We start from the raw sequence: 110,651 nt of genomic DNA on the forward strand, positions 1-110,651 counted from the left end.
GATTGTCGCAGGCGTGCGCGAACCGCGCTGCAGCGGCAGCCAGGATCAGCCTGCACCCTGGGCCAGTTCGCCGTCGAAAGCGTCGTCCGGCTTGGCGCGACGTTGCGTTTCGAAAAAGTCCCAGATCATCGCGCTGGCGTCCGGCCCGCTGGAGGAATGGAACGGCACGGTATCGTCGCCTCCGCTCCAGGCATGATCGAGCGCATCGACGCGGCACAGGCGAACGACGCTCGCGCCATCGCGAAGGTAATCATGGACCGAGTAGCCGTCGCCGTCGTGCTCGTGGGAGACGACGCCCTGACGCACGCCGTCGTCATCGGCGAGACCGTTGAGATGCAGGAACTGCGCGGTCAGTTGTTCGGCGTTGATGGGCGCCACGACGGCGTCGTTGCCGCCCTGCACGATCAGCGCCGGCATGCCGGGATGCGTGCGCCCCGCCAGCTCGCCGTCGACCAGCGCGGCCGGCTCGTGATGCAGCCCGCGCCGCATCACGTCGAGCGCGGCCACGCCCGAGCGCGCCTCGCCGAACGCCGGCCCCGAGTGCAGCGCGACCGCGGCGAAGCGGCCCGGCGCACGCATCGCCAGCAGCGACGCGAGACCAGCGCCCGCCGACAGCCCCGCCAGATAGATGCGCGAACGGTCGAAGCCATGCTCCTCGGCGAGCGTATCCACCAGCGAAACGATCGCCGCCGCCTCGCCGCCGCCCGCCGGCTGGCGCGCGTCGTACCAATGCCAGCACTGGTGCGGATGCGCCTGTATCGATTGCTCCGGATACACCACGGCGAAGCCATGACGGTCGGCCAGCAGGTTCATGCGCGTGCCTTCGGCGAACGAATCCATGGTCTGCTTGCAGCCATGCAGCATCACTACGACCGGCATACCGGCGGTGGGACGATCCGGCGGCAGATACAGGCCATAGGCGAGCGCGCGCGACGCGCCCTTCGGCAAATGTTCGGCGCGCTGCCACGTGCCCGCGGCCCATGCTGCAGCGCGGGGTCCGACGCGCGATTCGCGCACCGGCGCGCCCGTTGCCGGGCGCGGTTGAGGGTTTTCTGCAGTGGTTCTGGGCGCGGTGGCGGCCTGCGCAGCGGCGGCCTGCGCGCCCAGCCACAACGCCTGTGCGTCGGACGCGCGCAAGCCGGCTTCACGCAGCGCCGTGCGCGCCGCGCGATTCTGGATGGCGAACAGACGTCGCATGCCACCCGTCCACAGCTTCGTCAGATCTTTCGTCATCAAAGGCCTCTTTTAAGGGGGTCGGATACGCAGCGAATATGCAGCCGCCGCGCTCGTTGTGCGATGCACAATAACATCAATCTGACAGCGTTGCAGTCGAATGAGTTCTAAAGCGAAATTGGCGTTCGCTGCGGCGCATTAAGCGCAATGAATCGCGGCTATACTGGAAATCTCGCGATGCACTTGTCGGCGCAACCTGCCGCTGGTGCGTTACTGAATGGACACCCACTTAACAATGCGCCGTGGCGGCGCCCGCTCATGCCCGACTTGCCCCTCAACCTCTGGACCGCCATCACCAACCTTGGTGGCGCGGGACTCACGTTTCCGCTGGCGTTCGCGATCGCGCTGTGGCTTGCCGCAGGCTATTCATGGCGCATGGCGGCCAGCTGGCTGGCGCTTCTCGGTGCGGCAATCGGACTCGTCACGTTGACGAAAATCGCCTTCCTCGGCTGGGGCGTCGGGGTGCGTTCGTACGATTTCACGGGCCTGAGCGGCCACGCGATGATGTCCACCTCGGTCTATCCGGTGGCCTTCTTCCTGATGCTGCAAGGCGCGCGGCCCAAGCTGCGCGCGGCGGGCGTCGCGCTGGGTCTCGTGGTGGGCGTGGTAGTGGCGTTCTCGCGCGTCGTGCTGGACGCGCATTCGCCTTCCGAGGCGGTGACCGGCACCATCGTCGGCGCGCTGACGGCGCTGGTGTTCGTGCGCTACTGGTGGGAAGCACGCTCGGGCGGGATTTCCACGGCGGTGGTGACGATCAGCCTCGCCGCCCTCACCATCGCCCTGCATGACGTGCGCGTGCCCACGCACCGCTGGGTCACGGATATCGCCCTGACCGTCTCCGGCCACGATCAACCTTATATGCGCGCCAAGTGGAAGGCCAACCGGCCCGTCCGTACGCCGGGCACGCCGGGCACGCCGATCGCGCCGATCTCACAAACGCGCGACACGCTCACGCCGGTCGCCCAGCACCACGCGTGACGACAGCGGCGGCGCATGGCTCGCGCCGCCGGGCTCTGCGTTCTAGTTTTAGTTCCCCACACCTAGCAGCACGCTCGACGCCTTGAAAACGGCGGTCGCGTTTACGCCGACTTCAAGACCTAGCGCCTCGACGCTGACATCGGTGACAACTGCGGCAATCACGATGCCGCCGGGCAGTTCGAGCGTCACCTCGGCGTTGACCTCGCCGCGCCGCACACCGCTCACCACACCGCTCAAGCGGTTGCGCGCCGACAGCCGCGCCGCCGCCTCGGCCCCGCCAGCCACCAGCACCACCGACGACGCCTTGACCAGCGCAACAACCGCCGCGCCTTCGGCGAGGCCCAGCGCCTCGGCGCTCTCGCGCGTGACGTTGGCAACAAGGTGCTGGCCACCCGGCAACGTAATCGAGACTTCGTCGTTGACCGCACCGCGTGCGAGTGCCGCGACCGTGCCATAAAGCTGGTTGCGCGCGCTCGTGCGCAGACCAAAGCGGCCCAGCACGGCGAGATCGCCAGGCAGGCTGTGCCCCGCATAGACATCCAGCGCGCTCACCGCCGCCGCCGCGCGTTCCAGAAAGCGCCGATGCTCGCGCTCGATCGCCGCGAATGTCTCGATCAGACGCATTGCACGCGTCGTGAGCGTCGTGCCACCGCCGCCTTTGCCGCCGGTCGCGCGCACCACGAGCGGTTCGCCAGCGAGATTGTTCATGGCGTCGATGGCATCCCAGGCGCCCTTGTAGCTCATGCCCACGGCCTTGGCTGCGGCCGTGATCGAGCCGCTATCGCGAATCGCCGCAAGGAGCGCGATGCGCGCGCTGCCGCCAAGCATCTGCGGCCCCGCCTGGAACCAGACCGAGCCGCCGAGCCCCAGCCCAGGCGTCGCGCTGTGATCGTTGGAATCGAAATCAGAAGGATTCGGGGAAGCGGAATTCATCACGGGACGCCCTTGTTTTGCAGACGCCGATTATAGAGACGACGCTTCGCTCACCGGAACGCATGAGTCCGCTCAAACGCAACTCAAGCACCACGCGCGACCTTCGGCGGACGCAACTCGCGCAACAGCCGCTCGCCCTCTTTCGCTGTATAGCGCTTCACCGCCTCGCACCAGCCGCGCGCAAAACCCAGCTGATACGGTTCGGCGTCCATGCGATCGAGAAAGCCCAGCGCCACCGCCGCATCGTTACCGTCGCCGAGCACGCCTTGCAGCCGCGCGAGCGTGCGCGCGGTTTCCGTGCGCGTGCGGCGCGACGTGACCGACGTGAAGAACTCCAGCGTATAGCGCAGATACTTGGCGTTGATGCGTACGCGATGACGGCTCGCCTCGTCGATGGCGGTGAGCTTTTGCGCCTGCGCAAGCCGCTCGTAATAGCGGCGAATGCGCTTCTTCGCGTGGCGATGCAGCGATGCGGCGGCCTCGTCCGGCTCGACCGTGTGCTGCGCGAGGTTCGCCAGCCATTGCAGCCACGCGAGCGCCGCGTGCGCATAGCGCAGCGAAGCCAGCGCCTCGCTCACCCGGGCACGCGCGGCCATCCGCCCGGCTTCGGCCTCGTCGCGCACGGCCTGCCAGCACGCGGAATCCTTGTCGGCGGACGCTAGCGCGGGCAAGGTCGATTCGACGAAAACGTCGCGATCGCGCGCCTCGCCAAGCAGCGCGCCGATCCATTTGAGATCGGGCTCGATGCGCACGCGCCACGTCTCGTCCCGCCAGTGCGAGAAGATGCGCATGGCCGTGCGCAGACGCCGCTGCGAAACGCGCATTTGATGGATGAACTCCGTATTGGCCGAATCGCGCACGCCCGCATCGTTGCCGAACCATTGCGCGCTGATATTGGCGCAAATTGCCACCAGCGCCTGCTGCACGCTCAACGCGCCACGCAAATCGACCGGCGCGGCATGCACCGCCTGCTCGTCGCCGACGAGACTGCCTTGCGCCGCGCGATCAAACGCATCGGACACGCGCACAAACGCGGGCAGCGCATCGACCAGTTCGTGCGCGCAGGCGAATAGCGCATCGACGAGCGGCGTGGGCGGCGTTTCCTCAGGCCATGGGACGCTCACGCGCAGTTCATGCAGCCGCGCCATTTCGTCGCGTGGCGCGCGCACATCGGCATCGAGTTGAAGCTCTACGCCTGCGGTGTCGCGCGGCCACGCCCAGACGCGCCGCGCGGCCGTGAGCACGGCGGACGCAGCAAGCGGACCGGCGGCTGCAAGCGCCTCGCGAAACGCCTGGGGCGTGGCGTCGAAAAGCGCGCCATCGAGCCCCTCCGTTTCGAGATGCGCCGAAAATATCGGCTCGACGACGACGACACCGGGCGTCCATTCGCGCCTGCTGGACACAACAACGCAATGCGCCGATCCGCGGGTTTCGACTGCAATCCGCCAACCCGCCTTCGCGAGCGCGCCGTCACGGTCGAACGTGACGATCGAGACTGCGTCGGAAGCTTCGGCGCATGCCGCGAGAGACGGTAATGCAGCGCACAACGTCGCCGCACAATCGGGCGAACGGGCAGCCGAAGCGACAACATCCAGCACGAGTTCCAGACGACGGACCATGAATGCTCCGTGGGTTCGTTAACGCGACCAGGCGACCGCGTTACCGCCCCGATAGTACACGACGTGGGATTTTTGAAACGATCGGCCGCAGGTCGCCCTTTCGCTTGCGCAGACTGACGGCGATCAACATCGAGCGACAGCGGAAGTGGAAAAATGTCGAGATATCGCTTTGATTCATCTCATTTCATAAGGAGTATTGAGTGTTCCCCGAATATAGAGAACAGATCTCGCACCTCAAGGTCCACGACGAACACTTCGCGCGACTCTTCAATCGTCACAACGAACTCGATCAGCAGATCAAGAACATGGAAGCGGGCATCGTTCCCACGCATGGCCTGGCCATCGAACATCTCAAGAAAGAAAAGCTGCACCTCAAGGATTCGCTGTACACGATCCTGCGCAAGAACAGCAACGCCTGAACCTGAATCTGGGCGTCACGCGCTTCTCTTCCAAGTCTGTTTCAGCCATCTCTCGTTACGCGGCACGCTCACTGGCACGCCGCGCGAGGGCATCCATCCGAGCCGATGCCTGAACGTCTGGCCCGGTCAGAGTGATGGGAATTTGCACCGATCGATACGACAGATGCGCCCCAATCGGCTGTGTATTCCGACGGCGAGAAGCGCGCGCGTTTTAATGCGCTTCGATATGTGCTTTATAAGTTTGCGGATACGAGCCGCAATAGCAGGCGATTGGGCAGTTGATCCGTTGCCGGTGAGTCGGGCGGTTTGAGGTTGGGGTTGGGTGGTCGGTGAGTTTTTATGACCAGCCGTGTTGCCTGTATCGTGTCTCGTAACGGCGGCCCCTCATCTGTCAGCATGGGAGCCGATCAGTAAGGGTTAAGCGGGAGGCGATTCGCTCACGTCATTAAACTTCCGGCACGTAAATGCCCGTTATTCCCGCCCCGACGACGACAGGCTTGAGATCAACGTCGCGCCACACGAGGTTTTATGGCCGTCGAGCGCAACGGGCTTTCCGTCGACGATAAACGATGAATCGCCTTCTGCGATCACGCAGTTCTGATGCCCTTGCATCGGGCAAATGCAGCGATCGCCCTGCCGGGCTACGGCACGGCCCATCACCTCGCTGACCTGGCTGCCGGTTGCGACCCTGCCGCCGTGGCTGGTCGCATCGCCCACGCGAATGATGCCTCTCATGGCTGCCCCTTCTGACTCACCAGGACCAGCCTTGCTGGTTGTATTTCGTGTCGTAGCGGCGCCCCCACCACGGCAGGTAAGCGTTGTTCTCACCGCGTGCACGGTACCAGTCAGCGTTAGGGTCGATGGGCAACGGTTGGGCCGGTGGCACGACCACCACTGCGACCGGATGCTCGGCGTTCGTCGTGCCCGCTACCAGCACCGTTTCTCCAAGGTGATTCGCCCGGCCGATTGCCAGCACGACATCGGTGAGCGCAGTGCCTGCGCCCATATCGCCTAGTAGCCCTGGCGTGTTGAAGGTCTGCTTCTGGAAATCGAATTCCGGCAGGGTTTCAGTGAGCGTGCGGCCAAGCGAGCCGATACGGGAAGAGGCGGCGTCGCTGCCCTTGCCTGCGTCATGGATCACGTAGTTGATCTTGCTCGCCGGTACGTTGGCATTGTGTGCAGCACCCTCGATTGTCGCTTTCCACGCCTCGACTGCGCGTGTAGTGCCCGCCTTCGCTTCGAAGTCCTTGACGTTTCCGCTAGACGCCTTGCCGATCCAGGCAAGCGGCGCGCGGTCGGTCTTCATATCCGGTCCGGCGAGGATCAGCAGCACCATGTTCTCGTTGATCTGACTGTCTTTTGGTGGAAAGCTCGGCGCGTCCCAGTTCATGACCCAGACGCTCTTGTCTGGATTCGCCTGCAGATAGTCCAGCGCCTTGTTTAACGAGGTGAAGCCAGCGTTGGCACCACCGGGAGTGACGTGCACATCCGGCGGCGTGTCCTTGCTCCAGAGGTCGGGAGACGATTTGCTGCCGATTTCGAAGAACAGCTTCATGCGATCGCGGAGGTAAGACTGCGCCTCGACGGGATCAAGACGCCCAGCCGGAATGGCAAACTCGACGTGAACGCCGGCCAGTTCGCGCCACAGTTTCTTGTCTTTTGGCTGGACGGTATAAAAATACTTGCCGTTCATCGCGTATCTGTCGCCGAACAGCAAAAGCAGCGTATCGACATATTTTTGGTAGAAACCGTCAAACGTCTCCTGTCCGCGCACGCCATCAGCGACAGCCAGCACGGCACGAAGCGCACCATACTTTTGCGGGTTCGTACTGACCATGTCGTCGTGCTTGTTCGGTGTGACCAGTCCCAATGTCCAAAGGATCTGCCACTCGGTCGGATAGTCACGACGCTGCAAGGGATTTAACCACTCGAGTCCCACCACCTGCGCAGCAAACAGCTTTCCAGAATTACCGGTCTCGCTGCTTGATACCGACTCCCCCGGCACAGCCGCCTGCGCGGTCATGGGTGCAAACGCCGCTGTCAACAAGAACACCGCGAGCGCCAAGAGGCCTGGCAGGATCACCAGTCGTTTCATCACTTCTCCCATCGTCAACATGGCGGGTATCGCCCGGTCTTCATAGACCATTAGTATCAGCATCAGCACGCTTGCAAGAGCCATGACGGCGATGGCCAGTCCACATCGTCGGGGCCATGTCCCGAATAGCGTGCTCATACCACGTCTCCGACCTTTAGAAACAGCTCTCCCTCGCGCTGATCGTGGATCTTGTCCGCCGGCAACGTAGCCTCTGGGTCTGTGTTAGCCCATATGTGCAGATACTGGTCCTTGTGCTTTCCGGTCTGAAAATAATCAGAATACTGCTTGTTAGGATTGCTAGCGGGTATCCCATTCCACATCCGCCAGTCCGCCTCGATTCGCAATTGGGACCAGTCTTCTTCTGTCAAATAACACACCCCAATCGCCACGTCATAGGCCAAGGCCTTTTGCGCATGCAACGAGTTCGTCATCGTAATGGAGTGGTTCGTCGGGTTGTTATTCATCCCGTCTCGCAGAATGGTATTGATCTCATCGTTATGCCAGTCGTGATAACCCGCCGGGGCATTCGCCGCATCGTCCTCGCCCGTTACCCTGCCATCCTCATCGACCCAGCCGTTCGTATCTCCTTGCTGTGCATTGCGACGCGCCTCCTGCCGCAAAACGGCATGGTCCTCATAGCGTTGCGACGCCTCACTCTCCACTGTACCTTGTGCCTTCAGATCGCTCTCCGTCATCTGCCCGCTTACCATGGAAGGATCAGCCTTGAAGGTATCGTACGGGTCGTCTGCTTGTGCATCAGTCGCGGACTTTTTGGCGTTGCGGGCCGCAGACGGCGGATCATAGCCCTCATTGAAGTTGCTGGTGTATCCATCGGCCTTGTATTCGATCTCCTTACCGTAGCGCATCGCGACCGGCAAGAACGGTTCGTCGAGCAAGGGGGCATTGACCGGCACCTCCCAGTCTTTCGGCGGGTCCTCGTTCACAGGCAATTTGACGAGGAGCGTGGCGAGATACAGCAGCGGCGCCGTAGTAAGCGTACCGAACTTGCCAAACATCGTGCGGTTTCCACGCAGCGCCTTCGATAGCCCGAACTTCGCAGGCGGCGATGGTGGAGACCAGAAGCCCTTCTTGTCGATCACCTCTGCTCGCCAGTCGTTTTTCCGATAGTTATACGTGGTGTTGCTTCCGTCACCGATCTTATAGTTTGTCGCAAACACTCTTTGCGTCAGAACGCCATGACCGCCGGTCTTGTCGATTTCTGCCGCGCTCATCCCCCGCCAGCCGATCCCCTGCACCGTCGTCGCTGAAATCACCTGATCGTGCGGACAGCAATACACAGTGACGCGCCCATAGGTGTGTCCGTTCACGCCATAGTCGATCCGATCCTGTCCCGAGTTGTACGGTTTGCCTCCCAGTTCCGAGGTCCGCGTGCTGGCCATTTCCTTGTCGACCTCGCCGGCGTCCTGTTCGAGCGCGGCGCGCTTGCGCAGGATTTCGAAGAAGTTCTTGAGTGTCTCGGCTCGCGCGGTGAAGGTCTCACGCCCCCGGTTACCTTGCGCATCCCGCGATTCGCGCTGCGTCCAGTTGTCCATGCCCAATTTTTCGACGAGGCTATACGGAGCATTCGCAAGCACGTAGGCATCGGCGACGCAATGACCGGTCTTCTGGAATGGATCGGTGACATCCGACATGCGGTCGCCAAGGAACGCCGCGGCCAAACCCACCATGTTTCCCTGGCTGTGACAGACCACAGTGATGGGCACGTCGGCCTGCTTCTGGCGGATCGACTGGATCAGCCTGGCAAGGCGTAATGCAGCCATCACCATGTATGGCCGCGGCGGTGTCCGATAGACAAGGCGTGAAGTCGGATTCATCGCCTGGACAGTGATCCAGCCAAAGACCCGGTCATCGACACCCGCGCTCCATAGATCGGCCAGGCTCGTGCATCCATTTGCGAATGGGCCTCCTCCCCAATAGTTCTGCTCATTGAGAAAGACGTTAGCGCCGTAGTCCTTCATGTCCTGCTTGTTCGCTTTGTAGCCCCAGCGAAAATGGATCACAGGTGAAAATGCGGGAGCCGGTTTGATGTAGGTTGCGGAGCCAAGGTCCGGATTGATATATCCATCCGGCGTCAAACTCCCCGTGTAGCTCACTGGCGACATCTGGCCGCCTACCACGCCGGTGTAGCTCATCTGGTCATCGAGCCGCCCCAGCCGCCGGTTGAGCCCCTTGCACAGTCCCTCTTCGGCCGCCGTGAACCACTCTCCCTCGGAGTTCACGCCATGCACGAAGATCACCACACCGGGCAACGGCATTTGCTTGACGCAAACGAGCTTGCTCTGCACGTCAAAGAGCGTCGGGCCCCGACCGCCGCCGACGAGAATACGCGGTGCAGCGCCCGCATCCGCCGCGCTAGCCGTATCGCTCGCGGCGCCAGCCTGCGAGGCCGACGGATCAATGAAGGAATCGGTCATGTTCTTGTTATTCGCAAGATGCGCTTAGCTGATCTTCTTGAAAAAATTCACCGCCAGTGATTCGAACTGGTCGCCATTGATCGGCGGCAACTGCCCCGAGCCGTCGGTTTGCCCTTTGATGATGTCGCCAGCCGCCTTGCGAACCTCGCCTTCGTAGCCGCTCGCGGCTTGCCCGTCCGTTGCCCGCACGAGTTGCGGTACACGGCCCAGCGGCGCGTGATCGAACTTCGGCATGTCGGCGCTCATACTTGCGGCACCGGCCCACGTGTGTCCCGCGGCCTTGACCGTGAAATTGCCGGGACAGCCAAGCTCGATATCGCCGCCATGCAGCTTCAGATAAGCCCCACCCGAGGTCACGAGCACGACTTGATCGCTGGCGGCGCCCGTGAGCTTGCCGCCCGCAGCGGTCAGCTGAATATTCTTCGCCGAATCGATCTGCGTATCGTCAGCCTGGCTCTGCAATTTGACTTTGCCCTGATTGGCAACCGCCGATACGTCGTCGGCCTGCGCGAACAGTGCAACGCCATGCCCGGCCTGCAGGTTGATACGCTGGCCGCTGGTCACCTGAACATGCTGTTGCGCGACCTGGTCGATGTTCTCACCCGCATAAGTCACATGGGTCTTTGGCGTCACGTGAGCAGCCCCAGCTTCGGCCCCGAACGCCATCAGCGGCTCGCCACCCGATGCCTGCCAGCCCTTGAGCGCCGATGCCACCGCGCTTTGGCCTGCCGCGTCCATCGCCTGGCCGCCGTGCTGTCCGGCGTAATCGCCCAGCGACTTGAACAGTTCCGTACACTCGCCGAGCAGCTGGATCAGTTCATCCCGATCGAGCTGATTGCCGCTCGCCTGCGCACGTGCGTAGGTCGTGAGCAGAATGCCCTGCGCGGCCCGTAGCGCGGCAGCGGCATCCGTACGCAACTCCGCGCCTTCGCCGCGATTTGCGCCTTGTCCGTTGTCACGCGGTTGCGTGAGATAGCCTAAATTCAGCTCCGAAAATTGATGCTGGCTGGTTAGCTGGGCGCTGATCTGCGCCGGTGTGTCGTCCAGGCGCAACTGGTTATAGCGCTGTCCCTTGATCTCTTTCGAGCGCAGCCCGGACAGATAGCGATTGCCCGGCAACGCACCCTTGCCACTGAACATCGACGCCGGCATGTTCCGGCCATTGATGAAGACGCCCGCGACATACATCCGGTCCGGATCGCCACCCACGAAATCCAGCAAGACCTCCATGCCTGCCCGCAGCGGCGTCTGCGCGCCATAGGTGTCGCCCGCCCAGTTGCCCAGCACGCGCGCCCAGGCGCTATCGGACGGAGTGCCGCTTGTGCCTGCGCCATTGGCGTGCGTGTGATCGTCAGGATCGAGTCCCTGGATCTGCACATTGACGCGGCCATATTCATCGCAATGCACTTCTTCGCCATCGGGCGCCGTGACTGCGCCGACGATCGGGTGCACCGGCGGCAGGTCGACGTTCGGCTCGTATGTGGGCGTAAGCGGCGTACCGCGCGGCACTGCGCTAAAGGTATTTTCGTAGCGGCCCGAGCTTGCGTCATCCAGGGCAGAGGGCCGAGGGTACGGGTCGGGCGCCAATGGCGTCATTGCGAATGGCCAGCGGCTCGCCGCGAACAAGGCCTGCGCCCGCTCTCCCAGATCTTTCGGCAGATTGTTCTCGCCCCGGTGATGCAACGTCGTCACAACGAAGCTGCGCTTTTCTTCGGGCAGGCGGTCCAGTTCAGGATGTCCGGACACGCCGATCCAGAAGCCCACGGCAAGATCGCGCACGCCGCTGGCCGCATCGACACGCACCGACCGGGAACCATGCGCGTTCAGCCGCGCAACGCCCAGTCGATCGTAGTCGCTCCATGAATCGGCCATGTGCGGTGAGTCGATGCGAGAGTCCGAGAGTAGACGTGCGAGATCGTTACCAGCCACGCCTTGTTCGACGCTCGTGGGAACCTGTATTTCGTCGACGCGCCCTGGCTTCAGATCCCAACTCGTGCGCCTGATTGCGCCCGCCACGATCTGCCGGCCAATGCACATCTGGGTAATCGAATCGGCCACGCCGATGGTCGCATCCGCGTGATAAGGCACTGTCCCCACGCTCGCCCGCGCCAGCCTTGTCGCGTCATCGAACAGCACTAGCGTATGGAACGGTTGTTCGGCGCTATCGCTCTGCCCCGTGCCACCGGCCTTTATGAACCACGCAATACCGTCACGCCGGCACAGACGGCGCACAAAGCTCGCGTCTGATTCGTTGAACTGCAAGGTCTGTTCGCGCACCGGATATTTCGCCGGGTCCAGTTGCGAGACATCGAGATCAAACGCGCCCGCCAGCGTCGTGCTGCGTGTACGCCATTCGCGCACGAGCGTCTGAAGGATATCGACGACATTCTTTTGCCGGAAGATACGTGTATTGGCGCGCCGTTCCATGATCGAAAGCGCGTCGCGAATCACCAGCTGATAGGTGGCGAGTGAGCCGTCGGACTCGCCCTCATAGGCATCGGTCACGATGGCGCAGATCGAGTGCAGCTCTCCCTTGTCCGTGGCCAGTTGCACTGTAAGCGGCTGACCGAGAAAACTTTCAAGCGGTATGCCGATGCTTGTCGAGATGCAGGTCAATTGTCCTTCGATTCCGCCGCACAGCACTTCACGTATATCGAGACGCTGCACGAGCAGTAAGCCCGCAAGCGTCTTTTGCGAACGGCTCCAGTACAGGCGGAAAGGACGACTCTCTTGCGACGGCAAGGCCCCGATAAAGACGCGAGGGATGGGATAATTCACGGCTTGTTCCCCGAATGCGGAATACGCATTGACGCAAAATGCATAACTCGCGCGAGATGCTTATTTTTTGCGAGTATGCGTTTTAAATTCTTACGATGAATTTCACGTCAAATTATCAGGATGCCAAATTTCTGTCAAATTTATGACGAACAGGAAAAAACTTCACTGCACTGAGTTAGATTTTCTTATCAAGAAGAAAATTTTCCCGAAACAAGTCATTGATCATTCGACAAAATTTCAACACCATCATCTATTCAGCATGTTTTGCCAGTAATTTTCATCCCGCATTTTTATTGAATAAAAATATTAAAACCATCTAATAAAAAATATAAATTTTAAAATCAAATTTTAACCAAAATAATAGTTGACCAACCACCCATCGTAAATACGCATTCAAATCCACGCCTCCTGTCCCCGCAACGTTTGCATTCAAAAGCCAGTGCCTCGATAACGCTGCTTGAATTCCTGAAATCACACAAAACTATCTCGGTCGCTCTAATAATGTATAAGATCAATTATCAGTCTATTTCAGTCGTTTCGTAACCCTAAAGTTATTAAACACCTGGAGGTCGTCATGTCGGAATCGGATGGCGCAGCGAAGACCGAGGCACGCAGGGCTTTCCTCAAAAACGTGGCAGTCGCCAGTGTAGCGACCGGATTTTCCGGCGTTGTCGGCGAAACGCTCGCACAGACCGGTTCTCCTTCTACCCCCACCACCGCGGCTTCCAAGCCTGCCACGGCGTCCACAACCAACCTGAACAAGCAATACGCCGATTTCCTCAATTTCGCCGATGCACAGGATTTCGAAGACGCAAAGCGCGGACTGATCGCAACACTCCCCGAGCCTGTCGTCATTCCCGGTCCTGGCGGCGTCCACGCGTGGGACCTGCAACAGTTTGCATTCGTGAGCGGCGGCCCGGAAAACAACGCCCCGCCCACCGTCAATCCCAGCCTGTGGCGTAATGCCAAGCTCAACATGAATCACGGGCTGTTTCAGGTAGTAGACGGCATCTGGCAAGTGCGCGGCTACGACCTGTCGGTCATGAGCATCATTCGCGGCGATCACGGCTATATCGTCGTGGATCCGTTCATTACGACGGAAGTCGCCTCCACAGTCTGGCAGCAACTCGTCATTCCACATCTGGGCGATAAGCCGATCACCCACGTGATCTATACGCATAGCCACGTCGATCATTACGGTGGTGTACGCGGCCTGGCTAGCGATGAAGACTTGAGATCCGGCAAGGTTCAAGTCGTAGCGCCAACCGGTTTCACCGAAGCCGCCGTTGGCGAGAACGTCATCGCCGGTAACGCGATGGGTCGCCGCGCGAGCTTCATGTATGGCTCGCTGCTGCCACGTAACGCCACTGGCATCGTCGACGGCGGCCTTGGCAAGACCACGTCGGTCGGCACCATCACGCTGGCCGTGCCAACAATGTTCGCCGAAAAAACCGGACAAAAGATGACGCTGGACGGCGTGGAGATCGTGGTGCTGATGGCGCCAGAGTCGGAAGCGCCATCAGAGTTCATGTTCTACATCCCCAAGTACAAGGCCTTCTGCGCGGCCGAGGACGCCACCCATACGTTGCATAACCTCTACACGTTGCGCGGTGCCAAGATGCGCGATGGTCTGCTCTGGTCGAAATATCTGCAAACGGCGCTAGAGATGTTCGGCGACGATGCCCAGGTGCTGTTTGCCTCGCATTACTGGCCAACATGGGGCAATGACCGTATCGTCCCGTTCCTGCGCGCGCAACGCGATATGTTCCGCTATCTTCACGACCAGACATTACGGATGGCTAATCAAGGCCTGACGCCGCTCGAAATCGGCGAAGCCATGCGCCTTCCTGATAGCCTCGCGAAACACTGGTATTGCCGCAGTTATTACGGCACGGTGTATCACGATGCCGTTGCGCAATATAACCTGCGCCTGGGTTTTTTCGACGGCGTGCCGGCCAATCTGCATCGCCTGCAGCCAACCGAAGCGGGTAAGCGCTATGTCGAATTCATGGGCGGATCGGCAGCCGTACTCAGCAAGGCGCATGGCTATTTCAACAAGGGCGACTATCGCTGGGTAGCCGAGGTCGTCAACCACGTTGTCTTCGCGGAGCCGCAAAACACCGCTGCCAGACAGTTACTCGCCGATACCTACGAGCAACTGGGCTATCAGGCTGAGTCGGCGCCATGGCGTAATTTCTACCTGACCGGTGCAATGGAGTTGCGCGACGGCGTAAGAAAACTGCCCGCGCCGAATCCCCAAAGCCCGGACACCATCCAGGCCATGCCTTTACCCATGTTTCTCGACTATCTGGGCATCCGCCTGAACGGCGATCGCGCCGCGGGCAAAACAGCGGCTTTTAATCTCATTCTGACCGACACGAAAGAACACTATGTGCTGGGCGTCGAGAACAGCGCGCTCCATTACTCTCGCGATACCAACTCGAAGAGCGTCGATGCAACCGTCACGATGACGCGCGCTGATCTTAACGACATCATGATGGGCAAGACCAATATGCAGAAACTCGTGATGGGCGGCAATGCGAAGATCGATGGCAATAGTCAGAAGCTAGGCGAGTTCGTTTCCTGGCTCGACACGTTCGACTTCTGGTTCAATATCGTCACGCCCTGAGGTGCCGCCATGTGCGCAATCTGTGAATTCAAGATCGAGTTCAGCATCGGACACCCGCTTGCGCTAAGCGCCGCCGTGGCGACGCGCAAGGCCATCGAAGCGGGTCTCGTCGACGAAATCGATGCCGATGACGGCGCGCTTGCGGCAGCGCGTAAGCGTTTGTCCGCGGTCGATGCGCTCAATCTGCTGCAAGCCCGCATCGAAACCGGTCACGCGGCGGACGATCTGCTCGCGCTGCCTGACTTTTACGTTTTGCTAATCGAAAACGACACCTGGGGCTTTTTCCACGCGACGACCGAAGGCTTCGATCCGGACATCGTGCCCGAAATGCCCGATGTCACCGCGAGCGAAGACCTGAAGCGCAGCAATATCGTCGTCACATCCGAAGCGGCGCTGCGTGCGTGGCTGGCAGGCCGCTTCGACATGTCATACGCATTGGATACGTCGCTGTTTATCGTCGATGCGCCCGCGGCATCGGCAACGTCTCTCACGCGCATGCTCACGCGTGCGGATACGCCGGTTCCGGTCGCGTAACCCTGCGTTCAGGCGAGGGGCGCAACCGACGCCCCTTCGATACCATGCCGCGCGAGCGCATTGGCGACGAAGCCCGACGCCTTCTTCTGCTCCACGAAATCCGCCAGCACAGCGGCCGCCTGCTCGCCCCGGCTCTTTGACACGCCCATCGCCTGGCGGATCACCATAAAGCGCTCATCCAGCAAACGCAGGCCGCCGACCTTGCTCGCATCGGCCTGCAATTGCTGCTTCACGCCCGCCGCCACTTCGAGATTTTGCTCGATGAAGGTCTGCACGACGGTCGGCGATGTGGGCGCGCGGACGATTTGCGCCGCTTTCAGTTCGCGCGTCAGGAACAGATCGTAAGCGCTGCCCTTGCCGACGGCCACGCGATTCTGCGCCACATCCACATCGGCATTGGTGCGAACCGGCGAATCCTCTCGCACCAGATAAAAGCCTTCGATCAGCACGTAAGGTTCGGTGAACGCAATCGTCTCGCCGCGCTTGGGGTCGACCGCGAAAAAGCCGAAATCCGCGCGTTCGTCGCTCACGGCTTCGACCGATTTGCCCGCAGCATCGAACACCACGAGTTCGAGCGGCAAGCCAAGATACGCAGCGAAATCGCGCGCGAGATCGACTGAAACGCCAAATGGCTCGCCCGTTGCCGCATCACGATTCGCCAGAATCGGATTGCCGAGATTAATAGAGGCGCGCAAAACGCCGGTGGGCGCAAAAGCCTGGATGACAGCGGGATCGATATTCATGATTGATGTGTACGACGCCGCATGCCGGGCGTCTTTTCAAGGTTCAAAAATTTCGCGGATATTCGACAACGCGTCGAGCGTATGCAGCAAATGCTGACGCAATTCCTCGGAAGCTTCCTCGTTGCGCTCTTTTTCCAGCAATTCGAGCACATGAAGATGCTGCTTTGCGTGCTCGACATAACGCTCGCGATGCTGCATCGACCGATAGGAAAGCAGTCGCCGCACGCGATTCACCCGACGAATCGTATCGATGAAGAAGCTGTTGCCCGACGCCTCGACCAGCGACTCGTGAAAGCGTACGCCGCGTTCGTGCAACTGATCGGCGCTATCGGTTTCGATGCCTCCTGCCAGCAGATGTTTTTCCACCTCGCGGCAGCGTTCGAGTACCTTGCGATCGAGTTTGTAGCCTGGCTCCAGCAGAGCGGCCGGCTCCAGTGCGAGACGCAGACGGTACGACTTGAGCAGGCTGTCCGGCGTCGTGAGCATGGGCGAGAACTCCCAGCCATAACCGGGTTTGCGTTCGGCCCAGCCTTCCTGCGCGATCCGCCCCAGCACCGATGTCAATTGCCCCGTCGTCAGGCCATAACGCGTGCGGATCAATTGCTCGGAAAACGTATCGGGCAGTTCGCCCTTGAGACGATCGTCGGCGATCTGGAAATACACGCGGGTGACGAGATCGGTTTCGGAGAGCCCGAGTTCATCCACCACGTCGGACAGCGACTCGATCACCGGACGCGCCACGAAAAAGCCGCGATTCTTCTCGCGCTTGAGCACGCCCTTTTCGTGCAGCAGCGCGAGCGCCTCATTCACGGGCGAGCGCGAGACGCGCAGGCGGTCAGCCAGCATCTGCGCGGGCAGATGCGCGCCGGCCTCCATGCCTTCGGTGCGGATCAAGTCGAGTATTTGTGTCGCAATGGATCGGTCGATCATCTCATTCAGCCAGCCGCGCAACGCCGGGGCTTTATTCAGTGGCCCCCGGTTGCGAGTGTGTTGTGCAGGATCAGCGGAATCACACCGCCCGAGCGCAGCAATCTGCATTCGAGCTGCGTTTCCACGGCCGCGCGCACGTCGATCGTTTCGATGCGGCCATCGGCGCGCACGATCCGTACCGGCACCGCGCAGCGCGGCGCGATCGTCGCGGCGTCCGCCTGGATGTCGAGCATATCACCCGGCCCCAGCGCGAGCGTATCCGGATGGGTGCCAGGCGCGAAACGCAGCGGCAGAATCCCCATGCCGATGAGGTTGGAGCGATGGATGCGCTCGAAGCTCGCGGCCAGCACCGCGCGAATGCCCAGTAGACGCTGGCCTTTCGCGGCCCAGTCGCGCGACGATCCGGTGCCATAACGCTCGCCAGCCACCAGCACGACAGAGTCTCCTGCATCGGCGTAGCGTTGCGCGGCTTCGAAAATCGGCAGCACGTCGCCGCTCGGCACGTGCAGCGTGTGCGCCACCGGCATGCCGGGTTTGAGGCGGTTCACCAGCGTCTTGTTGTAGAACGCCGCGCGCATCATCACTTCCCAGTTGCCGCGCCGCGAGGCGAACACGTTCAGGTCGTCGCGATCGTCGCCGCGCGCGACGAGGAAATCGGCCACGAAGCTGTCCTTCGGGATCGCACTGGCGGGCGAAATGTGATCGGTGGTGATGTCGTCGCCGAGCACGAGCAGCGGATACGCACGATACCTGCCGAGCTGGCTGCCCTGATCGGCGGCGGCGAACGGCGGGCGGCGCAAGGCCGTCGATTTCGCGTCCCATGGAAAGCGCGCTGAAGACGGCGCTTCCAGTTCGTGCCACGCAGGATTGCGGCTCGCCACCGCGAACGCGCGCGGATAGTCCTCAGGATTGGCGGATTGCGCCACCCGCTCCGCCACTTCCTCGCGCGTGGGCCACAGATCGCGCAGAAACACCGGCGTGCCGTCCGCGGCGATCTGCACCGGTTCGCGGCTCAGATCGATTTCCGCATTGCCCGCCAGCGCAAACGCAATCACAAGCGGCGGCGACATGATGAAGCCCAGATCCAGATCGGGATGAATGCGGCCCGCGAAATTGCGGTTGCCCGAGAGCACCGCGACCGGATAGATGCTGCCATCGGCCTGCGCGGTACGCACGCTCTGCGTGAGCGGCCCCGAATTGCCAATACAGGTCGTGCAGCCGTAACCGACGATATCGAAGCCCACCGCCGCCAGATCGTCGAGCAATCCGGCGCGTTCAAGGTAGGTCGCCGCTGCAGGCGACCCCGGCGCCAGCGAGGTCTTGATCCACGCGGGCACATTCAGCCCTTTCGCACGTGCCTTGCGCGCCACCAGACCGGCGGCGATCAGCAAGGCCGGATCGGAGGTGTTCGTGCAGCTCGTGATGGCGGCGATCGCCACGGGATGGCGCGGCATGCGCGCGTGCAGCGTTTCAGGCTGGAAATCAAGCTTCGCCAGCGTCGCGGGCAGCGCCGTGTAATCGAGCAGATCCTGCGGTCGGCGCGGCCCGGCCACATGCATACCGATGCTCGCCAGATCGATCTCGATCGTGCGCGTGTAACGCGGCGTGGCCGCAGGATCGAACCACAGACCCGCAGCGCGCGTATACGACTCGACGAGCTGGATCGCGTCTTCGTGGCGATTGGTCGCGCGCAGGTAATCGAGCGTGCGCGCATCCACCGCAAAAAAGCCCGTCGATGCGCCGTACTCCGGCGCCATGTTCGCCACCACTGCGCGGTCGCCCGCGCTCAGTGTCGCCACGCCGGGCCCGAAATATTCGACGAATTCGCCCGACACGCCAATCGCGCGCAGCCGCTGCGTGACCGTCAGCGCAAGGTCGGTGGCGAGCGCGCCGGGCTTGAGCGCGCCCGTGAGCCGCACGCCGATCACGTCGGGAATGCGCTGCATCACAGGCATGCCGAACATCACCGTCTGCGCTTCGAGACCGCCCACGCCCCACCCCAGCACGCCGATGCCGTTGATCATCGGCGTATGGCTGTCGGTGCCGATCATCGTGTCCGGCACGGCCCACGCTTGCCCGTCGCGCTCGACGCGCGTGACCACTGTCGCCAGTTGCTCCAGGTTGATCGTATGCATGATGCCCGTGCCGGGCGGATGGATACGCACGCCCGTGAGCGCCTGCGAAGCCCAGCGCAGGAAGCGATAGCGCTCGCCGTTGCGGCGCAGTTCCAGCGCGAGGTTTTGCGGCACAGCGCCAGCCTCGCCGAAGTACTCCACTGCGAGCGAATGATCCACCGACGAATCCACCGGCAGCACCGGATTAAGCGCGGCGGGATCGGCGCCAGCTTCGGCCAGCGCGTCGCGCATCGCGGCGATATCGACCAGCGCGGGCGTGCTGGTCGTGTCGTGCATCAGCACACGATTGGGTTGGTACGCGATCTCGTGCTCGCTCGTGCCGTGCTCGCGCCACGCGAGGATGGCGTCGACGGCGGCACGACGTTCGTCGCCGTCCGTATTGCGGATCACGTTCTCGAGCAGCAGGCGCAGCACGACCGGCAACTCGCCAAGCTTCTCGCCGAACATCGTCGGCAGATCGACGTAGCGCAGGCGCGCGCCGGCAACGTCGAGTTGGCCGGTCAGTGGGGTGTCAGTGTTTTCCATGACTGTATTTTTGCACTTTTCCAGGACAAAATGCAATCATAGTGAAAACCCCAAAGACAATAATCCGGAGACAACCATGGAGAAGGACGGCGGCGGCGCATCGCTTGCGCCCTTAAATGTGAAGCGTCGCAGGCTGGTGCAGGCCGGTGTTTCGCTGGGCGCACTGGCGCTTTCGGGCGTCGTCCCGCTGCCGCTCTTCGCCGCTGAACCGGCCTCTGGCCAACGCGTTTTAAAAGGAATCAACCCCGGAATGAATCCCCTCTTTGCTTATGTCGGCTCGCGCACGACGCGCGAACGCAACGCCCGCGGCGATGGCATCAGCGTCTATCAGGTCGATACGCAGACCGGCGTGCTCACCTTCGTGCAACTCGTGAAAAACCTCGTCAATCCGTCGTTTCTCGCGCTTTCCCGCGATGGCGAACACCTCTACACGGTGCACGGCGACCTGAGCGACATCAGCGCGTTCAAGGTCGACAAGGCCACCGGCGAGCTCACTTTCCTGAACCGCCAGAGCACCGAGGGCAAGAACCCGGTGCACCTCGCGATCGATCCGAGCGGGCGTTACGTGGTGGTGTCGAATCACATCGGCGCGAGTCTTGCCGTGTTGCCGATTGCCGCCGATGGTTCGCTCGAAGCGCTCACGCAACTCGTGCATCTGGAAGGCCCAATCGGCCCGCACCGCGTCGAACAGAAGCAGGCCAAGCCGCACTTCAATCCGTTCGATCCTGCCGGACGCTTCGTGATCGTTCCGGACAAGGGACTGGACCGCACGTTCTCGTTCCGCTTCGAAAACGGCACGCTCACGCCCGCCGCGCAACCGTTCGTGGAATCGCGCGAAGGCGCCGGCCCACGCCATATCGCGTTTCATCCGCACGGCGCGTACGCCTGGGTGGTCAACGAACTGGACTCCACTGTTACCTCGTATCGCTACGACGCCGCCAACGGTTCGCTCACGCCCTTGCAGGTGCTCTCCAGCCTGCCGGACACCTATACGGGCAACAGTCGCGCATCGGAGATCGAGGTCGACCGCAACGGACGCTTCGTCTATGCGTCGAATCGCGGTGACGACAGCATTGCCGTCTTCAGCATCGATGCCTCGAACGGCCATCTACGCTTTATCGGTGCGCAACCGTCGCTCGGCAAGACGCCGCGCTTCATGACGAGCACGCCAGATGGCCGCTTCATGTACGCGCTCAACGAAGACAGCGACACCATCGTTGCGTTCGCAATCGACGCGCAATCGGGCTGGCTTGTACCCACGGGCTTCGTCGAGAAGTCGGGCAGTCCGGTCTGCATGGTGTTTTCGCACCCGCAGGCCTGATCTGTCCGCCTGAAGACGCTTTTTCGCATTTCAGAGGCACGCGGCGGGCGTCCCCCGCCGCCGGAGACATATGCATTCCCCCATGACGACCCTCGACGAACGCGCGGTCGTGCGCAAGATCGCCTGGCGCATCATCCCGTTCGTTTTCGTGCTTTACATCATTTCCTATCTCGACCGCGCCAATATCGGTTACGCGGCCTTGCAGATGAACCGGGATCTCGCGCTTAGCAGCGAGGCGTTCGGCTTCGTTTCCGGTATTTTCTTCATCGGGTATTTTTTATTCGAAGTGCCAAGCAATGCCATGCTGGCAAAGTTCGGCGCGCGCGTGTGGATCGCCCGTATTCTCGTGACGTGGGGCGCGATCTCGGTCGCCTCTGCTTTCGTGCACACCGCTACCCAGTTGTATGTCGTGCGTTTCCTGCTCGGCGTAGCTGAAGCGGGATTCTTTCCCGGCATCATCGTCTATCTGACCTACTGGTTCCGTGCCAAGGAACTGGCCACCACGGTCGCCCTGTTCACCGCCGCGATTCCAGTTTCGTATATCGTGGGCGCGCCGATGAGCACCTGGATCATGGATCACGTGGAGTGGTTTTCATGGAGCGGCTGGCGCTGGATGCTAGTGCTGGAAGGCGCGCCCGCTGTGATCGGCGGCATTGCGTGCTTCCTGTTCCTGAGCGACCGTCCCGCCGACGCAAAATGGCTCACGCCCGCCGAACGCGAATGGCTGCAAGGCCAGCTCGCCGCTGACGCCCGAGCGAGACCAAATTCGCGTCACTTTGGCTCACTCAAGGCGATGGGCAATCCCAAGGTGCTGTATCTCGCGTTTATTTATTTCGTCTACCAGTGCGGCAGCCTCGGCGTGGGCTACTGGATGCCGCAGATCATCAAGGGCTTTTCGAGCGCGCTTAGCCACACGCAGATTGGCCTGATTGCGATGGTGCCGTATCTATTTGCCACCGTCGTCATGGTGCTGTGGTCGAGGCATTCCGACCGGCGTAACGAACGGCGCCTGCATTCGGCTATTCCCTTGGGCGTGGCAGCGCTGGCGCTGCTTGGCGCAGGTCTCGCGACGAACCCCTACGTATCGATTGCGATGATCAGCCTGAGCCTGGCCGGTCTCTACGCATTCAAATCCCCATTCTGGGCGCTGCCGACCTTGTTTCTCTCACGATCCACTGCTGCGATTTCCATTGCCGTTATCAATTCAATCGGCAATCTCGGCGGCTTTGTCGGACCGTTTGCAATCGGCTACATCAAGGGCTCGGGCGCCAGCGCGACGCCGGGGCTACTATTCCTTGCCGGTCTGCTAGTGCTCGCTTTTCTGATGACCTTGTTTCTGCGCCTGACGGAACGTCCGCAATCCGATGAGGCTGGATCGGTGGCCTCGCATCACTGAGCAGCACCCAAGGCGCTTCTCGATGAAGCGCCAATAACTAAATTGACTTGCGTCCTGGAGACATCGCGAATGAAGAAGTCGGTTATTTATTTTGGCATCCTTATTACATTTACGGGTTGGTCGCCAGCAAGCCGCGCGCAGAGCAATGTCACGCTCTACGGCATCATCGACAGCGGCATCAACTACACGAATAACGTCCAGAAGGCCAGAACCGCTACGGGCTTTACCGGCGGCCACCAGATCGCGATGATCGAAGGCGGATCAGCAGGTTTGCAGGGCAGCCGCTGGGGCATAACAGGCACCGAAGACCTGGGCAACGGCATGAAGGCAATCTTCCTGCTCGAAAATGGCTTTTACAGCAATAACGGCGCACTCAATCAGGGGGGCGCGATGTTTGGCCGTCAAGCGTATGTGGGCATTAAAGGCGATATGGGGACCGTCACGCTTGGGCGGCAATACGATCCCGTCGTCGATCTGTTCCGGCCTTATCTGGCCTCGCCGCAATGGGGCGGTTATATGAATGCCCACCCTGGCGATCTTGACAACGCCCAGAACACCCGGCGCATCAACAATTCGATCAAGTTCCGCAGCAGCACCTGGAATGGATTGACGGTGGAGGCGATTCTTGGCCTGGGCGGCGTAGCGGGTTCCGTTGCGCAAAATTCGATCTGGGGCGCAGGCGCGTCGTATGCGGCGGGCGCTTTCTCCGCGGGCGCGGCTTATCTCAACGTGAGCAATCCGAACACCTCGTTTTTCGGCGCAAATCCGAATGCCGGACCGGCAACCACTAATAATCTTGGTAGCGTCGGTAGCGCAACGAGTCCTGAATCGAATCCCGTTTTCGCAGGTTATGCATCGGCAAGCCGACTGGAGATTACGGCCGCAGGTGTCGGCTTGACGCTGGGCGCGTTCAATACGAACGTGGCTTACTCGAATACCCGTTTTGAAAATCTGGGCTCGGCGGCAGGACCCGATCCTTTGCACTACGCCGGCACTGCGGCCTTCAATAATGTCGAAGTGAATCTGCAATATCAGATCAAGCCATCGCTGCTGGCCGGCGTTGCGTACGATTACACCCGCAATGGAGGCGCAGGCGGCAAGGATGGCGCCGACTATCACCTATTCAGCGCCGGGCTGGACTGGTTTCTCTCGAAGCGAACCGATCTTTACACCATCGCGGTGTACGAGAAGGCCAGCGGCACTGACTCAACGGGCGGTGCCGCTGTCGCGCAAATCACCGGGCTTACGCCCTCGTCGACCGACAAGCAGCTTGCGTTGCGCGTGGGCATCCGCCATAAATTCTAGGCATTATGTAGCCACGCTTTTTCGCCTTGCCGCAAGGCAATTTCCAGATCCGGGCGGTCGACACCGGGAAGGTCGTCCGGAATCGTGCGCCCGGCCAACGCGTTCGTGTAGGCAATGTAGCGATAGGACGGGCGAAATTTTGCCAACCGATCGGCATCCAAAGGCGGAACGCGATTCGGGTTGAGCGGTACCAGCATGTCACGCACGTACAGGCTGCGCAGGCCTGCAATGAGCCATCGCCCTTCGTGCGCCTGCATCCGCCACATGAGCCGCGAAATGCTCACAATGTCGACCTCGCATCCGTCGAGATTCATGACGCCGTGGATGGTGCATTCGGTGTCCAGCAAGGCGCGGTTCTCGCGCATCGTGACAACGGACTGTCCCATGAGATGAAAGGTTTGCACCGGGCCACGCGCCATCACAGCGGTCTGCTCGACGAAGCCCGCACCGGGGCCGCTATACCATGACACTTCGACGTGCGAGTCGGGGTGATAGCAAGCCGCCATCTCCTCCCAACGGCGGCCATCACGCGCCGCGCGTTCCCGCAACATGACATCTTCGATACGAATACGATTGAGCACTTCGGCATCAGTCATTCTGCTCTCCTTACGTCTTTACTTTCTGTTTGCCCGTTGAGCCACGCCTGTTCAGCAGCGCGTAGCGCCGCGACCAGATCGGGACGGTCAACGCCAGCGCGATCGTTACGTACCGGGCCGCCCCGAGCGCTGATGAGATAGCTCAAATGCTTGTAAGAGGATCTAAATCCCGCCAGCTTATTCAAATCGATGACCGGCACCTGGGCTGGATTACAGGCCTCAAGCGTGTCGCGAATGTAAATACCGTGCAGTCCTGCAATCAACCATCGGCTGTTGTATCGCTGGGCACGCCACAGGAGCCGGCTGTAGCTGGTGACGTGCGCGCCCACGCCATCGAGTTCCGCGAACATATGAACGGCACAGGAAGTATCGGCAATTGCGCGGTCACCTTTGACCCAGACTGCGGCGGGACTCATGCTGTCGAAGAAGACTGGAGCAGCCGCATTCGCATCACTGCCCGCCATCGAGGATTTTCTCCCCGCCTCGACGAATTCAGTTGCCGTTCCCGAAAACCACGACACTTCGACGCCCGCATCGGGATGAAAGCACGCGGCTTCCGCGTCGAAGTCGTGCGTCTCGCGCGCCTGACGCTCGCGCATGACGAGTTGCGAAACAGCATATTCATCGAGAAGCACATTTCGCGACTGATTCAACATTTTGTCTTGCGAAGCATGCGTCGCGCCGCGTGCAAGATTGACGAGGGCCACGCCGATCGACGCTCCGATCCCCGCCTTCACGGCCGTTCGCCGCGATTTTATCGATGGACTTTGGAACAAGCGAATCTCCACTAAAGCCTATTCACTGAGTTGCTTATAGGTCGCCACAGGCCGATAAAACCCGCGATGAACTTTTACATTCGACGTACGCCCTGGATTCTGCTCCAGTTCCTTCGCGTATGCCGGGTTGTCCACCACCACGACCACAGGAGCAAATCGATTCCCATTCGGTCCCGCTTAACGCAAAGCCGCCGCAACGCGAGCGCGACCATAATCTTCCAGGCAGGTCTCGATCTGCGTATGTGCATGCAGCGTCACTACGCGGCTGTCGCGGAACAAGCGCTCGAAGGGATTGCCTTCCACAATCGAGGAAGCTCCGCTGGCACGAAGCGTCAATTCCGTAATCTCCGAAGCCAGCTTGATCGCATACGCGCTTTCCAGCTTTGTGCGCGCGATTTCCAGTTCATCGATGGGCTGGCCTGATGCAGCAAACGCCTCGACTTTCATGACGTTGTCGCGCGCAAGCAGCGTCAGCGTGCGCATCCGGCAATGCAGATCGCCAAGCTGAAGATGCGTGACGGGCGCGTCGCATTGCTTGTCATATTTCGAATTGGAGATGCCGCGCCGATAAATCCTTTCCTCGAACAATTCGATAGCCGCACGCGCCAGGCCTACCGATATGGCCGCCATGAGCGACGCCGTGTGCTGCACGAGATTGACCTGATAAAGCACGCCGTCCGGCGCGGGCGTCAATCGCTTCGATGCGAAGATTTCACCGATCAGGCGCACCCGATACTCGGGCACGAAGACTTCCTCCTCAATCACTACGGTGTTGCTGCCTGAGCCGCGCTGGCCCATGACTTTCCAGTCGTCGAGAATCTGCAATTGTTCGTGCGGGACCTGCAGCAGAATCGGGCCTTTTTCCGCCTCGCCCTCACAACTCGCGCCCAGGTGATGGAATGGTGTGAAGTGGCAGGCGCTGTTGAAAGGCCAGCGCCCTTTCAACATATAGCCGCCTTCGACACGCCGCGCGGTTCCCGGGCCCCATGCCGTGATCACGCCTGAATTGAGCGGGCCGACCCAATCCATCTGGAACAGTTCGTCCTGAAAGCGACGGTCGAAATAAGCGATCCATTGCTGCGAAGTCGTCGTGACCCAAACCACCCACGCGGTCGAGCCACACCCGCGCGCAATCTCCGCGATCACGTCGAATTGCTGCAATGGCGTCAGCGCGTAGCCACCGTATTCGACCGGCACGCACATGCGAAACACGCCCAGCTCATCGAGTTCCTTGATGCTCTCATCCGGCACGCGACGCAGCGTTTCCGTTTGACGCGCCCGCTCGCGCAGACGGGGCACGAGCGCTCGAACATCGGCGAGGATCTTTGCCGCGATCGCGGCTTCGGCTGGCCGTGGGCTTCGCACGGCTTCGTTGTGGGTATTCGATAACTCAGACGCTGAAATGACGCTCATTGATTGTCTCCAGTCTTTAGTAGGCATCGGCTTTGTGTGGTCGCTAGATTCACACCGCCACACAAATATGTCAACACTTTTTGCTGTTGCTCGCTGGCCATGTTGATCTGATTCAGCGAGCCAAATTCATTGGAAAGGCGCGAATTTTCGACAAATTCCGCTATTTAAGTCATGCTTTACCGCACAATCAGTCAGCTCACAGCCCTTTATGCAGCACTTTTATATCCAAACAACGTGTCGACACATTTAAAAAGGAAGCGATCGCATGTAAGAAATAGAAGGACATCGCGGCGCAACTCGACTCCACCTGACCGACCATGCTAAAGTGGACAATCCTTCGCAAGTGTCCACACTTCGAAACCACGCTCTTATCGCCCATGTTCCGACTGAACTCATGACGAGAACGTCCACACCCGCTGCAAGCCGGCGCGCGCGCGAAACGCCGCCGCCCGACGAAGCCTCGCGCGTCAAACGCGAAGGCAATACGGCCACGCTGATCTACGAGGAACTCCGCGCGAAGATTCTCGACGGCACGTTCGCTCCGGGCGAACCCATTTCTCAGCTCTCGGTCGCAAAAACGGGTGGCACGAGCCGCGGCCCGGTGCGCGAAGCATTGCGGCGGCTGGAGCAGGAGAAACTGGTCGTTGCACAGGCCAATCGCCGCTTTTGCGTCGCCGCCTTCGACATTGGCGATCTTGAAGAGGTGCTCGGGCTTCATCTCGTGAACATCTCGCTTGCGATCCGTATCGGCACGCCCTTTCTCACCAAGGACGACATCAAGCAACTCAGCGAATGCGCGGAAGAATTCGACAAAGCCGCCAATCGCGACCGCTTCGCCTGGGACGCAACATTCCGCCGCTATGTGCTTTGTTTTGCCCAGCACGCCGGGACCCACACGGTGTCGCTCATCAACGGTCTGATCGACGACGCGCAGCGCTATCGCACGCACGTCCTGGCCGACCTGCCGCCGGTTTCCCACCCGCCGGGCAAACCGTTTCGCGAGATCACACGCGCCGCAACGGCGAAAGAGGGCCAACGCGCCGCCGAACTGTTCGCCGACCTGTTTAGCCGCATCGCGTCGCTCGTGGTGGCCAGTGCTTCGCCGCGCTACGATGCGGCGCGCCTGCGTGCATATATCGCCGCTGTTCTGCCCGATACGCCCTGACGCAGCGCTAAAAAGCGGAGGCATCATGCGAAGCCTCCGCTGCATGACGAATCAAAAGAAAGTCGTAACGCCAATAGCAACGGCGAGTTGATTCGCGCCGCTCGACGCATCCGGCGCGCCGCCCACCACGGTGACAGTCGCCGGAATGACGGACGGATTGCTGCTGTGATTGAGTGCCGCCACCAGATAGAGCATGGTGCGTTTGCTAAGCAGATAGTGCGTGCCGAGGTACGGCTCAATGATGGTCGCCGATTCGCCCGAGCGGCTACGATCCCACGCGATGCCCACGCCCGCCCCGACCGTCATGAACGGTGTGACGTAGTAGTTGGCCGCGACTTCGAAGGGTCTCGCCATCGCCTGAGAGCCGGGATAAACCGTTTCCTTCCCCTGCGAATAGTTCGCGAGCAAAGTCAGCCCGCCAATCGTATAAAGCGCACGAATCGAAAAGACATCGTTGGCGATCTGCGCGGTGCTGAAATTGTCGTGCGACCAGCCGACTCCCAGTTGCAATCCGCCATTCGTGTATTTCAGGTAAGCCGACTGCATGCTGTCATGGCGGTTATTGGCGCCAAAGCCATACATCACGCCGCCCGATACCGGGCCGAAGTTCTTCTCCCACTTGACCGAGTTATCGTACAGACCGTCGCCCGCGTGGTCGCTCACCGCTGGCGGCGGTGTGCCTGGCGTCGCACTGGTGAAACCCTCAAACCCGGCAGAAAGACCGCCTTCGATCATGATGGTCGAATTGAGGGGCATCGAGGCGTGCAGGAAGTCGAATTGTCGCCCGACTGTCACCGTCCCAAAGGTATCGCTGCGCAAGCCCACATACGATCCCCACAGCCAGAACGGGCTGAGACTCGTGCCGTTGTTAATGGAGAATTCCGATTCAAGCTGGAATATCGCCGATAAGCCTCCGCCGAGATCTTCGCTTCCTCGAAAGCCAAGCCGTGCCGGCACGCCTACGTTGCTCTCCATCTCAGCAAGCGCATGCCCAGCCGAATTGCTGACGTACTCCACGCCCGCGTCCACCATGCCATACAGCGACACGGAGCTTTGCGCATGGGCCTGATCGCCGGCGCAACCGATTAGTGTGATGAGACTGGCTGCCGCGATGCGACAGGTGACGTTCCGTGCAGTACTCTCCATTGCCATTGTCCAGTTTATCGATTGAAAAACTTTCCTCTGATATTTCCGCGATTTTTATATTGGTGTACTGATTAATTTCCTGCATCGCGGGTCTCGCACCAGCTGCCGGGGTCTAATCCATCGGGCCTACGCCGATCACGATCGGTGCGCAGCGCTGGTTCGCAAAACAATATTTCCGCGACGCAAAACTGTCAACAGTTTGAGATCGATGAAAGGACAGTAGATACCCCTGGATACCAAAAATCGGCCGTATCGAGGTTATATCGACGGATAGTGTTGACACTCAATCAGAGTGATCGGGTCGAGGAGCGTATGAACTCGACGCAAAGAATCGACGAGGGTTTTCGATTCACCATGCAAAAAAGCCCCTTACGGGGCTTGCTGGGGCAATTCGCGCGGCTTTACAGTGTCGTTGCCTGGAAACTCACCTGACGCCATGTGTCGGTGTCGAACCGCCAAACCTGCGTCGTCATGATGTGCATGTCCGAGCGCTGGCCGGTCGCGCTGATTTCGATCGACTGCCTCAGCGGCCCGGTCGCAACGGCGAGCTGATCATAGACGCGCACATCCAGATGCGCGCGCTCCGCCGAAAGAAAGCGGATCGCGCCACCTACCATCGCCAGATAGGCTTTTTTGTCATCGGTCTTGCCGTTGGCGTGAACGTGAACGACATCGTCCGAGACAAGACGATCCAATGTGTCGATATCCGCCGCCACCAGCGCGCGGCAGCGGGCCGCTTCCAGCCTGATTACTTCGTCGCGTACAGAAGCCTCGTTGTGTATCGTCATAGGTGTGTTCCGCCTTTATGCAGGTTCAACCTGCACTACGTTTTCTATGGCGCCAATGCCGTCGATCTCCACTTTCATCCGGTCGCCCGCGCGCAGCCAACGTGCGGGCTTCATCGCCACGCCAACGCCGCCAGGCGTTCCGGTCAGAATCAGGTCGCCGGGTTCCAGCGTCATCGCCTTGGAAAGATGCTCCACCTGGGCGTAACAATCGAAGATCAATTGCGCAGTGTTCGAATCCTGACGTTTCTCGCCATTCACGAAGCAGCGGATGCCCAGCGCGTGGGGATCGGCGACAGAATCAGCCGTCACGATCCACGGACCGAATGGCGCATGCGTATCGAACGACTTGCCGATCGTGAACTGCGAAGTCTGCAATTGCCAGTCGCGCACGCTGACGTCATTCGCCACGCAGTAGCCGAAAATCACCTCATGCGCGCGCTCGCGCGGCACATGGCGACAACGCTTGCCAATCACGAAGGCGAGTTCGGCCTCGTAGTCCAGTTGCGTCGATACGCGCGGCAATTCGACCGGTGCAAACGGCCCCGTCGCGGAAGTCGGCATCTTGGCGAACCACAACTGCTGCTCGGGTCGAGCCATGCCCGACTCCTCCACGTGATCGGCGTAATTCAAACCGATGCCGAGGATTTTGCCGGGCCGCTTCACCGGCGCCAGCAGCGTGACCTCTTCCAGCGCGACGTCCGCGCGGCGTGACCCGGCAAGCGTTGCGAGCCGTTCACGCCACTCAGGCCAGGCGTCGATCAACGCAATCATCTCGCGCGGCGCTTCAGGCAGATGGCGCGCAATGTCGATGACGCCAGAGTCCACCACCAGTCCGATGGCGGGCGTAGCGCCTTCGGCGCTAAATGTGACGAGTTTCATATTGCGACCCTCGGCTTAAAGAAATGTCGACTTGCCGGTAGCGGCTGTACCGACTGCGCTCAATTCGGCATCGCTCGCCCCCGACTTCCACATCCGCACCAGTTCGTCCGGATCGAATTCCACGCCGATTGGGTTGTCCGCAAAGGCCTCCGAATGAAAATACGCACCCGGATCCGCGCCGTTATCGGATTGCAATTCGATGTCGTTGCCTTCGGGATCGCGATAGTAGAACGACGTGGTCGGACCGTGATTGATGCACCAGAACGGCATGATGCCAAGCGGCTTGAGACGGTCGTAAGTCGCCAGCAGATCGCCAACGCGGTCGTAGCTATAGGCAACGTGGTGGACGCCCGCCGTCTCGCCGCCCTTGGCCGGAATATCGGGCATATTGAAGAACGCGAGCCGGTGGTGCTCGTCGTCGTAAGTGATGAAGGTGAGGATGTTGTCCTCGAATACGAGCCGCGCCTCGAATAGCTTCATGTACCACGCGACGGTCTCCGCGCGCCGTGCGCAGCGGTAGACCAGATGGGCCATTCGAGCAGGCACGATGCGCGCGGCCGTGCCTGTGACGTTTGAGGTGGATTCCAGTGTCGTCATGCTTGTCTCCTTTGCTGTGTTTGACTGATGAAAGGCCGCATCAAAGCAGGACGCGGCGGAAGTCGGCCATCAACGTGGCCAGGTAGGCGAGGAAGCGGCCGGCCTCTGCGCCGTCTACCGCACGGTGATCCCATGAAAGCGAAAGCGGAAGAATCAGACGCGGATCGAATGCATTGCCGTTCCAGACCGGCTGCGTCGCGGCGCGACCCACACCCAGGATCGCCACTTCGGGCGCATTGATGATGGGTGTGAAGTGCGTTCCGCCAATGCCGCCCAGCGAGGAAATCGACATCGACCCGCCCTGCATCTGCGCTGCGGTGAGTTTTCCCTCGCGGGCCAGTGCGGCGAGTTCGGCCATTTCCGTCGCGATGGCGGCAAGGCCCTTGCGGTCGGCATCGCGGATGACCGGCACCACGAGGCCATTGGGCGTGTCTGCTGCGAAGCCAATATGGAAATACTGCTTCTGCACCACCTCCTGTCCATCGAGGCTCACGTTGAACTGCGGGAAGCGCTGTAGCGCCGCAACGCAAGCCTTGATCAGAAACGCCAGCATCGTCACGCGTGCCGCACCTTCTTTGGATTCGCGATTCAATGTCGTGCGCAATGATTCGAGTTCCGTCACATCCGCCTGATCGAAGTTAGTGACATGCGGAATCGTGACCCAGTTGCGATGGAGATTGGCTCCGGAAATCTTCCTGATGCGCGAGAGCGGCCTGCGCTCCACGGGTCCGAACTTCGAGAAATCCACCTGCGGCCACGGCAGGATGTCCAGTCCCGTGGTATGCGCTTGCGCAGGCGTCGGCGCGGGCGTCGTTAAAACGCCCTTTGCGTGAGCCAGCACATCCTCACGCAGCACACGTGCATGGCGGCCACTGCCCTGCACCTGCGCCAGATTCACGCCGAGTTCGCGCGCCAGCTTGCGTACCGATGGACCCGCCGCGACTGCGGGCGCCGCCTGAAACCCAGCAAGCGGCGCTGGCGCGCTGGGCGTGGGTTCATCGGCACGCGATACCAGCTCCACCGACGTTCGTTGTACTGATGAATCTATGTGCGCTTCAACCGTTATCTCAGCGGCCACGTTTTCGACCGGCGCGGTGTCGAATTCAACGTGAGCGATCAACGTTCCCTGCGAAACGAGATCGCCGGGCTTGAGCAAAACCTCGCGTATCGTCCCGGCGAACGATGAGGGTACGTCCATCGTCGCCTTGTCCGATTCGAGCGTCACGAGCGGCTGCTCCATGGTCACGATATCCCCGGCGCGAACCAGCACCTCGATCACGGGAATATCCCGGTAGTCGCCGATATCAGGGACTCTCAACTGCTGCATATCCGATCCTCTATATGGGTCTGGTTTGAATTACCGGCTCCACGGCGCGGCATGGCCGGCGTCGATTTCGTAGCGCAACTTCGCTTCGGCATGCTTTGCCGGATCGACCTGCGCCAACGCGGCCAGCGCGATATGCCAGCGATCCACCTCGAAGAAGCGTCGCAAGGCGCCGCGCGTATCGCTGCGGCCAAATCCGTCCGTGCCCAGCGCCGTGTAAGGCGCTTGCACGTACGACCCAATCAATTGCGCATAGGCGCGAACGTAGTCGCTCGCAGCAATTACCGGAGCTTGACCGGCGAGACAGCGCGTCAAGTGACTTTCGCGCGGCGCACCGGCTCCGTACAGGCGCTCGCGCTCCACCTCGCGCGCCTCACGGGCCAGTTCGGAGAAACTCGTCACGCTCCAGATTTCCGATGCCACGCCCCAGTCGCTGGCGAGCAGGTCGGCCGCTGCGATCACCTCGCGCAGAATCGCCCCGGAGCCAAGCAGCCGCATAACGGGTTCGCCTTCTCCACGCACGCCGTAGCGCCGCATGCCGCGAATGATGTCTTCGTATTCGGCAGGCTCGACCGCTTCGTGCACGTAGTTCTCGTTGGTCACCGTGAGGTAGTAGAACTCGTCGTGCTGCTGATCCAGCATGCGGCGCGCACCGTGATCGACGATCACTGCCATCTCGCCGGCGAAAGCCGGGTCATAGGCCCGGCAATTGGGCACCGCGGCGGCCATCACATGGCTGGTGCCATCCTGGTGTTGCAGACCTTCGCCGGAGAGCGTCGTGCGCCCTGCCGTCGCGCCGATCAGGAAGCCGCGCGCACGCTGGTCCGCAGCGGCCCAGATGAGGTCGCCCACGCGCTGGAAACCGAACATTGAGTAGTAGATATAGAACGGCAACATGGCCACGCCGTTCACGCTGTACGAGGTGGCGGCCGCCGTCCACGACGAGATCGCGCCAGCCTCGGTGATGCCTTCCTCCAGCAACTGTCCGTCCTTCGATTCCTTGTAATAGAGCATCGAGCCCGCGTCTTCCGGCTCGTAAAGCTGCCCTTGCGGCGAATAGATGCCCACTTGCCGGAACAGGCTCGCCATGCCGAACGTACGCGCCTCGTCTGCCACGATAGGCACGATGCGCGGTCCCAGATCGCGCTCCTTCAGCAGATTCGTGAACACGCGCACCAGCGCCGTGGTGGTGGAGTTTTCGCGCGCGTCGGGGGACAGCGCGAATTGCGCGTAGCTTGCGAGCGGCGGCACGACAAGCGGTTCGGCGTGCGTCGCCCGGCGGGGCATATAGCCGCCCAGTGCCTCGCGGCGTTCGCGCAGATAGCGCAGTTCCGCACTGTCTTCCGCGGGCCGGTAGAACGTCATATTGGCCAGTTGCTCGTCGTCGAGCGGCAGCGCAAAGCGATCGCGGAACGCCTTGAGCGCCTCGACGTCCAGTTTCTTCTGCTGGTGCGCCGTATTGCGCGACTCGCCCGCCTCCCCCATGCCATAGCCCTTTTTGGTCTTGGCAAGAATCACGGTGGGACGGCCGCGATGCACCGCGGCTTGCGCAAACGCTGCGTACAGCTTGCGGAAGTCATGTCCGCCGCGCCGCAAGCCGTCGATCTCTTCAGGCGTCATGTGCGAAACAAGTGCCTGCAGTTCCGGATCGAGATCGAAGAAATGCGCGCGGTTGTACGCGCCGTCGTTGGCCCCCAGCGTCTGGTACTGGCCGTCTACCGTTTCCGCGAAGCGGCGCAGCAGAACATGATGGCGGTCGCGTGCGAACAGCGCGTCCCAGTCGGAACCCCACACAACCTTGATGACGTTCCAGCCCGCGCCGGTAAACAGCGATTCGAGCTCCTGAATGATCTGACCGTTGCCGCGCACCGGTCCATCCAGCCGTTGAAGGTTGCAATTGATCACGAAGGTCAGGTTGTCCAGCCCTTCGCGCGCGGCCAGCGAGAGCGCTGCGATCGATTCCGGCTCGTCCATCTCGCCATCGCCGAACACGCCCCACACGCGCCGATGCGCTGTGCCCGCAATCGCGCGATGTTCGAGGTAGCGAAGAAAACGCGCCTGGTAAATCGCACTGATTGGACCGATCCCCATGGATCCCGTCGGGAACTGCCAGAAGTCAGGCATTAACCAGGGGTGCGGGTAGGAACACAGCCCCCCGCCATCGACTTCCTGGCGATAGCGCTCCAGTTGGCCTCCATCGAGACGCCCTTCGAGAAACGCACGCGCGTACACGCCCGGCGCAGAATGCGGCTGGAAATAAACCAGATCGCCCCTTGTGGTGTCGTTGTCGGCACGAAAGAAGTGGTTGAAACCCACCTCGAAGATTTCCGCGGCCGATGCATAGCTCGCAATATGGCCGCCCAGTTCACCATAGGCCTTGTTGGCCTTGGCGACCATTGCCAGCGCGTTCCACCGGATGATCGACGTGATGCGCTCCTCCATCGCAAGATTGCCGGGAAACGCCGGCTGATCTTCAACCGCGATGGTGTTCTGGTACAGCGAATAAGGGTGCGCCGCAGGCGACACGCCAAGATGGCTCGCATGTTCTGCGAGCCGCTGCAGCAGAAAGGTCACGCGATCCACACCCGATACGCGGGCCACCGCTTCGAGCGCATCGAGCCATTCCGACGTTTCCTGCGTATCGGCATCCTGTTCGACGTGGCGCGTGAGCGCGTCATGCAAAACCTGTTGGGGATCGGACTTCATGGATTGTTCCGGATAGAGGTTTTTTGTTACGTATAACTAACTGATAAAACGAGAAACGTGGTTCGATATTCCGATGTTCGTTACCAACCTTCGATGCATCCGTTCGCGGACGCCATTGGCGAGCGTGCATGCATTTGCTGGTACTTTCCGCTGTAGAACACGAGCGGCCGCCGCTGTGTTCCATGACGGATATGTTCCAGCTCGCCGATATAAAGCAGATGATCGCCAGCAGGATGCACGTCCACCGCGCGCGCGACCAGTTGCACGAGGCTGCCCTCCAGCAACGGCGTCCCTTCGTGCTCGCCGAATGGCACTTCGAGATCGTCCTGGGGACGCCCGCCAAAGTGGGCGCTCAAAGCACGCTGGTCTTCCGCCAGAAAATTGATGCCAAATCGCACGCCATGCTCGACCCACTGGTTAAAACGCGAAGCCTTGCGCACGGAGACGAGCACGAGCGGCGGCTCCAGCGAGACGGACATGAAAGCGTTCGCCGTCATGCCCGCAGCTTGACCGTCCGCGCGATAAGTGACGACGGTTACGCCGGTGGCGAAAAGGCCCATCGTCGCGCGGAGCAGCTTCGCGTCGATACGCGATTCCACCGTTGACGAGGTAACTAACTGAGCGGCTGCACTCATGATCACACCAGCGGCGTGATGTTGTTTTCGACGCCAAGCAGCGCCTTGCCGTACAGCTCCAGACCGATCGCCGGCAAGCCCACCGCATGGCGCGCAGCCGTGTTCGAATCGCGCCACCAGCGCTGCATCGGGCTTGTCTCGGCAAAACCGCCCGCGCCATGCGCCCACAACAGCGTGTTGAGCGCGTCCGTAATGTAGGTGGTGACCGCGCCCGTGTCGGCCCGCATGCGCGCGCGCGTCACATAGTCCAACTGGGTATCGTGGTAAGCGGCGGCGTCGATCTCGTCGGCGGCACGGAATGCACGCAGATGCGCGTTGTCGATCTTGAGCGCGGCTTCGGCAATCTGCGTCTGAAACACCGTTGAATCCGTCTGCTTTTCAAACGAGGTGTACGCGATGGCGCGTTGCGGTGCTTTCTCGATCACGAACTTGAGCGCGGCGCGACCCATGCCCAGTTGCGGCCCCGTGAGGATCAACGCGGCCAGCGGCACAAAGGCCGCGCGATACGCAGCTTCGTCCTTGCACTCGGTCGCATAGCGGCCTTCGATGGCTTCCATCATGTCCAGCAGGCGATGGTCCGGCACGAACACTTCGCTGCCGACAATGCAGTTGCTACCTGAAGCACGCATGCCTGCCGTGAACCACGTGTCTTCGATCGAAAGCTCCGACATCGGCACGAGCGCGAGATACTGCTTTTTGAACGCGCCGTTTTCATCGTGCTCGATCACGCCCACTGCGGCCCAGTCGGCATGTAGCGATCCGGACGAGAAATACCATTTGCCCGAAATCACGAGGCCGCCTTCCACGCGCCGCGATTGCGGCGAAGGCGTGAACACGCCCGATACGCGCGCATCGGGGTTATCGCCCCAGACTTCGTCCTGCGCCTGCTTCGGAAACAGGCCTGCGAACCACGCGCATACGTTGGTGAGCGCCACCACCCACGCCGTTCCGCCGCAAGCCTCGCCCAGCGCCGCAGACACTTCCAGATGCGAGCGCAGCGTGCCTTCGTAGCCACCGTAACGCTTCGGCACCATCAGGCGGAAAAGTCCCGCCTCGGCAATCGCTGCGATGTTTTCTTCGCTTGCGCGACGATTGCGCTCTGACTCCACCGCATTCTTCATCAGCAAGGGCTGCAGCGCCGTGGCGCGCTGCACCAGCTCGCGCAGCGTCGGACTCGACTGACGCTGCTGCTGGCACGGCCATTCAGCGCCTGCCTGCTCGTCCTGAATCATGCATTCGTTAGTCATCACGTTCATCTTAGTCATCCTAAACACGTTGCCTGCCATGACATGGCAAGAAGATTGCGCCGGGAATCCGTGCGCGGCTCGCGGAACGTCAGGAGGGTCGCGGATCAGCGCATGACGCGGAACCATCGAGGGCTGGCGCGCAACGCTTCATGGGTTGTCTCCCGAGTTATTTTTCGAATGACATATATGTCATTCTTAACCACGAGACAATCATAGGAGCGGCGCAAATCGCACTCAAGTTTTATTGGTCTACCCTGGGGTTTTCTATAGTACGGCAGTGTCATTCTGACAAACCGTCATATACTATGAATCAGATTCCACACAGCATGGATACGAATGGATTTGAAAGCCATGGATCACCGTTCAAAGATTGCCGAAAAGAAGCGCCTCATGATGCGCACGAAGCTGATCGATGCCGCCACGCGCGTGTTCGCCGATCGCACCGGGCCCGTCCCGGTCATTGACGATGTCATCCGCGAAGCCAAAGTCTCGCGGGGTACTTTCTACAATTATTTCGATTCGCTGGAACAGGTGGTTGCGGCCATCGGCCAGGAATTCAGCAATCAAATGATTACGGACATTCTGCCCGTCTACGATGTATTGACGCAGCCGTGGCAAAGAGCCTCTGTGGGCTTTCGGGTGTTTCTCGTGCGCGCCTTGCTCGACCGCAAATGGGCGGGTTTCATGGCATTGCCCGATGCCTGGCCTCACCATACGCTGCTGGCGCGATACATGGGTAACGACCTGGAAAACGGCAAACGCGCCGGGCAATTTCATTTCGACGATGTATCGGCCGCCAGCGATTTCCTGATGGGCGCAACCTCGCTGGCAATCCAGTCGATCCGGCAAGGCTTGACCGATCCCAACGCTTATATGAACGCCTACACGCGCATGGCCCTGGCAAGCCTTGGCTGCACACCGCGCCTGTGCGACGAAGGCGTGGTGTTCTCCCTCTCCTATCTGCAGGATTGGGCGTCCGGGCGTCTCGACATCAGCAAGCCGCTCTGGGCTCTCAACATGAATTCAAAAGACGGACAACTATTCCTGGGCTATGCCGTGGCGTAAGGCAACGCAGCCGACCTCAGCCATTCCCCAATGGAATCGCCGTGGAATACATCACCTGCTTGAGCGCGAAGCTCGATCGAATGCTCTTGACGTTGGGGATGCGCGTAAGCTCATCCACGATGAGCCGTTCGAGCGCCTGCGTGTCTCGTACCAGCACACGCAGCAGATAATCCGCATCCCCGGTCATCAGATAGCATTCCATCACGCCCGGTATCGCCACCACGGCGCGCTCGAATTCATCGAGCCCTTCGCGCCGCTGGTTTTCCAGCGAGATGTGAATAAAGACATTTACATTCAGGCCGAATTTTTCCGGTGCGAGCAGCGTAACGCGCTGCCGGATCAAACCCGCGCGCTCCATCGCGCGCACTCGCGCAAGACATGGCGAAGCCGAGAGATTCACGCGCGCGGCCAGCTCGACGTTCGTCAAACGCGCGTCCTGCTGCAATTCGTTGAGAATACGAATATCGATTGCATCGAGTTCAACCACAGCTTCTCCCCGGGAGTCGGTCGGGCCTAACAGCAAACCACACAGCGCCGTTCAGCCTTTCAGTCATGACGCCCCGGAGTGTAGCGCGTCGACACCCACCTCGCCTTTCAGATCCGCCGACTTGAACAACATATCGGTCAGGCCCGAGCCCGCGCGAACCATCGGCCAGACGTTTTCGGAAGGGTCGACGATCATGTCGAGGAAGACCGCACGCCCTTTCATGGCAAGCGCTTCGCGCAGCGCCGCTTCGACATCACAAGGTTGATCGACGCGCAGGCCAACGTGGCCGTAAGCACGTGCGAGCGCCGCGAAATCGGGCAGCGCGTCCATGTAGGAGTTCGAATAACGGTCGCCATAATGGACGTGCTGCAACTGCTTCACCATGCCGAGGTAGCCGTTGTTGAGCGAGACGATCTTCACGTCCAGTCCGTACTGCCGGCAGGTGGAAAGCTCCTGACTGCACATCTGGATCGAACCGTCGCCGGTCACCGTCACCACATCGGCGTCGGGAAATGCCCGCTTCACGCCCATCGCGTAGGGCAGTCCGACGCCCATCGTGCCCAGGCCGCCGGAATTGATCCAGCGCCGCGGCTTGTCGAACGCGTAACGCTGCGCGGCCCACATCTGATGCTGCCCGACATCGGAACACACATAGGCGTCGCCACGCGTGACCTCCCAGAGCTTTTCAAGCACGAACTGCGGTTTGATGACGGTGTCGTCGTGTACGTAGGCAAGGCATGCGCGACCACGCCAGCTATCGATATCGCGCCACCAGGCGAGCCGCGACGGCATTTCTGCCGTTTCTTCGGGAAGCAGCGGCAGCAAAGCGCGCAGCACCGTCTTGACGTCGCCGACGATGGGCACGTCCACACGCACGCGCTTGTCGATGGTTGCCGGATCGATATCGATCTGAATGATCGTTTTCCCGGCGCGTCTAAAGTCATCAGGATTCCCGATCACACGATCATCGAAGCGTGCGCCCAGCGCGATCAGCACGTCACTGTGCTGCATGGCGTGGTTGGCCTCATAGGTGCCATGCATGCCGGGCATGCCCACGCTCTGACCGTGCGTTCCAGGAAACGCGCCGAGTCCCATCAAAGTGCACGCCACGGGCGCATCCAGACGCCCTGCGAGATGCGCGACCTCATCGGCGGCTGCCGCTGCGATAGCGCCGCCGCCCACCAGAATGCAGGGCCGCTGGGCGCGGCGCAACGCTTCGGCGGCGCGCTGTATCTGCCCGGCGTGCCCTTCGGTGCGCGGCCGGTACGAGCGAAGCTCGACCGTCTGCGGATAGACAAACGGGGCGTACGCTTGCAGAACATCCTTGGGGATATCGACGACAACCGGCCCAGGCCGGCCAGTGGCCGCGATATGAAACGCTTTCTTCAGCGTCGACGCGAGTTGCTCGACGTTCACAACGAGAAAATTGTGCTTGACGATCGAGCGCGTCAAACCCACTGCATCGCACTCCTGAAAGGCGTCTTTGCCGATCGCGTCCGTCGGTACATTCGCGCAGATCACCACGATGGGGATCGAATCGAAATACGCCGTGGCAATGCCGGTCACGGCATTCGTCACGCCCGGCCCCGACGTGACCAGCGCGACGCCAACCTTGCCGGTCGCACGCGCATAGCCATCGGCGGCATGCACCGCCGCCTGCTCATGGCGCACCAGCACGTTGGTAATCGAAGGTGCGGCGAGCAGCGCATCGTAGATGGGCAGAACTGCGCCCCCGGGATATCCCCACACCGTATCGATGCCTTCCCTATGCAGCGCCGATACGACCATCGCGGCGCCCGATACACGACTTTCTCGCGCGACGTGCTGGGATTCCGCCGTGGCAACCCGGTCAAGTTCCGGGGCAGCAATTTTCACGTTCTTCTCCGACAAACAGGCTTGATTGCAAACTCGCTTCACCACGCCAACGCGCGGCCAGCTGACTGCTTCGATGATATTGGGAACCATGAAGCAGATGCTGTTGAACTGAGGAGCAATCAGCCTGTTTGACAGCATGAATGCGCAGTGCGATCGACATGGATGCACGGTTTATGCTGCGCACGCTTGCAGAACCCGCTTTCGCTGCTAGCTACCCGGATCGAGGAGATTGGAAGTGAAGTCGCACGACTGCGCCGCAAGGCGCGCCACCGCGGCGCTGAGCGAGTGCGATTGTTCAGCCCGGTGCATGGCGACATATTTGACGGGAGGCAGCGCGGGCGAGGTCGGAACGACCACGAGCGCGCGGCGTTTGAGCATGCGGGCAAGACATGCCTGAGGCAAATAGCTGACCCCGAGTCCCGACAGCGTCAAGCCGATCTGCGCAATCAGGCTGTTGCTCGCCAGCACCTTCTGCAGCGCCACGCCTTGCTCCGCCAGAAACCGGCTATAGACATAGCCCGTTCCCGAAAGCCCACCCTGCAGGATTAGCGGAAACTTCGCGATCTCCGCGAGCGCAATGGTGCGCTTGCCCGGCGCCATGCTGGCCGCGCACATCCACGCGTTCTGCACCTGCCCCACGAGCGTCGAGGCATAGGGTTCGACCTCATGCGTCTGCGGCACGATGATCACGTCCACGGTCGCCGCCGCCAGCCGCTCGCGCAAGGTCGCATTGAGATCGACCTCCGCTTCGACCTTGACCTTCGGATATTCGGCCTGTATCGCCGCGATCAGTCTCGGCAACCACGTCAGCGCCGTGAGTTCGGTCACGCCGATGCGAATCTGCCGCACCAGCGCATCCTTCGAACTCATGCGCTCGACGATCTGGTCGCGCCGTTCGAGCAACTCCTTCGCATGCTCGAAGAACTCCGTGCCTTTCTCCGTGAGGCGCGCACTGCGATTGGCGCGATCGAACACCGCAACGTCGAATGCGCGCTCCAGTTCCTGTACACGCTTCGATACCGCCGATTGCGTGGTGTTCAGACGCGTGGCGGCGGCCTCGAACGAACCCAGCTGAACGATCCAGTATAGGGCTTCCATTTGCTTGAAGGTCAGCATGGCGCGTCGCTCACATCACCAAAAGCGATAGTTTCTCATAGAAAAAAATCGCTTTTTTAGTTCATTTTGGCCAGGTACTTTTCCCCTCGACAGGCCCGCACAGAGGCCCGGCTTATCCAACTCAACCCTTACGTGTCTGGAGAATCCATGGAATCCGTCATGGAAACACCGCAACCCGATCGCGTGGCGCGCAAGCCCCGCGTCGGGCTTGCGTGGCAAATTGTGATCGGCCTCGTGGCCGGCATTGCGGTCGGACTCGTTCTCAACCGCTTTCCGGAATATCGCGAAACGGCGATCAACGGCTTCCTGCAACCGGCCGGGGATATCTTTATCCGTCTGATCAAAATGGTCGTGGTGCCGATCGTTTTCACGAGCATGGTGATGGGTATCGCAGGCGTGGGCGACGGACGCTCGCTTGGGCGCATTGGACTGAAGACGCTGGTGTATTTCGAAGTCGTCACGACGATTGCCATCGTGCTGGGACTCGTACTGGGCAACTTGCTGCACCCGGGTCTGGGCACCGATCTGTCCCAGCTCGGCCATACCGATATCTCGCGCTATCAGCAGACTTCGCAGCAAACCCAGGGACATCACGGGTTCATGGCGCTGTTGCTGAGCATCATTCCCGACAACATCATCATGGCGATGGGGCGCGGCGATCTCTTGCCCGTGATCTTCTTTTCCGTGCTATTCGGCCTGGGCCTGCAAACCGTGCCCGCTGAATATCGCCAGCCCGTGCTCGCGACATTCAAAGGCATCAGCGACGCCATGTTCAAGGTCACCGGCATGGTGATGCGTTATGCGCCGTTCGGCGTGTGCGCACTGATCGCGGTGACGGTTGCGAGTTTTGGCTTCGGTTCGCTGTTGCCGCTCATCAAGCTCGTCGCGGTGACCTATCTTGCGATCATCCTGTTCGCGGTTTTCGTGCTGGGCGTCACGGCGTGGCTTTTCGGCTTCAACATTTTCACGCTGCTGCGCGTCATTAAAGACGAATTGATTATCGCGTTTTCGACATGCAGTTCAGCGACGGTCCTCCCGCAATTGATGAAGAAAATGGAGGACTTCGGCGTGCCCAAAAGCATTACGACATTCGTGGTGCCAACGGGCTACACCTTCAATCTCGACGGCGCATCTATTTATCTTGGCATCGGCACGCTGTTCGTCGCGCAACTGTATGGCGTGCATCTCGGCCTGCAAGAGCAGATCGTGCTGGTGCTGACGATGGTCGTCACGTCCAAAGGCGCGGCAGGCGTGCCCGGCTTCATGTTCGTGATCCTGCTGACAACGCTTGCGAGTGCGGGACTGCCGCTCGAAGGGCTCGCGTTTATCGCAGGCGTCGACCGCATCATGGATATGGGACGCACCGCACTGAATGTGGTGGGCAACGCGCTCGCGCCGCTCGTCATCGCCCGATGGGAAGGCCAGTACGACGCGGAGAAAGGCAAAGCCTACATCGCGTCGCTGGACGCATGAAATCAGATGAAAGCAGCAATAGCAAACATGGAACGAGGAGCAAACACAATGAGCAGCAGTCGCGGACAGTTGTTTTCCGAATCGATGATGGAAGAGATCAAGCGCCGCTTTCATTATGTCGATCACGATGTCGATGGCCGCGCGCGCCTTTTCTTCGACAACGCCGGCGGATCGTTCAGACTGAAATCGGCATTGGAAGCGTTTGCGCAGATCGACGCCTTGCCGGATTGCCCCGAGCGCATCCACGAACGCGCACTGTTTTTGCAGGACGTCCAGACGCGTGGCGAAGATGACATCCGCCGTATCCTCAACGCGCGCGACGGCAGCGTCTATCTCTCGCTCACGGCATCGGCGGGCATGTTCGAGATGGTGCGCGCGGTGATGGAAAACGTGCCGGGCAGCAATGCGGTGACGACGATTCTCGAACACCCGTCGTCCTTCGACGCCATGACGCTATATTGCGAGCGCACCGGTAAAGCGTTGCGCGTCGCGCCAAGCAATGCCGAAACCGGCGGTGTGGATGTCGACGCGATCCTCTCGCTGATCGACGACGACACAGCGCTATTGAGCGTCATGTACGCATCGAATATTTCGGGCGCCAAGCTGGATATTGCGGCCATTGTCGAACGGGCCCGCGCGCGCAAACCGGATCTCTTCATCATCGTCGATGCAGTTCAACATGCGCCGCACGCGGTCATCGACCTCCAGAAGACGCCCGTCGATGGCATCAACTTCGCGCCGTATAAGTTCTTCGGGTGTCGGGGAGCGGGCGTGGCATGGCTATCGCAGCGTCTCGCGGAACTTCCGCATCATCGGCTCGCGGCCAAAGAAAAAGGCGTCTGGGAACTCGGCAGTCCCGCGCCCGCGCAATTCGCCGTGGTCAGCGCGATCGTCGATTACGTCGCGTGGATCGGCGCGCAGTTCAGCGACGCCGAAGACCGGCGCGAAGTCTTCGTGCAAGGCATGCAGCGCATCGAAGACCATGAGCGCGCGCTACTTGCGCTGTTGCTCGACGGCGTGGATGGGCAGCGCGGGCTGCGCGCGATTGAGGGCGTCAAGGTGTTCTGGGATCACGACGACCTGACGCGCCGCGATCTGATCGCCGGTATCGGCTTCGACGGTCTGGACCCGACTGCCGCCGTGCGCACCTATGAAGAGCATGGCGTCATCGTCTATGAGCGGATTGCGACGAGCCTTTATTCCGGACGAATGTTGAAATCGTTCAAACTGGGCGGCGCGGTTCGCGTTTCTCCGCTACATTGCCATTCTCCGGAGGATGTCGCGAAGTTTCTGGCGGTGACAGAGGCGATTGCGAGCGATAGCCGGCGCGTTGAATAACGCGCCGTGAGAAACGGACGCATCGGAAACTGTTTTGCTACCCGATGCGTCCAGAAGCTTCGCTATGGCTTTGCCTTATTCGAAACCCGGCTAAACCGTTGCTCGACAACCGTCGCGCCCCACTGCTGCCCTTGCGCCTCATCGGTCAGCTCAAAACCAGCCGAATCGTAGAGATGTCGCGCCGCATTCAGGCCTTTGAAGGTCCAGAGATACGTTTCATCGAAATGCTCGTCGACAAACGTCATGGCCCGCTCCAGCAAACAACGACCTATGCCAGCGCCGCGCAAAGTATCGTCGACGATAAACCATCGTAGATGCGCGACGCGCGTATCGGCATCGCCGTCGATTGCCAGCGAAGCCAGAGACCTGCCGTTTTCCACATAAAGCCAGAGCGCCTTTTGCGGATGCGGTAAAGACTGCGCGAATTCGGCCATTTCCGTTGCCACCTTGCGCTCGAAGAACACGCCAAACCCGGCATGTTGCGAATAGAAGCGCGCATGCAGGCTGGCGATATCGCCGATGCAGCCGGGTTGGTAGCCTTCAAGTATCTGCCCCGTGCCCGCATCTGTTCCTGATCGCTTCTCAAGGCCGTCATTGTCTTGCGCGAGCGCGTTGGCATACAGGGACAGCGACTTGACCAGCGTTTGCTGGTCGGCGGGCGCGAGGCGTCTGAGCGCATGCGATACCTGATCGGTCGCGAACTCGTCGATTTTCGCGCGTAGTTGTTGACCGGTATCCGTCAAATAGAGTTCGGACGAGCGCGCATCATCGCTGGACGTTGTGCGCACAACCAGTCCGGCCGATTCGAGTTTTGCGATCTGTCGGCTCGTATTCGATTTGTCCAGCCGCAGCAGGGTGGCGAGGTCGCGCGCCGGGATCCCTGGCGTAGCGCCAATTTCGATGACCGCGTGAACCGCCGACGGCGCGAGATCGCTGTCGGCCAGCGTGCTGCGCATGAACCCCAGTTCGCGAACCAGCTTGCGCGAAAACTCCCGCAATTCGAGGATGACCTGGTCGCGCGCCTGCGCGGGCGGATTGATCACGTCCATACGACACCTATAAAGTTGCGATTCGCAACCACTATAGTTGCGAATCGCAACTTTTGCAAGGCGGATCGCGTGCTTCTGGGTCGCTCGTGCGATGATGCGCCACGAACAATACGAGGTACGCAATGACAACGCCATTCGACGAAGCAACTGCCGCGGCGATCGCCGCATTTGCCCAACTGGACCTCTACACCGCTGTGCAGTCGATGCGCGCCGAGGCCGACTACGACCGCGAACTGGATCAATGGGTCTCGCGCTACATCGACGAGCACGGCGGCGGCGCGGACGACGCAGAATACGACGCCTTGCACGCGCAAGCCCAGGCAACGCCTGAATATGCTCAGTTCGTCGAAGCCGTTCGCAGGGAACTCACGGAATACTTCGAAGTGACCGGCGATCAACTGGACGCGATGGTCCTGCTGCGCGATGACGATAGCGATGAGCTTTGGGCAGAGGTTAACCGGCAGCGGAACGCACTGGGTACGGGTGAAGTGCGCGGGGATCTTTGAAAGACGTACACGCTGATCAGCGCGAGCCGGGGAAGGATATGAACAGAAAACGTATGGTTTTCCTGCTGAGCAACTTCTCCTTCGCCACGCTCGCGGGTTGCCACGCACTCCCGCATATCGCCGTCGATTATTCGAATCTGGGGCAGACGCGACTCGATAGCGAACTGATGACTCACTGGCAGACTGGCGCCGAGCCATTGAGGCGCGATCTACAGGACATTGTCGACACCTATGGCGTGAATGGCGCGGGAGTGTCGATTGAAGATTTGGAAGCGATGGGCGCACATTGTTTGCCCGGCACGCAAGGCCTTTGTCAATACACCGGCATCATCCGCTATCGCTTATACGGTTTGCCAGACCCGTCAAAAGACGGCAACGTGACGACCGTTTCCTTTCAAGTGAATATTCAAAGGCAAGCGGGATCAGCCACCGTTACCGTCGAAAAGAAAGAGATCGAATAGATCTCGCAACTGTGAATAGGCGCAAGCTAGCTACCCGAAGCAAACCATTTTCGATGGATCTGTTCGTACGTTCCATCTTCATACATGGTTAGTAATGCTTCGTTGACGGTCTTTCTCAGCGGACTTCCATTGGGCAGCGCAATCCCGTATTTTTCAGGCCTAAAAATCGGTCCGACCACAGCGAGCGCACCGTTTCCCAATCGACATGCCCAATATTGCAGCGTCGGCGCATCATAGACGATCGCCTGCACATCGCCTTGCATCAGTTTCTGGAATCCATCGGCGGCGCTTGTCACGTTAACGAATGGCAAGCCACGCTGTGTCAGATATCCGGCGGCGACGGTGCCAGGCAGCGTGCCGATGATTTTCCCAGGCAGATCGTCAGGATCCCGTATGTTCGACTGCAGCCGCGCGACCGTCTGCGACGATGTCACCGTGGCGGTCAGCTGCGCCACCAGCAGCACGCCGATCAGCCACATGGTTGGCACGAGCACGCGCTTCCACGCCCCCGGTGCATCGCGCTCGCCGTGCTCGCCTGTGGCGATGATCAGCATGGTTATCCAAAGCCCCTCGCCAATCGCCCGCCAATAAGGCTTCTGAAAATTCCGGTCGCGGCGGCGCTCCATGAGCCAGACCAGATTGGCGAGCACAAACACGATAGCGGCTGTCATGCCGACGAACTGCCCAATCGCTCGCCACGGCACCGACGCGAGCGTGCTGAGAAGCGAATTGTCGCTGTTCGCACGCACGAGAATCTGCAGACCGGAATCGAAATACGGCATCGAAAAATCGACCTTTCCTTCGCGGTCCGGCGTCATCGTGATCGCCGAGATTGCGACGTCGGCGTTGCCATGCTCGACGGCGGCGAGCAGATCTGTCGGCTTCGCAACGGCACACCACGTAAAGTCGCGATGTATGCGCCGCGCGATTTCGTTCCAGATATCGATGCTGAATCCTTCTGGCGTCGACGTTTGAGGCAGTACGAATGGGGCGGTTGGCGCGATGGCGACCCGCAGGCCGGCAGGCCCGGGCGCATCGCTGCCGATGATCGGCGTGGCCTGGATTGTGGCGTTGCAATCCTCCGATGCGATCGGCGCGGCCGCCGACGCGCTCCCGCAGACGTTCGAGCCAAGAACGACGATCCCGCACAACACCGACACCACGCCAGGTCTGCTCATCGTTGCGCTCCGAGCCCGTTTTTCCGCCGACACCTCCGGCACGACGTCGCATCACATTAAGGCAAATCTCAAGCGCCTGCCCAATGCGAGCCCGTCGGCCGGCGGCGAAACGGGGCGTGCCCGCAGCGCTACGCCTGGCGCATGCTTAAGTCGCGTACTGCGCGACCCCATTGCCGAAAGATACTCAAAATAACATTACAAAAATCACTCCGAGTCTTGTGTGGAAAGGATTTCCAGCAACTCGACTCGACCAGTGTGGAAAAGAGTCCTGGCAACGGCCCCGATAAGCAACTGGCACCTTCGCGAACCTACGGGCCGCCCCCGCAGCCGCTGAGCGACAACAGCCCTTCCCTCGCCTTCGTCGGCAGGCGGCCACAACCTGACGCTCCGCGAGCGGACGAAGCTGCCGTTGGAACGACCGCGCGACTCCGCAAACAGCCATTGCTCGCATGCGGCAACGAACGGTTGCGGCATGCGTCTCTCGCCGGCCAACGGCCGCCACGAAACCGCCTTCTGGTATTTGGCAGTGTATGCGCGTCTAGCGCAGCACGATCCGCTGATCGACCGCTTCGAACAACACGGATGCGCAAGCGGTCGCGCAACGGGGTTTCATTGGAAAACGCAGCAGAGTCGCTGCCGCACTTTCAGGATCTACTCGTCGAGCGCGCGCAACGCATGTGCACGTTATTGCGCCAGAGGTGTGGGCGAGGGATTCGAGATCTTCGGCCCGATCTGCTTTGAGAACGACGGACCAGACGACGGCATGCACGTCGAAAAGGTGTTATGCATTTTTGCTAAAGGATGCGAAGTGGACGAACATAACGACCGAGAACACGACGAAATGCAGACCAGCCAATGGCTTCGGGCAAACGCTCGTAGTCTCTAGCCACGGTACCAGGGCTCGCCGAAAGTTCATAACACCTTCTAGCCGCCAACATCGGTTTCTGCAATCAACACAGCACCGCAGCTACTCTTATGACCTTCGAGCGCCACCGGCGCTCCAAAGTCCAGACTATCTTCGCATCCCTCGACAATTTCGAAGAGATGAGGCGCGCATTGCGGACACGTCACCTTATCGCCCTTGCGGGCGATTGGGATGCCGGGCCGCCCCCATGTGGAAGACGGACTGCCAGAAATGACACGACCGCCATGACTGGTCTTGTCGCCCACGACAATTTGTGCCTTGCCGCCTACGGTCGCTCGCGTCATGTGCCGTGCCTCATTCCGGTTTGCCCGCAGCATCCTGCAATGCTTTGATCGGCGGATCCTCATAGGTCGTATCGATCGTATAGCCCTGCGCTTTCAAGGTTGCTTCGGTTGCAAGTCTCTTTGCATGGGCTTTGGCGAGTACAGCGGGAATGTACTTTTCCCAGTGGCGCATTTTCTCGGAGTCCCCGGGAAAATATCCAAGCGCATAGAATGCATACTCGTTCTTCACGTCGATATTGACGAGGTAAGTCTTCTTTCCTGCGACCCCGGCCATGCCACTCGCCTGCAAAGAGATTTCGATATACGTGCCATTCGCGTAAAGCGTCCACGATGGCATAGAGTCTTCACCGGCGCGCCATTCTTCCAGATCGGGCTTGTACGAGGGATCAAGAGGATACACGCCTTTGCCTTCAGCGGATGTGCCGTAATGCCACGCCTGCTCGCCGGTCAAGCGTGGAGATTCATTATCGATAAACCGTCTCCACCCGGCCGCCTCCAGCCTTGCGAGAATTTGCATCATCCCGTCGCGCGCAACCTCTGGAGATTCGACCTGCTTGTCCGAAAAGGTAGACGTGCTTTTCCATTCAAAGATTCCGCCTGGCACATCTTTGTCGGCAGCACCCATCAGCGAGATAACATTGTTGACCTGAAAACTATTCTTACCGGATTCGATCGTTATTGTTTGATGATCTGCCTGCGAGAAATCGGCTTCGTAGAAATCCATACCAGTGGGATGGTTGTCCGTTTTGAGACCAGTAATTTTTGAAAGACTGGGATCCCCAAGTTGAAGCGTGACGGCAGATTCGCTCATTTTTGAAGTGGGAAGTGAATTGGTTTTCGCGAAACAAATCGCAAGCGCAACACCCGCGGTTATTGCAAGCGTCGCTATACATTTAGTCAAAAAATTGATTCTCATGGCGTATCTGGAATATTTCTGAACCCAGCAATCTCGCGGAGATAAGAATGCATTTCATCTTTATGTGAGGTCATCAGCAAATCATATTTATTTGCAGCCTTACCAATCCAGTTCATTCTTTGAATATAATTTTGCATGGTAATATCACCCTCTGGTGCTGATTTGTGATCCGGATCAGTTGTTTTATCTCTGGACGTCAACACCAACTCAAGAGGAGGAATCTGTGCTCGAAGCAGCTTGGCTAACTCGTAAGCTGTGATCGCACCCAAGCCTAGAGCGGAGGCCACGACGCGATTGTCATCAAACTTCTTGCTCTGCAAAACGCGTTGAAAATCAAGACCAAGATCAAACACGATCCTGTCGTAAATGAGACCTTGCAGTACCTCGCCCTGCTCATGGTACGCGATGTTGAAAAGATGCTGCATTGCGAGTTTCGGTCTGAATCTGCTGTGCTCGCCCGCGTCTTCCCATTGCTTGACGTAATCAAATCCTTCCGTCACCAGCGGAGTAGCCTGAAGGTAGCCAAGCTTACCATTTATAACCTCCCCGGTATTTCTGTCGCGCTGCATTGGCGTCTTTGCTATGACATCTTTATAGTCAAGTTGAAGACGAAAGTTTTTGCGCACCGGTTCCAGAAAATCATTGCTATTGCGCTTTTGCGCAGACTCCTTGAATGAAGCTGGATCAACCGCGTAACCGTAGAACCAGGGCAGAATGTCGTTGAATAGCCACAGATTGCCTTGCCCGAGTAAGGTATAGGTTGGCATGGCCTTTGTCATACGAAGCAGCGGCGCCTCCAGGGTGACAGCGACTTGTTTCGCCGCAAATGCACCCAGACCGAGCCAGTAAAAACGCCCCACCAACTCTTTCTTCCCATACGGGAAATCTTCCAGAAACACCGCAGCATAAGCCCCTGCGATACGTCGCGCACGCACCGCGAAATTGCTTACAAAACGCGGCGTGGACTTGTTCGCGGAGTCATTGGCAATACCCGGACTACCGTTCCGATAGTCCGGCTTGTCCTGACAAACCGGCGCATGTGTGACGATCTGACTAAGCGCGTATTGCTGCGCATGCGTCCAGAACGCGGGCCAATCACATTTCAGATCGGTAACGGTATGGGGCGTGTCATTGGTCTGCCCGTTGACGGCTAAAGGAGTAGGCACTGTTAGTTACTCGTGTTCAAGCTTCGGCAGATGCCGGGATAAAAGGCCGCCCCGAGGCGGCAGCAAACTCATCAAAATGCAGATCGAAAGCGACAGTGTCTGGCTTCTCTGTATTGATCAACGCAGATTTTCCTTCCGCCGTTGTCGAGGCTACGTGCGCACCCGATGCGGTCTTCACGCTGTACGCGACGCCGCTCATCGGTACCCCAGTTGGCGATAACACACGAAACTGCTGATCGTTCATCTGCACGTCTGGCACGCCATTGGCATTCACGCCCATCGGTTTCGACGGCTGATTCTTCGACTGCGCGTTCACCTCATAGACCCCGCCGCCCACCGTGATCTGGCCTTGCTTCAAGCTGATATAGCTATCACCGCCGTGCAGCATGACTTCCTCGGCGGCGCGGATCGTAATTCGATTGGCCGTTTGTGTAATGTCGAGTTTCGCGAGCAGATTGAGATTCTTCTGTAGCGCCTTGATGTCGATATCTTCGGCATAGGAAACCATCCTCACACCCAGTTTGTAGGCGAATAGTCGAATCGCACTACGCGCCGAAGCCAGCAAACTCGTGCCGCTGCTCACGCTCACATGAGTGCCGCCCGTCAAGGCGATATGCGCGCCGCTTGCCATATGCACGCTTCCGGCCGTGGTCGCCTCCAGACCCGCCGGTGACGCGAGGACGAGGTGAGCCTTCGAAAGCTCCGGGAAGTCACCGCTGCCCTGCCCTTTGATTTCGTCGTTCTGCTGTTTGATTGCATCCGCAACCAGTAACTGGTCCTGTGTGTCCTGCACCTGCGCATTTGTCGCAGCGGTGGCCAGCGTCCGATGAAAATCGTGTGCCTGCGCGAGGCGCAACGCGGTCTCGCCCATATCCTTGGCAGCGGCGCCAGCACCGGCGCGTGTCTCGGTCGTCACCAGCATTCCGCCATTCGCGCGCAAGACGCCCCACGAGTCCGTCGCTAGTTCCCAACCCGTTCCGCGAGCTGCCGTGCGCCCGGCTTGACCGTCGATGCGAGTGTTGTAACCAACCACGAGCCGAGATTGCGCGTGATCGCTCGATACCTGGACCTGTTGTTTGCCGGGTGTATCGTCCGCCACCACCTGATTGGCCTGCGTGCCTTCCAGGTCGCGTGAGCGCAGCCCCGAAAGCGCCTGGTTCTCCGGCAGTTTCCATTGCACGACGTTGATGCCGTTCGGCACACGCCCCGTAATGATCGGCCGATCGGAACTGCCGTCCAGAAACGAAACGACCACTTCGTCGCCAATGCGCGGAATATGAATCATCCCGAACCCTTGCCCGGCCCAGGGATGGCTCACGCGTATCCAGCACGAGCTACGTTCGTTGCGCTGCCCGATGCGATCCCAATGGAACTGCACTTTGACGCGCCCCAATTCGTCCGTATAGACCGGCGCGCCCTCTGTTCCCACCACTGTCGCCGTCTGCATCTGCATGACCGGTTGCTGATGTTCGAACGGGCTTCGGAATGGCACGGATTTACGCTGTGTTTCTATTTCGACCAGAAAAACGCCTTCGGAACCATCCGCATGCGTGACTCGCGACGCGGAGTTTCCTGCATCGTCCGCTACCGCGTTCGCAATGCGATCGCGCAGACTATTGGTGAAGCTGGCGTGATGGCTTGACTCTGGCAGGTTGTTTTCGATGAGCCACGTCACTTCGATGACCGCGAACTGGCGGCGATCACTGAAATCCTCATCCAGTTCGGGATGTCCAACCAGCTCGAACCAGCGTCCAGCGTCGATCGCCCGCACCCCTCCAGCGCCGTAGAATCGCTCCGCGCGAGACTCCCACTCTTCCATGCGGACCTTCGAGAGATGATCGCCGCGCGTCTGTTTGAGGTACGTATAGGGACCGGTATACTCATAGACTTCAAGTTGCTCGGGCAACTCCGGAGACACTGTGGGCACAGTCTTGCCTTTGGGATTGGCCAGCGGCGAAGGATGCTTGTAGTCGAAAGTGCGCGTAGTCAGCACGGCGCTATGCAGTTCGCGCACATCGGACCACTGGACCAGCGCATCGACCTCGCCATATGCCCCGTACCGGGCAAACTGGACCGTACGCCCTGCAATCGCCTCGCACGTATCCAGTCGATCCGTGATGTTCAAGCGATGCGATTTTCCGTCGTCGGCCTGCGTCCAGATGCCGAACAGACCTTCTTCCTCCATTAATCGATGGACGAAATTCCAGTCGTCGTCGTATTGTGTGCAATACGATCTTGCAGGCAACGGGTTCGCAAGCGCAAAGGCGAATTGCCCTTTTGCGTGGGGATGACGGTTAAATACTTCAGTGATGATTTCGTCAGCGGCTTTATCCTGCCAAATGCGCTGGTCGCGGCGAAACCGCAGGAAATGCATCCACGACGCAAACCGGATCTGATAGCTGGTCAAACTCCCTTCCGATCCTTGCCTGCGCACCGAATAGACATAGCCATTCCAAGGCAGATATGACTTATCCCCCTGCTGAATCCACAACGTAACGGATTGCCCGACGAGTTCCTTGAGCTTGATACCGCTGCGCATTGAGAGCACATCAAGCGTGAAATCGAAATGCCGTCCTATGCGAGAGCAGCCCACCGCACGTTGAGGCAACAACACGTTCTCGCCAAGCGGCGTATCGAACTTCAGAAGCCGATCTTGCTGGAGCAATCCACCCCGAATTGCACCCGCGATGTCCTGCGCATTCATTTCACACCTTTTTTATTTCACCATCTTTCCACCAACAAATACAGTGGATTTGTATCTCTCAGAATTAACATTTCCGCCGCTCGATTTTCTGATCGGGTACGGCAACGCGTGAATAATAAATTCAACTTGCCAAAAAATCATCAATCAATTACACGAAATAAATGCATATTGCATGCCTACGATCTCTGGCATCCAAATCAGGTAATGATGTCCGATCCGCCTACCTGCTAAATACCAGCCTACTTGAAAAAACATGTAGAACTTTCTCGATACTACGATCTCAATACGCTGGGCATGCACGCGATTGCACGCAGCGGAAAAACTGCGCCTGTAAGGAACATGCGGTTAGTGTCGCTGGCGTTCACGGCCACCTCGATCGTCGGGCCGCTTGTCGCTAACGCTGCGATGAGGGTGTTCGGAAACGATGCATTGATATGGCGCCTTGCGATTGCGATTGCGAGCGCCGCACTTGCAGTGTCTAAGCCCGGCATCTGCGGGGGAAGCGAGAGCGCTGACAACCCTCTCCGGCGAACTGGGCCAAAACGCCCCCCAATGAATATGGGGCACGGGGCAGAAATCGTACCCAAAGCGGCCACCGAACCACTCAAAGGCCGAAGGACAGCAACGGGTCGACAAGAGAAACTCGCAATGGAAGCGACCGACGACAAGTCGCACGTTCGCATGTGTCCGCGTTCGGGCAGAACACGTCACTCGCGCGACCGGGTCGCCCGTATCATGGCGCGACCGCTGCGCGCCCAGAAGCAGTCGCAATTCCGCTCATCGATGGACGCCAGGTCGTTGAACAAGCGTTTCCACTATGTCGTCCGCCACTCAATCGACCTTCGGCCGAACGACCGTGGCCAACCTGTGACTTTGCAATCCAATCGTGGGCAGCAAATAACGTCGACGTGAAATCAACAAAAGCAGCCGACTGCACAAGCTAATTCACGTCGCGTACTGCGCCACTCCATTGCCCAAAGATACTCAAAATAACATCGCGGAAAAATCGCTCTGAGCCTTTTGTGTCAGGGGTTTCCGGCTACCCGACCAGCGCTGGAAAGGGCGCGGACACGCCGAGTTTCACGCATCTCAAAGCGCGAGATGCGGACAAGCCTCCCACGGTATCTGAGACCCATCTAGCGATTCGGACAACTCGATTGCAGCGTCCGAGGGTTTGACGCCACGCCTGCCCCGGTAAGCGGCTGGTGCCGTCTGCGAGCCCAACGGCCGCCCCCGCAGCCGCTGTGTGCTCACAATGCTGCCTTCGTCGGCAGTCGGCCTTCAGGCGTCGCCGAACTACCTACCCGCAGGCGGCCAGCTCTTTCACGGAGAACTGACTCACCTGCGCTGATTTTCGGCTACATGCTTTCTGACCGGAGTTTTTCGAGCGGAGCAAATCACATCATCGTGTCCAGCCGCCGCTCGTCACGCTAACTCGCCGCAGCCACGACAGCAGCTCGTGCTGTATGCAATTTTTTGTAGCTGTCGATCAGGCGTTGGTGCCTATCGAGACCTTCCAGCTTCATGCTCGTTGGCGTCAGCCCAAAGAAGCGCACGCTGCCGTCCACGCTCCCCAGTACCGCGTCCATTCGCGCGTTACCAAACATCCGGCGGAAGTTGACCAGGTAGTCGTCCAGTTCAAGGTCGTCATCGAGCGTCACCTCCAGGACTACGTTCAAGGCCTGGTAAAACAATCCGCGCTCGACCGTGTTTTCGTTGTATTGCAGAAAAGCACCGACCAGATCTTGCGCTTCCTCAAATTGCTTCAAGGCGAGATGAATCAGCAGCTTCAACTCGAGAACGGTTAGCTGCCCCCAGTCCGTATTCTCATCAAATTCGATGCCGATCAATGTCGCAATATCGGAGTGCTCGTCCAGCTCATTGTTCTCCAACCGCTCAAGCAGGACTGCCAAGGCAGCATCATCCAGGCGATGCACGTTCAAAATATCGGCGCGGAACAATAGCGCCTTATTCGTGTTATCCCAGACCAAGTCCTCTACTGGGTAAACTTCCGAATAATCAGGCACCAGGATCCGGCAGGCTACGGCACCCAGTTGGTCGTACACCGCCGTGTACACCTCTTTGCCCATGTCTTTGAGAATACCGAACAGGGTTGCTGCCTCCTCGGCATTGGAGTTTCCACCTTGGCCCGAAAAGTCCCACTCAACAAACTCGTAATTCGCTTTGGCGCTGAAAAAACGCCACGACACGATTCCGCTGGAATCGATGAAGTGCTCAACAAAGTTATTCGGTTCGCTCACGGCGTTACTGACAAAGGTGGGCTGAGGTAAATCATTCAGGCCTTCAAAACTACGCCCCTGCAGCAATTCCGTCAGACTCCGCTCCAGCGCCACCTCAAAACTCGGGTGTGCGCCGAACGACGCAAAAACGCCGCCTGTCCGCGGGTTCATCAATGTCACGCACATGACCGGGTAAGTCCCACCCAGCGACGCGTCCTTGACCAGCACCGGAAAGCCTTGCTCTTCCAACCCCTGAATCCCGGCCAGAATGCCGGGATATTTCGCCAACACTTCGTGCGGCACATCAGGCAATGCGATCTCACCTTCCAGAATTTCACGCTTTACTGCCCGTTCGAAAATTTCGGACAGACACTGCACTTGCGCTTCTGCCAGCGTATTACCGGCACTCATGCCATTGCTGACGTACAGGTTTTCGATCAGGTTGGACGGGAAATACACCACTTCGCCGTCCGACTGCCGCACAAACGGCAGCGAACAGATACCGCGCTGCACGTTGCCGGAGTTGGTGTCATACAAATGCGAGCCACGCAATTCGCCATCGGGGTTATAAATTTGCAGGCAATACTCATCCAGAATCTCGGTCGGCAACGCATCTTTACGACCTGGCTTGAACCAGCGCTCGTTAGGGTAATGTACAAACTCCGCCGCAGCGATGTCTTCACCCCAAAACGCGCCGCCATAGAAATGGTTGCAGTTCAGGCGCTCGATAAACTCCCCCAACGCCGACGCCAACGCGCTTTCTTTGGTCGCTCCCTTGCCATTGGTAAAACACATTGGCGAGTGCGCATCGCGGATATGAAGCGACCACACATTGGGGACGATATTGCGCCACGACGCAATCTCGATCTTCATACCCAGGCCCGCCAGAACGCCCGACATATTGGCGATGGTCTGCTCCAATGGCAAATCTTTACCCACGATATACATGCCGGCATCAGAAGCCGGCTTTAACGTCAGCAACGATTGAGCATCGGCGTCGAGGTTTTCCACCTCTTCAATCACAAACTCGGGGCCAGCTTGCACCACTTTTTTCACGGTACATCGGTCGATGAAGCGCAAAATACCTCGACGGTCTGTTTCCGAGATATCCGGCGGCAATTCAACCTGAATTTTGAAAATCTGTTGGTACCGGTTTTCCGGATCAACAATATTATTCTGCGACAGGCGAATATTTTCAGTAGGAATATTGCGATTTACGCAGTACAGCTTCACAAAATAAGCTGCACACAAGGCCGATGAGGCCAGAAAATAGTCGAAGGGACCAGGAGCTGAGCCGTCGCCCTTGTAGCGGATGGGCTGGTCGGCCACTACCGTGAAGTCATCGAACTTGGCTTCAAGGCGTAGCTTATCGAGGAAGTTGACTTTAATTTCCATGTAGCATCCTACAATCGGTACTTAAAAATGATATGACCGCCATTATCCTTCGGCAGCGCAGTTGCAGATCGTTATTGTTGCTACGGCTGAGCATTGAAGCGCTAATACTGTCCGTTAAGCGCAGCACGATAATGCTTTCACTGCCATCAATACGGACAGCGGCAAAGCCGCCGAAGAAGCCTCCAAAGTGCCAGACCGTATGGCGTTTTGGCTTGCGCGCTGAGGTGTCCAGCGTCCGAGATCAAAAAACAAGCTCCGATATTTGCGCTTACTCCCGCTCGTCCGTTGACGCAGCTGGCAGATACCGTGAACAGCAACACTTTGCGGCGATGATACGCGACGCACGGGTTGGCGAGCAATGGCTGCAGGAACGGCGGATCGGGACCCGATTCAAGCTTGAGTCCCGATTCTCAAGGCTGCTATGGAGAAGTCCGGTCGGCCGGTGTGAGTCGAACCCGGTCACGGGCTAGTGGTGAGTCCAGGATACGACGCACAAACCGTGCATTTCCCGTACGACGCAGGATCTGTAGACGAGAAACCGAACTCACGATCAGGACTGATTTCGCGACGGCTTGATTCCCTAAAGAGGAGAATCATGGAACCGACGTTTGGCTCTGCTGCCCGTATGTGTGAGCGCCCGAGTCGTAGACTTCGGCTTGCTGGGGCAAGTCGCCCTGCGCACCGCAGCGTGGGCACCGACGTGCCTTTGGGGTTCGCCGTCAACGAAAGCAACTTGTCATTATAGCTGCGTGTGGTGAGCGATACGCTTTGCAAGGTACGCGTACCGCTCCGCTGCATCAGCGCATTGGTTTCGCTATTCACGCCCGATCGGTAAAATCAATCGATCGGGCGCAGATTTGAATCCCACATTAAATTATTAATATCGATAACTACAACCGCATGGCATTTTCCATCCGCAGTTTGCTCAAAATAACTTTAGCGGTCTTCGAATTTTAAATGCGAGAACTATTCAATGGCCAATAGATCAAAATTCTACAGTTAGTATTAAACGACAGTTGACTTACATTCGTGTGCCGTATATTACAAAATCATTTTGCGAATCAGCGGTAAAGCTGCCCAGACTATACACTTCAATCGTGGGCAGCAAATAACGTCGACGCGAAATCAACAAAAGCAGCCGACTGCACAAGCTAATTCACGTCGCGTACTGCGCCACCCCATTGCCAAAAGATACTTAAAATAATATCGCGAAGAAATCGCTATGGGCCTTTCCTGACAAGGGTTTCCGGTAATCCGACCGGCGTAGCAAAGGCTCCGTTAAGCCGAATTTTACGCTGCTCAAAGCGCGGGATTCGGCTCAGCCTCCAAGGCCCTCAGGCACAAACTAACCATTCGGACAGGCCCGATTGCAAAGCCAGAGAGGCTTGCAGCTATGCCTGCCCAGTCAGGCAACTGGTGCCTTCTGCGAGCCCAGCGGCCCACACCAGACTCCTGAATATTTCACCCACCAAACCTTGTAACGCAAGTCTTCGGTTCATTCTGCGTAAAATAGGTGCTAATAAGAACCTTTTTCTTACTGTCTACTTTTAGATTAAGAAATTCGTCACCGCACGCAGGCGAGAGTTCTTCGAAGCTCCTTAATTTTCTGGAATAATAAAATACACGAGAGATTTCATAGATCCCCATACCCTCATCCAGATACGACACCGCAAATCCTTTTGTTCCATCGAACCTGTAGTCACCAATACTCAGGTGCAATTTCGATTCGGTATCGATGTCGATGCTTTTATCGACCTCCCCTTTCTCATCGGCGATTACGTAAGAAACCTTGCTATCAGCTACCGAGACAGCCACGTTCGTTCCATTTACCGGATGAAAATTAATCTCATCACCCGACGCCCAAGAGGATGAAGCAACCAGCAAGAGAAATGCAAAAAACAAAGATCTACCAAGTTTCATTTCATTCACTCCGGTCTATGCAAGTCGGCCCGGACTTGATTCTTAGGATGCGGCGGCGCAATCATCTGCAATATATCCAACTGGATAAAATCAGTCAACTCACCAAGGATATACAAAGAATAGGCGTGTCGCTCATAATATCCATTAAAACCGCCATTGACCAATCTATTCACAAATCCAACATTCTCCGGAGAATATCCCCTATCAACTACGCGATTTATATTAATGCCCTGAGAAAATGGTTTTGAAACCCAATAGAATCCTCCCGAATCGCATGCCAGATCATGATCTTCAGCCACGATATCGGGATCGAACCGCGGTGCCCATGTCATCAATTGTCCATTGTCATTGGGGTTCAACGTATAGTGCTGCGACGTGGACGTGATGCGTGGGTGAGCAGCGACGGAAGGAAGCCTCTCAATGTATGCTCCGGAATGGTCGGGGAGCTTTTTGTAATCACCGTAATCCTTGTAATTTCCGGCCCAGGTAAGCTGCATAATTCCTCTGCCATAGAAAGCGGTGTAGTATTGCGTTGCAGGATTTGCGCTCGAATACTGACCAAATCCCCATTCATGCATCAGTCTTCTTGTTCCACCGGGATTGCGCCATTGCGCCGTCTCCAGTAGGACCTGTGCCAAAAATACGGAAATCCGTAGCCTGTCCGAACCAAGGTATTTTCGTGTACATTTATTTAGCGATACTACGTGACCTAACACGCGAGCACGAGCTTCAGCCTTAGTAATTGTATAAATATGGTTTTCAGTTGTAATCGCAGTGCGCGGATTCCCGCTTTCAGAATAAAATAAGTAACGCGGAAATGTCATGGAGAATTCATCGGCACTCAACCAACCACACCTCCTGAAGTGCCGGATAAACTGCAGCGGATGGAAGAACCAAAGTTTGCCATCGGGCAAACCCGTTTTGTCCCAGAACTGGAACTTCTTGAGCAGCGTCAGAAAGTCACTGTAGCCGGAGGGGTTGGTGTCCTTCTGTTTGCCGTAAAAACCATCCGGCTCATTCAGCTTTCCGTACCGCGTATCATTGTGAGCACTGTCCCACTCGGACGGAGCCTCACAGATGAACCCCTTTAGCATCTGGCGAACTGAATCATTGCCGAGGATGTAGTTGCAGAGCGCATCCTCGTCCTGGTACTCGTTATCCTTTCCGTTGACCACGGGAGGCAAGGCGTTATTGACGATTTTCTGCAGTGCCTCAACGTCACACATGCCGTCATCCTTGTACGGCGTATTCTGCTCACTGATCTTCGTCCAGCCTGTAAAGAAAGGGAAATCCGCGTCCGACAGCTTCACGATACCACTATCGTTCACATCGAGATAACCCTCCTTTCCCTGCTCATACGTAATCCGTAGCCACGTTGTGCGCGGATTGGCCTGGGCCATCGGATGCGAATTGCCGCTCACTCCTGGAGCGACGCCGACAGGAGTACTCGCCCCACCGTCCTGCAGCGTCGGGTTGTCCGACAGTATCCGACCAAAGCGCAGCAGTTCGTAGCCGTCGCTCGGGCATCGGCCATACAGCGCGGTAGCGCGCTTATACATATCATATTCGTACCCGTCTTCCTTGACGGGCTGCGGCGTCAGCAGCGTGCGCGTGCCATCCTGCGCGACGCTCCACGTGTTTGTGTAACGACTGCCCTTTTGGAAGTACGTCTCCACGTGGAGCGTGTTCTGATTAGACCCAGACTGCAGCGCGTCAAACGCAATTCCTTTCAGCTTGCCATTCTCCGTGCCGGTTGGGCTGCCCAGAAATGACTGACCAGCAGGGATGATGAAGTACGTATGCCCCCAGTAATCAGTGCTGGGCGGTGTCGCAGGCTGCTTGTTGTCGAGTTGCGTGCCGCCGAAATAGGCGGTGAAATCCGCTGGCAACATGAAGATTTCGAAGTGAACCTGATGCATTCCGTGACAGGCCCCTGCCAACCCAAGGACATCCTTCCTGTACACCCTCTTGCTAGCACCCGCTTGTCCTTCGCAGGACGTCGGCGTGCGCAGAAACTCTGGCAAGGACTCGACCTGGATGCCAAGCGCGGTATAGCTGTCCAGGTCCAGCAAATGCATGTACAGCGAGTAGAACGTGATAGAGCGGCCTTCGCCCGTCTCGGTCGAGTGCTTAAGCAGCACGAACCCTGCATTGCTATCCAGTGCACCTTCGCCACCGTCGATGGCTTTCTGGCACACGCGGTACGCAACCACCTCGCCATCAGCGATAGCCCGCACGCGTTCGTTTTGCGTATCGGGCATCAGATGGACACCGGTATGCCAGCGTCTGTCAAAGGCGATGGGATAGATCCCGTGCGCTAATTCGAATTTATCGACCAGATCCATCATCGGATCGAGAACATCGTAGCCGCTGGACGCTGCATCCACTGCGCCCGCTGTGGGCAAAAAAGGAGGGCTGATAATCATCTTCAGTGCGACAGGTTGTAGGTATTTTTCATCTTCAGGCCGCCCTGAGGAAGCGTCGGCAGCATGGTATCGCCGCCTTCCGGCCCCTCGAAAGAGTGCGACGCGGCCTTGACGGTAAATTTCCCAGGACAACGGATTTCAACGTTGCCATTTTCAATGGTGATGCTTGCGCCGCCGCTCGTCACCACGACTTTCTGTTTTGCGGCGACCAGTACATCCTGACCTGCACTCGATATGCGCAACTGCTTTGCCGAAAACAGATCCAAGCCGTCGTTCTGTGCCTGGATTTCCACCTTGCCATTGCCCGCGAACAGTTTCATTCCCGCGCTCTGGACGAAAAAACTGATCTTCTCAGCCACACTTGCGACGAGCGATTTGGCCGCAGCAAAATAAATACTCTCGCCACTCACGAAATTCAGATTCTGGTCGGCGCTGATACGCGCGGACTTCTCTGTCGACAGGCCGATTCCAGATGGACTGCCGAACAGCATCTGCGGCTCGCTGAAAGCCGTCGCACTACCCGTGCCACCACCTGCCGTCCGACCTCCGCTGGAGTGGGCAGACACAGTATGCTTCGTCGCGCTGCTGTACTGCGTCAGCGAATCGTGGCTCAGTTGCAGGCTTTCTGCGTTGCGCTGCCTGCTCGCGTCCGAGAGACCTTTGACCACGTTTTCCGATCGGGCTAGCTGCTGCTGCGTGTCGGATGCATCGAACGGCTGGCTACCTGTTGACGTTGTGTGCGTCGTGACATAGAGGCCCTTGTTCGCTCGTATGGCGCCATATGAATCGGTTCGCAGGTCGAAGCCGCTACCCATATACGAACCGCGAGTATTGCCATTCTGGTCAACAAGATAACCGAGATGGAGCAGACTGTTCGCGCTGCTACTGAAAAGACGCGCCCTCGTCTGCCCGGTTGCGTCGTCGAGCACCATCTCGTTATAGCCGGAGCCCGAGTACTCTTTTGAGCGATAGCCCGAGAGTATTCCGTTGCTGTTCCACTGTGGTTTGAGGACACCGTTGTAAATCCGGTGCAAAACCAGTGGCCGGTCACAATCTCCGCCGACATAGCCAACGATGACCTCCTCACCGACGCGCGGAATATGGACACCGCCGTATCCACCACCTGTATCAGACTGTGCGACCCGTATCCAGCACGAGGCCCGCTCATTGCCAGGGTTCAGCCGGTCCCAGACGAACTGTACCTTGACGCGGTTCAGGTCATCGGTATAAACCTCCTCTCCTTTGGGCCCCACGACTATCGCAGTTTCAAGTTGCATCTCGGGCTTGCGGTGCTCGAAGGGGCTTCGATACGGTACGTTCACACGTTGCGCCTCCACCTCGACCAGATAAGAGCCTTTGCTGCCGTCTGCGTGACTGACCGTCAACGGCTCGTTGCCGGTGACTTCCGCCCTCGCCTCTGTCAGTTGCTTCTTCAGGCTGTTAGGAAAGTTCGATTCGCCCGACGACAATGGCAGATTGTTTTCGATGTAGCGCCGCACCTTGATCGCGACGAATTCGCGCTGGCTCGCCGGATCGCGCTCATGCTCAGGATGGTTGCCCAGAACGAAGCGAAGTCCGGCATCGATGGCAAGTACGCCACCTGCGCCGTGATATCGCTTCGCTCGCGACTCCCATTCTTCCAGCCGGATTTTCGACAGGTGCTCGCCGCGGTCCTGCGTGGCGTACGTATATGGTCCGGTGTACTCGTACACCTCGGTTTGTTCCGGCAGCTTGCCCTGGTTCGCCCGAGTCGGCAACGTCGTGCCTTTGGGATTCGAAGGCGCTGAAGGTGCCTTATAGTCGAACGTGCGGGTCGTGTGAACCGAGCTTTGCAGCGTACGCGACGCGCCCCATTGCGTGAATGCATTGGCCGCGCTAGTAACGCCAGAACGATAGAAGTCGACAGTTTCCGGCGACATCACATCGAGGTTGTAGACATCGTCAGTGATGACGAGCGTGTGCGTTTTACCGTCCGTGCTGTGCCGCCAGAAACAGAAGAGGCCTTCGTCCTCCATCAGGCGATGCATAAAATTCCAGTCTGTTTCACTCTGCCGACAGTAAGATCGCTGCGGCAGAGGCTGCGATAGCGCAAACTGGAAATATCCCTTCGCCTGCGGATGCTCGTTGAATACGTCAGTAATAATCTGGTCGACAGACGTGTTCTGCCAGCTCCGCATATCGCGGCGGAACTTCAGGAAATGCATCCACGATGCGAACGTGAGCTGATAACTGGTTGCGCCACCGTCCGCACCGAGTCTTCGCACAGTGTGGATATAGCCATTAACAGGTCTGTAGGATTTGTCTGCCTGCTGCAACCAGAGTGTCATCGGTTGCGCGATGAGTTTCTTGAGTTCGATATCGCCCGCCACCGACAGCATATCGACCGCGACACTGAAATCACGACCCAGCTCGCTGCAGCTAACCGCGCGGTGCGGCACAAGCGAATCCTTGGGCAACGATGGGATGTCGGTCTTCAGCAGCCGGTCCTGCTGGATCAGACCACCCAGGATGGCTTGGGTAAGTTCGGTCATGTTCATGCGATTCCATCTTTTTGGGTAAATGCCTCGCGTGCTCTCCCACGCTGCCTGCGATGCTGACGTGATCTCGACACTAATACTTTACCGCAAATTGAATGCAGCGATGTTTCCGGAAGCGTCATATCGTATTTGAGCGCTCAGGTGACGGCCGTGTAATTCGGCATAGCTTTGCATTGCCATCTATTCATTTCGTGTAAGTTATGAATCAGGCACCCTGTTATTTTGCCAGCCCCTATACTTGGCGTCCAAGACTGGCCCAACGACAAATGCCATAGCAATAAAAATCTAAGCTGATACTGGAATTTTCTTTTTAATTGATACGTTTATTGATTGCATATAAAGCCATCCCCTCTTTCGAAAAACTGTCCTGCGCTGGACACCACGCGACAGTCGTAGACTAATAGGTATACTTCCAAACTTCTGAACGCAATGCGAATCGAATCTTTGACAGTTGAATATGCGAAATAAGGTAAGAATTGAGACTATAACCAATCGCGGAAAGGTCCAAGCTTTCCGTCTTACCTTCTCGCGGCGTCGAGAATGATGCGTCAGTGAGCAGGTCAATCGGTCAACATCACCGGCTAGATTGTTGAAAACCCAGGATCAAGTCGGACCACGCACCAGCAAGTCGGTCTTGATCGTTGCATTCAGTTGATCGCCAACCACGAGTGGCGCGTCTGCCGTGCGGAAGTCCTTTGTATATTGCAGATCGATAAACATATTGTCGACGTGCCAGCTCCAGATGACAGGGCCTCCTGCCTTCAGGTGCTTCCATTGCTGGAGTGTCAACGGGTAGGTCGGGTCGGCATGTTGATACCCGGCGGCGGTGAATATCTCTGGCCGCTCACGGGGGCGTCGAAAGCATACGTATCCAGTCCGACAAGTCGCGACGTATCTGCCGCGATGAAACGTTTCCACCCTGCCCGGTTGATGCGCGCGATGACATCCATTACATAACGATAGATCGTATCGTCGTAAGCATTCAACGCCGCCTGATCGTTGATATCGCGCGGTGACGCGGGAACCTTCAAGGTCACCTCGATATTGCGCACGCGCGCGCCTTGTTCGGAGTCCGACATGAATTCGACGTCGGTTGCCTGCGGAAAGAGCACGCCATGCCGCTCGTCCTTGAATTGAAAGATCGGTTCAATGCCGGTCGCGAAACGGCTCGCGTCGTACATCAACGCAGTGGAAACCCCCGATTTCTTGATCGGGACTGCCGCCTTGTGCATGATCTCGTCGCTGTTCTCATCTAATCCGAACGACAGGTCTGCCGGCGTGCTTTGCTTCCCTTGCTGAACGCTTAAGCATCCTTCCACCCGCCGATCCATTCGGTTTCAACTGGGCTTGTTCCGATGTGCGGCGTGACATCTGCCGATGCGTTGAACAACACCGTGTGATCCGCTGCCCTCCTGACATGGAACGCAGCACAGACACCCGTATTTGAGGCAGCCATAGTTCAGCGTGGAGTACGAACACCAGTGCTCATTGAAACATAGCGGCCTCCTGCCGGTCGATCTTTCCCGCTAATTCCGTTCTATGTAGAGTAAGCCCGCTTTGCGGCACTAGATCGTTGGGCACGGAGCGCCAAAGTGGATCTCACTCAGGTCCTCCCCAGTCGACGGCCCTGCAATTCAGCCGTGGGCAGCAAATAACGTAAACGTGAAATCAGCAAAATCCGCCGGCCTCGTATGACCACACGCTCCCTTACGTCGCGTACTGCGCCACCCCATTGCCAAACGACCAGTTCTCCCTCGCGACATCGACGAGATTTACGAAGACATCCTCTTGCCTCACGCCGGGGTCCTGCGCCAGGTTTTCCGCGATCTTTGCGAACAACGCTTTCTTCTGCTCCTGCCCGCGCGTATTGTTCGCCGCAATCTGGATGATGACGAGGTCGTCGCTACGTTCGATCCCCAGATAATGTCGGCCAAACAGAAAATTATCGGCGTCGTGCTCGGTGACGATCATGAACTGGTCGTCTTCGGGCACTTTGAACACTTCCATGAGCGCGCGATGCACGCCCTGCATGAGCGCTTTGCGATAAGTGGCGGGCTTGCCGGCGCGTACGGCGATTCGGGTGAGAGGCATGTCAGGCTCCATCGGGTTGAACGAACATGACAGAAGCTTAGTCCGCGTCTATCATAACAAACAGATATCACTGAATATTTCATTCATTTACGATGGAAATGAAACCGCTCGATCTCGACGCTGTGCGCGCCTTCGTTCTGGTCGCGGAACTGCACAGCTTCACGCGCGCCGCCGATGCGCTGGGCACCACCCAATCGGCGGTGAGCCTCAAGCTCAAGCGGCTGGAAAGCCATCTTGGGCGTCAGTTGCTCGAACGCACGCCACGCGTCGTGCGCCTCTCGGCAGACGGGCTGACCTTCCTCGCCGCCGCACGCGATCTGCTGGGTGCGCACGAGCGCGCACTCGGCGCGCTCACGGGAGACACCCGCAGGCTTTCGCTGGGGCTGAGCGAGCACGTGGCCGACGCCCAGCTCGCGCGTCAGCTTGCGTTGCTGCGCGCGCACGATCCGGGTCTCGTGATCGCTTTGCATCTGGGTTTGTCGGGGCAGTTGCTTGCGCAGTTCGACGAGCGGCGTCTGGACGCCGTGATCGTGCGCCAGGAAGCCGATGAAGCACCGCGCAGCGACGCCCGCCCGCTGTTCGACGAGCCGCTGGTCTGGCTCGCCTCCCCCGATCTGCAATGGTCGCCCGGCACGCCGCTGCCGCTTGCGCTGCTTGCCGCGCCGTGCGCGGTGCGTGCGGCGGCCATCGGTGCGCTCGATGCGTGCGGAACGGCGTGGAACGAGGTGTTCGTGGGTGGCGGCGTGGCGGCCGTCGGTGCGGCGCTGGAGGCCGGTCTGGCGGTGTCGGCGCTGGCGCGTCGGGTGGCGCCACGCTCGCTGGTCGATGTCGGCGCCAAGCTCGGCTTGCCGCCTTTGCCGGTGTCGCGGGTGAATTTGCTGTCACGCGTGCGCGAACCGCGCTCGGCGGCGACCTTGCAATTGCTTGCGTCGAGTCTGGGCAGCGCTTAAGCGCGGAGGATCAACCGCGGATCAACTCAGGATCGGCGGAAGTTCCTGCGGCTGGGGAGTCGTGCGTTTGGCCGATACGGCGGGCGTGGATGGAGCCGCAGGCGCGTCGACCATCAGCTTGTGGCGCTGGGCCGGACGAACCGCGGCCGGTTTGGCGGGCGCGTGCGCGCTGGTCTGACGCGTGGAGTGCGGTGTGTGCGGTTGCGCGCTCGAATGGCCGGTCGACGCTTTCGCCGAATGAGATGACTTCGCCACCGCAATAGCGTGGTTCCCGCCATTCTTATGCGGCTGATGCAGCGTCGTTTTCGCAGCCGGGCCATTTTTGTGCGCCGACTGATGAGCCAACTGATGCACAGATTTATGTGCCGGTTTATGCCCCGCATGCTGCGCCTTCGCGGCATGCGCCGCCACTGGCGCGGCTGCCCACGCCGTCGCCGTCGCGAAGCACCCTGCCGCGACCATCACCACTACTGCACGCACGCCGCGCCTCCGTCGATGAGCCGTTGTCGGTTCGTATTAACCGGGCGGCGATTATACCCAACCCGAATCAACGGCTATCGCGCCTCGCGGCATCGTCATCAAACCAGGCTTCAAGGCAGCGGCAGCTCCGCCGCGCCCATGGCGCGCGCGGCCTGCACGGAGATCGACCAGTGCCGCGGCGTCATCGCCTCGACCATCGTGAGGCGGCCTTCGGCGATAAACGCGCCGGTGTCGATGAACATTTGCGAGCCGATCTGGCGCAGCTCGCGCACCGGCGTATGCCCGCAATAAGTCAGCGAAAGTGCGTGGCGCGCCGGCGCGCCCGCGTTGAGCGCGAGTTCGCGGCCCCACAGCATGCGCTCGCGCACGGCGGCGTCGAACTGGCCCGCATCGAGCTCGGCATCGTCGCCGAAGAATTCCGCGTGCAGCACGTTAAAGCGTCCAGCGCCCTCGCCGACGGTGCGCACCAGCGGCAGTTCGCGCAGCCGTTTGGCGTGCGCCGCGAGCGTGCGCTCCGGCATCGACTGCGACCACGCCCCGCCGATGCTGAACCAGCGATGCCGCGGCAACCGCCCTTCGACGACGGCGCACAGCGAGTCCTCGTGATTGCCCAGCACCGCATAGAACCACGGCTTGTCGAGCAGCGCCAGCGCCTCTTCGCACTGGTTGCCGCGATCGACCAGATCGCCCACCGAAAACAGCCGGTCATGCGCGGCATCGAAGGCCACTTTATGAAGCAGATAGCGCAAGGGATCCACGCAGCCATGCAGGTCGCCGATCACGAAATCGCGACCGGCCGCGTTGGCCGCGTGATGCACAACTTCCGGAACAAGAGTGGGCGTCATCGCTTCATGATAGCCCTCTGTGCGCGCTGCGTATGCGTGCCGAACCGCTTTTTGTCTAAGGTTTTCTGGCGGCATTTCATACGGCTTAAACGAAACCGGTAAAAGCTGCGCATGACGTATTTATTGCGCCTGCGCGCGCAAGGCCGCGACCCGGCTAGCGGCGATTGTCGTGGCGGGATTGCCGAAGCGTTTCGTCACGTAATTCGCCAGCGCCGCGATCTGCGCATCGTCCAGTTCGTCCGCAAACGGTGGCATCAGCACATCGGCGCTCTTCGTCTGCCGTCTCACGCCATGCAGGATCACCATCGCGAGGTTGTCCGCACTCGATGCGCCCACGGTGCTGTTGTGGATCAACGGCGGATATGCGCCCGCCGCGCCGGCCGCCGCACCAGCCGCAGCACGGCCCCCCACGCCCGCGCCGGTCCAGCGGTGACAACTCGCGCAGTTCGCGACGAACAGTTGCGCGCCGCTAACGTTGCTCACGGCATTGCCGCGCAGCGTGGTCACATCGTCGATGGCGGGTTCGCCAAACGTATCGCGCGAGCGCATTCCCTTCACATCCTCCCGATTCCGCACGCCTGGTTGTGCACGCAAAAACACGCTGATCGCGCGCAGGTCTTCCGGCGTCAGATACTGCGTCGCGTTCTGCACGATCCCGGCCATCGGCCCGGCCGCGCTCGCGTGACTCGCCGCCACGCCGGTCGTCAGATAGTCCATGAGCGCGTCGTCGCTCCAGCCGCCGATCCCGCTGACCCGGTCGGGCGTGATGTTGTACGCCTGCCAGCCCGCCTGGGCGCCGCCCGACAAGCGCCGGGTTTTGCTCAGCCCATACGTGAGGTCGCGGGGCGTGTGGCATTCCTCGCAATGCGCCAGACCTTCGACGAGATAAGCGCCACGGTTGTACTGCGCACCTTGGCGCGGATCGGGCACGAAGCGGGCGGGTTCGAAATTCAGCAGATTCCACAGCGCGATCAGCCCGCGCAGGTTGAACGGGAAAGGCAGCGCATTGGCGGGCGGCGTGTAGCGGATCGGCGCGAGCGTGCGCAGATACGCGCGAATCGCCAGCACGTCCTCATCGGAGAGGCGCGTAAATTCGACGTAGGGGAACGCGGGATAGAGTCGCTCGCCATCACGGCCTACGCCTTCGTGCATCGCCCGCAGGAAATCGGCCTCGCTCCATGCGCCGATACCGGTTGCGGTATCGGGCGTGAGGTTGGGCGTATAAAGCCGGCCGAACGGCAAATCGACCGGCTTTCCGCCAGCGAAGGGACGCGCCGGATCGACGGTGTGGCAACCGGCGCAATCGCCTATGCGCGTGAGATAGGCTCCGCGCTTCACGATGTCGGCATGCCTGTCCTGGGTATCGGCATTCGCCGCCGAAGACGGGCCTTCGCCACGCGCCAGCGATATCGGCATGTCGTCGAAGGAACGCGCAGCCGATTCCTGCGCCGCCTGCCACGCAGCATAGAGCGAAAACCCGCAGAACAGCACCGCAAACGCCGCCATATAGCGCGAGACTCGCCTCATAGCGCGTGCCGCAGTTTGTCTGCGAGCTTGAGCGCGAGCGCGGCCACGGTCAGCGTACAGTTCACCGACGCCGCAGCCGGCATCACCGCACTGCCCGCAATAAACAGGTTCGCGTGATCATGCGCGCGGCAGTCGGCATCGACCACCGAATCGGCGGGATTCGCGCCCATGATCGTTGTGCCCATGATGTGATGGTTGGGCGCAAAATTATCGTCAAATGCGACTTCGATACCGCCGAACAACTGCGCGATCTGCGCATAGATCTCGCGCGTATTCACGGCGCTTTTCTTCACGTAATCGTTGATCGAGTAATGGATTTCGGGCTGCGCGATCCCTAGCGCGTCCTTATGTTCAGTGGACGGCAATACGCGGTTTTGCGGCTCGGGCAAGTGCTCATGGAAGCTTTTGATGGTAAGCGTGCGCGCCGCGCGGTCGTGAATCGCGCGGTCGAGTTCCGCGCCCGTGAGGCCGTGACCGATGAGCGCGGCGGTCACGGCGGGCGTGGTCACGGCGTTCGACACATGCAGCTTTTTCGCGGCGTAATCCGAGCGGAACGCGCCATCGCGCAGATTCACCACAGAAGTCATTTCCATTGGCCCGCGTCCCGGCCACAGCGCTTCGTTGGCAAGAAAAGTGACGCTGGTGCCCGGATGATCCATCAGGTTGCGGCCCACCTGATCCGACCGGTTGCCGATGCCATGAGGAAACGCGGCGCTCGTGGAAAGCAGCATCAGCTTGGGCGTTTCGATGCCGTTGGCGGCCAGCACGAAGAGCCTCCCGCTCACGCGCGTGCTGTTGCCGCGCGGGTCTTTATAGTGCACCGCGAGAATGCGGCCTTTGCTATCGGCTTCGATGCGATACACCACGGCTTCGGGCACGAGCATCGCGCCCGCCTGCACGGCTTTGTCGGCGTGGACGATGCCGTTGTACATCGCCCCGATAGGACAGATCGGCATGCAATTGTTGTTGCCGCAACAAATCGGGCGCGCGTCATAGGGACGACTGTTGCGTGCAACCGGTTCGGGCACCACGCGAAAGCCGTTGGCGTTGAGCACCTCGGCGAAGCGCTGATCCATATACGAGAGCGGCAGCATGGTCATCGGATAAGGCCGCGAGCGCGGCGAACCGGAATCGTGCGCGGCGTCCGGGCCAGAGACGCCCAGTTCGGCTTCGGCGGCGCAATACCACGGCTCCAGCGTTTCATAGGCATAAGGCCAGTCGCGGCCCACGCCATACTGGGTCTTCAAGCGGAAGTCTGCGGGCAACAGCCGCCAGGCCGACGCCGCCCAATGCCATGTCGTGCCGCCGACGAGCCGCAGATATTGCGCGTGATACGGATAATCGCCCTTCTGCACCAGATAGCCATTGGGCGTCGAATACTGCGGATGCGGCGCCCACGGCGCGCTTGGGTATGGCGCGGCAAAATCGGCTTTGTCGGGCGCATTGCGGAAATTCTCGACGATCTGCCAGCGTGCAAGACGCGGCCCCGCTTCGAGCAGGATCACCGCAGCGCCAGCCTGAGCCAGCCGATGCGCGACCAGGCTCCCCGCCACGCCCGAGCCGACCACCACCACATCGGCAGAGTGCTCTTTCGCCATCGCCACCTCTCTTCTTCTCTTTTATTGCGCGGCAGATTCAATTAATCCAGCGATGCCGTCGGCACGGCGAAGTCCGGTGGTTTGAGCGTCCAGTAAAACGGCAGGTCGCGGCAATACGAAGGAATCGTCAGCACGTCGTCGACCGCGTCGAACATTAACGCTTTTTCGTAGGCCAGCACGCGCACGTTTGGCGCCTCGCCAATCAGACCGAGATACCAGGCACGCACGACGTCGCTTACCGTGGCGGCGAGTTCGGGCAACTCGGGCTTGAGCGCGGCCGTCACGACATCCGACGGCACGCCGCCGTGCCCCTGCAACCACCTGTTGAGCGCCCGGACGTTGTGCTCGAACTGACTGTTCGCCATCACCAGCGCGCTATAGATGCGCTGGCCGAGCACCGCATCGAAACGCGTGCGCCCCGTGAGACGTTGCGAGAGCGCCATAAACGCGCGATAGCCGTTATCGGGCGCCGCCGCGCCCCACGCCTGAGCGATGCCCAAGCCATACGGAGCGAAGCGCCTTCCCGCCAGCGCGAAGGCCAGCGTCGCAGCGCATGCGCATCCGCGCGTCATGAAACGGCGACGGCCAAAAGTCACGCTGGCAGCGGCACGATCGTGCGGAGAATCCGCTCTCCTGTCCTGCATCTCGCCATTCATGCGCACTCCAAACGAAGCCGCCCGCACCAGGCATCGGATTTGCCATCAAGGTTTGCAATCGTTTTTCATCACAGTTTGCGTATGACAAATCGCTTTCCCGATGAAAGGTACGGATGCCACCTTCTGCTGGAAATATAGCCCTGCCGCGCGGCCTTCGACAAACCGTAAGGCGCGATCCGTAAAATAACGCCGCATCGGCGGTTTGATTAAAATCGTTGCAACAATTCGCGTGTCGATCGCTGTGCAATAGCCGTACAAAAGCAGCCCGACGCGCTTCCAACAAGAGCGAGCGTAGCGATGACACTTCTTCCGCAAGTCCTGCGCAACCGTCCGCATATGACCGTCGGCCTCGCGGTGGGCGTCGCGCTCGGCCTGCTTTCGCCTGCCGCGCTGCGGCCCGTGGCGCGCGTGCTGCTCGGCTGGGACGCCGCGATCTGGACCTACCTGGTGCTCATCTGGATTCATATGGTGCGCACCGACGAGGAAAGCGTGCGCGCCAACGCCCAGCGCGAGGACCAGAGCGCGAGCACGGTGCTCTTCATCGTCTGTGCGGCGACGGTGGCGAGCATCGTCGCCATCGTGCTGGAACTGGGCACCACCAAGGATCTGGGTATGGCGTCCAAGGTGCTGCACTCCCTGCTCACGGGCCTGACGCTGATCGGCGCGTGGTTCCTGATTCCGACCATCTTCACGCTGCACTACGCGCGCGTCTATTACGGCTCCGATCCGCAGTCGCCCGCGCTGGCCTTCCCGGACAAACACCTCACGCCCAACTACTGGGACTTCCTGTACTTCTCGTTCACGATCGCCTGCGCCTCGCAGACCGCCGATGTGGGCATGCGCGGGCGCAGCGCGCGCCGCAGCGTGCTGGCGCAGTCCATTCTGTCGTTCTACTTCAATGTCTCGGTGCTCGGGCTGTGCGTGAATATCGCCGCGAGCATGGTCGGCAACTGATACATCGCGGCGCGCTGTTTTTGCACGGCGCCTTTGCAAATCACGCGCAACGCCCATGACGGCGCCAGGCCGCCACGCCGCCCGCGGCGGCATCATGGCGGCACTATGGCGGCACCACAACGCCCCTGCCCACCTGCCGCGCCCGCCCTGGGCACATGCCTTGCTGAAATCCTCGCCAAGACGCCAAGCGTCGCTCGCGGTTTGGTTCCGGCCTGCTCTTGCACTACTCTGAACAGGACGCGCCGCGAGCCCCGCGCGGCCCGCTCCGGCAGCCCACGGGCAACGTGATCGCATCCGGTGACACATCGGCCTTGCATCCACGCCGCCCGACGTACCTGGAATCCGACCGATGGAACTTCCCCACGCCTATGCGCCGCGGATCTACTTCGTCCATTCCGTCCTCGCTGGGCCGCTCGACGCGTGGCCTGCGCAATTTGCGCACGCAGCGTCGCTCGGCTTCGACCATGTCCTGATCGGCGGCCTGTTTGCGCCCGGCGCGTCAGGCGACGACCGTATCATTGCCGATCACACCCGTTTGCATCCCGCTTTCGGCTCGCAGGAACGCGTGGACGACGCGTTGCGCCTGCTCGTTACCGCCGCGCGCGCACGCGGCATCACCCTGCTCGCGGACCTGACGCTCGACCGCACGGCGGCGGACGGCGCGCTCTACGCCGAGCACCCCGAATGGTTTCATCCGTTCGAGCCCGAGGATGCGCGCCTCGACCCGCGCCACGGCCATCTGGACGCCAATGTCGCCTACGCGGATTTCGATCGCGCGGGAGCGGCGCTCGCGCTCTGGTGGACGCAACTGGCATCGCGGCTGGCCGATGCGGGTCTTGGCGGCTTTCGCATCGACTCCCCACATCGCGTGCCTGCTCACGCGCTGCGCGCCATCTTCGACGGCGTGCGCGCAAGCCACGCCCAAACGCGCTGGCTCGCCGCCACGCCGGGCCTCACGCGCGACGAGATCGCCCAACTGGAGGATGCGGGCTTCGACGCCGCCTTCACCTCGCTGCGGTGGTGGGACTTTTCCGAGCGCTGGATGATTGAAGAGCACGCGGTCGTGCGGCGCGTGGGCTCGCCGGTCACGTTCCCCGAAGCACCCTACGGCACGCGTCTCGCTCACGATCTGGAAGGCGCCACGGATGCGCGCGCCATCGAGCGCGCCTACCGGCGCATGCTGCGCACGGCGGCGGCGCTCGGCACCGGCTGGCTGGTGCCGATGGGTTTCGAATACGGTCTGCATGACGCGGTGAGCCACGGCGGCCGCGATGCGCCAGCCGACGCGCGTTCATGGGAGCACGCGAAGGCGCAAGCGCCGTTCGACTTCTCCGCCGACATCGCACACGCCAACGCCTTGCAGCGCGAGACCTTCATCCTGCAGACCAACGGCGAGCTGCGCGCGCTCAATGGCGCGGGCGCGCCGGTTGCCGCGGTGCTGCGCGGCGACCGCGACGATCTGCGCGTGGCCGAAGAAGCGCTGCTGACGATTGTCAATCCCGCGCTGGCTGCGCCCGTGCGCGTGAACATGGCGCATCTGCTCGACGGCGTGCCCGGCAATTTCACGCGCTTCACGCCGCTCGACGCCCAAACCTTGCGCGGCGCGCGCCTGCCCGAGCAGCGCGACGCCAGTGCGGTGCCCGACAGCTTCACGCTGCCAGCCGGAGCGTGCTGGATGTTCCGCGCGCTCGCCACGCCGCTGGTCGCGCTCGCACCGCCCGCAGATCTCGCGAAATCGCCCGCCAGCGGCCACAAGAGCGTGCTGGAAGCGATCGCCGCGCCGCGCATCGCGATTGAAAGCGTGACGCCGTCGGTCGATCACGGCCGCTTCGTGGCCAAGCGGATCGTTGGCGAGCGCTGCGAAGTGCGCGCCGCCATCTTCGCCGAGGGCCACGACCGCATCGACGGTGCGATTCTCTGGCGCGCAGCCGATGAAACCGCGTGGCACGAAGCACCGATGTCGCCCGTGCCGCCCGCCGGCACCGATATGTGGAGCGGCCATTTCCCGCTCGATCGCGTGGGCCGCTACGAATTCGTGGTGATCGCCTGGCGCGACGACTTCGCCTCGCTCGTCGATCATCTGCAGAAGAAGCGCGCGGCGAATCAGCCCGTCAATCTCGAACTCGAAGAAGCGAGCCGTCTGCTTGCGCTCGTGCTTGCCACCGCCGAAACCTCGGACGTGCCCGGTGAGGAACACGCGCGCACGCGCGCCGCGCTCGACGATATCGTCAAACGCTTCATCGGCGCGGATACCGATGCGCGCTGCGCGCTGCTCTCCGCCAGCACGACGGCCGCCGCCGTGCGCGCCGCGCATCATCGCCCCTTCCTCTCGCGCGACACCACCGTGCAGCGCGTGGACGCCGAGCGTCCCGCCGCGCGTTTCGCCAGCTGGTACGAGATCTTCCCGCGCTCGATGAGCGACGACGAAGCGCGCCACGGCACGTGGGACGACGTGATCGCAAAGATGCCGCGCGTGCGCGACATGGGCTTCGACGTGCTGTATTTCCCGCCGATTCATCCGATCGGCCTGGCCAACCGCAAGGGCCGCAACAACTCGCTCACGGCCCAACCCGGTGACGTGGGCAGCCCGTATGCAATTGGTGCCGCCGAAGGCGGTCACACTGCTGTGCATCCCGAGCTGGGCACGCTGGAAGACTTCTGCCGCATGCTCAAGGCGGCGCACGACCACGGCCTTGAAATCGCGCTCGATTTTGCGATTCAATGCTCGCCCGATCATCCGTGGCTCAAGGCGCATCCAGGCTGGTTCGCGTGGCGGCCCGACGGCACGCTACGCTACGCGGAAAACCCGCCCAAGAAGTATCAGGACATCGTGAATCCCGAGTTTTACGCGCACGACGCCAGGCCCGATCTGTGGCTCGCATTGCGCGACGTGATCCTGTTCTGGGTGGATACCGGCGTGCGCATCTTCCGCGTCGATAACCCGCATACGAAGCCGCTGCCGTTCTGGGAATGGATGATCGCCGACGTGCGCGCGCGCCATCCCGACGTGATCTTCCTTTCCGAAGCCTTCACGCGCCCGCGCCTCATGTATCGCCTCGCGAAGATCGGCTTCTCGCAGTCGTACACGTATTTCACGTGGCGCGAGTCCAAGCGCGATTTCATCGCCTATCTCACCGAACTCACGCAGAGCGAGGTGCGCGATTTTTATCGGCCCAACTTCTTCGTCAACACGCCCGATATCAATCCGCGCTATCTGCAGAACGGCGCGCGTTCGATTCACCTGATACGCGCGGCGCTCGCCTCGCTGCTTTCGGGGCTTTGGGGCGTATACAGCGGCTTCGAACTCTGTGAGGCGCGGCCCTTACCCAATAGCGAAGAATATCTGGACTCCGAAAAGTATCAATTGCGTGCGTGGGACTGGAACCGGCCTGGCAACATCATCGCCGAAATCGCCGCGCTCAACCGTGTGCGCCGCGCCAATCCCGCCTTGCAGACGCATCTGGGCGTGACGTTCCTGAGTGCGCACAGCGATGCCATTCTGTGCTTCGAAAAAGCCACGCCCGCGCGCGACAACGTGATTGTCGTGGCCATCAATCTCGATGCCTACAACGAACAGGGCGCCGATATCGAACTGTCGTGGGCCACTTTCCAGCAATGGCAGATCGACGATCATGCGCGTCTCGCGGTTGTCGACGAAATGACGGGCGAGCGCTTTGAATGGCAGGGCCGCTGGCAGCATGTGCGGCTCGATCCCCATACGAAGCCGTTTGCGATCTGGCGCATCGCGCCCATCGACGGCTTGCCGCGCGAAACACCGCCCGAGCCCGACGAAGCACAACTCGACGCGCAACTCGAAAGCCACCCCGAACTGGGCGATGATTTCCCGCCTGGAGGAGCGACATGAAACGCGATCCCTCGGTTACGCACGACCCCACCGCAAACCCCGACGACGAGCAGCACGATCACGAAAGGCACACGCAAAAGCGCGGCAAGCCTTCGCTGCTCACTGACGATCCGCTCTGGTACAAGGACGCGATCATCTATCAGGTGCATGTGAAATCGTTCTTCGACGCCAATAACGACGGCGTAGGCGATTTCGCGGGTCTGCTCGCCAAGCTCGATTACATCGCCGGGTTGGGCGTGACGGCGATCTGGCTGCTGCCGTTCTATCCGTCGCCGCGCCGCGACGACGGCTACGACATCGCCGATTACCGCAACGTGCATCCCGATTACGGCCAGCTCGCCGACGTGCGCCGCTTCATTCAGGAAGCGCACGCGCGCGGCATGCGCGTGATTACCGAACTCGTCATCAATCACACGTCGGACCAGCATCCGTGGTTCCAGCGCGCGCGGCGCGCGAAGCCCGGCTCGAACCATCGCAACTATTATGTGTGGTCGGATACGGACCAGAAGTATCAGGGCACGCGCATTATTTTTATCGATTCCGAACCGTCGAACTGGACGCACGATCCCGTCGCGGGCGCTTATTACTGGCATCGCTTTTATTCGCACCAGCCCGACCTGAACTTCGACAATCCCGCCGTGCTGCGCGAAGTGCTGCATGTGATGCGCTTCTGGCTCGATATGGGTATCGACGGCTTGCGTCTGGATGCCGTGCCTTATCTGGTCGAGCGCGAAGGCACCAATAACGAAAACCTGCCTGAAACGCACGCGATTCTCAAGCAGATCCGCGCGACCATCGACGAGCATTATCCCAACCGCATGCTGCTGGCCGAAGCCAATCAATGGCCGGAAGATGTCAAGGAGTACTTCGGCAACGAAGACGAATGTCATATGGCATTCAACTTCCCGCTGATGCCGCGCCTTTATATGGCGATTGCGAGCGAAGACCGCTTCCCGATCATCGACATCATGAAGCAGACGCCGGATCTTCCGGAAACCTGCCAATGGGCGATTTTCCTGCGCAATCACGACGAACTCACGCTGGAAATGGTCACCGATTCCGAGCGCGACTATCTCTGGAACACCTATGCCAGCGACCGGCGCGCACGCCTGAATCTGGGTATTCGCCGCCGCCTCGCGCCGCTCATGGAGCGCGACCGTCGCCGTATCGAGCTGATCAATTCGCTGCTGCTCTCCATGCCCGGCACGCCCGTGATCTATTACGGCGACGAGCTGGGCATGGGCGACAACATTCACCTTGGCGACCGCGATGGCGTACGCACACCGATGCAGTGGTCGTCTGACCGCAACGGCGGCTTCTCGCGCGCCGACCCCGAGCAACTGGTGCTGCCGCCGCTAATGGGCTCGCTTTACGGCTACGACGCGATCAATGTGGAAGCGCAGACGCGCGACCCGCATTCGCTGCTCAACTGGACGCGCCGCATGCTCGCTACGCGGCGTGCGAAACAGGCCTTCGGGCGCGGCACAATCCGCTTTTTGCGGCCCGCCAATCGCAAGGTATTGGCGTATCTACGCGAGATGCCGGGCGAACCGTCGATTCTCTGCGTCGCCAATCTCTCACGTGCGCCGCAGGCGGTTGAACTCGACCTGTCCGAATTCGCGGGCACTTCGCCCGTTGAAATGACCGCCGATTCGGTATTCCCGCCAATTGGTCAGTTACCCTATCTATTGACGTTTCCGCCCTACGGCTTCCTGTGGTTCCTGCTATGCCCCGGCAACCAGCGTCCGTCGTGGAGCCAGCCGATTTCGGAACAACTGCCCGAATTCGTAACCGTGGTGATACGCGAAGGCCAGACCGGCGCGACGCCGGAAAACGTGCGGCTGCTCGAATCCGAAGTGTTGCCGTCCTGGCTGTCGCGGCGGCGCTGGTTCGCCTCGAAGGACAAGCCATTGCGCAGCGTAAAGCTGGCCGCGCTCACGACCATCCAGGGCGCGGGATTCGCCTTCACCGAAATCGAAGCGGAACTCGCCGACGGCACCAGCGAGCGCTATGTGCTGCCCATTGCCATCACCTGGGGCGCCGACACCACCACGCCGCTGCATATCCAGCTCGCGCTTTCTCGCGTGCGGCGCGGCCGCACCATCGGCTATCTCACGGATGCCTTCTCGCTGCCGTGGTTCGCCTATGGCGTGCTGCGCAAGCTGCACGAACGTGCCGCCGTGCCGACGGTTCAGGGCAGCACGATCCGCTTCGAGCCCACCGATCGTCTGGACGAACTCGAACTTGGTGAGGAACCCGAAATACGCTGGCTTGCCGCCGAGCAGAGCAATAGCTCGCTCATCATCGCGGAAGCGCTCGTGCTGAAGCTGGTGCGCCGCCTGATGGCGGGCGTGCATCCCGAAGCGGAAATGAGCCGCTATCTGACGAAGCTCGGCTATGCGAACACCGCGCCGCTCTATGGCGAAGTGGTGCGCGTCGACCCCGAGGGCGTGCCGCATACCCTCGCGATCCTGCAAGGCTATATCGACAATCAGGGCGATGCGTGGGCGTGGGCGCTCGATTATCTGCGCCGCACGATCGACGAACTGGCGCTTGCCGCCGACGATGGCGAAAGCGCCGATCCAGCCCACGAAGAAGAGGTCATGCAGAATTACGCAGCAGTGATTGGCGCGATCGGCAAGCGGCTTGGTGAGTTGCACGCCGCCCTCGCCTCGCCGACCGACGATCCCGCTTTCGCCCCCGAAGCCGCCACGTCCGACGACGTGCGCCAGTGGGTGGCCGACGCAAAGAAGATGCTGATCGAAGCACTCGACATCGTCGCGCAGCATGTGGGCGACGACGTGCACACGCTCGACGACGACGCGCGTCAACTGGCGCGCAGCCTGATCGAGCGCCGCGATGCGCTCGTCAAGGCCATCGACACGCTCGTGCCCGACGATGCAGCGGCGGCGCGCATCCGCATTCATGGCGACTTCCATCTGGGCCAGGTGCTGCTCGCGCAAGGCGACGCCTATCTGATCGACTTCGAAGGCGAGCCGGCGCGCTCGCTCGATTATCGTCGCGCCAAGCAATGCTCGTTGCGCGACGTCGCCGGTCTGTTGCGCTCGCTGTCATATGCGGGTGCCGCCGCGCAATCGACCACTGAAAGCGCTCCGCAGCAGATCGCGGAACGCAAGCGCGCGCTGTTCGAGCGCTTCCGTGGTCAGGCGGCTGAAACGTTCCTGAGCCAGTATCGCGCTGCCGTCACCCAGGCACCGATATCGCTCGTTGGCGCTACCTATGAACAGGCGCTGCTCGACCTGTTCCTGATCGAGAAGGCGGCCTACGAGATCCGCTACGAAGCCGCCAACCGGCCTACGTGGCTCGCCTTGCCGATCCGCGGCATGGCTGCGCTGGCCAGCCGCCTGCTCGGCGTTACGCCGAATCAGGCCCATGCACACACTCATACGGGAGGAAGCGGACATGCCTGAGCGCGCCCCGGACGCCGGCCTGCAACATCACGACATCGACGCGCTGGTCAACGCGCGCCATGCCGATCCGTTCTCCGTGCTCGGGCTGCACTGGGTCGACGGCGCACCCTACGTGCGCGCATGGTTGCCGAACGCCTCGCGCGTGAGCGTGCGCGCGCGCGACCGGGACGCGACGCTCGCGGAACTCACGCAGGTGCATCCTGCGGGCCTCTACGCGGGACCGCTCGCCGAGGCCGTGCCGTACCGGCTTGAGATCGACTGGCATGGCGTGAAGCAGGAAATCGAGGATCCGTATTCATTCGGTCCGCAGCTTTCCGAAGACGCGTTGCGCCGTCTCGCCGACGGCGATCCTTATGCGGTGCTCGAATGCCTGGGCGCGCGCCCGGTCGTATGCGACGGCGTGCCGGGCGTGCGCTTTGCCGTATGGGCCCCGAATGCGAGGCGCGTGTCCATGGTGGGCGACTTCAACGCGTGGGACGGCCGTCGCCATCCGATGCGGTTGCGCTACGAGGCGGGCGTGTGGGAGCTGTTCATCCCGCGTGTGGCGGCGGGAGCGCGCTACAAGTACGAGATCCTTGGCGCGCAAGGCAACGTGCTGCCGCTCAAGTCCGATCCGTGTGCATTCCAGGCCGAAGCGCCGCCCGCAACGGCATCGATCGTCGCGCCGGTGGAAGCGCTCGATCATTTCGCGTGGCACGACCACGAGTGGATCCAGGGGCGCGCGCAACGGCAAAACGCCCGCGCGCCCATGTCGATCTACGAAGTGCATGCGCCCTCCTGGCTGCCCACGCAGGGCGCGGACGCGCCCGCGCCCGACTGGCGCGCGTTGTCCGAGCGCCTGATCCCCTACGCTCAGGGCATGGGCTTCACGCACATCGAATTGCTGCCGGTGGCCGAGCATCCGTTCGGCGGTTCCTGGGGTTATCAACCACTTTCGCAGTTCGCGCCTACAGCGCGCCTGGGTTCACCGCTCGATTTCGCTGCGTTCGTGGATCGCGCGCACGAAGCCGGTCTTGGCGTGATTCTCGACTGGGTGCCCGCGCACTTCCCGAATGACGCGCACGGCTTGATCGAGTTCGACGGAACCGCGCTCTATGAGCACGCGGACCCGCGCGAAGGTTATCACCCCGACTGGAACACGATGATCTACAACCTCGGCCGCAAGGAGGTGAGCGCGTTCCTGATCGCTTCAGGGCTGGCGTGGCTGATGCGCTATCACGTCGATGGCCTGCGCGTGGACGCCGTGGCCTCGATGCTCTATCGCGACTATTCGCGCGCGCAAGGCGAATGGGTGCCGAATATCTATGGCGGCCGCGAGAACCTGGAATCGATTGCCTTTCTCAAGCGCCTGAATCACGAAACGCAGTACGTGCCGCAACGCCCCGGCGTCATCACCATCGCCGAGGAATCGACGGCATGGCCGGGCGTGACCGCGCGCCCGGAGGACGGCGGGCTCGGTTTCCAGTTCAAGTGGAACATGGGCTGGATGCACGACACGCTGCATTTCATGCACGAAGACCCGATGTATCGGCGCTATCACCATCATCTGATGACGTTCGCGATGGTCTATGCGTACTCCGAACGTTTCGTGCTGCCGCTCTCGCATGATGAAGTGGTGCATGGCAAGGGCTCGCTGCTCGGCAAGATGCCGGGCGACCGCTGGCAGAAGTTCGCGAACCTGCGTGCGTATTTCGGGTTTATGTGGGCGCATCCTGGCAAAAAGCTGCTGTTCATGGGCGGCGAATTCGGACAACTGGCCGAGTTCGATCACGACGGCACACCGCACTGGAACCTGCTGGACGATCCCTCGCATCGCGGCGTGCAGGCGCTCGTGCGCGACCTCAACCGGCTCTATGCCGAGGAAAGCGCGCTGTACGCGCTTGATACGGAACCGGGCGGCTTCGAATGGCTGGTGGCCGACGACAACGAAAACAGCGTGCTCGCGTGGCGTCGTGTGGACGGCACGGGCCGCGAGGTGGTGGTGATCTGCAACTTCACGCCGGTGCCACGTCACGGTTATCGCATTGGCATGCCGCAGCCGGGCCAGTGGGAAGAAGCGCTCAATACCGACGCCGAAGTCTATGGCGGCTCGAATCTGGGCAACGGGGGGCTCGTTTCGACCGAGCCGGTGCAAAGCCACGGCAAGCCGCAATCGGCGGCGCTCGTGCTGCCGCCGCTCGGTACGCTGGTGCTCCGGCTACGACGTTGAGGTTCGGGTAGACGCAGTACTGATCAGGAATCCGATGCAATACAAGAAGCACGAGAAGGAGCATCGATATGGCTAACGGCATTCCCGAGCGCTTGCTGCCCGGTTCGCCGTATCCGTTGGGCGCAACATGGGATGGGCTGGGCACGAACTTCGCCGTGTTTTCCGCGCACGCGTGGCGAATCGAGCTGTGCCTGTTCGACCCAACCGGCCGCAAGGAGCGCACGCGCTACACCCTGCCCGAATGCACCGACGAAATCTGGCACGGTTATCTGCCGGGCGCGCATCCCGGCACCGTCTATGGCCTGCGCGCGCATGGGCCGTATCAACCGCATCAAGGACATCGCTTCAATCCGTACAAGCTGCTGCTGGATCCTTATGCGCGGCGGCTGGTCGGCCAGTTTCGCTGGTCGGATACGCTCTATGGCTATCGCGTCCATTCGAACCGTATCGATCTCTCGCTCGACCGGCGCGACTCCGCGCCCGCCATGCCCAAAGCCGTAGTCAGTCACGAAACCTTCGACTGGTCGCACGACGTGCGCCCCAACACGCCGTGGGGCAAGACCGTCATCTACGAGACGCATCTGCGCGGCATTTCGATGCTGCGTCCCGATCTGCGCTCGCATACGCGCGGAACGTTCGCTGCGCTCGGCGCGCCGCATTTCATCGAACATCTGCACAAGCTTGGCGTAACCGCGGTCGAACTGCTGCCGGTGCACGCGTTTCTCAACGAGCGCTTTCTGGTCGAGCGCGGCCTGCGCAATTACTGGGGCTACAACACCGCAGCGTTTTTTGCGCCCGAGCCCTCTTATCTCTCGGGCCACGATCCCGACGAAATGCGCATTGCCGTGCGCCAGTTGCACGCAGCGGGCATCGAAGTTTTCCTCGACGTGGTCTACAACCATACCTGCGAAGGCGGCGAAATCGGCCCCACGGTGTCGTGGCGCGGCCTCGACAACGCCTGTTATTACCGCTGCGTTCCGGGCGACGAGCGCCACCTCATCAACGACACGGGCTGCGGCAACACGGTCAATCTCTCGCATCCGCGCGTGTTGCAGATGGTGGTGGATTCATTGCGCTACTGGGTCACGTCCTATCGCATCGACGGCTTTCGCTTCGATCTGGGCGTGACGCTCGGGCGCGAGGCACACGGTTTCGATCCCGCCAGCGGGTTCTTCGACGTACTACGTCAGGATCCCATCCTCTCGCAGGTCAAGCTGATTTCCGAGCCGTGGGATGTGGGGCCGGGCGGCTATCAGCTGGGCAATCATCCGCCGGGATTTTCCGAATGGAACGACCGCTTTCGTGACAGCGTACGGCGTTACTGGCGCGGCGCGCCAGGCCAGCGCGCCGATCTTGCCGCGCGTCTCACGGGCTCCGCCGATCTGTTCGACAAACGCACGCGCCGGCCATGGGCCTCGATCAATTTCGTCACCTCGCACGACGGTTTCACGCTCGCCGATCTGGTTTCTTACGAACATAAGCATAACGAAGCGAATGGCGAGGAAAACCGCGACGGCCACAACGAGAACTGGAGCGCGAACTGGGGCGCGGAAGGCCCGACGGACGACCCCGCGATTCTCGATACGCGCGCACGCGTCGCGCGTTCGATGCTGGCGACGCTATGCGTCGCCATCGGCACGCCGATGCTGCTGGCCGGCGACGAAACGCTGCGCACGCAGCACGGCAACAACAACGCCTACTGCCAGGACAACGAGATTTCCTGGCTCGACTGGTCGCTCGCAGCCACGCCGCAGGGCCAGGCGATGACTGCGTTCGCCGCGCGCGCGATCGCGCTGCGCCGGGATCATCCCTTGCTGCGCGAAACGCACTTTCTGTTCGGCGACCGCGAGGTGCTGCCGGGCATGCACGACATCGACTGGTTCGACGAACACGGCGAGCGGCTCTCGCCCGAGGCGTGGCAGGATCCCGACGCCCGCGTGCTCGCAGTGCGGCGCGCGGGAGCAGGCCTCGACGGCGAAATGGAAGTATTGTTGATGATGCTGAACGCCTCGTCGCATGACGTGAAGTTTACGGCGCCTGCACCGCACCTGGCGTGGCGCGTGCTGCTCGACACCGCGCGTCCTGACGATCCGCCGCAGGCCTTGAGCGACGTGACATTCGAGGTGGCCGCGCACGCGCTGGTGGTGCTTTGCGCGCGACCTTCGCAGCATGCCGCTCACGATGCCGCGGCGAACGCGGGCGTTGAAAGCAACGGCAAAGGTCCGCCGCCGCCCGATCCGCGTCAGCCCGCCGCGACAGACCCACCCCATCACGATCACGCTGCTGGATAGCCACAGGAACCCTCCATGGCCTCGCATCCCAACGATCCCCATCACCCGCATCCGGTTCGCGAGCCGCATGTTCGCCATTACATGCACTGTCTGCCGTTTGGCGCGCAGTTGACGGGCGCGGCGCTCGCGCAGCCTCACACGCGCTTTCGCTTCTGGGCGCCATCGTGCCAGGCCGTACAGGTGGTATTCGACCATGCGGACGGACGCGAATCCGCCGCGCCGCTCGACATGACGCCTTCGCACAACGGCTGGTTCGAAGCGCAGGCGGCGTGCGGCGCGGGCACGCTCTATCGCTACCGCATCGATGGCGGGCAACTCGTGCCCGACCCCGCTTCGCGCTTCCAGCCGCAAGGCGTGCACGGCCCGAGCGAAGTGCTCGACGCGCGCGCCTACGCCTGGCAGCACACGCACTGGCGCGGCCGTCCCTGGGAAGAAACCGTGCTTTACGAGTTGCACGTGGGCGCGCTCGGCGGCTATCGCGGCGTGATGAAGCGACTACCGGCGCTTGCGGATATCGGCATCACGGCCATCGAACTGATGCCGTTGAACGATTATCCGGGCGAACGCGGCTGGGGCTACGACGTCGTGCTGCCCTATGCGCCTCACGCGGCCTATGGCACGCCCGAGGAACTGAAGGAACTGATCGACACCGCGCATGGGCTGGGCGTGCAGGTATTTCTCGACGTGGTCTACAACCACTTCGGCCCGGATGGCAACTTTCTCGGCCAGTATGCGAAGCCTTTTTTCAAGGCCGGCACGCACACGCCCTGGGGCGAGGCGCTCGATTTCGATCGCCCCGAAGTACGCGATTTCTATAGCGATAACGCGCTCTACTGGCTCACGGAATATCGCTTCGACGGTCTGCGTCTGGACGCCGTACACGCGATCGACAATCCCGAATGGCTGCGCGAACTTGCCGATCATGTGCAGGCACGCGTGGAACCGGGCCGCCATGTGCATCTGGTGCTGGAAAACGAGCATAACGAAGCGAATCTGCTGGAGACACATTTCAACGCGCAATGGAACGACGACGTCCATCACGCCCTGCACGTCATGCTCACCGGCGAATCGGAGGGCTACTACCGCGGCTTCACCGATCATCCGATCCAGAAACTCGCGCGCGCGCTCGCGGAAGGCTTTGTGTATCAAGGCGATCCGTCACCCGTGCACGACGGCAACCCGCGCGGCGAACCGAGCGGCCATTTGCCGCCTACTGCGTTCGTGATGTTTTTGCAGAATCACGACCAGATTGGCAATCGTGCATTCGGCGATCGTCTGCGCACGCTCGCCGATGACGACGCATTGCGCGCGGCCACGGCGCTGCTGCTGCTTTCGCCGCAGATCCCGCTGCTGTTCATGGACGAGGAATACGGCTCGACCCAGCCATTCCAGTTTTTCACGGCTTTCGAAGGCGATCTCGCCGATGCGGTGCGCGAAGGCCGCCGCCGTGAATTCAAGGCGTTCGCCGCGTTCAACGACGAAAAACAGCGCGTGCAGATTCCCGATCCGAACGACGTGCAGACTTTCATCAACTCGTCGCCACCCGCCGATGCACCGCTCGACGACGAACGGCGCGACTGGATGCACTTCTATAAGTCCGCGCTGGTGGTGCGCGCGCGTCTGTTGATGCCGCGTCTGCACAACGCGCGCGCGCTGGGCGCGACCGTGCTCGCCGACGATGAAGGCAATGGCGCACGCGCGCTGATCGCGCGCTGGCGTCTGGACGACGGCGAGACTTGGACGATCGCGCTCAATCTCGGCCACGACGGCGTGCGGCTCGAAACGCCGCCCGACGGCATGGTGGTGTTCGAAACGCCGCCGCGCGCACGCGACCGCACGGACAACGGCGTGCTGCCCGAAAGCGCCTGTGTGGTCTGGCTCACCGGCAACGTGCCCGAGTACGCGCAGCATCACGACGCGCGCAATGTGCGGCGCGAGGAGCCGTTCGCATGAAAAGCCCTACTGGCGGAACAAGCGGAACAAGCGGAACAAGCGGAACAAGCAGCGCAAATAGTGCAAAGCGCAGCGAAGCGCTTGCGGATCTGGCGAAGCGCGCGGGCTTCGAAGTCGAATGGTCGGACGCGCACGGCGTGACGCAACGCGTGCCGGACAGCACGCTCCAGGCGCTGCTGGAATCCATGGACTTGCCCTGCGCGAATGCTACGCAGATGCGCCATAGCGTGTCGGTTCTGAACGCCGAACAGTCGTCGCGCCGCCTGCCGCCGCTCATCACCGCCGAATACGAAAGCGCAATCGAGTTGCCCGCGTCGGTGGTTCGCACCGGCAGTCACTATCGCGTGGATCTGGAAAATGGCGAGCATATCGAAGGCCGTTTCACCTCGCCCAAAGGCGCGCCTGCCTTGCTCGCGCCGCTTTCCGAACCGGGTTATCACACACTCAGCGTCAACGATCACCGCTTGACGATTGCGGTTGCGCCGCCGCGTTGCCACAATGTCGCCGACGCCTGGCGCGCGCGCCACGGCGGCCCAGACGCGCGCGTACCGCCGCTCTGGGGTGTCGCTGCGCAATTATATGGACTCCGACGTAACGACGATGGTGGCATCGGCGACTACTCGGCGCTTGCAACGCTCGCCACACACAGCGCAAAGCACGGCGCGCAGGCGCTTGCCGTCAGCCCCACGCATGCAATGTTCTGCGCCGATCCCGGCCACTACAGCCCGTATTCGCCGTCCTCGCGGCTCTGGCTCAACGTCACGCATATCGATCCCGCCGCCGTCTTTGGCGAGCAGGCCGCACGCGAGGCGATCGCTGCCGCACAGGCCGGCGACGCCTGGCGCGAACTTGAAGCGCTGCCGCTGATCGACTGGCAACGCGCCGTGCCGCTCAAACTGAAAGTGCTGCGCGTGCTGTTCGAGCGCTTCGAGGCCACCGATCGCGCGAGCGGGTCATCGCGCGCCACCGCTTTCGACGCTTTCTGTGCACGGGGCGGCGAGGCGCTCGAAGACCACGCGCGATTCGAAGCACTACAGGAAGCAATGCTTAGCGATCCTTCCGGATTGCGGCACTGGCGCGACTGGCCCGAGGCGCTGCGCGATCCGCGCAATCCAGCCGTCGACACATTCGCCACGGAGCACCGCCGCGAAGTGGACTTCTATCGCTTCCTGCAATGGCTCGCTGCCGAAGGGCTTTCGCAGGCGCAGCGCGCGGCGCGCGAGGCCGGCATGGCGATCGGCCTGGTCGCCGATCTGGCCGTGGGCTGCGACGGCGCGGGCTCGCATGCGTGGTCGCTGCCCAATGACATGCTCCAGCGCGTCTCGGTAGGCGCGCCGCCCGACATTTTCAATCAGGCAGGTCAAAGTTGGGGGCTCACCACGTTCTCGCCGCGCGCGATGCACAACAACGGCTTTCGCGCCTTTATCGACATGCTGCGCGCGGCGTTCGCGCACGCGGGCGGCGTGCGCATCGATCACATCCTGGGTTTGCGCCGCCTGTGGCTCGTGCCCGAGGGCGAAAGCGCGAAACACGGCGCGTATCTGCGCTATCCGTTCGATGATCTCGTGCGCCTGATTGCGCTTGAATCGTGGCGGCATAACGCGATCGTGATCGGCGAGGATCTGGGCACCGTGCCGCCGGGCCTGCGCGAGCGGCTGGCCGCGCACGGGCTCTATGGGATTCGCGTGCTCTGGTTCGAGCGTGAAGGCGACGGCTTTCTGCCGCCCGCGCGCTACGATCCGCATGGCGTCGCCACCACGACCACACACGATCTGCCGACGGTGGCGGGCTGGTGGCAAGGCGCGGATATCGACTGGCGACACCGTATCGGCCAGACGCTGCCGCGCGCGGACGGCCGCGATCCCGTTGCGCTCGAACACGCACAGCGCGAGACCGACCGCGCCGCGCTCTGGCGCGCGCTCCAGCAAACCGGCTTCGCGCCAGGCGACGCCGCCGAACCCGCGCCCGACGATGCGCCGGTGAGCGGCGCGCTCGGCTACGTGGCCGCGAGTGCGAGTCCGCTCGTGACCTGCCCGCTTGAGGACCTGCTGGGTCTGGCCGATCAGCCGAATCTGCCCGGCTCGATCGACGAGCATCCGAACTGGCGTCAGCGCCTGCCGTTGCCAGTCGACAAACTGTTCGCCGATCCCGCTTTTGCGGCGCGCGTGGAAACCATCGTGCGGGCGCGCGAGGCGGCGGGAACGGCAGTTGCAGGAGTGTCGGATACGAGTCGAGACACAAGCCAGGATTCGAACCAAAGCGCAAGCGCCCAGCGCGCCGCGCCACCCGTTCCGCCGACGCCATGACACTTCCCCGCGCCACGCTGCGCCTGCAGCTTCATCACGATTTCACTTTCGACGACGCGCTCGCGCAACTCGACTATTTCGCCGCGCTTGGCGTGAGCCATCTGTACCTCTCGCCGATCACGACCGCGCAGCCCGGCTCGATGCACGGCTACGACACGGTCGATTACGGCGCGGTAAGTGCAGAACTGGGCGGCGAAGGCGCCCTGCGGCGTCTTGCGGACGCCGTGCACGCGCGCGGCATGGGTCTTCTCGTCGATATGGTGCCGAACCACATGGGCGTGGGCGGCTCGCACAACGCATGGTGGCTCGACATTCTCGAATGGGGGCGTCATAGCGCGTTCGCGCGCCATTTCGACGTGGACTGGCACTCGCCCGACCCCGCGTTGCGCGGCAAGGTGCTAATGCCCTTTCTGGGCGCCCAGTACGGCGAAGAACTCGCGGCGGGCCGCATCGAACTGAAGTTCGATGCGGCCAACGCACGCTTTTTTGCGCAGTACGGACCGCATGTGTGCCCGATCTGCCCGACCGATTACGCGGCGCTGCTGCAGTCGGCCAATCGCGCCGATCTCACAGCGCTTGCCGCGTCTTTTCAGGGCCTCACCACCCAGCCGGACGATCAGGTGCGCGCCGCCGCTGCGCGCGACGCCCTGCGCGAGTTCGTCGAACGCGAAGGCACGGCTTCCATCGAATTCATTCTGGAATCCTACCAAAGCGACGAACCCGTGCCGCGCGACCGGTTGCACCGGCTGCTGGAGCGCCAGCATTTTCGCCTCGCGTGGTGGCGCACGGCCACGGACGAGGTTAACTGGCGACGCTTCTTCGACGTGAGTTCACTGGCGGGCGTGCGCGTGGAGCGGCATGACGTCTTCGAGGCGGTTCACAAACTGATCTTCCGCCTCTATGGCGAAGGCGTGATCGACGGTTTGCGCATCGATCATATCGACGGCCTTGCCGATCCGCGCGAGTATTGCGAGCGCTTGCGTCATCGGCTGGCTTCGCTGCGCTCGGGCTCGCCGTATATCGTGGTCGAGAAGATTCTCGCGCGCGGCGAAGCGTTGCGCGACGACTGGGCCGTGCAGGGCACGACCGGCTACGACTTCATGAACGACGTGGGCGCGCTGTTGCACGACCCCGCAGGCGCTGCGCCGCTCGCGCACGCCTGGGCCGAAATCACGGGCGAAGACGCGCCGTTCGCGCAGGTGTCGCTCGACGCGCGGCGCGAAATATTGACGGTATCGCTCGCGGCGGAACTCGATCATGCCGCGCGCGCGCTGCACCGGATCGCGCGCGAGCAGCCCGGCACGCGTGACTACACATTCGCGGCGGTCCATCGCAGCGTCGCGCAACTGGCGATGCATTTTCCGGTGTATCGGATTTACCCGAGCAACGGCCTGCGCAGCGCGCTCGACAACCGCTACTTCGACGTTGCGCTCGCCGCCGCGCGCGAGATGCTACCGCGCGCGAACCTCGGCGCGCTCGATCAGGTCGATGGCTGGCTTGGCGCGCGGGCTCCCGAAGCGGACAGCGGCAATCAAGGCAAGGCCGCGCGCACGGCAAACACCAGCAGCGCCAGGCAGGCGGCCCAAAACCCGGCCGCCGCGCCGCTGAGTCACGCCTTGATCGCGCAACGCACTGCGCTTGCGCTGTTCTCGCAGCTCACTGCACCGCTCGCGGCGAAAGCGACCGAAGACACGGCGCTTTATCGCTATGGGCGTCTGCTTTCGCGCAACGATGTGGGCACCGATCCCGACGACTTCTCGCTCGATATCGAAGCCTTCCACGCAGCCAACGCGCAACGTCAGCGCCACACGCCCTATGCGCTGCTCGCCACCGCCACGCACGATCACAAGCGCGGCGAGGACGTGCGCGCGCGCCTGGCCGTACTCAGCGAGATCGCGCCCGAGTGGAGCGAGACCCTGCGCGCGTGGTCTGCGCTCAACCGGGCGCAACGGCGCGGCGATACGGCGCAATGGTCACCCGCCCCCGCCGCCGAGGCGATGCTCTACCAGACGTTGGTGGGTTGCTGGCCCCCTGAACTCGATCCCGCCGACGAACCAGGCGTCAAAGCGCTTGCCGAACGCGTGGCGCAATGGCAACTGAAGGCGCTGCGCGAAGCGAAGCAGCGCACGAGCTGGATTGCACCCGATGAGACCTATGAATCGGACTGCCAGGCATTTCTTTTCGACATACTTTCGCCGCAACGGCGCGATGAGTTTCTGCGCGAGGTATCCGCGTTCGTGGCGCGCATTGCGCCTGCAGGCGCACTGAATACGCTGCTGCAGACCACGCTGCGCATGACCTCGCCTGGCGTGCCCGATCTCTATCAGGGCACGGAACTATGGGACTTCAGTCTCGTCGATCCCGACAATCGGCGGCCCGTGGATTATGCGCAGCGCGCGGCCGCGCTCGACACCGCCGCGCCCGCCGCCAAACTTGCGAGCTGGCGCGATGCACACGTGAAGCAGGCCGTGATTCATCGTCTGCTTGCGTTGCGCGAACGTGCGCCTGGCTTGCTGCGTGAGGGGGAGTATTGGCCACTGGAAGTGCGCGGCGCGCTGGCTGCGCATGTGGTCGCCTTCGCGCGACGTCATGGCGATAGCTGGGCCGTGATCGTCGGCACACGTCATGCGGCGGCGCTGCTGGATGGCGACGTGCCGTGCATCGCTGCGCAACGTTGGGACGATACGGCCGTCGCGCTGCCAAAGGATTGCCCGGCGTCGGCGTTGCACGACTGGCTCGCCGATGTCGATCACACCGCCAGCAAGAACACCGCCCAGGGCGATCAGGCGAACTGGCTAGCCCTGCGCGATGTGCTTGCGGCGCTGCCCGTGGCGGTGCTCACGAATGTCGCGCGCGGCCAGGCTTAACCGCCCTCGTCTTCCAGATCCTTCGGGTACACGCGCACGAGTACGATACGCGGTCCCTTCATCTTCTTCACGACGATATCGAAGCGATCGAACGACACGCGCTGCCCTTCGGTCGGCAGATCGTTGAGCGCGTGAATCACGAGACCGCCCACCGATTCGGCGCGCCCTTCGTCGATGTCGATGCCGAGCGCCGCCTCCAGCGACACCACGGGCAGACTGCCGCGCCCCATCAGTGTGCCGTCGTCCATGCGGGTCCAGTCGGTATCGGCCTGATGGAATTCGTCGTGAATCTGGCCCACCAGCGCGCCCAGCAGATTGTCGAGCGTGAGAAAGCCGCTCGGCCGCATGCCCTTGCGCCCAACCAGCGCGAAGTGCGGCGCGCCCTTGCGAAAGCGCCGGAACAGCGCGAGCGCTGGCGTTTCGGGCTTCACGTACTGCACGGGACGCACGAACTTGCCGAGATCGTCGAGCGTGTGACCGGCCTCACGCGCGAGCAGCAGATCCTTCAGGTGAATCAGACCGGCGACATGCTCGCCCGACGCATCTTCGAACAGCGGGTAGCGGCTAAAACGATGGCGCGCGACGATTTGCATGTTTTCGCGCAACGAGAGATCGCGGCGCAGGCCCACCATTTCGTGCGCGGGGCGCATGAGGTCGGACACCGTCAGGCGGGAAAAGTCGAGCGAATGCGCCAGCGTGTTCCATTCGTCCACGCTCAGCGCGTTGGCATTGCCTGCCGCGCCGTGCGCGTGGCTGGCCGCGGCTTCGCGTGCGGGACGGCGACGCGCGACGCGGCCGGGTGCGCCTTCGTGCGCGCCGGTATCGGCATGGGAATGCAGCGCGGCCTGCGCTTCGGCTTCGGCTGCGGCGCGGCGGCTACGTAGGATCAGCTTGAGTTCTTCGGTCGAGTAGTGCGCCTCGCCGCCGTGATCGGCGGACAGACCCGCGAGACGCAGCACCGCGTTGGCGCTGGAATTGAGCGCCCAGATCGCCGGATACATGGTCCAGTAGAAACCGTAGAGCGGCGTGGCGGCCCACAGCGAGATCTTTTCGGCTTCGCGGATCGCCAGCGACTTCGGCGCCAGTTCGCCCACTACGATGTGCAGGAAGGAGATGGCCGTGAAGGCGAACACCAGCGAAATCGCGTGGATCAACTCAGGCGATTTCACGCCGATCAGATCGAACACGGGTTCGAGCAACTGTGCGAACGCCGGCTCGCCGATCCAGCCAAGACCCAGCGAGGCCAGCGTAATGCCGAGCTGACAGGCGGAAAGATAGGCGTCGAGCTGGCCGTGGACCTTGGCGAGCAGGCGGCCGCGCAGGCCGTGTTCGGCGGCGAGGCTTTGTACGCGCGTGGCGCGCAGCTTGACGAGGCCGAACTCGGCCGCGACGAAGAAACCGTTGAGGGCAACGAGGAACAGCGCGCCGATCAGGGCGATGAGCTGAATCAAGACCTGGAACTCCGAGATTGCGAAGCGCTCAGTATAAGGGGTGAAAGACGCCTGTAAGACATCGACGGCCCGCATAGGCGGGCCGTCGTTTCATCCTGTATGTTGCGCGCGATATTTCAAACGCGTCAGGCGGCGCCCGACGGCAGGTTCAGCGTGAACAGCGCGGCCTCGCCTTGCACGAGCGGCTGCGCGTCGAAACGGCCACCGTGGGCTTCGGCCACACGCTGGCAGAGCGCCAGCACCCACGGAAAGCGCCCCACTTCCTGCGGCTCGCGCGCCTGGGCGCGGGCGAAGGGTTCGAGCACGTGCGGTAGCGTTTCGTCGGTCAGCGTATCGAAACTTGCCTGCCAGCGCAGTTCGAACTGCGCCGCCGCAGCGGTGGCGCTCACGGCCAGCGTGACGGTGCTGCCCTGCGCGCCCGTTTCGGCGGCAAAGGCCAGCAGCAGCCAGAGCGCCTGAGCAACGCGCTCGCGTCCCGCATCGAGCGTGACGCCGGTGGGCACACCCTCGACGGTGAGGCTCACGCCGCGCGCATCGGCCAGTGCGCTGCGCACATCGGCAACGGTTTCGTCGATCAGGGCATCCAGTTCGAACGGCGTGCGCTCGATCTGCAGCTTGCGAGTTTCGGCGCGGGTCGTATCGACGAGGGTTTCCAGCAGATGCACCTGCTGTTCCACGCCGGTGCGGATGCCCGCTAGCGCGCGTTGCGCGGCCGAATCGGCGTTATCGATCTTGCGGTCGAGCACGTAGGCCCAGCTATGGATTGCATTCAGGGGGCTGCGCAGATCATGCGACACGCGCGAAAGCACGTAATCGCGCATGAAAAGCGCGGCTTCGGCACACAGGCGGGCCGTTCGTTCGGTACGGGTAGTGGTGGTCGACGCCATCGGTTTCCTCTTCTTTCACCCGCTCGGGCGGGCCGGCCCTCTGGCTGGGCCAGGGCCCCATTATAGGCAGGGGCGCAAAGCCGTGGCGGCATCGCGCTCGTTGCGCCCGGGCGCGCTATCGCTTCGCATGCGCTGTGCCCGCCGCGCAAAGGCGGCCGCGCCTTCTGCCTTGCGCCCGCGAGCGCTTCAGGGGGTCTCGACAGCCTGCAAAGCGCCTACAATAGCGCTTTTACCCAATCCGATTCAGGAGTGTTCCATGTCTATCGTGACCACCGCATCCGGCCTCAAGTACGAGGACCTGACCGAAGGCACCGGCGCTGAAGCCACTGCCGGCCAGACCGTCAGCGTGCATTACACCGGCTGGCTGACGGACGGCCAGAAGTTCGATTCGAGCAAGGACCGCAATGACCCGTTCGCCTTCGTGCTGGGCGGCGGCATGGTCATCAAGGGCTGGGACGAAGGCGTCCAGGGCATGAAGGTTGGCGGCGTGCGCAAGCTGACGATTCCGCCGCAACTCGGCTACGGCGTGCGCGGCGCAGGCGGCGTGATCCCGCCGAACGCCACGCTCGTGTTCGAAGTGGAACTGCTCGGCGTCTAAGCGACGTAGAGCCTGATTGCACGATAAGGCGGTCTTTTTGGCCACCTTGTGCATTTTAGGTACGCTCCTCGCGCCGTTCGACATGAACCCGCATCACCACGCTCCCGTCCTCGCGCCCGGCGTCGAATTGCGCCGCTATGGTGCAATCGAGGCCACCGATCTGCACGACTTTCACCAGATCGTGCTCGGGCTCGACGGTTCGATGGAGATGTCGGTCAACGGCGTGGGCGAGCGCATCGACGAATGTTCGGCCTGGCTGATTCCCGCCGGTGCGCGACATGATTACGTGGGCGTCGGCGAAAACTGCCAGCTCGTGCTGGATTTACCTGCCGCCTCGCTCGCGGTACCCGAACGACTGTTTGATTCGGCGCGCGCCGTGCGCGTCGACCCGGCGCTCACCGTGCTCGTGCGCCAGATCGCTGAACGCGCTTCGCTGGCGCAGCAAGACGCCGGTTCGGAGCTGCGCGTGCGGCGCTTTCATTGGGACGCTTCAACACGCCTGTGCGCTGCCGTGATCGCGCAAACCGGCATCGCCGGCGACGCCAATGCCGCTGCTGCGGCCGGGCTCGATTTCGCGCGCATCGACCGCTGGTTGCGCGCACACCTCGCCGAACCGTTACGCATCGCCGATCTCGCCGCGCATTGCGGCTTCGGCATGCGGCGCTTTCATCAGCTGTTTATCGAGGCATTCGGCGAGACGCCGCATCGCTATCTGCAGCGGCTGCGGCTCGATACGTCGCTTGCGCTGCTCGCGGACCCGCGCCGCTCGCTCACGCAGATTGCGCTGGAAGTGGGCTTCGGCGATCAAAGCGCTTATACGCACGCCTTTACGCGTCGCTTTGGGCTTGCGCCTGGACAATGGCGCGCGCTGCCCGCGCACTGAACGCGCACTAAGCGCGAAAGCACTTCACTCGAAACGATATTCCCACTGCGCCTGCGCGCCCACGGCGAGGCGTTTGCCCGCGCCGCTCACCACAATCGCGTTTTGCCCGAAGGTCAGACCGCCATCCACGCGCGCATCGACGCGAAACGTCTGCAGCGTGTCGAGCGGCTCGGTCGGCCATTGCGCGTCGTGCTCGCCCGTCTGTTGATCGATGGTCGTGATCGGGCAGCGCGCGCATGGCTTCACGAAGCGCAGCACGACCTCGTCGTCATCGCCTTCGATGGAAAGCGTGTCGATGAAGTCTTCTTCGAACGCCTCACCCGCGTCGGCCATCACGATGTTCGGGCGGAAGCGGCTCATCGGCACGGGCGACGCGCCCTTGGCCGCCAGGCGCGCGTTGAGTTCCGCCAGCGACGATTCGCTTGTGACGAGGATCGGATAACCATCGGCGAATTGCGTGGGCGCGTCTGCGTCCAGCGTCCACTTCTTGCTCGCCAGGCGCGTGACGTCATGCGCAAAACGCACGACGCGCACCGGCACGCCCAGCGCGTGCGTGAACCAGTGTGCGGCTTCGTCGCCTTCGTCGAGCGCATCGAAGGTGTCTTTCCAGACCGTCGCGCTCACCCGCGCTTCGTTGCCGCGCGGCTGGAACGGCAGCAATAGCGACGCGTCGACGCCATCCATCGTGAGTCGCACGCCATCTTCCACGAAGGTCGGCACGATACGCGCCATCGCCGCGTATTCGCGCTGCGAGACAAAGCGGCCCGTTGCGTCCACAACCATCCAGTGACGGTCCCAGCTCAGCCCTTGCGTATCGAGTTGCGCGCGATCGAGCGCAATAGCGCCGCACGACTTCACCGGATAGACGAACAGACCACGAATCACCGCCATGATGCACTCACTCTGAAAATAGAAAAACGCCTGAAACAAGGGCCTTTATTGCACACCGTCGAGACCGCGAGCCAGATCACGGCGCACGTCCTGCGGATCTTCCAGACCCACGGCCAGCCGGATCAGGCCTTCAGTAATGCCTGCCTCCGCGCGCACCTCCGGCGTGAGACGGCCGTGCGTGGTGGTGGCCGGATGCGTGATAGTCGTGCGCGTATCGCCCAGATTGCCGGTGATCGAACAGACTTTGGTGTTGTCGATCACGCGCCACGCGTTCGCGCGTTGCACCTCGGGCGTGTCGCCCTTCAGTTCGAACGAGACGATCGCGCCGCCCTTTTTCTGCTGACGCATCGCCAGCGCATGCTGCGGATGCGATTCGAGGCCTGGGTAATGGACGCGCTTCACGGCCGGATGCGCTTCGAGCCAGCGCGCAATCTCCAGCGCGTTATCCGACTGTTTTTCCACGCGCAGCGAGAGCGTTTCCATGCCCTTGAGCAGCACCCACGCGTTGAACGCGGAAAGCGTCGGCCCTGCGCTGCGCACGAACGGAAACACCTTCTCCTGGATGAACGGCTTCGAGCCCACCAGCGCGCCGCCCAGCACACGGCCCTGACCGTCGAGAAACTTGGTGGCCGAATGCATCACCACATCCGCGCCTAATTTCAGCGGCTTTTGCAGCGCCGGACTGCAAAAACAGTTATCGACGACGAAGAGCGCACCCGCCGCTTTGGCGACCTTGCTAACCGCAGCGATATCGGCGATTTCGGTCAGCGGGTTCGAGGGCGTTTCGAGAAAAAACAGCTTGGTTTCTGGGCGCACGGCCTGCTGCCACGCGTCGAGATCGTGCGGATCGACGAACGTGGTCGTAATGCCGAAGCGCGGAAAGATCTGCGAAAACATCCCGAGCGTCGAGCCAAACAAACTGCGCGAACTGACGATGTGATCGCCCTGCTGCAAGCTGGACATCACCACCGACATGATCGCCGCCATGCCCGAAGCCGTCGCCATGCAGGCCTCGCCGCCTTCGAGCGCGGCCAGGCGATCCTGGAACATGGTGACGGTGGGATTGGTGAAACGCGCGTACGTATAGCCGGTTTCGGAATTCGCAAAGCGTTCGGCCGCTTCGGCGGCGCTGCCGAAACAGAAGCTCGACGTGAGATAGAGCGCTTCCGAATGCTCGTTGAACTCGCTGCGCAGCGTGCCCGAGCGCACGGCCAGGGTGTCGAAGTTGAAGGCGTCGTCCATATCGTGGGTCTCCGTGTCCTGAACCATCATGCTTCAATCCTGCCCGCGCAGGCGCAAAAAAGCCCGCTGTTGCGCAGGCGCAAAGCGGGCTTTCGAAACTGGCAGGAACGCGAGCAACGCGCCCGCGTTCGCCAGGGGCATTACTCCACCGACAGTTGCAGGTGCAGTTGCGAACGCGTGCCACCGTCCTGCGCGTCGCTCGCGGCGTCGCGATCCGACTGCGATTGCGGCGCGAGACGCGCTGCCTCGATGTTGTCGAGGTAGGCGCTGGTGATATCGCCGGTGATGTAGTCGCCGTCGAAGCACGAAGCCTCGAAGTCGCCCAGTTCCGGGTTGATGTCACGCACGGCCTTCTTGAGCGCATCCACGTCCTGATAGACGAGGTAATCCGCGCCGATGATGCGCGCGACTTCTTCGTCCGTGCGGCCATGCGCGACCAGTTCGCCGCGCGTGGGCATGTCGATGCCGTACACGTTCGGGAATTTCACCGGCGGCGCAGCCGAAGCGAAGATCACCTTGGTCGCGCCCGCATCGCGCGCCATCTGCACGATTTCCTGCGAGGTGGTGCCGCGCACGATGGAGTCGTCGATGATCAGGACGTTCTTGCCCTTGAACTCGATACCCATGGCGTTGAGCTTCTGGCGCACCGACTTCTTGCGCATCGCCTGGCCCGGCATGATGAAGGTGCGGCCCACGTAACGGTTCTTGAAGAAGCCTTCGCGGTATTCCACGCCCAGCTTGTTCGCAACCTGCATCGCCGCGGGACGCGACGAATCGGGGATCGGCATGACCACGTCGATCTTCACGTCGGGCAGTTCGCGCTGGATTTTCTCCGCGAGATAGTCGCCCATGCGCAGACGCGCGTTGTAGACCGGCACGCCGTCGAGCACCGAATCCGGACGCGCGAGGTACACGAGTTCGAAGATGCAGGGGTTGAGCTTGGGCGCCGTGGCGCACTGCTGCGAATGGAACTTGCCTTCGAAGTCGATGAAGATCGCTTCGCCCGGACGCACGTCACGCACGAATTCGAAGCCGATGCCTTCGAGCGCCACCGATTCCGACGCCAGCATCCACTCCGTGCCTTCCGGCGTTTCGTTCTTGCCGATACACAGCGGACGAATGCCGAACGGGTCGCGGAACGCGAGCAGGCCGTGGCCGGCGATCAGCGAAACAATCGCGTACGAGCCGCGCAGACGGCGATGCACGCCCGACACCGCCTTGAAGAGCGTGGCCGGGTCGAGTTCGAGACCCGACGTAGCGAGCTGCACTTCGTGCGCGAGCACGTTGAGCAGCACTTCGGTATCGGAATTGGTGTTCACGTGGCGGCGATCCACGCGGAACATCTCTTCCTTGAGCTGTTGCCAGTTCGTGAGATTGCCGTTGTGAGCGAGCACGATGCCGAACGGCGCGTTCACGTAGAACGGCTGGGCTTCTTCTTCGCTCGACGCCGAACCGGCGGTCGGATAACGCACCTGGCCGATGCCGCTGGTGCCGGGCAGGCTACGCATGTTGCGCGTGCGGAACACGTCGCGCACCATGCCGTTGGCCTTGTGCATATGGAACGTGCTGCCGTTCGCGGTGGCGATGCCGGCCGCGTCCTGACCGCGATGCTGCAGGAGCAGCAGCGCGTCATAGAGGAGCTGGTTGACGGGAGAACGGGAAACTACGCCTACGATGCCGCACATGGCAGGTCCTTCAAAAAAGCGAAATCGGTAACGACGCGGTGACGGCGGCCGGCAGAGCCGGCGCGAAGCGCCGCGAAGGGGCAGAACTTGTCTTCGGGCCGGCCCTGCGTCACGCGATCAGCTTCTGATCAGACGTGAACGTAGGACGCGAGCGTCTCGGGCAACAGCGGTTTCAGTTCGTGCACGCCCTGCTCGGCATATGGCCGCAGCAGCGCCTTGCGCCAGAAGTCCTGCTGGGGCAGCTCGGTCAGTCCTGCAAGGACGACGAGAATCAGCACCAGCACGACGCCTCGCGCGAGCCCGAACAACATCCCTAGCGAGCGGTCCACGCCCGACAGGCCGCTCACCTGCACCACCCGGCTGAGCACGGCATTACCCACGCCAGCCACCAGCACCACGGCGATCACGATCAGCGCGAAGGCGATCAGCCATTGCGTCAACGCCCCGCCCGGCCAGGTCGCCGGAATAACGGGCACCACGCGATCGACGAAGCGGCATCCCACAATGAACGCCGCGATCCAGCCGATCAGCCCGAAAATCTCGCCGATAAAGCCTCGCCACGCGCCTCGCAGCGCGGACAGACCAATCACCGCCATTACAGCGTAGTCGAATGCCGTGAACATCGACGGCTTATTCGGCGTTGCCGTTCGAACCGGACGCGAGACCCGCGCCACGGACCTTTGCGATCGCCTCCGAGGCGGCTGCGCGGTCCGGGAACGGTCCCGCGCGCAACAGGGTGCGCGTGGAGCCGTCGGCTTCCTTGCGTTGTTCGGTATATGCGGGTACACCCGCGGCTTTCAACTTGGTGACCCAGCGATTTGCCGCGGCGTCGCTCGGGAACGCACCCAGCTGCACGGCAAAGCGCGCGCCAGGCGGCGTTGCAGGCGTGCCGGTGTCGCTAGTGTCGTTCGATGCGGTTGCGGGAGTCGATTGAGCGGGCTTGGCGGCCGGCTTGGGCGCTTGAGCGGTTTGAGTCGTTTGCGCGGCTGGCGTCGACGTCTGCGCCTGTGCGGCAGGCGCGGGTTTGGACGGCGCGGCTTGAGCCGTTTGTGCCGATTGCGCGGGCTTTGTCGACTGCGTGTTCTGGGAGGGCGCGGCGCTGTTAGCGGCTGTTTTCGCCGTGCTGCTGGCCGGATTGGCCGCCGCAAGACCCGATGCCCCCGGCGCCGCTTCCGGCGCGGCAGGATTGTCGGGCGCGACGCCGGCTTGCGTGTCCTCGTCGTCATCGCGCGCGGCGTTCTTCGGCGCGGGATGGCTCGGGATGTCGATGGCGATGTCGTCGGTGACGGGCTTCGGATGCGAATCCAGCACCATCGGCAGGATCACGATGGCCGCCAGCACGAGCGCGATGGCGCCCACCAGACGGCGACGTGCGCGCTGCTTTTCCGGCAACGTGGGATCGAGGAGCATGGCCTCGGCATCGCGGGTGCGGTCCGGCCGGCGGCTACGCCGCTCCACGCGCGTGTTCTGACTGCTCCGCCGGGTGGTGGTGGAGCCCGCTTCGGCACCGCGTCGGCGGGGCGCGTCGTCTTTCTTGCCGAACGAGAAAATTCCCATGTATGGCTGCTTTTGGCCTGTGCGTGGCGGCTTGCAGGGTGCCGCGCGATCAGTGCTGCTGTGACTTTCGCCAGGCCATGACGCCGGCGACTGTCAGAAAACTCCCGAAAACAACGATTCTATCATTTTCGGTAGCCCGTTTTAGCGCATCTTGAAACGCCTCGGCGGGCGTTTCGTAGCGGGTGACGCTGCTGTCTTCGCCCTCTTCCACTCCGGCTTCGCGCAGCACGTCTTCCAGTTCCTGCGCCGACGCCGCACGCGGGCCCGGCAGGCCGGTCACGCACCAGTGGTCGATCTCGTCCTTCAGGTGGTTGATCACGCCCGCGACGTCCTTGTCGCGCATGGCGCCAAAAACCGCGTACGTGTAGGGAAAATAGCCCATGCTGCCGAGATTTTGCCCCAACACGGCAGCAGCGTGCGGATTATGGCCGACGTCGAAAATGATCGCCGGCTTGCCCGGCAGCACCTGGAAGCGGCCCGGCAATTCGACATTGGCGAGACCCAGACGGATATCCTGTGCCGACACCGGCAGGCGGTCGCGCATCGATTCCAGTGCGGCGAGTGCCGCCGTCGTATTGATCAGCTGATTCGCGCCGCGCAGCGCCGGGTACGCGAGCGCCGAACGGCGTTGCGTCGGGCCGACATAGCTCCATTGCTGGCGCTCGTTGCCGGGCGCGCCTTCGTAGCGGAAATCGCGGCCAAAGAGCCACAGTTCCGCGCCGATCGCTTCGGCATGGTCGATGAGCGTTTGCGGCGGCTGCGGGTCCGAGCAGATCGCCGGCTTGCCCGCGCGGAAGATACCGGCCTTCTCGAAGGCGATCTTCTCGCGCGTATCGCCGAGGTATTCGGTGTGATCGAGGTCGATGCTGGTAACGACCGCGCAATCAGCGTCGAGAATGTTCACCGCGTCCAGACGACCGCCCAGACCCACTTCGAAGATCACGGCGTCCAGCCCGCGCGAAGCGAACAGATGCATGATCGCGAGCGTGGTGAATTCGAAATACGTGAGCGAGACCGGCGTAGCGAGCGAATTGCGCGCCGCCTCAACGGCTTCGAAGTGCGGCAGCAGATCGGCATCGCTGGCTTGCTGGCCATCGACGCGCGCACGCTCGTTGAACGACAGCAGATGCGGCGACGTATGACAGCCCACGTGATAACCCGCCTTCAGCAGGATCGTTTCCAGAATCGCGCAGGTTGAGCCCTTCCCGTTGGTGCCGCCGACCGTGAAGATCGGGCAGGCGAACTTCAGGTCCAGTGCGTCCTTGACCTGGCTGATACGGCCAAGGCCCATGTCGATGCCAACCGGATGCGCGGTTTCGAGATGCGTGAGCCACGCGTCGAGGGTGGGAAAGGTACTCATCGGGACGATTTCGGTTCTACGGAAAGTACAGCGGGAAGGTGCGGCGCGCGACTGACCACATCAATGCGTCAACGCCAGAACACGGCATTATCGCGGAAATGACAACGCGCCGCTTGCTTTCGCTTGCGGCGCGTCTGACACGGCGCGGAATCATGAAGTTCCGCGCGTGAATTCACAATGCTTGAAACTGGCCTCAGGCCACCGCGTCGGCGGGCTGGCGCTGCATGATGGCCATCAGCTGGGCGATTTCCTCGCGCAGCTTGCGACGGTCGACGATCATGTCGATCGCGCCCTTCTGCAGCAGGAATTCCGAGCGCTGGAAGCCTTCCGGCAGCTTTTCTCGCACGGTCTGCTCGATCACGCGCGGGCCGGCGAAGCCGATCAGCGCCTTCGGTTCGGCGATCACCACGTCGCCCAGGAACGCAAAGCTGGCCGACACGCCGCCCATGGTCGGGTCGGTCAGCACCGAGATGAACGGCAGCTTGGCTTCCGACAGCTTGGTCAGCATGGCCGTGGTCTTGGCCATCTGCATGAGCGACAGCAGGCTTTCCTGCATACGCGCGCCGCCCGAAGCGGTAAAGCAGATGAACGGCACTTGCTGCTCCAGCGCGTTCTGCGCGCCGCGTGCGAAACGCTCGCCGACCACCGAACCCATCGAGCCGCCCATGAACGAGAACTCGAAGCAGGCGACCACGCAAGGCAGCGTGTGGATCGCGCCACCCATGACGACCATGGCGTCGGTTTCGCCGGTGTCGTCCATCGCTTCCTTGATGCGGTCCGGGTACTTGCGGCTGTCCTTGAACTTCAGCGCGTCGACCGGCACGATTTCCTGGCCGATTTCATAGCGGCCTTCCGGATCGAGCAGACCGTCCAGACGTTCACGCGCGTTGATGCGCATGTGGTGGTCGCACTTCGGGCAGACGTGGAGATTCGCTTCGACGTCGTTGCGGTACAGGACCGCTTCGCACTTCGGGCACTTGATCCACAGACCTTCCGGAATGCTCTTGCGGCTTTTCGGATCGGTTTGCTTGATCTTGGGCGGCAGCAGTTTATCGAGCCAGCTCATTGTTGTTTCTTCCTTCATCGTGATGCGCGGGCGCGGCGGCCGGTTTGATACGGCAGTCATTTCGACCGGGTTCCGACCCCGACCGCGCATGGCGAAAAGTGGATTTTACAGCAGTCTCATTTCGTGTTGGCCGAGACCGCATCCAGCGCCGCCCGAATGCCCGCCACGAACTGCGTGAGCGTGTCTGCAGCGGTGTCGGGCGAGGCTTGCTGGAGCAACTGCACGATGCGGCTGCCGATCACCACGCCATCGGACACTTCGGCCACGGCGGCGGCGGTTTGCGCGTCGCGGATACCGAAGCCCACGCCAACGGGCAATGGCACGCGGGCCTTGATCGCCGGGATTTTACTCGCGATGCTCGCCACGTCCAGATTGGCCGCGCCCGTCACGCCCTTGAGCGACACGTAATAGACATAGCCGCTGGCGATGCGACCAACTGCCGCGATGCGATCGTCCGTCGAGGTGGGCGCGAGCAGGAAGATCGGATCGATGTCGGCGGCCTTCATCTTTGCCGCGAATTCCGCCGATTCCTCGGGCGGATAGTCAACCACCAGCACGCCGTCCACGCCCGCGTCCTGCGCGGCGGCCGCGAAGGCTTCCGCGCCGATGCGCTCGATCGGGTTGGCGTAGCCCATCAGCACGACCGGCGTAGTGTTGTCGGTTTCGCGGAAGCGCTTGACGTCGGCCAGCACGCTCTTGAGCGTGACGCCCTTGGCGAGCGCGCGCTCGGACGACTGCTGGATCACCGGGCCGTCGGCCATCGGGTCGGAAAACGGCACGCCCAGTTCGATCACGTCAGCGCCGCCAGCGGCCAGCGCGTGCATGAACTCGACGGTGCGAGCCGGATCGGGGTCGCCTGCCGTCATGAACGGGATCAGGGCTTTCTTGCCAGAGGCGGCGAGCGCCTCGAATTGAGTCTTGATGCGGGACATTTCAGGGTCCTCAGATTCGGTTGCTACTGCGCGGCGCGGTCGTCAACGCGGGATGGAGGCGCTTCAGGCGCCTTCCACAACGCTCGCGGACATCACGGACGCGGGAGCCGAAGGCGTGGCTTCTGCCGCCAGGCTGACGCGTTCGCGCGCGATCGCGCAGTAACTTTCATTGATTTCATAGCCGACGAATTCGCGCTTCTGACGCGCGCAGGCGACTGCCGTGGTGCCGCTGCCCATGAACGGGTCCAGCACGCGACCGCCCGGCGGGCAGCTCGCGAGCACCATGCGCTCGACGATTTCCAGGGGCTTCTGGGTCGGATGATCGACGCGTTCCGCGTGCTGGCGATGCAGCCGCGAAACCGACCAGACGTCCTTGGGGTTGTAGCCAAGCTCCAGCCACTTGCTGCCTTCGAACAACTTGCGCGAACGCGCCTTCTTCGTGGCGGCATCGTACGGGATGCGGACGGGATCGAGATCGAAGTAATAATCCTTCGACACCGCGAAGAAACCGATGTTGTCGTGCACCGAGGTAAAGCGGCGGGTCGTGCCGCCCATGCTGGGAACGCGACGATCCCAGACGATCTCGTTAATCATCGTCATTTTCGACTTCAGATAAACGAAGATCTCGGGCGCGTATTGCCAGGTGCAAAACACGTAGAGCGAGCCGCTGGCTTTCAGCTTGGGAATCGCCAGGTCGAGCCACTCGTAGGTCCAGGAGAGAAAGTTCTCGCCCGAACGCATGTCGGAGTCATTGCCGTAGTCCTTGCCGAGCCCATAAGGCGGATCGGCGACGATCAGGTCGATCGAGGCATCGGGCAAATTCGCCGCATCGGTCAGAAAATCGCGGTTCAGGAGCCGGATTGTGTCGGGCACCGTGGGCAATACAGGCAACGCGAGCGCGCCCGCCGCCACGTCTTGTGCGGCGGGAATGCTCACAGTTTCACTCACGGGCGCCGGCATTTCCGGCTCGTCGAACTCGTCACGCATCGGTCGTATCGCTCCGGGCGCTCAGAACTGGATGCCCGATCGCTCTGCGACCGTGTGCATGTCCTTGTCGCCGCGGCCCGACAGGTTCACCAGCAGAACCTTGTCTTTGGGCAGCGTCGGCGCGAGCTTCGCCGCGTATGCGAGCGCGTGGCTCGATTCGAGCGCCGGAATGATGCCTTCGATACGGCAGCAGTCGTGGAACGCCTTGAGCGCTTCTTCGTCGTCCACCGTCACGTACTGCGCGCGGCCGCTGTCCTTGAGCCACGCGTGCTCGGGACCCACGCCCGGGTAGTCCAGACCCGCCGAAACCGAATGCGTTTCGATGATCTGGCCGTTCTCATCCTGCAGCAGATACGTGCGGTTGCCGTGCAGCACGCCCGGCGTGCCCGCCGCAAGAGAAGCGGCGTGACGGCCCGTTTCCATGCCGTCACCAGCAGGTTCAACGCCGATCAATTGCACCGAACTATCGTCGATATACGGGTAAAAGATGCCCATCGCGTTCGAACCGCCGCCCACGCAGGCGATCACGGCGTCGGGCTGACGGCCGGTGATTTCCGGCATCTGCACGCGGCATTCGTCGCCGATCACGCGCTGGAAGTCGCGCACCATCATCGGGTACGGGTGCGGGCCCGCCACGGTGCCGATGATGTAGAAGGTGTTTTCGACGTTGGTGACCCAGTCGCGCATCGCTTCGTTGAGCGCGTCCTTGAGCGTGCGCGAGCCGGACTCGACCGGCACGACCGTCGCGCCCAGCAGCTTCATGCGATAGACGTTGGCGGCCTGACGACGCACGTCTTCCGCGCCCATGTAGACCACGCATTCCATGCCGAAGCGTGCCGCGATGGTGGCCGTGGCCACGCCGTGCTGACCCGCGCCGGTTTCGGCGATCACGCGCGGCTTGCCCATGCGACGGGCGAGCAGCGCCTGGCCGATCACGTTGTTCACCTTGTGGGCGCCCGTGTGGTTCAGGTCTTCGCGCTTGAGATAGATCTGCGCGCCGCCCACCATCTCGCTCCAGCGTTGCGCGTGATAGATCGGCGACGGACGGCCGACAAAATGCTTCAACTCGCGCTGATATTCAGCGACGAATTCGGGATCGTCCTTGTACTTCGCGTAAGAAACGCGCAGTTCCTCGATCGCCTGCATCAGGGTTTCGGCAGCGAAAACGCCACCATATTGGCCGAAATGGCCCCGTTCATCTGGCAAATTGTACATATGTCACTCGCTCGGCCAACCGCGCGTCCTGCTGTGCGCAAGGGTGGGTTGACCCAAGAATTTATCCCGCGTCCGCTTCGCGCACTGCGCGTACGAACGCCGCCATACGGGCGTGATCCTTCACGCCCTTCGCGCCCGGAACCTCGATGCCACTGGAGACATCGACGGCGAACGGACGCACCTGGCGAATCGCATCACCGACGTTTTGCGCGTTCAAGCCACCACTCAAAACGGCCCGACGCGCGAGCCCTGCGGGGATAAGTGACCAATCGAAGACCTTCCCGCCACCGCCGTAACCATCGACATGGGTGTCGAACAGCAGGCCGCTGGCTGATGAATAACTATTCGCCGATTCTATCAAATCGGCCTCTTGAGTATCCGCCGCGACTCGCAGCGCCCGCAACCAGGGCAAACCGGCAACCGCCGCCAGCGCCTCGCACTGGCGCGGCGTTTCATCGCCATGGAACTGGAGCAGCGTGAGCGAGACGTTACTGGCGACTTCGCTGATCCATTGTGGCGTGGCGTTCACGAACAGCCCGACCACCGAAACGAACGGCGGAATGTCGTGCGTCAGCTCGACGGCCTGCGCCACGCTCACCGAGCGTGCGCTGGGCGGGTAGAACACGAGGCCGATGGCGTCCGCGCCCAGGTCGATGGCCTGCGCGACCGCTTCGGGCGTCGAAAGCCCACAGAGCTTGATGCGGGTACGATGCCCGGCGACGGATGGCTCGGCTGACGTCATGGCTGGTGACTCGATTTGATCGTGTTGGTTGATAGCGCGATGCGCGAAAATCGGCGCAAATGGCGGGCAGTTAGCCCACCAGCAATGCCGAACGCCGGATCAGGTCCGCTCGTCCGTCCAGACCGCGCTCCAGGGCACGCTGGCCGTATGCGCAGCGGGAACGGCGAACTCGTCAGGATAACCTACCTGGGCGAGATAGAGGCCGTCGGGCATGAAGGTCGGCGCGGCCTTGCCGCGATCGAGCCCCGCCAGCACTTCGGCCATCCACGACGCCGGATAGCGCCCGCGCCCCACCGCCACGAGGCAACCCATCAGGTTGCGCACCATGTGATGCAGGAAGGCGTTGGCGCGAAAGCGAAAGTGGATGAAATCGCCCTGCGGCCGGATATCAATTTGATACAGATGCTTGACCGGCGTTTTCGACTGGCACTCCGACGAGCGGAACGCCGAAAAATCGTGCTCGCCGATCAGACATTGCGCCGCCTCGCACATCGCCTCGACATCGAGCGGCGTGTGGATCCAGCCCGCGCGGCCCGACAGCATCGGCGAGCGCACCGGATTCACGTAGAGCACGTAGTAATACGTGCGCTCGAAGGCCGCGAAACGCGCGTGGAAGGCTTCGGGCATCGGCTGGGCCCATTGCACCGCCACCGTCGAGGGCAGGAACGCGTTGGTGCCGCGCACCCACGAGAACGGCGTGCGGTCGAGATCGGTGTCGAAATGGACGACCTGACCGAGGCCATGCACGCCCGTGTCGGTGCGGCCCGCCACCACCGTGGACAGCGGCACGGTGGCGAACTCGCGCAGGGCGCGTTCGAGCGCGTCCTGCACGGTCTTGCCGTGCGGCTGCGACTGCCAGCCGCAGAACGCGGCCCCGTCGTACTGAATTCCTAGCGCGATACGCATACGGCAGGCGGCGCTCAGGACAGCGGCGAGAGCGTGGACAGCAGCGCCTGCGCGTCGGCGCGCGTGGCGTGGTCGTTCGACTCGATCACTTCGTTGATAAGCGCGCGTGCGCCCGCGAGGTCGCCAAGCTCGATGTATTCATGCGCGAGGTCGAGCTTGTTGCGTGCGATACGGGCCAGCTGGTCGGGCGTGAAGACCGGCAGCGGCTCGGCGGAATCGGGCGGCAGGTTCAGATCGAAATCGAGCGAGAGCGTGCCGAAACGCGGCGTGCCCATCGGCGGCGCGCCGACCGGCGACGTGCCCATGGCGGCGCCCAGGCCGGCGATCGAGCCAAAGCCGGCGGTGCCGGCTTCGATGGCCTTTCCGACCGGCGGCGCGGGCGGTTCGGCGAACGGCAGCGACTGACGCGCAATCACTTCGGGCGTGGCAGCCGGTGCGGCGCCCGGTACAAAGCTGGGGAAGCTGCTGGACTGCGGGAATTCGGGCACATCGACGCGCGGCGGCAGCGGCATGTCGAGGCTGCCAAGCGCGTCTACTGCGGACTTCGGAAACTCTTTCGGTACTTCCAGTTGGGCCATTTCTTGTTCTTGGGGGACTGCGGGTACATCCGGGACTGCGGGTGCGGCATGCTGCGCTTCGGCAGCGGGTTCTGCGACTGCGTGCGATCCGGCTTGCGGAAGCGACGGTTTGACCTCGTCACCCGGAATCGTCAGCTCGATCGAGCGCGGTTCCGCGCCAATTGCCGGATTCACGGCGGGCGGCAGTTGCGGTTCGTCGCTGTGCGGGTCGGCTTCGATGTCCGCGTGGGTTTCGGCTTCTGCTTCGTGTTCTGCTTCGGCTTCGCGTGCCAGCTCCTCGGCTTCGCCCACCGTGCGCTGAGCCGTGACGCCTTCGGTCGGCAGTGCCGATGCGCCCAGTTCGGCCGCGGCGGCAAGGCTCGCGGCGTCCGTTGCATCAGCCAGTGATTGCGGCTCGCCCGCCTCGACGCCGTGCGGATGGATACCGTGCTCGGTGCGCTCGGCGTGCAGCTCCGCCGGACCGTCGATCGTTTCGGCGTGCGGCGTTTCGAAGAGCGTCGGCGGCAGCGCGTCCGCGCCCAGTTCGGCGGCGGCGGAAAGGCTCGCGGCATCGGCGGCGTGGTCGATTCCGGCGTCGTGGTGCGGCGCTTCTGCAACCGACGTCGGCGATGCACGCAGCACCGTGGCGTTGTCCTGCTCGGCGTCCTCGTGATCTTCTTCGGCAGCTTCGTGCGCCACGGCGTGCGTGGCCGGTGCATCGGCTTCGGCCACGGGCGCAGCCTTGCGGCGCTTTCGCGTGAACAGACGCACGATCAGCGCGACAAAAGCCAGCAAGACCGCCGCGACGACGGCCCAGGTGATCGGCAAGACTTCGGGCTGCGCGTCGTTCGCGCCCGCCGCTGCACCTGCCGTCGAGCCGCTGTGCGCGCCTGCCGGGGCAGCGCCCGCGACCTGCTGCGCCGGCGTGCCGTTGTGATGCTGCAGCGCCATCAGCACGCGATTCTTGAGCGCGAGCAATTGCTGGAGGCTGGAAACCTTGACCTGCGCCGGCGTGGCGGATGCCGCGCTGGACGGCGCGGCCTGAACCGCCCCGCTCCACGAATGCGCGTCACTGGTCGGCGCAGCCACGGCGGGCGCACTTGCGCCAGTCGTGGCCGATGCCGCCGAAGCCGCGGGCGCAACGGCCGCGCTCGCCGCCGCTTCAGGCGTGGAAGCGCTCATGGCGCCGCTTGCCGGGATTGCCGCGTTCGCCGTCGCCACAGCCGATGCTGCAGCGGCGCTGGCCTCCGGAACCGCCGATGAAGCCGCAGCCGCAGGCGCCGAAGCCGGCGTCACGCCAGACGCGCCGCTCGCCATATCCGGAGAGA

The 110,651-nt window shown here is 61.4% G+C and carries 82 protein-coding genes; 25 read left to right on the top strand and 57 right to left on the bottom strand.

The window, feature by feature from the left end:
- Positions 1-45: 45 nt before the first annotated feature.
- Positions 46-1,233, bottom strand: coding sequence for a PHB depolymerase family esterase (locus F3J17_RS19295; RefSeq protein ID WP_167062088.1), 1,188 nt, complete (start codon positions 1,231-1,233; stop codon positions 46-48).
- A gap of 258 nt (positions 1,234-1,491) precedes the next feature.
- Between F3J17_RS19295 and F3J17_RS19300 the strand changes: the two genes are divergently transcribed.
- Positions 1,492-2,211: a phosphatase PAP2 family protein gene (locus F3J17_RS19300; RefSeq protein WP_167062091.1), complete on the top strand. Its 720-nt coding sequence runs from the start codon at positions 1,492-1,494 to the stop codon at positions 2,209-2,211.
- Between the two features lie 48 nt (positions 2,212-2,259).
- Here F3J17_RS19300 and F3J17_RS19305 read toward each other — a convergent pair whose 3' ends face one another.
- Positions 2,260-3,144, bottom strand: a complete 885-nt coding sequence (locus F3J17_RS19305; protein ID WP_167062094.1) for a TOBE domain-containing protein — start codon at positions 3,142-3,144, stop codon at positions 2,260-2,262.
- A gap of 83 nt (positions 3,145-3,227) precedes the next feature.
- Complete coding sequence (locus tag F3J17_RS19310) at positions 3,228-4,763, bottom strand: CHAD domain-containing protein (RefSeq protein ID WP_167062097.1); 1,536 nt, start codon at positions 4,761-4,763, stop codon at positions 3,228-3,230.
- 200 nt (positions 4,764-4,963) lie between these two features.
- Between F3J17_RS19310 and F3J17_RS19315 the strand changes: the two genes are divergently transcribed.
- Positions 4,964-5,182 carry a YdcH family protein gene (locus F3J17_RS19315; RefSeq protein ID WP_167062100.1) on the top strand — a complete coding sequence of 73 codons (219 nt, stop codon included), beginning with the start codon at positions 4,964-4,966 and terminating at the stop codon, positions 5,180-5,182.
- Positions 5,183-5,653: 471 nt separating this feature from the next.
- On the opposite strand, the gene F3J17_RS19320 is transcribed toward F3J17_RS19315, so the two are convergent.
- From F3J17_RS19320 to F3J17_RS19335, 4 genes are read right to left on the bottom strand one after another with little or no spacing between them, the layout of a single operon-like run.
- On the bottom strand, positions 5,654-5,917 hold the full coding sequence (locus F3J17_RS19320) for a PAAR domain-containing protein (protein WP_167062103.1): 264 nt from the start codon (positions 5,915-5,917) through the stop codon (positions 5,654-5,656).
- 16 nt (positions 5,918-5,933) lie between these two features.
- Positions 5,934-7,415 carry a virulence factor gene (locus tag F3J17_RS19325; protein WP_167062106.1) on the bottom strand — a complete coding sequence of 494 codons (1,482 nt, stop codon included), beginning with the start codon at positions 7,413-7,415 and terminating at the stop codon, positions 5,934-5,936.
- Entirely contained in the window at positions 7,412-9,712 is a 2,301-nt protein-coding gene (locus F3J17_RS19330) for a hypothetical protein (RefSeq protein WP_205194864.1), read from the bottom strand. The genes F3J17_RS19325 and F3J17_RS19330 overlap by 4 nt, the downstream gene beginning before the upstream one ends.
- Positions 9,713-9,736: 24 nt before the next feature.
- Positions 9,737-12,490 (bottom strand): type VI secretion system Vgr family protein, encoded by a 2,754-nt coding sequence (locus F3J17_RS19335; protein WP_345891217.1) that lies wholly within the window; start codon positions 12,488-12,490, stop codon positions 9,737-9,739.
- A 574-nt stretch (positions 12,491-13,064) separates the two neighbouring features.
- On the opposite strand from F3J17_RS19335, the gene F3J17_RS19340 reads away from it, so the two are divergent.
- The gene (locus F3J17_RS19340) at positions 13,065-15,119 is read left to right on the top strand and encodes an alkyl sulfatase dimerization domain-containing protein (RefSeq protein ID WP_167062107.1); all 2,055 of its coding nucleotides are present in this window, start codon (positions 13,065-13,067) and stop codon (positions 15,117-15,119) included.
- A gap of 9 nt (positions 15,120-15,128) precedes the next feature.
- Positions 15,129-15,653 carry a hypothetical protein gene (locus tag F3J17_RS19345; protein ID WP_167062110.1) on the top strand — a complete coding sequence of 175 codons (525 nt, stop codon included), beginning with the start codon at positions 15,129-15,131 and terminating at the stop codon, positions 15,651-15,653.
- An 8-nt stretch (positions 15,654-15,661) separates the two neighbouring features.
- Here F3J17_RS19345 and F3J17_RS19350 read toward each other — a convergent pair whose 3' ends face one another.
- From F3J17_RS19350 to acnA, 3 genes are read right to left on the bottom strand one after another with little or no spacing between them, the layout of a single operon-like run.
- Positions 15,662-16,396: an ABC transporter substrate-binding protein gene (locus F3J17_RS19350; RefSeq protein WP_167062113.1), complete on the bottom strand. Its 735-nt coding sequence runs from the start codon at positions 16,394-16,396 to the stop codon at positions 15,662-15,664.
- A 36-nt stretch (positions 16,397-16,432) separates the two neighbouring features.
- On the bottom strand, positions 16,433-17,326 hold the full coding sequence (locus tag F3J17_RS19355) for a GntR family transcriptional regulator (RefSeq protein WP_167062116.1): 894 nt from the start codon (positions 17,324-17,326) through the stop codon (positions 16,433-16,435).
- Positions 17,327-17,361: 35 nt separating this feature from the next.
- Complete coding sequence (acnA, locus tag F3J17_RS19360) at positions 17,362-19,986, bottom strand: aconitate hydratase AcnA (RefSeq protein WP_167062119.1); 2,625 nt, start codon at positions 19,984-19,986, stop codon at positions 17,362-17,364.
- 76 nt (positions 19,987-20,062) lie between these two features.
- Here acnA and F3J17_RS19365 point away from each other — a divergent pair, with 76 nt between their 5' ends.
- From F3J17_RS19365 to F3J17_RS19375, 3 genes are all read left to right on the top strand, one after another.
- Positions 20,063-21,307 carry a lactonase family protein gene (locus F3J17_RS19365; RefSeq protein ID WP_167062121.1) on the top strand — a complete coding sequence of 415 codons (1,245 nt, stop codon included), beginning with the start codon at positions 20,063-20,065 and terminating at the stop codon, positions 21,305-21,307.
- Positions 21,308-21,389: 82 nt separating this feature from the next.
- A complete protein-coding gene (locus tag F3J17_RS19370; protein ID WP_167062123.1) occupies positions 21,390-22,703 on the top strand; it encodes an MFS transporter in 1,314 nt (437 codons plus the stop codon).
- A gap of 69 nt (positions 22,704-22,772) precedes the next feature.
- Positions 22,773-24,008, top strand: coding sequence for a porin (locus F3J17_RS19375; protein WP_167062126.1), 1,236 nt, complete (start codon positions 22,773-22,775; stop codon positions 24,006-24,008).
- Here the strand turns inward: F3J17_RS19375 and F3J17_RS19380 are convergent.
- The 3 genes from F3J17_RS19380 to F3J17_RS19390 form a co-directional block, all read right to left on the bottom strand.
- A complete protein-coding gene (locus tag F3J17_RS19380; RefSeq protein ID WP_167062129.1) occupies positions 24,005-24,604 on the bottom strand; it encodes a nuclear transport factor 2 family protein in 600 nt (199 codons plus the stop codon). The two genes, F3J17_RS19375 and F3J17_RS19380, sit on opposite strands and share 4 nt — an antisense overlap.
- Positions 24,601-25,380 carry a nuclear transport factor 2 family protein gene (locus F3J17_RS19385; RefSeq protein ID WP_205194865.1) on the bottom strand — a complete coding sequence of 260 codons (780 nt, stop codon included), beginning with the start codon at positions 25,378-25,380 and terminating at the stop codon, positions 24,601-24,603. Before F3J17_RS19385 ends, F3J17_RS19380 begins: the two co-directional genes overlap by 4 nt.
- A gap of 177 nt (positions 25,381-25,557) precedes the next feature.
- Positions 25,558-26,793 (bottom strand): acyl-CoA dehydrogenase family protein, encoded by a 1,236-nt coding sequence (locus F3J17_RS19390; RefSeq protein ID WP_167062132.1) that lies wholly within the window; start codon positions 26,791-26,793, stop codon positions 25,558-25,560.
- A 394-nt stretch (positions 26,794-27,187) separates the two neighbouring features.
- Here F3J17_RS19390 and F3J17_RS19395 point away from each other — a divergent pair, with 394 nt between their 5' ends.
- Entirely contained in the window at positions 27,188-27,958 is a 771-nt protein-coding gene (locus F3J17_RS19395; protein ID WP_167062138.1) for a GntR family transcriptional regulator, read from the top strand.
- 51 nt (positions 27,959-28,009) lie between these two features.
- Here the strand turns inward: F3J17_RS19395 and F3J17_RS19400 are convergent, their stop codons facing one another.
- The 8 genes from F3J17_RS19400 to F3J17_RS19435 all read right to left on the bottom strand — a co-directional run bounded on the left by F3J17_RS19400 (position 28,010) and on the right by F3J17_RS19435 (position 37,289).
- The gene (locus tag F3J17_RS19400) at positions 28,010-29,104 is read right to left on the bottom strand and encodes a porin (protein WP_167062141.1); all 1,095 of its coding nucleotides are present in this window, start codon (positions 29,102-29,104) and stop codon (positions 28,010-28,012) included.
- Between the two features lie 401 nt (positions 29,105-29,505).
- Positions 29,506-29,892 carry a nuclear transport factor 2 family protein gene (locus F3J17_RS19405; protein ID WP_205194866.1) on the bottom strand — a complete coding sequence of 129 codons (387 nt, stop codon included), beginning with the start codon at positions 29,890-29,892 and terminating at the stop codon, positions 29,506-29,508.
- Between the two features lie 15 nt (positions 29,893-29,907).
- Complete coding sequence (locus F3J17_RS19410; RefSeq protein WP_167062144.1) at positions 29,908-30,771, bottom strand: fumarylacetoacetate hydrolase family protein; 864 nt, start codon at positions 30,769-30,771, stop codon at positions 29,908-29,910.
- Between the two features lie 15 nt (positions 30,772-30,786).
- Complete coding sequence (locus F3J17_RS19415) at positions 30,787-31,368, bottom strand: VOC family protein (protein ID WP_205194867.1); 582 nt, start codon at positions 31,366-31,368, stop codon at positions 30,787-30,789.
- A 40-nt stretch (positions 31,369-31,408) separates the two neighbouring features.
- Positions 31,409-32,695 (bottom strand): dihydrolipoyllysine-residue acetyltransferase, encoded by a 1,287-nt coding sequence (locus F3J17_RS19420; RefSeq protein WP_167062147.1) that lies wholly within the window; start codon positions 32,693-32,695, stop codon positions 31,409-31,411.
- Between the two features lie 30 nt (positions 32,696-32,725).
- Positions 32,726-35,398: an alpha-ketoglutarate dehydrogenase gene (gene mdeB, locus F3J17_RS19425; protein ID WP_167062150.1), complete on the bottom strand. Its 2,673-nt coding sequence runs from the start codon at positions 35,396-35,398 to the stop codon at positions 32,726-32,728.
- Positions 35,399-35,478: 80 nt separating this feature from the next.
- Positions 35,479-36,033, bottom strand: coding sequence for a flavin reductase family protein (locus F3J17_RS19430; RefSeq protein ID WP_167062153.1), 555 nt, complete (start codon positions 36,031-36,033; stop codon positions 35,479-35,481).
- Between the two features lie 2 nt (positions 36,034-36,035).
- Positions 36,036-37,289 carry an acyl-CoA dehydrogenase family protein gene (locus F3J17_RS19435; protein WP_205194868.1) on the bottom strand — a complete coding sequence of 418 codons (1,254 nt, stop codon included), beginning with the start codon at positions 37,287-37,289 and terminating at the stop codon, positions 36,036-36,038.
- A gap of 327 nt (positions 37,290-37,616) precedes the next feature.
- Here F3J17_RS19435 and F3J17_RS19440 point away from each other — a divergent pair, with 327 nt between their 5' ends.
- Entirely contained in the window at positions 37,617-38,345 is a 729-nt protein-coding gene (locus F3J17_RS19440) for a TetR/AcrR family transcriptional regulator (RefSeq protein WP_167062156.1), read from the top strand.
- Positions 38,346-38,361: 16 nt separating this feature from the next.
- Here the strand turns inward: F3J17_RS19440 and F3J17_RS19445 are convergent, their stop codons facing one another.
- From F3J17_RS19445 to F3J17_RS19455, 3 genes are all read right to left on the bottom strand, one after another.
- A complete protein-coding gene (locus F3J17_RS19445; protein WP_167062158.1) occupies positions 38,362-38,832 on the bottom strand; it encodes an Lrp/AsnC family transcriptional regulator in 471 nt (156 codons plus the stop codon).
- 63 nt (positions 38,833-38,895) lie between these two features.
- Positions 38,896-40,620, bottom strand: coding sequence for a biosynthetic-type acetolactate synthase large subunit (gene ilvB / locus F3J17_RS19450; RefSeq protein WP_240161065.1), 1,725 nt, complete (start codon positions 40,618-40,620; stop codon positions 38,896-38,898).
- 294 nt (positions 40,621-40,914) lie between these two features.
- Positions 40,915-41,823: a LysR family transcriptional regulator gene (locus F3J17_RS19455; RefSeq protein ID WP_167062164.1), complete on the bottom strand. Its 909-nt coding sequence runs from the start codon at positions 41,821-41,823 to the stop codon at positions 40,915-40,917.
- Positions 41,824-41,970: 147 nt separating this feature from the next.
- On the opposite strand from F3J17_RS19455, the gene F3J17_RS19460 reads away from it, so the two are divergent.
- A complete protein-coding gene (locus tag F3J17_RS19460; protein WP_167062167.1) occupies positions 41,971-43,296 on the top strand; it encodes a cation:dicarboxylase symporter family transporter in 1,326 nt (441 codons plus the stop codon).
- A 48-nt stretch (positions 43,297-43,344) separates the two neighbouring features.
- Entirely contained in the window at positions 43,345-44,634 is a 1,290-nt protein-coding gene (locus F3J17_RS19465) for an aminotransferase class V-fold PLP-dependent enzyme (protein WP_167062170.1), read from the top strand.
- Positions 44,635-44,696: 62 nt separating this feature from the next.
- Here F3J17_RS19465 and F3J17_RS19470 read toward each other — a convergent pair whose 3' ends face one another.
- Positions 44,697-45,683, bottom strand: a complete 987-nt coding sequence (locus F3J17_RS19470; RefSeq protein ID WP_167062173.1) for a helix-turn-helix domain-containing GNAT family N-acetyltransferase — start codon at positions 45,681-45,683, stop codon at positions 44,697-44,699.
- Between the two features lie 122 nt (positions 45,684-45,805).
- Here F3J17_RS19470 and F3J17_RS19475 point away from each other — a divergent pair, with 122 nt between their 5' ends.
- Positions 45,806-46,189 (top strand): ATP-dependent protease, encoded by a 384-nt coding sequence (locus F3J17_RS19475; protein ID WP_167062176.1) that lies wholly within the window; start codon positions 45,806-45,808, stop codon positions 46,187-46,189.
- A 38-nt stretch (positions 46,190-46,227) separates the two neighbouring features.
- Positions 46,228-46,650: a hypothetical protein gene (locus F3J17_RS19480; protein WP_167062179.1), complete on the top strand. Its 423-nt coding sequence runs from the start codon at positions 46,228-46,230 to the stop codon at positions 46,648-46,650.
- 26 nt (positions 46,651-46,676) lie between these two features.
- Here F3J17_RS19480 and F3J17_RS19485 read toward each other — a convergent pair whose 3' ends face one another.
- Positions 46,677-47,828 carry a transporter substrate-binding domain-containing protein gene (locus F3J17_RS19485; RefSeq protein WP_167062182.1) on the bottom strand — a complete coding sequence of 384 codons (1,152 nt, stop codon included), beginning with the start codon at positions 47,826-47,828 and terminating at the stop codon, positions 46,677-46,679.
- 472 nt (positions 47,829-48,300) lie between these two features.
- On the opposite strand from F3J17_RS19485, the gene F3J17_RS19490 reads away from it, so the two are divergent.
- On the top strand, positions 48,301-48,714 hold the full coding sequence (locus F3J17_RS19490; RefSeq protein ID WP_167062185.1) for a hypothetical protein: 414 nt from the start codon (positions 48,301-48,303) through the stop codon (positions 48,712-48,714).
- A 38-nt stretch (positions 48,715-48,752) separates the two neighbouring features.
- Here the strand turns inward: F3J17_RS19490 and F3J17_RS19495 are convergent, their stop codons facing one another.
- The 11 genes from F3J17_RS19495 to F3J17_RS19545 all read right to left on the bottom strand — a co-directional run bounded on the left by F3J17_RS19495 (position 48,753) and on the right by F3J17_RS19545 (position 66,432).
- Positions 48,753-49,037, bottom strand: coding sequence for a PAAR domain-containing protein (locus tag F3J17_RS19495; protein ID WP_167062189.1), 285 nt, complete (start codon positions 49,035-49,037; stop codon positions 48,753-48,755).
- A gap of 10 nt (positions 49,038-49,047) precedes the next feature.
- A complete protein-coding gene (locus F3J17_RS19500) occupies positions 49,048-49,953 on the bottom strand; it encodes a hypothetical protein (RefSeq protein WP_167062192.1) in 906 nt (301 codons plus the stop codon).
- A complete protein-coding gene (locus tag F3J17_RS19505; protein ID WP_167062195.1) occupies positions 49,950-51,119 on the bottom strand; it encodes a hypothetical protein in 1,170 nt (389 codons plus the stop codon). Before F3J17_RS19505 ends, F3J17_RS19500 begins: the two co-directional genes overlap by 4 nt.
- A gap of 16 nt (positions 51,120-51,135) precedes the next feature.
- Complete coding sequence (locus F3J17_RS19510; RefSeq protein ID WP_167062198.1) at positions 51,136-53,823, bottom strand: type VI secretion system Vgr family protein; 2,688 nt, start codon at positions 53,821-53,823, stop codon at positions 51,136-51,138.
- Between the two features lie 1,430 nt (positions 53,824-55,253).
- Positions 55,254-57,458 (bottom strand): OsmC domain/YcaO domain-containing protein, encoded by a 2,205-nt coding sequence (locus F3J17_RS19515; RefSeq protein ID WP_167062201.1) that lies wholly within the window; start codon positions 57,456-57,458, stop codon positions 55,254-55,256.
- Between the two features lie 1,461 nt (positions 57,459-58,919).
- Positions 58,920-59,378 (bottom strand): hypothetical protein, encoded by a 459-nt coding sequence (locus tag F3J17_RS19520; protein WP_167062204.1) that lies wholly within the window; start codon positions 59,376-59,378, stop codon positions 58,920-58,922.
- Positions 59,379-59,383: 5 nt separating this feature from the next.
- A complete protein-coding gene (locus F3J17_RS19525) occupies positions 59,384-61,804 on the bottom strand; it encodes a peptidase M23 (RefSeq protein ID WP_167062207.1) in 2,421 nt (806 codons plus the stop codon).
- A 2-nt stretch (positions 61,805-61,806) separates the two neighbouring features.
- Positions 61,807-64,341 (bottom strand): type VI secretion system Vgr family protein, encoded by a 2,535-nt coding sequence (locus F3J17_RS19530; RefSeq protein WP_167062210.1) that lies wholly within the window; start codon positions 64,339-64,341, stop codon positions 61,807-61,809.
- Positions 64,342-64,944: 603 nt separating this feature from the next.
- Complete coding sequence (locus F3J17_RS19535; protein ID WP_167062213.1) at positions 64,945-65,130, bottom strand: hypothetical protein; 186 nt, start codon at positions 65,128-65,130, stop codon at positions 64,945-64,947.
- Positions 65,127-65,672, bottom strand: coding sequence for a hypothetical protein (locus F3J17_RS19540; protein ID WP_167062216.1), 546 nt, complete (start codon positions 65,670-65,672; stop codon positions 65,127-65,129). The genes F3J17_RS19535 and F3J17_RS19540 overlap by 4 nt, the downstream gene beginning before the upstream one ends.
- A 376-nt stretch (positions 65,673-66,048) precedes the next feature.
- On the bottom strand, positions 66,049-66,432 hold the full coding sequence (locus F3J17_RS19545; protein ID WP_167062219.1) for a tautomerase family protein: 384 nt from the start codon (positions 66,430-66,432) through the stop codon (positions 66,049-66,051).
- A gap of 98 nt (positions 66,433-66,530) precedes the next feature.
- Here F3J17_RS19545 and F3J17_RS19550 point away from each other — a divergent pair, with 98 nt between their 5' ends.
- Positions 66,531-67,382: a LysR substrate-binding domain-containing protein gene (locus F3J17_RS19550; RefSeq protein WP_167062222.1), complete on the top strand. Its 852-nt coding sequence runs from the start codon at positions 66,531-66,533 to the stop codon at positions 67,380-67,382.
- Between the two features lie 21 nt (positions 67,383-67,403).
- Here the strand turns inward: F3J17_RS19550 and F3J17_RS19555 are convergent, their stop codons facing one another.
- The 5 genes from F3J17_RS19555 to F3J17_RS19575 form a co-directional block, all read right to left on the bottom strand.
- Positions 67,404-67,637, bottom strand: coding sequence for a hypothetical protein (locus F3J17_RS19555; RefSeq protein WP_167062225.1), 234 nt, complete (start codon positions 67,635-67,637; stop codon positions 67,404-67,406).
- Positions 67,638-67,972: 335 nt separating this feature from the next.
- On the bottom strand, positions 67,973-68,707 hold the full coding sequence (locus F3J17_RS19560; RefSeq protein ID WP_167062228.1) for a metallophosphoesterase: 735 nt from the start codon (positions 68,705-68,707) through the stop codon (positions 67,973-67,975).
- A gap of 120 nt (positions 68,708-68,827) precedes the next feature.
- Entirely contained in the window at positions 68,828-70,234 is a 1,407-nt protein-coding gene (locus F3J17_RS19565; RefSeq protein ID WP_240161061.1) for a cytochrome c, read from the bottom strand.
- Positions 70,231-71,832: a GMC family oxidoreductase gene (locus tag F3J17_RS19570; protein WP_167062233.1), complete on the bottom strand. Its 1,602-nt coding sequence runs from the start codon at positions 71,830-71,832 to the stop codon at positions 70,231-70,233. Before F3J17_RS19570 ends, F3J17_RS19565 begins: the two co-directional genes overlap by 4 nt.
- Before the next feature lie 41 nt (positions 71,833-71,873).
- The gene (locus F3J17_RS19575) at positions 71,874-72,488 is read right to left on the bottom strand and encodes a sugar dehydrogenase complex small subunit (RefSeq protein WP_167062236.1); all 615 of its coding nucleotides are present in this window, start codon (positions 72,486-72,488) and stop codon (positions 71,874-71,876) included.
- A 297-nt stretch (positions 72,489-72,785) separates the two neighbouring features.
- On the opposite strand from F3J17_RS19575, the gene F3J17_RS19580 reads away from it, so the two are divergent.
- The 8 genes from F3J17_RS19580 to treY all read left to right on the top strand — a co-directional run bounded on the left by F3J17_RS19580 (position 72,786) and on the right by treY (position 92,364).
- Positions 72,786-73,442: a DUF1345 domain-containing protein gene (locus F3J17_RS19580; protein WP_167062239.1), complete on the top strand. Its 657-nt coding sequence runs from the start codon at positions 72,786-72,788 to the stop codon at positions 73,440-73,442.
- Positions 73,443-73,791: 349 nt separating this feature from the next.
- On the top strand, positions 73,792-77,307 hold the full coding sequence (locus F3J17_RS19585) for a maltotransferase domain-containing protein (protein ID WP_167062242.1): 3,516 nt from the start codon (positions 73,792-73,794) through the stop codon (positions 77,305-77,307).
- Complete coding sequence (treS, locus tag F3J17_RS19590; RefSeq protein ID WP_167062245.1) at positions 77,304-80,738, top strand: maltose alpha-D-glucosyltransferase; 3,435 nt, start codon at positions 77,304-77,306, stop codon at positions 80,736-80,738. Before F3J17_RS19585 ends, treS begins: the two co-directional genes overlap by 4 nt.
- A complete protein-coding gene (gene glgB, locus F3J17_RS19595; protein WP_167062248.1) occupies positions 80,731-82,947 on the top strand; it encodes a 1,4-alpha-glucan branching protein GlgB in 2,217 nt (738 codons plus the stop codon). Before treS ends, glgB begins: the two co-directional genes overlap by 8 nt.
- Positions 82,948-83,015: 68 nt before the next feature.
- Positions 83,016-85,238, top strand: coding sequence for a glycogen debranching protein GlgX (glgX, locus tag F3J17_RS19600; protein WP_167062251.1), 2,223 nt, complete (start codon positions 83,016-83,018; stop codon positions 85,236-85,238).
- A 15-nt stretch (positions 85,239-85,253) separates the two neighbouring features.
- The gene (gene treZ, locus F3J17_RS19605) at positions 85,254-87,191 is read left to right on the top strand and encodes a malto-oligosyltrehalose trehalohydrolase (protein ID WP_167062255.1); all 1,938 of its coding nucleotides are present in this window, start codon (positions 85,254-85,256) and stop codon (positions 87,189-87,191) included.
- Positions 87,188-89,497, top strand: a complete 2,310-nt coding sequence (gene malQ, locus F3J17_RS19610) for a 4-alpha-glucanotransferase (RefSeq protein ID WP_167062258.1) — start codon at positions 87,188-87,190, stop codon at positions 89,495-89,497. Before treZ ends, malQ begins: the two co-directional genes overlap by 4 nt.
- Positions 89,494-92,364, top strand: coding sequence for a malto-oligosyltrehalose synthase (treY, locus tag F3J17_RS19615; protein WP_167062261.1), 2,871 nt, complete (start codon positions 89,494-89,496; stop codon positions 92,362-92,364). Before malQ ends, treY begins: the two co-directional genes overlap by 4 nt.
- On the opposite strand, the gene F3J17_RS19620 is transcribed toward treY, so the two are convergent.
- Together F3J17_RS19620 and F3J17_RS19625 are read right to left on the bottom strand one after the other, a co-directional pair.
- Positions 92,361-93,815 carry a hemolysin family protein gene (locus tag F3J17_RS19620; protein ID WP_167062264.1) on the bottom strand — a complete coding sequence of 485 codons (1,455 nt, stop codon included), beginning with the start codon at positions 93,813-93,815 and terminating at the stop codon, positions 92,361-92,363. The genes treY and F3J17_RS19620 overlap by 4 nt on opposite strands.
- A 125-nt stretch (positions 93,816-93,940) precedes the next feature.
- Positions 93,941-94,702 carry a HAMP domain-containing sensor histidine kinase gene (locus F3J17_RS19625; protein WP_167062266.1) on the bottom strand — a complete coding sequence of 254 codons (762 nt, stop codon included), beginning with the start codon at positions 94,700-94,702 and terminating at the stop codon, positions 93,941-93,943.
- Between the two features lie 256 nt (positions 94,703-94,958).
- On the opposite strand from F3J17_RS19625, the gene F3J17_RS19630 reads away from it, so the two are divergent.
- Complete coding sequence (locus F3J17_RS19630; protein ID WP_027816921.1) at positions 94,959-95,300, top strand: FKBP-type peptidyl-prolyl cis-trans isomerase; 342 nt, start codon at positions 94,959-94,961, stop codon at positions 95,298-95,300.
- Positions 95,301-95,382: 82 nt separating this feature from the next.
- Positions 95,383-96,183, top strand: a complete 801-nt coding sequence (locus F3J17_RS19635; protein WP_167062269.1) for an AraC family transcriptional regulator — start codon at positions 95,383-95,385, stop codon at positions 96,181-96,183.
- Positions 96,184-96,207: 24 nt separating this feature from the next.
- Here the strand turns inward: F3J17_RS19635 and F3J17_RS19640 are convergent, their stop codons facing one another.
- The 13 genes from F3J17_RS19640 to F3J17_RS19700 all read right to left on the bottom strand — a co-directional run bounded on the left by F3J17_RS19640 (position 96,208) and on the right by F3J17_RS19700 (position 110,505).
- Entirely contained in the window at positions 96,208-97,074 is an 867-nt protein-coding gene (locus F3J17_RS19640; RefSeq protein WP_167062272.1) for an MOSC N-terminal beta barrel domain-containing protein, read from the bottom strand.
- A 45-nt stretch (positions 97,075-97,119) separates the two neighbouring features.
- Positions 97,120-98,316: an O-succinylhomoserine sulfhydrylase gene (locus F3J17_RS19645; protein ID WP_167062345.1), complete on the bottom strand. Its 1,197-nt coding sequence runs from the start codon at positions 98,314-98,316 to the stop codon at positions 97,120-97,122.
- Positions 98,317-98,456: 140 nt separating this feature from the next.
- Positions 98,457-100,001, bottom strand: coding sequence for an amidophosphoribosyltransferase (gene purF, locus F3J17_RS19650; protein WP_167062274.1), 1,545 nt, complete (start codon positions 99,999-100,001; stop codon positions 98,457-98,459).
- 128 nt (positions 100,002-100,129) lie between these two features.
- Positions 100,130-100,624 (bottom strand): CvpA family protein, encoded by a 495-nt coding sequence (locus F3J17_RS19655; RefSeq protein ID WP_167062277.1) that lies wholly within the window; start codon positions 100,622-100,624, stop codon positions 100,130-100,132.
- Positions 100,625-100,631: 7 nt separating this feature from the next.
- The gene (locus tag F3J17_RS19660) at positions 100,632-101,558 is read right to left on the bottom strand and encodes an SPOR domain-containing protein (RefSeq protein WP_167062280.1); all 927 of its coding nucleotides are present in this window, start codon (positions 101,556-101,558) and stop codon (positions 100,632-100,634) included.
- Positions 101,559-101,607: 49 nt separating this feature from the next.
- A complete protein-coding gene (gene folC, locus F3J17_RS19665) occupies positions 101,608-102,918 on the bottom strand; it encodes a bifunctional tetrahydrofolate synthase/dihydrofolate synthase (protein ID WP_167062283.1) in 1,311 nt (436 codons plus the stop codon).
- A 193-nt stretch (positions 102,919-103,111) separates the two neighbouring features.
- Positions 103,112-103,984, bottom strand: a complete 873-nt coding sequence (accD, locus tag F3J17_RS19670) for an acetyl-CoA carboxylase, carboxyltransferase subunit beta (protein WP_027816929.1) — start codon at positions 103,982-103,984, stop codon at positions 103,112-103,114.
- Positions 103,985-104,100: 116 nt separating this feature from the next.
- Complete coding sequence (trpA, locus tag F3J17_RS19675; RefSeq protein WP_167062286.1) at positions 104,101-104,916, bottom strand: tryptophan synthase subunit alpha; 816 nt, start codon at positions 104,914-104,916, stop codon at positions 104,101-104,103.
- Positions 104,917-104,979: 63 nt separating this feature from the next.
- On the bottom strand, positions 104,980-105,903 hold the full coding sequence (locus F3J17_RS19680; protein WP_167062289.1) for a site-specific DNA-methyltransferase: 924 nt from the start codon (positions 105,901-105,903) through the stop codon (positions 104,980-104,982).
- A 21-nt stretch (positions 105,904-105,924) separates the two neighbouring features.
- Complete coding sequence (gene trpB, locus F3J17_RS19685; protein ID WP_167062292.1) at positions 105,925-107,118, bottom strand: tryptophan synthase subunit beta; 1,194 nt, start codon at positions 107,116-107,118, stop codon at positions 105,925-105,927.
- A 61-nt stretch (positions 107,119-107,179) separates the two neighbouring features.
- Entirely contained in the window at positions 107,180-107,860 is a 681-nt protein-coding gene (locus tag F3J17_RS19690; protein WP_167062295.1) for a phosphoribosylanthranilate isomerase, read from the bottom strand.
- A gap of 99 nt (positions 107,861-107,959) precedes the next feature.
- On the bottom strand, positions 107,960-108,766 hold the full coding sequence (gene truA, locus F3J17_RS19695) for a tRNA pseudouridine(38-40) synthase TruA (protein ID WP_167062298.1): 807 nt from the start codon (positions 108,764-108,766) through the stop codon (positions 107,960-107,962).
- Between the two features lie 14 nt (positions 108,767-108,780).
- On the bottom strand, positions 108,781-110,505 hold the full coding sequence (locus F3J17_RS19700) for a FimV/HubP family polar landmark protein (RefSeq protein ID WP_167062301.1): 1,725 nt from the start codon (positions 110,503-110,505) through the stop codon (positions 108,781-108,783).
- Positions 110,506-110,651: the final 146 nt, after the last annotated feature.

The sequence above is a fragment of the Burkholderia sp. Ax-1719 genome, assembly GCF_011753055.1.
Lineage (GTDB): Bacteria > Pseudomonadota > Gammaproteobacteria > Burkholderiales > Burkholderiaceae > Paraburkholderia.

What these genes read in the sequence shown, in the direction of transcription:
- F3J17_RS19295 (WP_167062088.1), bottom strand. Translation starts at nt 1,233, where the DNA reads ATGACGAAAGATCTGACGAAGCTGTGGACGGGTGGCATGCGACGTCTG.
- F3J17_RS19300 (WP_167062091.1), top strand. Translation starts at nt 1,492, where the DNA reads ATGCCCGACTTGCCCCTCAACCTCTGGACCGCCATCACCAACCTTGGT.
- F3J17_RS19305 (WP_167062094.1), bottom strand. Translation starts at nt 3,144, where the DNA reads ATGAATTCCGCTTCCCCGAATCCTTCTGATTTCGATTCCAACGATCAC.
- F3J17_RS19310 (WP_167062097.1), bottom strand. Translation starts at nt 4,763, where the DNA reads ATGGTCCGTCGTCTGGAACTCGTGCTGGATGTTGTCGCTTCGGCTGCC.
- F3J17_RS19320 (WP_167062103.1), bottom strand. Translation starts at nt 5,917, where the DNA reads ATGAGAGGCATCATTCGCGTGGGCGATGCGACCAGCCACGGCGGCAGG.
- F3J17_RS19325 (WP_167062106.1), bottom strand. Translation starts at nt 7,415, where the DNA reads ATGAGCACGCTATTCGGGACATGGCCCCGACGATGTGGACTGGCCATC.
- F3J17_RS19330 (WP_205194864.1), bottom strand. Translation starts at nt 9,712, where the DNA reads ATGACCGATTCCTTCATTGATCCGTCGGCCTCGCAGGCTGGCGCCGCG.
- F3J17_RS19340 (WP_167062107.1), top strand. Translation starts at nt 13,065, where the DNA reads ATGTCGGAATCGGATGGCGCAGCGAAGACCGAGGCACGCAGGGCTTTC.
- F3J17_RS19345 (WP_167062110.1), top strand. Translation starts at nt 15,129, where the DNA reads ATGTGCGCAATCTGTGAATTCAAGATCGAGTTCAGCATCGGACACCCG.
- F3J17_RS19350 (WP_167062113.1), bottom strand. Translation starts at nt 16,396, where the DNA reads ATGAATATCGATCCCGCTGTCATCCAGGCTTTTGCGCCCACCGGCGTT.
- F3J17_RS19355 (WP_167062116.1), bottom strand. Translation starts at nt 17,326, where the DNA reads ATGATCGACCGATCCATTGCGACACAAATACTCGACTTGATCCGCACC.
- acnA (WP_167062119.1), bottom strand. Translation starts at nt 19,986, where the DNA reads ATGGAAAACACTGACACCCCACTGACCGGCCAACTCGACGTTGCCGGC.
- F3J17_RS19365 (WP_167062121.1), top strand. Translation starts at nt 20,063, where the DNA reads ATGGAGAAGGACGGCGGCGGCGCATCGCTTGCGCCCTTAAATGTGAAG.
- F3J17_RS19370 (WP_167062123.1), top strand. Translation starts at nt 21,390, where the DNA reads ATGACGACCCTCGACGAACGCGCGGTCGTGCGCAAGATCGCCTGGCGC.
- F3J17_RS19375 (WP_167062126.1), top strand. Translation starts at nt 22,773, where the DNA reads ATGAAGAAGTCGGTTATTTATTTTGGCATCCTTATTACATTTACGGGT.
- F3J17_RS19380 (WP_167062129.1), bottom strand. Translation starts at nt 24,604, where the DNA reads ATGACTGATGCCGAAGTGCTCAATCGTATTCGTATCGAAGATGTCATG.
- F3J17_RS19390 (WP_167062132.1), bottom strand. Translation starts at nt 26,793, where the DNA reads ATGAGCGTCATTTCAGCGTCTGAGTTATCGAATACCCACAACGAAGCC.
- F3J17_RS19395 (WP_167062138.1), top strand. Translation starts at nt 27,188, where the DNA reads ATGACGAGAACGTCCACACCCGCTGCAAGCCGGCGCGCGCGCGAAACG.
- F3J17_RS19400 (WP_167062141.1), bottom strand. Translation starts at nt 29,104, where the DNA reads ATGGAGAGTACTGCACGGAACGTCACCTGTCGCATCGCGGCAGCCAGT.
- F3J17_RS19405 (WP_205194866.1), bottom strand. Translation starts at nt 29,892, where the DNA reads ATGACGATACACAACGAGGCTTCTGTACGCGACGAAGTAATCAGGCTG.
- F3J17_RS19410 (WP_167062144.1), bottom strand. Translation starts at nt 30,771, where the DNA reads ATGAAACTCGTCACATTTAGCGCCGAAGGCGCTACGCCCGCCATCGGA.
- F3J17_RS19415 (WP_205194867.1), bottom strand. Translation starts at nt 31,368, where the DNA reads ATGACGACACTGGAATCCACCTCAAACGTCACAGGCACGGCCGCGCGC.
- F3J17_RS19420 (WP_167062147.1), bottom strand. Translation starts at nt 32,695, where the DNA reads ATGCAGCAGTTGAGAGTCCCTGATATCGGCGACTACCGGGATATTCCC.
- mdeB (WP_167062150.1), bottom strand. Translation starts at nt 35,398, where the DNA reads ATGAAGTCCGATCCCCAACAGGTTTTGCATGACGCGCTCACGCGCCAC.
- F3J17_RS19430 (WP_167062153.1), bottom strand. Translation starts at nt 36,033, where the DNA reads ATGAGTGCAGCCGCTCAGTTAGTTACCTCGTCAACGGTGGAATCGCGT.
- F3J17_RS19435 (WP_205194868.1), bottom strand. Translation starts at nt 37,289, where the DNA reads ATGAACGTGATGACTAACGAATGCATGATTCAGGACGAGCAGGCAGGC.
- F3J17_RS19440 (WP_167062156.1), top strand. Translation starts at nt 37,617, where the DNA reads ATGGATTTGAAAGCCATGGATCACCGTTCAAAGATTGCCGAAAAGAAG.
- ilvB (WP_240161065.1), bottom strand. Translation starts at nt 40,620, where the DNA reads ATGGTCGTATCGGCGCTGCATAGGGAAGGCATCGATACGGTGTGGGGA.
- F3J17_RS19455 (WP_167062164.1), bottom strand. Translation starts at nt 41,823, where the DNA reads ATGCTGACCTTCAAGCAAATGGAAGCCCTATACTGGATCGTTCAGCTG.
- F3J17_RS19460 (WP_167062167.1), top strand. Translation starts at nt 41,971, where the DNA reads ATGGAATCCGTCATGGAAACACCGCAACCCGATCGCGTGGCGCGCAAG.
- F3J17_RS19465 (WP_167062170.1), top strand. Translation starts at nt 43,345, where the DNA reads ATGAGCAGCAGTCGCGGACAGTTGTTTTCCGAATCGATGATGGAAGAG.
- F3J17_RS19470 (WP_167062173.1), bottom strand. Translation starts at nt 45,683, where the DNA reads ATGGACGTGATCAATCCGCCCGCGCAGGCGCGCGACCAGGTCATCCTC.
- F3J17_RS19475 (WP_167062176.1), top strand. Translation starts at nt 45,806, where the DNA reads ATGACAACGCCATTCGACGAAGCAACTGCCGCGGCGATCGCCGCATTT.
- F3J17_RS19480 (WP_167062179.1), top strand. Translation starts at nt 46,228, where the DNA reads ATGAACAGAAAACGTATGGTTTTCCTGCTGAGCAACTTCTCCTTCGCC.
- F3J17_RS19485 (WP_167062182.1), bottom strand. Translation starts at nt 47,828, where the DNA reads ATGAGCAGACCTGGCGTGGTGTCGGTGTTGTGCGGGATCGTCGTTCTT.
- F3J17_RS19490 (WP_167062185.1), top strand. Translation starts at nt 48,301, where the DNA reads ATGCGTCTCTCGCCGGCCAACGGCCGCCACGAAACCGCCTTCTGGTAT.
- F3J17_RS19495 (WP_167062189.1), bottom strand. Translation starts at nt 49,037, where the DNA reads ATGACGCGAGCGACCGTAGGCGGCAAGGCACAAATTGTCGTGGGCGAC.
- F3J17_RS19500 (WP_167062192.1), bottom strand. Translation starts at nt 49,953, where the DNA reads ATGAGAATCAATTTTTTGACTAAATGTATAGCGACGCTTGCAATAACC.
- F3J17_RS19510 (WP_167062198.1), bottom strand. Translation starts at nt 53,823, where the DNA reads ATGAATGCGCAGGACATCGCGGGTGCAATTCGGGGTGGATTGCTCCAG.
- F3J17_RS19515 (WP_167062201.1), bottom strand. Translation starts at nt 57,458, where the DNA reads ATGGAAATTAAAGTCAACTTCCTCGATAAGCTACGCCTTGAAGCCAAG.
- F3J17_RS19520 (WP_167062204.1), bottom strand. Translation starts at nt 59,378, where the DNA reads ATGAAACTTGGTAGATCTTTGTTTTTTGCATTTCTCTTGCTGGTTGCT.
- F3J17_RS19525 (WP_167062207.1), bottom strand. Translation starts at nt 61,804, where the DNA reads ATGATTATCAGCCCTCCTTTTTTGCCCACAGCGGGCGCAGTGGATGCA.
- F3J17_RS19530 (WP_167062210.1), bottom strand. Translation starts at nt 64,341, where the DNA reads ATGAACATGACCGAACTTACCCAAGCCATCCTGGGTGGTCTGATCCAG.
- F3J17_RS19540 (WP_167062216.1), bottom strand. Translation starts at nt 65,672, where the DNA reads ATGGATCGGCGGGTGGAAGGATGCTTAAGCGTTCAGCAAGGGAAGCAA.
- F3J17_RS19545 (WP_167062219.1), bottom strand. Translation starts at nt 66,432, where the DNA reads ATGCCTCTCACCCGAATCGCCGTACGCGCCGGCAAGCCCGCCACTTAT.
- F3J17_RS19550 (WP_167062222.1), top strand. Translation starts at nt 66,531, where the DNA reads ATGAAACCGCTCGATCTCGACGCTGTGCGCGCCTTCGTTCTGGTCGCG.
- F3J17_RS19560 (WP_167062228.1), bottom strand. Translation starts at nt 68,707, where the DNA reads ATGACGCCCACTCTTGTTCCGGAAGTTGTGCATCACGCGGCCAACGCG.
- F3J17_RS19565 (WP_240161061.1), bottom strand. Translation starts at nt 70,234, where the DNA reads ATGAGGCGAGTCTCGCGCTATATGGCGGCGTTTGCGGTGCTGTTCTGC.
- F3J17_RS19570 (WP_167062233.1), bottom strand. Translation starts at nt 71,832, where the DNA reads ATGGCGAAAGAGCACTCTGCCGATGTGGTGGTGGTCGGCTCGGGCGTG.
- F3J17_RS19575 (WP_167062236.1), bottom strand. Translation starts at nt 72,488, where the DNA reads ATGAATGGCGAGATGCAGGACAGGAGAGCGGATTCTCCGCACGATCGT.
- F3J17_RS19580 (WP_167062239.1), top strand. Translation starts at nt 72,786, where the DNA reads ATGACACTTCTTCCGCAAGTCCTGCGCAACCGTCCGCATATGACCGTC.
- F3J17_RS19585 (WP_167062242.1), top strand. Translation starts at nt 73,792, where the DNA reads ATGGAACTTCCCCACGCCTATGCGCCGCGGATCTACTTCGTCCATTCC.
- treS (WP_167062245.1), top strand. Translation starts at nt 77,304, where the DNA reads ATGAAACGCGATCCCTCGGTTACGCACGACCCCACCGCAAACCCCGAC.
- glgB (WP_167062248.1), top strand. Translation starts at nt 80,731, where the DNA reads ATGCCTGAGCGCGCCCCGGACGCCGGCCTGCAACATCACGACATCGAC.
- glgX (WP_167062251.1), top strand. Translation starts at nt 83,016, where the DNA reads ATGGCTAACGGCATTCCCGAGCGCTTGCTGCCCGGTTCGCCGTATCCG.
- treZ (WP_167062255.1), top strand. Translation starts at nt 85,254, where the DNA reads ATGGCCTCGCATCCCAACGATCCCCATCACCCGCATCCGGTTCGCGAG.
- malQ (WP_167062258.1), top strand. Translation starts at nt 87,188, where the DNA reads ATGAAAAGCCCTACTGGCGGAACAAGCGGAACAAGCGGAACAAGCGGA.
- treY (WP_167062261.1), top strand. Translation starts at nt 89,494, where the DNA reads ATGACACTTCCCCGCGCCACGCTGCGCCTGCAGCTTCATCACGATTTC.
- F3J17_RS19625 (WP_167062266.1), bottom strand. Translation starts at nt 94,702, where the DNA reads ATGGCGTCGACCACCACTACCCGTACCGAACGAACGGCCCGCCTGTGT.
- F3J17_RS19630 (WP_027816921.1), top strand. Translation starts at nt 94,959, where the DNA reads ATGTCTATCGTGACCACCGCATCCGGCCTCAAGTACGAGGACCTGACC.
- F3J17_RS19635 (WP_167062269.1), top strand. Translation starts at nt 95,383, where the DNA reads ATGAACCCGCATCACCACGCTCCCGTCCTCGCGCCCGGCGTCGAATTG.
- F3J17_RS19640 (WP_167062272.1), bottom strand. Translation starts at nt 97,074, where the DNA reads ATGGCGGTGATTCGTGGTCTGTTCGTCTATCCGGTGAAGTCGTGCGGC.
- F3J17_RS19645 (WP_167062345.1), bottom strand. Translation starts at nt 98,316, where the DNA reads ATGGACGACGCCTTCAACTTCGACACCCTGGCCGTGCGCTCGGGCACG.
- purF (WP_167062274.1), bottom strand. Translation starts at nt 100,001, where the DNA reads ATGTGCGGCATCGTAGGCGTAGTTTCCCGTTCTCCCGTCAACCAGCTC.
- F3J17_RS19655 (WP_167062277.1), bottom strand. Translation starts at nt 100,624, where the DNA reads ATGTTCACGGCATTCGACTACGCTGTAATGGCGGTGATTGGTCTGTCC.
- F3J17_RS19660 (WP_167062280.1), bottom strand. Translation starts at nt 101,558, where the DNA reads ATGGGAATTTTCTCGTTCGGCAAGAAAGACGACGCGCCCCGCCGACGC.
- folC (WP_167062283.1), bottom strand. Translation starts at nt 102,918, where the DNA reads ATGAGTACCTTTCCCACCCTCGACGCGTGGCTCACGCATCTCGAAACC.
- accD (WP_027816929.1), bottom strand. Translation starts at nt 103,984, where the DNA reads ATGAGCTGGCTCGATAAACTGCTGCCGCCCAAGATCAAGCAAACCGAT.
- trpA (WP_167062286.1), bottom strand. Translation starts at nt 104,916, where the DNA reads ATGTCCCGCATCAAGACTCAATTCGAGGCGCTCGCCGCCTCTGGCAAG.
- F3J17_RS19680 (WP_167062289.1), bottom strand. Translation starts at nt 105,903, where the DNA reads ATGCGTGACGAGTTCGACGAGCCGGAAATGCCGGCGCCCGTGAGTGAA.
- trpB (WP_167062292.1), bottom strand. Translation starts at nt 107,118, where the DNA reads ATGTACAATTTGCCAGATGAACGGGGCCATTTCGGCCAATATGGTGGC.
- F3J17_RS19690 (WP_167062295.1), bottom strand. Translation starts at nt 107,860, where the DNA reads ATGACGTCAGCCGAGCCATCCGTCGCCGGGCATCGTACCCGCATCAAG.
- truA (WP_167062298.1), bottom strand. Translation starts at nt 108,766, where the DNA reads ATGCGTATCGCGCTAGGAATTCAGTACGACGGGGCCGCGTTCTGCGGC.
- F3J17_RS19700 (WP_167062301.1), bottom strand. Translation starts at nt 110,505, where the DNA reads ATGAGCGCTTCCACGCCTGAAGCGGCGGCGAGCGCGGCCGTTGCGCCC.